This is a genomic window from Klebsiella sp. KTE92, from assembly GCF_000398905.1.
Taxonomy (GTDB): domain Bacteria; phylum Pseudomonadota; class Gammaproteobacteria; order Enterobacterales; family Enterobacteriaceae; genus Klebsiella; species Klebsiella variicola.
The window spans coordinates 3,086,275-3,197,700 of record NZ_KB976100.1; the positions used below are offsets into that span (position 1 = coordinate 3,086,275).

Here is a 111,426-nt window from a genome sequence, read left to right on the forward strand (position 1 = left end):
TGCATAGCCTGGGGTCCTTCCCCTTCCTGTCGAGTTCGCAGGCCCGGTAAGGCGCAGCCGCCACCGGGCAAAAATGTGGCGCCTGGCGCCGGATGCCCATAACCGGGCAGCGCTGCGCTTGCACCGGCCTGCAACTGCATAGCCTGGGGTCCTTCCCTTTCCTGTCGAGTTCGTAGGCCCGGTAAGGCGCAGCCGCCACCGGGCAAAAACGTGGCGCCTGGCGCCGGATGTTCATTGCCGGGCGGCGCTGCGCTTGCACCGGCCTACCTTTCCGTGACCTTTGTCGCAGCCGCCACCGGGCAATGCGTTCAGCTTACCAGTCCTCCTCCTGGCCGAGGATGCGCAATATATCCTGACGATGCTGCAGCAGTTGCGGGTTATCGCGATGACGGGGAAAATCCAGCGGCAGCGCGAACTCGGCGATAATCCGCCCTGGACGCGGCGACATCACCAGCACCCGCTCGCACAGCAGCAGCGCCTCTTCGATATCGTGGGTCACCAGCAGGCTGGTATACCCCTGCTGCTGCCAGAGGGCGATCAGCTCCCGCTGCATGCTGATGCGAGTCAGGGAATCCAGCTTACCCAACGGCTCGTCGAGCAGCAGCAGGCGCGGTTCGTTCAACAAGGCGCGCGCCAGCGCCGCACGCTGCGCCATCCCCCCGGACAGCTGCCGCGGCCACGCCTCGCTGAAGGCCTGCAGCCCGATGCGGTCAATCAGCGCGTCGGCCTTCGCCTCCAGCCCCTTTTTGCCCTGTGCCTGCGGGCCCAGCAGCACGTTCTGCCGTACCGTCAGCCATGGGTAGAGCGTCGGATCCTGAAACACAAGGATCCGCTCCGGCCCCGGGGCGCCGGGCGCCGCACCGTCGATCTGCATCTGTCCGCTCTGCGGCGCTTCCAGCCCCGCCAGCAGCCGCAGCAGGGTTGATTTACCGCAGCCGGAAGGGCCCAGCAGCGCCACGCTTTCCCCCGGGCGCAGCTGCAGACTGATATTCTCCAGCACCGGTACCGTCTGTTTGCCAAGTGTAAACGCATGATGAATATGGCTGATGGATACCGCCGCGCCGCGCGCTATCGCCGGCGAATCTGGCGTCGCTGTTACCATTGCATTCCTCCTCGCTGCCAGCTCAGCAGCCGGTCACGCAGCATAAATAATCCGCTTATCAGGCCGGAGCATAACAACGCCATTACCAGCAGCGCGGCGTACATATTCGGATAGGCCGCCCAGCCCTGGGCCCACTGGAGGTAAAAGCCGATCCCTGACTTCACCCCGACCATTTCGGCGACAATCAGCACCGAAAACGACGCGCCGAGCCCCATAAACAGGCCGACAAAGACGTTCGGCAGCGCGGCGGGGATCGCCACCCGCAGGATCAGGAAACGCTGGCTGGCGCCGAGGGTCCGCGCCACGTCGTACCACGCCTTATCAATGCCCATCACTCCGGACCAGGTCAGCACCGTGACCGGGAACCAGGTGCTCAGCGCGATCAAAAACACGCTGGCGCCGAAGCTCGAGGGAAAAATAAACAGGCACAGCGGCAGCAGCGCGGTGGACGGCACCGGCCCCAGCAGACGTAACACCGGATGTACCCAGTAGCCAATCCGTTGCGACCAGCCGATGGCCAGACCGGTGATGAACCCGCTGCTGGTGCCCAGCAGCACGCCGAGCCCCAGCAGCCCCAGCGAGTGCAGCAGGCTGTCGAGCAGGCGCGGCCAGTCATCGTGCAGCACTTCGATCAGCGCCTGCGGCGGCGCGAAAAACGGTACCGGCAGCACGGCACTCTTGGCGGTCAGCCCTTCCCAGACAGCAAACAGCACCGGCAACAGCGCCAGCCACTTGCCGGCATGCCGCACACGCGCGCCGCGCGCTCGCCAGTAGCGATAGCTCAGCGCCAGCAGCAGTAATCCACCGCCGAGGGTGAATTGCGCCAGCGCCCACCCTTCGCTAAACGGCCAGCGCCGCCCGGCATCGGGCCAGGCCAGGGTAAACAGACCGCCCAGCAGCCACAGCGCGGCGGCCAGCAGCCCTTCTCCCCACAGCGGCGCGCGGCCGGTGGGGCGCGCCAGAGCCTGCTCAGGCGAATACGTTGGCATAGATACTCTCCGCGAACTGATGGGGATCGGTACCCGGCTTGATCACCTGCACCCGCTGCAGGTCGACCGCGTACTGCGTCAGCTCTTTCACGAATGCTTCGCCCACCGCATGATGGCCGTGGCCCTGCCCGTGCAGGATGCCGCTCACCTCCGCTTCACTGGTGTTCAGGGCATGGGCGAGGAAGGATTGCGCCACGCTTTCCGGATGCGCAGCGGCATAGCTGTGCGCCTCAAGGATCGCCTGGGTGAGCGCGGCGGCGGCCGGTTTATGGTCCCGCGCCAGGCTCCCGCTCACCCCCAGCACGCAGCAGCTGAGGTTGGCATAATCCCCGGTCATATTGCTGGCGATCAGCTGATACTTGCCGGTCTCCAGCAGACGATAGCTGAATGGCTCGCTGCCGCTGATGGCGGCGATTTCGCGCTTGTCCAGCGCCACGCTGAGCAGATCCGCCGGGTAGACTTTCCACTGCACGTCGCTGATCGGGTCGATACCGTGGCGCTTAAGCAGAATGGCGAAGAAGTTTTTATCCGGCCCGGCCATATCAGTGACGCCGATGGTTTGTCCCTTCAGGCTCTCGAGGCCGCCGAACGGCGAGTCTTTGGCCGTCAGCAGGTTCAGACAGCCGCCGTGGGTTCCGGCGGTGAGCTTGACGTCAAAGCCCTGCTCCAGCGCCTTCAGCCAGCGCAGCGCCATCCCCACCCCGGCGTCGGCCTTACCGGTGGCGATCGCCTCCAGCAGCACATCGGTGGAGTTGCCGAAGTTAACAAACTCAACGTCGAGGTTATATTTACTGAAAATCTTCTGCTGCTCGGCGACGGCGACCGGCGCGAGGCATACCGCGCTTTTATTGATCGCCAACTTGATCTTGTAGGGCTCTGGCAGGCGCAGCGCCGGATGGGCATCGCCGCTGGCCATGTTCGCCATATCGTGAGCCCACAGCGGCAGAGAGACCCCGGCCAGCGCCAGGCCGCCGCTGAGCTGTAAAAAACGGCGGCGGGAAAAAGTGTTTCTGGTCATGGTGTCACCTCGGCGGCGGGCACGCTAAAGCTGGGGTCAAAGGTCGGCTTCACGTCCAGCCGGGTGCGGATCAGGCCGTTGGCGAGATAAAAGTCCGCCGTTGCCTGCTGCTGGGTCACCGTTTCCTCTGCCAGCGGCTGCCACTGCGACTGGCGGTTGGCAAATTGCGCGCGGGCGATCTCCGCCGGGAAGCGGATGATCTCCCCCAGCGTTTTGCCGTAGCTGTCGAGATTGGCGTAGGCCCAGCGCTCGGCGCCGGCCAGGCGCTGGAGATAATCCTGCAGCGCGGCGCGTTTTTGCGGATCGTTAAGCGCGGAATCCGTTGCCGCGAGGAAGGTATTCCCCGGCAGCAGCCCTTTGCCGCTCACCAGGATCTGCCCCTCGTTGGTCTTCACCATTTGGGTGGTGTAGGGCTCCCAGGTCGCCCAGGCGTCCACCGAACCGTTTAGCAACGCCACTTTGGCGTCCACCGGGCCGAGGAACACCCACTGCACCTCCTTCGGTGAAATCCCCGCCTGCTCCAGCGCTTTCAGCGCCACGAAATGACCAATCGACCCTTTACCGGTGGCGATGCGTTTGCCTTTTAAATCAGCGCCGCTTTTTAACGTGCTGCCGGGTGATACCAGCACCGCGGTCCCCGCCGGGTTGCTTTTATCCACGGCAATAGCTTTGACCGGCGCACCGTTGGCCAGGGCGAAGAGCAACGGCGCATCGCCGATGATCCCCGCGTCCACGGCGCCCGCGTTGAGGGCTTCCGCCAGCGGCGCGGCGGCCGGGAACTCGGCCCACTTAATGTCGTAAGGGAGATTTTGCAGGGCGTTGGCCGCCTCCAGCTGCGAACGCATGCCGCCTTTTTGATCGGCGATACGCAGGGTAAGCCGCTCCTGCGCTGTCGCGTAGCCGCCCAGCGCCAGCAGCATCAGCGCGGCCGCCACCCGGCCTGAAAATGATAGACGCATCGTGATTATCCTTGTGATTGAAAGACGAAGTTGCCAGCTGCCAGCCAGGCGCTGTCGCTCTGTGGGGTATGTACCCGTCCGCAGAGCACGTTGCGGTAGTGGCGTTCCAGCGGGTTCTGTCGGCTCAGGCCATGATTGCCGGTCAGCTCGAGCGCAATATTCACCGCCTGAATGGCGTTGTCGGTGATGGTGACTTTCGCCAGATTGGCCTCGATAGCGGAAAAGCGCAGCGCGGCGGCCTGCTCCAGCAGGCTGCGGTTGACCAGCAGCAGCCCGGCGATCTGCCCGACTTTCTCCTGCACCCGTGGCAGACGAGAGAGCGGATGACCGAGACCGGCGGGTACCCGTCCCGCCAGCCACCTCACCAGCCAGTCGTGAGCGGCGTGGGCAATGCTGTCATAGATCGCCGCCAGCAGCGCCGTCTGCCGGTTGGCGAACAGGCGAAACGGTTCGGCCTCCGCGGCGGGTGGCGCATCGGCCGGCCAGACATCCACCGCGTGCTCTGCCGCCACCCGCACGTGGTTAAAAATAACTTCATGGCTGCCGGTGGCCCGCATCCCGGCGTGATCCCAGCTTTTCACCACGCTGATACCCGGGCTGTCGCCAGCCACCAGCCAGGTGCCCACCAGCGGCGGGTTATCATCGCTTCTGGCCCACACCGCCAGCCAGCGCAGCCCTTCAATGCCGGTGGTATAAATTTTATGGCCGCTGATGTCCCAGCCCTCCGCGCGACGGGTCGCCACGGTGTCCGGCAGGCCGCCCCGCGCCGGGGATCCCAGCTCCGGCTCGACGCGCAGGCTGTTGATCAGGCCACCGTGTTCGACAGCATCGTGAAAAACCTGCTGGCGCAGCGGCGCGTGCCAGGCGTCATTTTCCGCCAGCCGCAAATGGTGCAGATACTGCATGCAGACAATCAGCGCTGTCGCCGGCTCTCCCCAGGCGATGGCGGCGATGACCTGCTGCAGCTGGGCCAGAGTGGCGCCCGCGCCGCCGCAGGATGACGGCACGGCGAGACTTAACCAGCCCCCCGCGCGCAGATGGTCGATATTACGCCGGGGAAACTCGCCGCTGGCATCAAGGCTGGCCGCCTGCTCTGCCATCTGCTGGCGGAGCGCCGTCAGCTGCCGGGCCCAGTCGTCGCGCTCAGGATGGATCACGATGCGCGCTCCGCCACCGCACGCCGGGCGGCTTTTTCCCGGGCGATCGGCAGCAGCGCCCGGCCATAGTCGGCCGCGTCGTTCAGCGGATCGAAGCCGCGGATCAGGAAGTTACGCACGCCGAGGTCGTAGTAATCGAGCAGCGCATCCGCCACCTGCTCCGGGGTGCCCACCAGCGCGGTGGAGTTATGTCCGCCGCCCACCAGTTGGGCGATGCCGGTCCACAGACGTTTGTCCACCACCCTGCCCTGCGCCGCGGTGGCCCGCAGCCGCTGGGCGCCGATGCTGTCCGGTTTGGCTTTGAAACCCCCTCCGCGCTGTGCCGCCTGCTCGGTGGCGACGTGCAGGATATGCTCGGCTTTCTCCCAGGCTTCGGCTTCGCTGTCGGCGATAATCGGCCGGAACGAGACGCTGAAGCCGATATCACGCTGGTGTTTCGCCGCTTCGGCGCGCACGCGCTGGATGGTCTCTCCGGTTTGCGCCAGCGACTCGCCCCACAGAGCGAAGACGTCGGCATGTTTGCCGGCGACGGCGATGGCCGCTTCCGACGAGCCGCCGAAGTAGATGGGAAGATGCGGTTTTTGCAGCGGGCGAATGGCGGACCAGGCCTGCTCGGCCTGATAAAAATCGTTGTGAATATCCACCGGCTGCTCGCTGGTCCACACCTGGCGCACGGTGTCGAGGAAGGCGTCGGTGCGGGCGTAGCGCTGGTCGTGGTCGAGATAATCGCCATCCCGGCGCTGCTCGGCATCGTTGCCGCCGCTGATGATATGGACCGCCAGCCGGCCCCCCAACAGGTGCTCAAGGGTGGCGAATTTGCGCGCGGCGAGGGTTGGCGAAACAAAACCGGGGCGATGAGCCAGCAGGTAATGGATTTTCTGCGTCGACAGCCCCGCCAGGGCCGTCACCAGAAAGCCGTCGGGTTGATCGGACCAGTGGCCGACCAGCAGACGATCAAACCCGGCGGCTTCATGGGTTTGCGCAAAGCGAACGATATAGTCGCGGTCAAAGATCGGCCCCACCGGGGCAATCGTTTCGGAAGAGAGGCGGTGGCCAATCATGCCGAGAAACTGAATGCTCATGAACAACTCCTTGCGTCAGGGTAATGGAGTGGCCGCGACAGCGGCGCTGGTCATTACCCTATACAGAGTGTGTTAATGAGCAAAATGCATTTTTATCATATCTTAATATGCTGAATTAGCATTAAACAAAAATGCATAGTGCTTTCAGTCGGATACTGTCAGCTGCTGCACCACTTTGCTGGCGAAAAAGGTCAGCGGCGCCTGCAGGTTTGCCAGATACTGGGCGTGGATCAGCCACAGTGAGACCGCAGGCTGAAAATCGCTGAGATTGAGGACCGCGATCTCGTCCCGCCACGGGCTGTTGGCCAGCGCCGCCCGCGGCACCAGACCCAGTCCCAGCCCCTGCGCCACCAGCGCTATCTGCAGCTGCGCGCCCGCGCTTTCGACATTGAGCTTCAACCGCAATCCCTGACTCTGCAGCTCGCGAATGAGCCCGGCGCGCAGGCCACAGCCGTCGGGGTTAAGGATCCAGCCCTGTTCGGCGCACTCCCGCAGGGATGACGCGCGCAAATTCAAACGCCGGCCGACGATCGGCACCACCTCCAGGGGACACAGCAGCCGTCCGCTATAGCCCTCGGCGAAGCTTTGCTGGGCCGGCCCCATCGCCAGCATGCCGTCCAGCTCGCCGTTTTCCAGCCGACGCTGCAGCTGTCCGCTCCAGCCGCAGGTGATCTGTGGCGACAGTCCGGGAAACTGCTGGCTCAGCGCTGACAGCGCCGCCGGCAGGGCAATCTCGCTGAGACTCTGCGGCACACCGAGACGCAGCGCGCCGCGCGGCTCGCCTTGCGGATCCAACAGGCTGTAGAGTTTTTTCGTCTCACGCTTAATGCTCAGACACTGCTCGTACACCCGGTGTCCGGCGGCGGTCAGGGTCAGCGGGCGGGTCTGGCGCTCCAACAGCGTCACGTTCAGCTCCTGCTCCAGGCGCTGAAGACGCCGGGTGATGGCCGACTGGGTGATCCCCAGATATTCCGCGGCCTGATTGAGGGACGAAAACTGCACCGTGGCCAGCAAAGCGTCGATATCGTCAATGCGCATAGGATCCTTATGTGAAATTTGCATATTAATATATGCGTAAATTGCATTTAAATAATATTAACGCCTCTGTTAGCGTTTTGACCAGTCCCTCTGACAGGAACCGCACATGACTGCACCACGACTGGAAAAATTACGCCATTTCATTCATGAGGTAGACCGCCTGCACCGTGAACACCACCAGACCGCCCCGCTGCTTGACGCCGTGGCGCAGCGGCTGGCGGCGCTGGTGCGTTACGACGACTGGCTGCCGGAAGAGTACACCCTGCCGCATCCGCACCATTACCAGCAGTATCTGCTGCATGCCGACTCCGGGGAGCGCTTCTCGATTGTCAGCTTCGTCTGGGGACCGGGGCAAGCGACGCCGATCCATGACCACCGGGTGTGGGGGGCCATTGGTATGCTGCGCGGCGCGGAGGAAAACCAGCGCTACCAGCTGGATGCCGATGGCATCCCGCGCGCGCTGGGCGCCGCCACGCTTCTGGAAGCAGGCCAGGTGGAGAAAGTCTCCGCTGACGATGGCGATATTCATCGCGTCAGCAATGCGCTGGCGGATCGCGTCTCCATCAGCATTCACATCTACGGCGGCAATATCGGCGCGGTGAAGCGCGCCGTGTATACCCCGGAAGGGCAGCAGAAACCGTTTATCTCCGGCTACTCTAACCGCCATTTACCCAATATCTGGGATTTGTCCCGCGAAAATCAAGGATAACCACTATGCCCACCTACGCTTATCGCCAGGCCGCCGGGATACGCCAGGCGCTGCTCGACCGTCGTGAACTGGCGCTGATCGACGTCCGTGAAGAGGCCGATTTCGCCACCGCTCATCCGCTGTTTGCCGTCAATCTGCCGCTCAGCAAACTGGAGCTGGAGGTCCGCCGGCGGATACCGCGCTTCACCACCCCGCTCACCGTCTACGACAACGGCGAAGGTCTGGCGGAGATCGCCGTCGAACGGCTACGGGCCTGGGGCTATCAGGATGTGGCCCTGCTGACAGAGGGGCTCGCCGGCTGGCGCCGCAGCGGCGGCGAGCTGTTTCAGGACGTCAACTCCGCCAGCAAAGCCTTTGGTGAACTGGTGGAAAGCGTGCGTCACACGCCGTCGCTCAGCGCCCAGGAGGTTCAGGCGCTCATCGACAGCCGGCAGGAGGTGGTGATCGTCGACGCCCGGCGCTTCGATGAGTACCAGACCATGAGCATCCCCGGCAGCATCAGCGTGCCCGGCGGCGAGCTGGCCCTGCGGGTGGAGAGCCTGACGCCCTCCCCGCAGACGCCGGTTATCGTCAACTGCGCCGGACGCACCCGCAGCATCATCGGCACCCAGTCGCTGATCAACGCCGGCGTGCCAAACCCGGTCCATGCCCTGCGCAATGGCACTATCGGCTGGACGCTGGCCGGCCAGACGCTGGCGCACCAGCAGCAGCGGCAATACGATCCCTCCGCCCGCGCCTCCGGCGCCCGGGCCGCTGAGGTGGCGCATCTTGCCGAACGGGCCGGGGTGGCGGTCATCGATGAGGCCACGCTGCAACGCTGGCTGCAGCAGAACGACCGCACTACCTTCCTGTTTGATGTCCGCAGCCCCGAGGAGTACGCGGCGGGTCACTATCCCGGCAGCCTGAGCGCGCCAGGCGGCCAGCTGGTGCAGGAGACCGATCACTTCGCCAGCGTACGAGGGGCGCGCATTGTGCTGCTGGATGACGATGGCATCCGGGCGGCGATAACCGGCTCGTGGCTGGCGCAGATGGGCTGGGAGACGGCGCGGCTGAGCGCGCTGTCGGCCAGCCAGTTGAGCGAACGCGGGGTGCCGGCCGCCGAGGTGCCGCCCGGCCCGCAGGCGGAGGAGATAAGCCCGGCGCAGCTGGCGCAACAGCTGGACGAACCCGGTACGGTGGTGCTCGATTTTACCACCAGCGCCAACTTTGTCGCTCGCCATATCCCCGGCGCGTGGTGGCTAACGCGCTCGCAGCTGCGCCAGGCCCTGGATGTGATCCCTCCCGCCCAATGTTACGTGGTGACCTGCGGCAGTAGTCTGCTGGCCCGCTACGCGGTGCCGGAGGTGGCGGCCTTGACCGGTAAACCGGTGCAGCTGCTTACCGGCGGGACGCTGGCGTGGATCGCCGCCGGTCTGCCGCGGGCGCATGGCGACAGCGGCCTCGCCGTCGAGCGCCGTGACCGCTATCGTCGTCCGTACGAAGGAACCGATAATTCCGCCGAGGCCATGCAGGCCTATCTGGAGTGGGAGTATGGCCTGGTGGATCAGCTGGCCCGCGACGGCACCCACGGTTTTCGGGTGCTCTAGCGCGAGCGCGCCTCAGGCCTCGCGCAGGATCCACGAATACTGAAAGCTCTTCGGCGCCGGAAAATGGGTCCGGCGTCGGTAGGAGCCCAGCGACTGCGGGGTGCAGTAGGTGCAACTCCCCAGCCATTCAACGCTCGCCGGCGACACTCCCGCCTCTGCGAAGATCGCTTCGGCAAAGGCGCGCAAATCAAACCACAGATTATCGCTGCCGCGTGCGGCGGCTTTGAGCGCATCGCTGACCGGGCCCGAACGGGAATGAAACAGCCGCTGGCGATGGCGGGCCACCCGATCACCGCCGGGCTGGTCCAGCAGTTGCTGATAAAATCCGGCGGAGACTTCGTAACAGCAAGGGTGAATATGCGGCCCCACGGCGATGACCAGATCGGCCAATGCCACCCCCTGCTGGCGAAAACAGGCCAGACTGTTGTCGACAATGCCGCTGACCAGCCCCTGCCAGCCGGCATGCACGCTGCAGACGAAGCGACCGTCGCGCGAGGCGATCAGCATCGGCAGACAGTCGGCGGTCACCACCCCCACCTTTTGCCCGGCTACCGCGGTAAACACCGCGTCGGCGTGCGGGCGCGTCGGCAGCGGCTGCTGATAATGATGAACCTCATTACCATGCACCAGCTTCACCGGAGCCAGCTCGGCATAGGGAAAGGCGGCGGTTTCGTGGACATCGAGAAAAGCGTGGCGGATGCCAGGGATAGCATTGAGCAAACGGGAGGTGTAAGCCATAGGGACGATAAGCGTCAGGGAATGATGTCTTACCATAGGCCAGGTGACGCGGACAGGCAAGGCGGCGGCCCGGCATTTTTTTGCCAGACCGCCGGATGCGTCTCAGACAATCGCGGCGCGCTGCTGACGATGCATCAGCCAGAACACCGCCACGCCGGCCAGCACAATGCCGGGCGCCGAGGCCGCCATCACCCCGACGGTGCCGGTGCCGAGGGCCAGCATCTTGCCGGCCAGCAGCGGGCCGCTCATCGCCCCGAGACGGCCCACCGCCACGGCGGTGCCGACCCCGGTGGCGCGGATCGCTGCGGGGTAAAAAAGCGGCGCCAGGGCATAGAGTACGCTCTGGCCGCCGGTGGCGAACAGCCCGGCGACAAACCCCGCCAGCAGCATTCCGTTTAGCGACGACGCGCTGCCCAGCGCCAGCAGGGAAGCCAGAATCCCGCTGTAGATCAGGAGCGACATCCGCAGCGGGGTGAGCTTATCCATTAGCGCTCCCAGCAGCAGCGTGCCGCAGGCGGCGCCGATCTGCAGAGAGAACATCACCCCCGCCGCCTGGCTGGCGCGGAATCCCTGGCCCACCAGCAGCATCGGCAGCCAGTTGATCAGCATATAGACCACCAGCAGGGTGAAAAAATAACCCAGCCACAACAGCAGGGTGGCGGCGGCATGCCCTGGGGCAAACAGGGTGCGCAGCGGCACGCTGGCCTCCGCGCGCTGAAACGCCTGCGACTCCGGTAGCCAGCGCATCAGCAGCGGGATCAGCAGTAACGGGACCACGCCGCCAATCCAGAAAATAGTCTGCCAGGCCACGGCGAGACCGGAAAAGCCCAGCGCTGCCGCCAGCGCGGCGCCAATGGGTACGCCGCAGTACATCAGGCTTACCGCCCGGCCGCGGAAGCGTGAGCCAGCGGCTTCCGAGGTTAAGGCAATCAGGTTAGGCAATGCCGCCCCGAGCCCGACGCCGGTGAGCAGGCGCGCCAGCAGCAGCGTCGGGAAGCTCCATGCCACCGCAGTGGCCAGCGAGAACAGGCCAAACAGCAGCACCGACCCCAGCAGAATGCGCTTGCGCCCGTGGCGGTCCGCCAGCATGCCGCCCACCAGCGCGCCGGGCAGCAGGCCGAGGATCCCGGCGCTGAAGATCCAGCCCATCTGCATTTTATCCAGCGCAAAGGCCTGCGCCATGCCGACGGCGGCGATCCCCGCCGCCTGCAGATCCAGCCCTTCCATCAGGGCCACCATAAAACAGAGCCCGATGGTAACCACCAGGCGCGAGGGGTTTGCAGTCGTTATCTTGGTCATAGGGTACCTTGGCGATAGCCGAACAAACGGAGCAGGTGACTGGCGGCTGATGCTTTGTCAGCCGCACGTTTTTCGTTATTTATTGCGGTTAAGCAGATCCAGTGCGACGTCGACGATCATATCTTCCTGGCCGCCGACCATCCGCCGCTTGCCCAGCTCGACGAGAATATCCACCGCGCTGAGGCCATAGCGCTCGGCCGCCGCTTCGCTGTGGCGCAGGAAGCTGGAGTAGACCCCGGCGTAGCCCAGCGCCAGCGTTTCGCGGTCGACACGCACCGGGCGGTCCTGCAACGGCCGCACCAGCTCATCGGCCGCGTTCATCAGGGCGTAGAGATCGGTGCCATGCTGCCAGCCGAGCTTGTCGGCGGCGGCAATAAACACCTCCAGCGGCGCATTGCCCGCCCCCGCGCCCATCCCGGCCAGGCTGGCGTCAATGCGATCGCACCCCTCTTCCACCGCGGCGATAGAGTTCGCCACCCCGAGGCTCAGGTTATGGTGGGCATGCATCCCGGTGGCGGTCTCCGGCTTCAGCACCGCCTTCAGGGCACGGAAACGGTCGCGAATGTCGTTCATGTTCATCGCCCCGCCGGAATCCACCACATAGATACAGGTCGCGCCATAAGATTCCATCTTCAGCGCCTGCTGCGCCAGTGCCTGCGGGGAGATCATATGGCTCATCATCAGAAAACCGACGGTGTCCATTCCCAGCTCGCGGGCAAAGGCAATATGTTGCGCCGCGACGTCCGCTTCGCTGCAGTGGGTGGCGACCCGCACCACCCGCGCTCCGGCCTGATACGCCGCTTTCAGATCGTGCAGCGTGCCGATGCCCGGCAGCAGTAAGGTGGCGATTTTCGCCTGGCTGACCGCCTCCGCCGCCGCTTCAATCCAGGCGATGTCGCTGTGAGCGCCAAAGCCGTAGTTGAAGCTGGATCCCTGCAGGCCATCGCCATGGGCCACTTCGATGGAGTCGACCCCAGCCTTATCCAGCGCGCCGGCGATCTGCTGCACCTGCGCCAGGGAATACTGGTGACGGATGGCGTGCATGCCATCGCGCAGCGTCACGTCCGAGATATAAAGTTTTTTACCGTTCATGCTGTCGCTCCCGCCGCGCTGTTCATTGCCCCAGCCATTTGCTCCGCCGTCGCCAGCGCCGCCGAGGTCATAATATCGAGGTTGCCCGCGTACGCTGGCAGATAGTGCGCCGCCCCTTCCACTTCGAGGTAAACCGCGGTTTTCAGGCCGGAAAAACAGCCGACGCCGGGCAGGTTGACCGGCTTATCCTCGGGGATAACCTCAAACTGCACCTGCTGCTTCAGCCGGTAGCCTGGGACGTAAGCCTGCACTGCCGCCGCCATTTCGGCGATCGAGGCGGCAATCGCCTCCTGCGACGCCAGCTCGCTCAGGACGTAGACGGTATCGCGCATCATCAGCGGCGGCTCCGCCGGGTTCAGTACAATAATCGCTTTGCCCTTGCCCGCGCCGCCGACTTTTTCAATCGCCTGCGAGGTGGTTTCGGTAAATTCGTCAATATTGGCCCGCGTGCCCGGTCCGGCGGATTGGCTGGCGATCGAGGCCACGATCTCCGCGTAATGCACCTTCGCCACTCGCGAGACCGCGGCGACCATTGGGATGGTCGCCTGCCCGCCGCAGGTCACCATATTGACGTTGCCCTGATGGAGATTGGCCGCGAGGTTGACCACCGGTACGCAGTACGGGCCAATCGCCGCCGGCGTCAGGTCGATGACGCGGATCCCCGGCTTCGCTTCGCGCAGCGCGGCATCGTTTTTGATGTGCGCCCCGGCGCTGGTGGCGTCAAAAACAAAATCGATGTCGGCAAATTCCGCCATCTGCATCAGGCCGCCCACCCCTTCGTGGGTGGTCGCGACGCCCATGCGCCGGGCGCGGGCCAGGCCATCCGACTGCGGGTCGATGCCGACCATCACCGCCATCTCCAGATGCTGGCCGTGGCGCAGGATTTTAATCATTAAATCGGTGCCGATATTCCCGGAGCCGATAATGGCGACTTTACGTTTACGCATCACGATGTCCTTCTCCGGCGGCGACGAAACGTGCCGCGACTGAGCCAATACCTTCGATATGGGCGACAAAGCTGTCCCCTTCGTTAATCGCCACCATCGGGCCTAACGCCCCGGTCAGCACGATATCCCCCGCCCGCAGCGGTTCGCCGAGACTGGCCAGCTTGCGCGCCAGCCAGACTGCGGCGTTCAGCGGATGTCCCAGACACTCGCTGCCGCGACCGCTGGAGACCAGCTCCTGGTTGCGGGTCATGTGCATGGCGCACTGCTTCAGATCCAGTCCTGCCGGGCGCTGCGCCGGGCCGCCAATGACGTACAGGCCGCAGGAGGCGTTATCGGCGACGGTGTCGACAAAGCCGATTGACCAGTCGCGAATGCGGCTGCCCACCACCTCCAGCGCCGGCAGCACCCATTCGATGGCGTTATACAGCTCATCAAAGGTGGTATCGGCATGCGGCAGATCCTGCTTCAACACCAGGGCGATCTCGGCTTCCACTTTGGGCTGCAGCACGCGGCCAAACGGCACCTCGGCGTTGTCGCCGTAGCACATGTCGGCAAACAGAGTGCCGAAATCCGGCTGGTTGACCCCCAGCTGCTGCTGCACTTTGGGATGGGTCAGGCCCACCTTGCGGCCCACTACCCGCCGGCCATGGGCCACGTGGTGCTGGACGTTCAGACGCTGGATGGCATAGGCGGCGTCGGCATTGTCGACGCCGAGGATATCGCGCAGCGGGGCGATCGCCTGGCCGGTCTGTTCCGCGTCGCGCAGCTGCCGGGCCAGCGCGTCAAGAGAAAAAGTCATCATTTACTCCTTAAGCCCGTGCGAGGAAATTGAGCACCAGCTGATTAAAACTGTCGGCATGTTCCCACTGCGCCCAGTGGCCGCAGTCGCGGTAAATATGCAGTTCCGAACCGGCGATCCCGGCGAGCAGGCGCAACCCGGCGTCCATCGGCACGAAGCGGTCGTTGCGTCCCCAGACGATCAGGGTTGGCGCGCTGATTTCGCCCAGCCGCGGGCCAAAGTCAGGAAACTGCTTCGGGTTGGCTTCGAGGCTTTTGACGAAGTTGTCCAGATGGTCGCGGCGCGACAGCATATTGTTGAGACGCGCCTCGAACAGCGCCTCGGTGAGGTCGCGGGTGTCGAAGACGAAGATGCTCATCATCTTCTTCAGGTTTTCTATGGTCGGCTCGCGGTACAGGGCGTTCAGCAGCTTGATGCCCTCCGTCGGCATCGGCGTGAACAGGCTCATGCCGCCGGTCCCCCCGCCCATCAGCACCAGCTTCGCCACCCGCTCCGGCCAGCTCAGGGTGAAGGCCACCGCGCTATGGCCGCCCATCGAGTTGCCCAGCAGATGGACTTTATCGATCCCCAGCTGATCGATCACGCTTTTCAGAATCCGGGCGTTGAGGTCCGAACGTGAGCCGCTGTTGACGATAGCATCGCTTTTGCCCCACCCCGGACAGTCGAGGAGCAGCACGCGATAGCCCGCCTCGACCAGCGGGTCAATATTGCGGCTGAAGTTGGCCCAGCCGGTGGCCCCCGGCCCGGAGCCGTGCAGCATGACCACGGTCTCTTTCCCGTCGCCGCAGTCATTGATATGGATGCGCAGCGTGCGGCCCCCCTCGTCGACATTGAGGAATCGGCTGGTGGCGGCTTCGGTTTGCGGTTGATAGCTCATGTTAGTCTCCCGGTTAATCAAATCTCGGTGGTGGCGCTCAGCGAGCCGAACCCGGCGATCCACTCGGGGATCGGCCGGTAATAGCGGCCCTCACTGCGCCAGCGGCCAAAAGCGGATAGCGCGGCAAAAGCGGCCACCCAGGTCTTAATTTCGTGCGTCGATTTCCCGGCCATCGCCGACAGCTCGTCGTTGCCGATCGCATCCAGCTCCGCCAGCCGCCCCTGCTCCAGCAGGCTCATAAAGCGGTTGTCCCAGACCGGGTTGAGGGGATGGAGCGAGCGCTGGTCTTCGGTAAACCGTCTGGCGGCGTTGATCACCCGCTGCTGGCGCAGCTCGCGCTCGTCCGGCGGCAGCTGTTTTCCGCTGCCGAGCAGACGGTCACGCAGATGGGCGTCGGCCTTCGCCAGCTCCGGCACCGGCGGCTGGTGCGAGAGTCCGCCCGAGCCGAGGATCAGCACCCGCTTATTGAGGGTATTGAGGAAGCGGCCCATCGCCTCGCCCAGCAGCCGGGTACGTTGAAAACCCGGCAGCGGCGCGGCGACGCCGTTAATAAACACCGGCAGCACCGGCACACGGTCCAGGCCACCCAGCAGAAACTCCAGCGGCTGGGCGAAGCCATGGTCCACCTGCATGTTGTACGACACCGCCAGGTCGATACCGCTGTTGATCACGGCGTGAGCGCAGGCTTCCGCCAGCTCGGTCGGCACCGGCAGGTCGCCGGCGGCGCTGGCGAAGTCGCCAATGGCGGTGGCGCCGACGCCGAGGCAGAACGGCGGCATCACGTCATAGAAAAAACCGTTGTAGTGATCGGGGGCGAAGAGCACCACCAGCTCGGGATCGAAGGCGGCGATCCGCCGCCGGGCGTCGGCAATCACCCCGTTCACTTCATCAAGGACCGCCTGCTCCGGGTCCACCAATCCCACCAGCGGAGTGTGAGAGAGACAGTGCAAATAGGCATCCATATCAGGCCACCTTCTCTTCAGTGCGGGCGGTATCCCCGGTTGCGAGGGTCATTTTTTCCGCCAGGGCGGTCAGCTGTGCGCCGAGGGTCTGCGGGATGGCGAGAGCGGCGACAAAGCGGTCCGGTCTGACCACGGCAATGGCGGTGTTATGCTGAGCAAACCAGCTCTTCAGGCGATTTTGCGTATCGCCTACCCGCAGCGTGCCGGGGGCGTTATCCTGCTCGCGATGGATCTGCACCGCCGGCACCACCTGGATAAAGCGCACGCCAATCGCGCGCCAGCGAGCGATCTGCCCGGCGTCGAGCCCCCACTGCGGGTTGCAGCCCCAGCCGATAATGGCGAAATTCGCGCCGATGACGTCGTCGAGCAGCACGCTCTCGCCGCTCTCCAGCGTCACCTGAGGTTGAATAAACATTTTGCCCACCGGCGAGGTCTTGCCGGCGGCGTCGATCAGCAGCGCCCCCTCGCGGTACTGCGGCATCGGCTTAAAGCGCATTTCGAGGAAGTAGCGCTTCACCGGCGGCAGGTAGTTCAGCAGCCAGGAGAGACCGTCGCGCACGGCCCCCTGCCAGCGCTTCGGCGGCGCCAGCACGTGGCCGGCGGTGACCGACAGATCAATCATCGCTTTCGCGTGGTCGCGGCGCTCCTGCTGATAGCTGTCGAGCAGCGCCTCTCCCGCTTTACCGTTGACCACCAGCGCCAGCTTCCACGCCAGGTTGAAGGCGTCGCGCATGCCGCTGTTGTATCCCTGCCCCTGCCAGACCGGCATGATGTGCGCCGCGTCGCCGGCCAGCAGCACCCGGTCAATGCGAAAGCGCTCGGCAAGGCGGGCATTATGGGTGTAGACCCGCTGGCGGATCAGCTCGACGCGGTCCGGGTCCGGCAGCACTTTGCTCAGCAGACGACGCATATTGTGCGGCTCGCTGAGCTGGGCTTCGGTTTCTCCGGGCATCACCATAAATTCAAAGCGGCGCACGCCATGGGGCAGCGCGGCGGAAACGTAGGGTCGCACCGGGTCGCAGCACAGGTAAACGTGCGGGGTGGCCAGCGGGTCGTTAGCGATATCGATGACGATCCACTGATTCGGCGCGGTCTTACCTTCGAAGGGGATGTTCAGCGTACGACGAATAAAGCTGGCGCCGCCGTCGCAGGCCACCAGCCAGTCCGCGTGCACCGTCTCCCGCTCGCCGTCCGGTCCTTTAAGATTTAACGTGACACCGTCACCGTTCTGGCTAAAGGCTTCTACTTCGCGGGAGAAGAGGCAGCGGACCTGCGGGAAACGCTGCAGGCCGTGATACATCACCGCATCGACCTGCGGCTGAATGAAGGCGTTGCGCCGCGACCAGCCAAACTCATCGGTCATCGGCTGGATATCGGCAAAGCAGCGCCCCTTCGGGGTCAGAAAGCGCATGGCGTGCCACGGCGTGGTGTGCGGCAGCACGTCATTCACCAGCCCTACCGCCTGCATCGCCCGCAGGGATTCATCGTCAATGCCGATGGCACGTGGGTAATCGATCAGTGTGTCGAGCTTTTCCACCAGCAGCACGCTGATGCCCATCTGGCCAAGGTAGTTGGCCATCATCAGGCCAACCGGACCGGCGCCGGCGATGGCGACCTGAGCGGTATGCTGCACGGCGGGTTGAATATCGGGTGTAGATGTTGTCATTTTCAGCGACCTCACGACTCGGAAACTGCCCGGCTGACAGGCAATTTGTTAATCATGTGTAAACGTATTTTTATAATGGGCTGAGTATAGGGCGGGGGTTTTCGGCTACAATCAAAACATCGCCGAATGTGCACCAGGTGCACCACGCTGTTTATAAAGCATTTTAAGGAAGGATTTATGCGTGACGATGGGTCCACTGAGTACAAAACGGTGCGTGGGTTAAGCCGGGGTTTATTGTTATTAAAATTGTTAAATAAATTCGACGGCGGCGCGACGCCGGGCCTGCTGGCGGAGTTTAGCGGCCTGCATCGCACCACCGTGCGCCGGCTGCTGGAGACGCTGCAGGAGGAGGGTTTTGTCCGCCGCAGCCGCTCCGACGACAGCTTCCGGTTGACCATTAACGTCCGCCAGCTGAGCGATGGATTTCGTGACGAACATTGGATTTCTGCCCTCGCCACACCGCTGCTCGGCGAGCTGCTGCGCGAGGTGCAATGGCCGACAGACATCACCACCCTCGACGTCGACGCCATGGTGGTGCGCGAGACTACCCACCGCTTCAGCCGACTGTCGTTTCACCGCGCGATGGTCGGACGGCAGCTGCCGCTGTTGCTCACCGCCTCCGGGCTGACGTGGCTGGCCTTTGCCCCCGACGCGGAGCGCGACGCCATCGTCAGCATGCTGGCCGCCCGTCCGGAAGCTGAGTATCAGCTGGCCCGCGAACCGGAACGGCTGGCGGCGATCCTCGCCCGCACCCGCCAGAACGGCTATGGCGAAAACTTCCGCGGTTGGCGGCAGGAGGAGAAAATCGCCTCCATCGCCGTGCCGGTCTGCAGCCAGCAGCGGGTTATCGGCTGCCTGAATCTGGTCTATATCGCCAGCGCGATGACCATTGAGCAGGCGGCGCAGAAGCATCTTTCCGCCCTGCAGAGGGTGGCGAGTCAGATAGAGGCCCGCATGGAAGAGGAAGAAGTGTGGTACGAAATGCCTTGATCGTGATGAGGGTAAATGCGATCACCCATTGCGCCCGGCTTCGTTATATAATTTAATACATAACGAATTTTTCACGCCATTCGGGCCACACCATGTCAAAACACCCCTTACTGCTGGGCCTGACGCTGCTCAGCGCCAGCCTGTTCACCGACCAGGCCTTCGCCGACCGCACCGTCACCGACCAGCTGGGTCGCCAGGTCACGCTCCCCGACCACATCACCCGCGTCGTGGTTCTGCAACATCAGACGCTCAACCTGCTGGTGCAACTGCATGCCGCCGAGGATATCGTCGGCGTCTTAAGCAGCTGGCAGAAACAGCTCGGGCCGCAGTTCGCCCGCTTTATGCCTGAGATCGGGCAGCTGGCGACCCCAGGCGATCTCACCCAGGTCAATATTGAAAGCCTGCTGGCGCTGCGTCCGCAGGTGGTTTTTGTCGCCAACTATGCGCCGCCGGCGATGATCGCGCAGATCCAACAGGCCGGGATCCCGGTGGTGGCCATCTCGCTGCGCCAGGACGCCGCGGGTGAAAAAAATAAAATGAACCCCACCATGGCAGACGAAGAGCAGGCCTATAACGCCGGGCTGGTGGAGGGGATCCGCCTTATCGGCGAGGTCGTCGAGCGCCAGCCCGAGGCCGAGGCGCTGATTCACTACACCTTTGCGGCGCGCAAACAAGCCAATGCGCCGGTGGCCGATATTCCACCGAACCAGCGGGTGCGGGTGTATATGGCCAACCCCGATCTGAATACCTACGGCGCCGGTAAATACACCGGGCTGATGATGGCGCACGCCGGGGCGCTGAACGTGGCGGCCGCCAGCGTAAAAGGCGCCCGTCAGGTGTCGCTGGAGCAGGTACTGGAGTGGAACCCGCAGGTGATCTTCGTCCAGGACCGTTATCCGCAGGTGGTCAAACAGATAGAGAACGACCCGCAGTGGCAGGCGATCGATGCGGTGAAACACCACCGCGTGTGGCTGATGCCGGAGTACGCCAAAGCCTGGGGTTACCCGATGCCGGAGGCCCTGGCGCTGGGCGAGCTGTGGATGGCGAAAAAACTCTATCCTTCGCGCTACCAGAGCATCGATGTGGACAGTAAAGCCAGGGATTACTATCAGCGTTTTTACCGCGTGGCGTGGACGCCAGATGCGCGCTAACCACCATCCCTGGCGGTTGCAGGGTAGCCTGGCGCTGGCGACGCTGGCGATCGCGGTCGCCTCGCTCTGTTTCGGCCAGTACCCGTTAAGCCTGCGCGCCGTTGGCCACACCCTGGTCCATTTGCCGCCAGGTGAAGGGGTGATCGGGCAGATCGTCTGGTCGGTTCGCCTGCCGCGCGTGGTCATGGCTCTGCTGGCCGGGGGCGCGCTGGGGCTGTGCGGCGCCACCTTGCAGGGCGTGTTCCAGAACCCGCTGGTGGACCCGCACATCATCGGGGTGACCGCCGGCTCCGCCTTCGGCGGCACGCTGGCGATCCTGTTGGGCGTCGGCGGTCTGCTGATGATGGCCTCGACCTTTTTCTTCGGCCTCATCGCGCTGGGGCTGATTTACGCCCTCGCCGCCCTGCAGGGGCGGGACAGCACGCTGGGGCTGATTCTGTCCGGGATCATTCTCAGCGGCTTCTTCGCCGCGCTGGTCAGCCTGATGCAGTACCTCGCCGATAGCGAAGAGACGTTACCGAACATTGTTTTCTGGCTGCTCGGCAGCTTCGCGACCGCCAGCTGGCATAAGGTTCTGCTTATGTCCCTGCCCATGGCGCTAGCCGCCGGGGTGCTGTGGAAGCTGCGCTGGCGTATCAACCTGCTGGCGCTGGAGGAACGCGATGCCCGCAGTCTTGGCGTTCCGGTGGCCGCGCTGCGTCGCGGCGTGCTGGTGTGCTGTGCAGTGCTGGTGGCAGCCCAGGTGGCGGTCAGCGGCAGCATCGCCTGGATGGGGCTGGTGGTCCCGCACCTCGCCCGTCTGCTGGTGGGCGCTGACCATCGTCGCCTGCTGCCCACCGCCTTCTGGCTTGGCGCCGCGCTGATGCTGGTGGTGGACGATCTGGCGCGCACGCTGACCCAGGCGGAAATCCCGATCGGGATCATCACTGCCCTGCTCGGGGCGCCGCTGTTTACCTTTTTACTGGTGCAATCCCGGCGCCGGAGTACCGCCCGATGAACAGCTCATTATCGCTGGAAGCGCTACGCTACGGCCACCGTCAGCCGCTCTTCGCCCCGCTCACGCTGACCTGCCGGCCCGGTGAGATCTGGGCGGTGCTGGGCGCCAATGGCCGGGGAAAAAGTACCCTGCTGGACACCCTGACCGGCGTGTTGCCGCCGCTGGGCGGCCAGGTGCAGTGCGAGGGGGGCATCGCCCTGGTCCCGCAGTCGTTTCGTCCCGCTTTTCGCTGGCGCGTGAGCGATGTGGTGCTGATGGGCCGCGCCCGTCATGTGGATCTCTTTGCCCAGCCTGGCGAGGAGGATGCCCGGCGGGTTGAGAACGCGCTGACGCAGCTGGGGATTGCCGCCCTGGCCGGGGATGACTTCGGCGCCCTCTCCGGCGGCCAGCAGCAGCTGGTGCTGATTGCCCGCGCGCTGGTCAGCGCCAGCCAGAATATCCTGCTGGATGAGCCCTGCTCGGCGCTGGACCTCGGTAACCAGCAGGTGGTATTGCAGCTGATCGGCGACCTCGCTCACCGCCAGGCACGCACCGTCCTGTTCACGACCCATGATCCAAACCATGCGCTGCAGGTGGCCAGCCATACGCTGCTGCTTCTGCCGGAGGGCCAGTGGCTGGCAGGCGAGACCGCCGACGTGCTGAGCGAAACGCACCTCCGGCAAGCGTACGGCCTGCCGGTACGTCTGATCCACTATGCCGCCTCCGCGTCCCCTCTGCTGGCGCCGGGGTTTACTCTGCGTCGCTGAACGGCATAAAACCCGCCTGCCGGAGATACCTCTGGCCAACGTCGCCGAGTATAAAGCGATACAGGGCCAGTGCGGCGGGATCCGCCCTGAGGCGCGCCAGCTGGTAATCGCAGCGAATATTCCACGGCGCCGGGATGGTCAGGGTACGCAGATCGTCGCAGGCGGCCAGCGCGGGGCCATAGTGCGCGTAGCCGATAAACAGATCCGCCAGATTCTGGCGAATAAGCCACGCGCCGGCTATCTCGCCCGGCGGCACGCTCAGTGAGTCTCTACCGCCGACCCGCGGCTGCGCCCGCCCGGCTATCGCGTTGCCCAACCCAGGATAGTGCGCCTCAATTCGGGCAAACAGTTGCCAGGTATAATCTCCCGACGGATCGCATCCCGGCGTGGAGGTCGCCAGCCGCAGGCGGGGCGTGCTGAGCAGCGCCAGCCAGTCCAGGCCATCGTTGTCCGGCGACCGCCGGGCGGTCAGCATCAGCTGGTTGCCGGCAAATCCCTGGCATTCCTGCGCCAGACCGACCTGCAGCAGCGCCTGCGGGTGCGCCGCGTTGGCGGACGCAAAAACCGTGCACGGCGCCCCGGCCTCGATCCGCTCGCGCAGCAGGCCGGCAGGGCCAAACTGCGCATCGACCGCCAGGCCAGTGTGCTGCTGAAAGTGCGCCACCAGCGGTAGGAAAGCGCTTCTCAGGCTTCCCGCCGCCAGCAGCGTGAGAGGAGTGGACATCATAGATAGTCGCTATAAACCGGATAATATAACGCTATATTACCCGGTTTGCCGTCGCGTCAGTAGCGAATTTCTGCCAGCGCGCGCAGCTGCTCAGGGGTGGCTACCGGCAGGTCGAAAAAGCGCAGATAGGCGGGGATCATTTCAAACAACATGTCGGTCCCGCGCTGGATATGGCACTGTCGCGCCTGAGCGGCCCTCAGCAGCGGGGTGTACTCCTGGGTCATCACCACCTCCCCCACCCAGGTGCCTGGCGCCAGACGGTCAACGTCCAGCGGCAGCGGATCGCTGGCCTTCATCCCCAGCGGGGTGGCATTGACCACCAGCTCGTGTCCGACAGGGTCGTGCTGCATCAGGGTGATATCGAGCTGCGGATAGTGCTGATGCAGCCGTCCGGCGAGGGCGTGCGCCACCTCGGGCCGGGTATCGTACAGGGTCAGGGCGCTGACTCCCGCCGCCGCGAGAGAGGCGGCGATAGCCGATCCTACCCCGCCGCTGCCGACCACCAGCGCCCGCGTCCCCTGCGGATTAAACCCTTTACGACGCAGGCCCAGCACAAAGCCGTCGCCATCGAACATATCCCCGGAGAGGCTGCCGTCGGCCTCGCGACGGATGGCATTGCAGGCGCCAGCGATGGCCGCCGTCGGGCTCAGGCGCTGGACCAGATCGCAGGTGGCGATTTTATGCGGCATCGTCACCAGCGCGCCGATGATGTTGGTCATCGTAAACAGCGGCGGAATAAACGCGGCGTAGTCCTCCGGCCTGACCCCCATCGGCACCACCTTTACGTCCACCTGCTGGTCGACGAACCACGGGTTATAGATCATCGGCGCCTTAAAACTGGCGGTCGGATAGCCAAGGTGCGCTATCAGCCGCGTATTTCCACTAATCACCATGCCTTGCTCCTTTGCTTACTGCGATAACTCGATACGTTTGACGTCGCCGAGGATAAACAGATAGGCCACCACGCCCAGCAGCGCGGCACCGCCGATGTAGATCAACGCGTAGAAGAAATTGCCGAACCCGGCAACGATAAAGCCGATCACCAGCGGGGTGAGGATCCCCGCGAGGTTGGCGCAGAAGTTAAACAGGCCGCCGGTCAGACCGCCCAGCCCCTTCGGGGCAATATCGGAGATCAGCGTCCAGCCGAGGCCCACCATCCCCTGGCCAAAAAAGGCAAACGACATCACCAGGATCACCGCCAGGTCGCTCTGCAGCCAGTTGGCGGTAATGATGCAGCTGGCCATCAGCAGACCGGCGACGATCGGCAGCTTACGGCCAAGGTTGGCCGACCCGGTGGCCTTGAGCAGTTTGTCGGAGATCCAGCCGCCAAACATCACCCCGCCCGCGGCGGCGACAAACGGCAGGATGGAGAAGAAGCCAACCTTCAGCCAGGGCATATGCCGCTCGGTGGCCAGCCAGGTCGGGAACCAGGTGAGAAAGAACACCAGCACGGTATTGCCGGCAAACTGGCCGATACTGGCGCCGATGATCTGCCGCTTGCTCAGCAGCTGGCGGACCAGCGGCCAGCTGAACGCCACCTGCTGGTCCGTCGGGGCGCTCAGGCCACCGCCGTTTTCGATATGCTCGCGCTCCTGCTGGCTGAGGCGCGGATCTTCATGCGGTTCGCGGTAGCAGCGCCACCACACCAGGGCAAACAGAATACCGACCGCGCCGACGCTGACGAACAGCACCCGCCAGCCAAAGCCGTCCATGATCCAGAACAGCAGCGGCGCAAAGCAGGCCAGCCCGAGGTATTCCCCTACCGTGTACACCGCTGTGGCTTTCGCCCGCTCATGCTGCGGGAACCAGGCGCTGACCACCCGGCTGTTGACCGGAAAGCACGGCGCTTCGCTAATGCCGAGCCCGAAGCGGCACAGCAGCAGTGTTTTCAGCCCCACCGCCATGCCGTGGAACAGGGTAAACAGCGACCACAGGGTCAGCGACAGAAAATAGGTCACTTTGTTGCCAAAGCGGTCAAGAAACAGCCCGCCGGGGATCTGCGCCAGGGCATAGGTCCAGGCGAAGGCGGAAAAAAGGATACCCATGATCGCCGGGTCGATCCCCAGCTCACCGGTGAGCTTTGGGGCGGCGATCCCCAGCACGGTGCGATCGAGGTAGTTGATCATGGTACCAATGGCCAACAGCGCAAGGATGCCGATGCGCCGCCGGGAGCGGCGCACGGTGACGGCAGGCTGGGCGGCAGCCGTCGGGTTAGGGCTATATGAGCTCATAGTCAGTTCCTGTCTCGGGTACAGAGGATGTTGTTATTGTGTTTAAAGCATAATGAACCATTTGATTCGGGCTAACAATACTGCATCGCCGCCAGACGGACGGCGGCATTCGCCGCGCCATAGAGCGCGTAACCGGCCCGTCGTTCGGTTAATTCAAAGAAAAAGCGCCCGGCGGTAAAGGGGCGGGTATAAAGATGCAGGAAGGCCCCGCCCTGCGGATCGCGGTCGTAGAGGAGCTGCCGCCGCTGCAGTTGCCCAACGTCCAGCTCGCCGCCGAAGCGCGCCAGCAGATCGTCATAATAATTGGCCGGGATCGGCAGCGCATGGCGGGCAACGTCGGCAAGCTGGTCGCAGGTGGCCGGCAGATCGCGGCAGGCAAAGGCCGCATGCTGCAGCCCTGCCCCCTGGTAGCAGGCGACCGAGCGGGCAATCTGCGTCGCCCGGCTCTGCGAAATATTCAGCGCCAGACGGATATCGCCCTGCGGGCTGCGCACCGCCAGACTGCGCACCAGTCCATACGGGTCCGGCAGCGTCTGCTCATGCTCAAGGGTAAAACCAAACACCGTGCGGAAGAACATCACCCAGTTGTCGCGGCTGTCGGCCTCCATCCCCAGCGCCAGATGGTCGATACCGAGATAATCCTCGCGCACCGTCAGTCCGTCGCGCAGATGAAAATCGCGCTCATAGATCCCTTCCCCGGCCTCGATGAGATAGATAAGGCTACCGTCCGGGGCGCAGATCGCCGGGATCGGCGTTTCGTTCGGCCCGGCATCGCCCTGCCAGGTGGCATACCCCAGCGCGCGGGCGCGGGCAACAATCGGCGCACTGCGATCGACCCGCAGCGCCATGGCGCAGAGCGAAACGCCGTGGCGTTGATAGAAATGATCGGCCCAGCTGTGGGGCTGATGGTTGATGACGATCCGCGCCCCGCCGTTGCGCCACAGCGTCACCTGTTTGGAGCGGTGGCTTCCCTCGTGCTGAAAACCCAGCGCCTGCAGATGCTGCCCCAGGCGCTGCGCCTCGGCGGCGCTGGCGGCAAACTCGATAAACTCCAGCCCGTGATAGACCGGCAGCGGCGGCGGTGAAAACAGATCGGCATCGCACGTCGGGAGCCGACGGCGGGTTTGCTCCTCCAGCCACAGCAGCGAACGATAACCATCTTTGGCCGTCGCGCCGTTCGGCGAGGCGCGAAAACCGTCATTAAAGATCTCCAGCGACCAGGGGCCGCGATAGCCGCAGCGGGTGACCTGCTCGGCAAACGGCTCCAGCGGCAGCTCGCCCTGCCCGGGGAAGCAGCGGAAATGGCGACTCCATTCCAGGAGATCCATTTTCATGTACGGCGCATCGGCGAGCTGAACAAAGGTGATTTTCTCCACCGGTACCGACGGTAGCGCGTCCAGCGTGTCGCCGCGGGCCAGAATATGGAAGCTGTCGAGCACCAGGCCCAACGCCGGGCTGTCCACCCGCCGTACCCGCTCCCAGGCCTGCTGCCAGCGGTTCACATGGGTTCCCCAGGCCAGGGCCTCATAGCCGATGGTGATCCCCTCTTCTTCCGCCAGCGTGGCCAGCGCCCGCAGATCCGCGACCTGCAATTCGCTATCCGCCGAGCAGTCCGGCTGCACATTGCTGCACAGCAGCAGCGTGTCGCAGCCCAGCTCGTGCATCAGGGCAAACTTGCGCCGAGCGCGGGCTATATTCGCCTCAAACTGCGCCCGGCTGGCGCCTTCAAAATCGCGAAAGGGTTGAAAAAGCGTGATTTTTAACCCTAAATCGGCGGCAAGCTGTCGGATTTCCGCCGGCGTCCCCGTATAATAGAGCAGATCGTTCTCGAAAATTTCCACACCCTGATAGCCCGCCGCCGCAATAGCGTGCAGCTTCTCAGGCAGGGTGCCGGAAATCGAAACGGTGGCGATAGAGCGCAGCATAAGGTCCTCGGGTCAACAACTGACGTGAGCCTTGAATATGTATCATTTGGTTCATTTGCGCCATACTAGGTTGCTAAATTGTGATCATTATGTGTATTTTTTGTCACCCAAGAAAAAGGAGTTGCCATGACCGTCGTTGCTCATGATGAAGCACAATCCCTGAAGGCGCGGATTTTCAGCGCCGCTATCGCTGTTTTTGCTGAACACGGGCTGTCAGGCGCCCGCATGGAGCAGATCGCCACCGAAGCGCAGACCACCAAGCGCATGGTGGTTTACTACTTCAAAAGCAAAGAGCAGCTCTATCAGGAGGTGCTGCAGTATGTGTATGCGCGGATCCGCGAAACCGAGCAGCAGCTGGGGCTGGAGAATGTGCCGCCGGTGGAGGCGCTGGTGCGGCTGGTGCGCTGGAGCGTGCGTTATCACGCCACCCACGCGGACTATATGCGGGTGATTTGCATGGAGAATATGCAGCGCGGCAAGTGGTTACAAACCTCGGGTGAACTGAAACCGCTGAATCGTACCGCCCTGTCGATTCTGGAAGACATTTTACAGCGCGGCCAGCAGCAAGGCGTCTTTCAGGCGGGGCTCGAAGCACGCGATGTGCACCGGTTAATCAGCAGCTTCAGCTTTTATCAGGTGTCGAACTTCTACACCTTCAGCAGCCTGTACCTTGACGATCCGTTGCCCGCCATCGACGACGAAGCGATGGTGGCCCACCACTGTGACATTGCCGTCCGGGCGGTGATCCGCTTCGTGATTTCCTGACCCGCCGGCGAAAGACGTTAATGCCCGGAAAGGGCGTGAATGACTTTCTCCATGGCCTCCACGGTGAGCGCCGAACGCTGAATTTTGGCGTTCGCCAGCGAGGTGCGCAGTACGCCGGCAATGACAATGTGTTTCGGCTCCTGGCCCAGGTCTCGCATTTCCAGCACCACTTTACCCACCACGCGGCACATTTCCTGGTACAGCTCGTCGTCTTTGGCTTTATTTCCCATCTGGTTTTGCTCGCACTTTATTATTATCAATCAATTCATTATTGATAGATTTTTTCCGCAACGCAAATTATCCCCGGCGGAATGGGCCAATGGCGCATTTTACTGGTTCATCACGCGAGAAAAAGCGCCTTCCGCTGCCCCTTTGCCTGCCCGGTGATGAAAAAATGTGTTGCGTACTTTTATGCATAACGTGCCGGTTTTGTTACGCGTTTTGTCCATAATTTGAAACGAGGTTTTTATTTTCCTTTTTGATTTCGGCAGCGTATAATGCGCTTCGATTCTTTCTTGAATGGTTTCAGCGCATTGGACTGCATGATAAAACGCATAACACCTTGCCACATTTCATGGGCTGAACCGCCAGCACACATTCTTCTGCACGCTCCGGGGTTGTCACCTATCCTTAGGGCGTGGCTTAGCAACTTTCGTAATACAGGTTTGGCTCCCCGGCAGTGCGCCCGCGGAGCGAGAATTCCATATCCTTCACAACTTAAAGACTAAAACTGTCATGAAAAAGACCAAAATTGTTTGCACCATCGGTCCGAAAACCGAATCTGAAGAGATGCTGACCAAAATGCTGGAAGCCGGCATGAACGTGATGCGTCTGAACTTCTCCCACGGTGACTATGCGGAACACGGTCAGCGCATCCAGAACCTGCGCAATGTGATGAGCAAAACCGGTAAGAAAGCCGCTATTCTGCTGGACACCAAAGGCCCGGAAATTCGTACCATCAAGCTGGAAGGCGGCAACGACGTCTCATTGAAAGCAGGCCAGACCTTCACCTTCACCACCGATAAATCCGTCGTCGGCAACAACGAAATCGTTGCAGTGACCTACGAAGGCTTCACGTCTGACCTCACCGTCGGCAACACCGTTCTGGTGGACGATGGCCTGATCGGCATGGAAGTGACGGCTATCGAAGGTAACAAAGTTATCTGTAAAGTGCTGAACAACGGCGACCTTGGCGAGAACAAAGGCGTAAACCTGCCGGGCGTCTCCATCGCCCTGCCGGCGCTGGCTGAGAAAGACAAACAGGATCTGATCTTCGGTTGCGAACAGGGCGTGGACTTTGTCGCGGCCTCCTTCATCCGTAAACGTTCCGACGTCGTCGAGATCCGTGAGCACCTGAAAGCCCACGGCGGCGAAAACATCCAGATCATCTCCAAAATCGAAAACCAGGAAGGCCTGAACAACTTCGACGAAATCCTCGAAGCTTCTGACGGCATCATGGTTGCTCGTGGCGACATGGGCGTTGAGATCCCGGTTGAAGAAGTTATCTTCGCCCAGAAAATGATCATCGAAAAATGTATCCGCGCGCGCAAAGTGGTTATCACCGCGACTCAGATGCTGGACTCCATGATCAAGAACCCGCGTCCGACCCGCGCTGAAGCCGGCGACGTGGCCAACGCCATCCTCGACGGTACCGATGCAGTGATGCTGTCCGGCGAATCCGCGAAAGGTAAATACCCGCTGGAAGCCGTCACCATCATGGCCACCATCTGCGAACGTACTGACCGCGTGATGACCAGCCGTCTGGACTTCAATAACGACAACCGTAAACTGCGCATCACCGAAGCGGTGTGCCGCGGCGCGGTAGAAACCGCTGAGAAACTGGAAGCGCCGCTGATCGTTGTCGCCACCCAGGGCGGTAAATCCGCACGCGCTGTGCGTAAATACTTCCCGGACGCCACCATCCTGGCCCTGACCACCAACGAAACCACCGCTCGCCAGCTGGTGCTGAGCAAAGGCGTTGTGCCGCAGCTGGTGGAAGAGATCGCCTCTACCGATGACTTCTATCATCTGGGCAAAGATCTGGCGCTGAAAAGCGGCCTCGCGCGTAAAGGCGACGTGGTGGTGATGGTTTCCGGCGCATTAGTGCCGAGCGGTACCACTAATACGGCTTCTGTACACGTGCTGTAATAATTTACAGGTTAATTGGTTTTTTTTAATAAAGCGCCTCTCGGGGCGCTTTTTTTTATTCATTGATTAGCTCTTCCTATTAAAAATGCAAATCGGAATTTACTATTTAATAAGAGATTATCTAAGATGAATCCGATGGAAGCGCGCTGTTTTCACTCGCCTTTTTCAGCGATTTTGTCCAATTCGATGCTTCTTTGAGCGAACGATCAAAAATAAGTGCGTTCAGGTAAAAAAAATATTCTCATCCCAAAAAACTTTGTGTAATACTTGTAACGCTACATGGAGATTAACTCAATCTAGAGGGTATTAATAATGAATCGTACTAAACTGGTACTGGGCGCGGTAATCCTGGGTTCTACTCTGCTGGCTGGTTGCTCCAGCAATGCTAAAATCGATCAGCTGTCTTCTGACGTTCAGACTCTGAACGCTAAAGTTGACCAGCTGAGCAACGACGTGAACGCAATCCGTTCCGACGTTCAGGCTGCTAAAGACGACGCAGCTCGCGCTAACCAGCGTCTGGACAACCAGGCTCACTCTTACCGTAAGTAAGAGTTCTGGTAATAAAAATGGCGCACTCTGTGCGCCATTTTTTTTGCCCTCAGCATGAGGGCTACTGGGTAAGCAGGCTGTTGTCTGACGGCGTGTTCTGCGCCGACAGCGTAGCTGGCGCACTCCCCGTCCCCGTGGACACCACCACCGGATATCCCGCCCTTCTCGACATCGCTTTTTTCAGCTGTGCATCATCGACCGCTTTATCCTCTGCGAAGGCGTGAAACGCCGCAGGCAGCGTGTAGGCGATGGTCCGGGTGTTTTCCCCTTCCGTCTGCGAAAGCGGCCTGTGGACCTCGACATAGCGTTTACCATCCGGTTCGACGGCAAACTTCACCGGCTGATTGATAATCCGTACCGGCGTCCCGGTTTTCACCTGGTTGAACAGCGCTTTGATGTCATCGGCGTTCATTCGCATACAGCCTGAGCTGACGCGTAAACCGACGCTGTCCGGCGCGTTGGTGCCATGAATCAGATATTCGCCGTTGCCATAGGCCAGACGCAGCGCGTAGCGCCCCAGCGGATTGTACGGCCCGGCCGGGACCACCGCTGGTAACGTCACCCCTTTCTCCAGCGAACGCGCCCGAATGCCCGCGGTGGGCGTCCAGGTCGGGTTGGGGATCTTCTGCCCGATGCGGGTGGTCATCTCAGGCGTTTCCAGCCCTAACTGGCCGATACCCAGCGGATAGACCTGCACCTGATTCTCTCCCGGCGGGAAGTAATACAGCCGCAGTTCCGCAAGATTGACGACAATCCCCTCTCGCGGTACGTCGGGGAGCAGCATCTGGGAGGGGATCAGGACCTGAGTACCTGGCTTCGGCTGCACCGGCGCGATGGTATCGTTGGCTTCGAGGATCAGCATCGCCGCGGTATCGAAATGGCGGGCGATCGCCTGTAGGTTGCGGTCTCCCTCCTGTACGGTCCAGTACTGGTTCTGGCCAATCAGCCGGCTGTTGGCGGGAGGAAGCGGGTAGTCGACGGCCCAGGCGGCCGAGGAGGCGCCAAGCGCGCTGAGAAGGGCTAAGGTGATCATCGTTTTGCGTTTCATACTGAGATTCCTTCTTTCGCTGATAAAACGCCAGGAGACTGAACGGCGGCAGGAGCAGAACCCCTACCGGACGTAACAGAATGAAATCTACCTGTTTATTCTAGCTAATATTTGCGGCTTTCGCGCGGATCGCACGGATCATGGCTTCAAGCCCTTGCGAGCGGGAAGGCGTCAGGTGTTGGGTGAGCGCCATTTTTTCAAACCACGGGCGCACATCGAACTCGATGATATCCTGGGCGGTCATCCGATCATAAAGGATAAACACCACCGCAATCAGCCCTTTGACGATCGCCGCATCGCTGTCACCGCGCAGGGTGATAACGCCGGAGGGGTCCTGCGCCATCACAATCCACACCTGGCTTTGGCAGCCCTGAATAATGTTCTGCACGCTATGTTCTTCCGGGCTTAGCGGCGCCAGCCGCTGGCCCAGCTCAATGATATAGAGATACTTCTCTTCCCAGTTGGCGCAACGGCTAAAATTGCGCAACAGTTTGTCTTTGTCTGGTAGTGCCGCCATCGTCACGTCCTTTACCCTAATAATTTGTGGATCCGCTGCAGGCCGGCCACCAGGCGGTCCACCTCTTCCGTGGTATTGTACATCGCCAGCGAGGCCCGACACATAGCCGGTACCTGATACCGGGCCATCAGCGGCATGGCGCAGTGGTGCCCGGTTCGCACGGCGATACCGTAGTTGTCGAGGAAGCTGCCGACGTCATAGGCGTGATGCTGGCCGAGGTTAAAGGCGATCACCCCTTTGCGCTGCGCCGGCCCGTAGAGGATCAGATCCGGCACGGCGCGCAGAGCCTCCAGCGCATAGCGCATCAGGGTCTGCTCGTACTCCGCGATCTGCGTCAGCCCCAGTTGGCTGACGTAGGTCAGCGCCGCGCCGAGGCCAATGATCCCCCCGGTATTCGGCGTACCGGCCTCAAAGCGCCACGGCGCCCGGTTCCAGGTGGTGCCTTCCGTCAGGCTGACGGTGGCGATCATCGACCCGCCGCCTTCCCATGGCGCCATCGCCTGCAGTAGCTCGGAACGGCCATAGAGCACGCCGATCCCGGTCGGGCCATACAGCTTGTGTCCGGAGAAGACGTAGAAATCGCACCCCAGCGCCTGCACATCTACCGGGTGGTGCATCACCGCCTGAGCGCCATCCACCAGCACTTTCGCGCCATGCTGATGCGCAAGGGCAATCAGCGCCGCCAGCGGGTTTTCCGTCCCCAGCACGTTGGAGACCTCGGTTATCGCCAGCAGGCGGGTGCGCGTGTCAAACAGTCCCGGGACAACATCCAGTTGCAGGGTGCCGTCCGGGTTCAGGGGGATCACCCGCAGCTCAGCCCCGACGCGGGCGCACAGCATCTGCCACGGCACAATGTTGGCGTGGTGCTCCATTTCGCTGATGATGATGTTATCCCCGGCGCCGACGTTGGCGTTTCCCCAGCTGTTGGCCACCAGGTTGATACCCTCGGTGGTGCCGCGGACGAACACCACTTCCTCCGCCGACCCGGCGTTAAGGAAGGTGGCCGCCTGCTGACGCACGGCTTCCATCCGCGCGGTGGCTTCCGCGCTGAGGGTATGGATGCCGCGGTGCACCGCCGCGTAGCCGTGGCGATAGAATTCCGCTTCGGCGCCGATCACCGCCTCCGGCTTCTGGGCACTGGCGGCGCTGTCGAGATAGGCCAGCGGCTGACCGTTGACCTCCCGGTTCAGTACCGGAAAATCGGCGCGAACCCGTTCTACTGAAAATGTCATACAGTGCCTCCCGGCAAACGCAGTCCAATCCGCGCCAGCACCTGCTCTCTGAGCGCATCGCTGCGGATAGCCTCGGTGAGCTCGGCGGCGAAGGCGTAGAGGATCATCTGCTGCGCCGCCTGCTGTTCGATACCGCGCGAGCGCAGATAGAACAGCTGTTCTTCATCAATGCGCCCGACGGTCGCCCCGTGGCTGCATTTCACGTCATCGGCGTAAATCTCCAGCTGCGGTTTGGTGTCGACCTCCGCCAGCCGCCCAAGCAGCAGATTGTTATTGGTCATCTGGCCGTCGGTTTTCAGCGCGTGCGGCGCGACGTTGATCAGCCCGTTAAACACCGCCCGCCCCTTATCGCTGACGATGGTTTTGTGCAGCTGGCGGCTGTTGCAGTAGCCAACCTGATGGTCGAGCCAGGTGCGGCTGTCGCAGACCTCATTTTTCACCGGCATCGCCAGCGAATTGAGGCGCAGATTGCTGTTTTCACCGCCCAGGCGGGTGCTGGTGTGATGACGCAGCACCTGCCCGCCGAGCAGGAAACTGCTGCTGAAAGCCGAGGCGTCGCGGCCCAGCAGCAGGTCGTTATGGGCGAAGTGGTAGCTGAGCGCGTTCTCAAACGCCAGCTTGATATGCTGGAGGTGCGCGTTATCGGCCACCGTCATGGTCAGTCGCCCGCCGGTGAAGTGCGGCTGCTCATTGAGGCTCAGGTAATGTTCGACCACGGTCGCCTCCGCCCCGCTTTCCAGCGCCAGGTGATGGCGATAGTGGGCGGTATTCAGCGCATCGCCGGCCAGACCGCGGGTGATATGCATCAGCAGCAGCGGCTTATCCAGGCGGCGGTTGCGCGGTACGCGAAGGCGGGTCACCGTCTGCGCCAGGCTTTCGGTCAGATGGAGAAACACCTCCGGATGCAAAGCATCCGGCAGATGCTGGCGTTGGTTATCGACGCTGACCTCCACGCCGCTGGCGGCGAGATCGTCGCTCAGCTCAGGATGATAGCGGCCATCGATAAACACCAGCCGCCAGGCGTCCAGCGGCAGCGCCAGCGCATCACGCTGTTCAGCGCTGAGCGATGCCCCCTCGTCGGCGACAAAGTGACCGTTGAGTAGCGCATCCAGCGGGGTGTATTTCCAGTCCTCGTGCTTACGTGTCGGCAGCCCCAGGCGCAGCAGCTGCTGCAGATGCTGGGTGGCCTCCGCCGTACGCTGGCCGCCCTGCGCTTCAAACAGGTGGTGCCACTGCTGCAGCGCGTTACTGCTGTTCGGTAAGCCAGCCATAGCCCTGCTCCTCCAGCTGTTTGACGAGGGTGAAATCCCCCGACTTCACAATCCGCCCCTGATACAGAACATGGACGTAGTCCGGCTTGATATAGTCAAGAATGCGCTGATAGTGGGTGACAATGATGAAGGCGCGTTTGCCGTCGCGTAGCGAGTTGACACCTTCCGAGACAATCTTCAGTGCATCAATATCCAGCCCGGAATCTGACTCATCAAGAATGCACAGCTCCGGCTCCAGCACCGCCATTTGCAGAATATCGTTACGCTTTTTCTCACCGCCGGAGAAGCCAACGTTCACCGAGCGGGTCAGCAGATCTGCCGGCATCTGCAGCAGCCTGATTTTCTCTTCCATCAGATCCTGGAAGTCGAAGCGATCCAGCGGCTCCTGGCCGCGATAGTTGCGCACGGCATTCAGCGCGGTCTGCAGGAAGAACTGGTTGCTGACGCCGGGAATTTCCACCGGATACTGGAAGGCCATAAAGATACCTTCTCCGGCGCGATCTTCCGGGGCAAGTTCCAGCAGGTCTTTACCCTTAAATTCGACGCGGCCGCCGGTCACCTCGTAATCCTCACGCCCGGCCAGGGTGGCCGAAAGCGTACTTTTCCCCGAGCCGTTTGGCCCCATAATGGCGTGGACCTCCCCCGGGCGCACCTCAAGGTTTAGCCCGCGCAGGATCGCTTTATCTTCGACGGCGACGTGTAAATCTTGAATACTTAACATCTTTTTTCCTTAATTATCAGCCGACGCTATGTTCAAGGCTAATGGCCAGCAATTTTTGCGCTTCGACGGCGAACTCCAGCGGCAGTTCGGAGAAGACGTCTTTACAGAAACCGTTGACGATCATCGAGATGGCATCGTCTTCGCTGATCCCGCGCTGCAGGCAGTAGAACAGCTGATCTTCGCCAATCCGCGAAGTGGTCGCTTCATGTTCCAGCTGGGCGCTGTTGTTGCGGCATTCCACATACGGGAAGGTATGCGCCCCGCAGTCCGGGCCGATCAGCATCGAATCGCACTGGGTGTAGTTGCGGGCATTGGTGGCGGTCGGCATGATTTTGACCAGCCCGCGATAGCTGTTCTGGCTGTGTCCGGCGGAGATCCCTTTCGAGATGATGGTCGAGCGGGTGTTCTTGCCGATATGGATCATTTTGGTGCCGGTGTCCGCCTGCTGGTGACCGCTGGTCAGCGCTACCGAGAAGAATTCGCCGATCGAGTTATCGCCGCGCAGGATGCAGCTGGGGTATTTCCAGGTGATGGCCGAGCCGGTTTCCGACTGGGTCCATGACATCTTGCTGTTCTCCCCTTCGCACAGCGCGCGCTTGGTGACGAAGTTGAGAATGCCGCCGGTGTTGTTGTCGCCGGGGAACCAGTTCTGCACCGTGGAGTATTTCACTTCCGCATCTTTATGAATGATGACTTCAACGACCGCCGCATGCAGCTGATAGCTGTCGCGCACGGGCGCCGAGCAGCCCTCAATATAGCTGACGTAGCTGCCTTCATCGGCCACCAGAATGGTGCGTTCAAACTGCCCGGTCTTTTCGGCGTTGATGCGGAAATAGGTCGACAGCTCCATCGGGCAGCGGACGCCCTTCGGCACATAGATAAAGGTGCCATCCGAAGCCACTGCGGCGTTCAGCGCGGCGAAGAAGTTGTCATTGCCTGGCACCACGGTACCCAGATACTTTTTCACCAGTTCCGGATGGTCGTGGATCGCCTCGCCGAAAGAACAGAAGATGATCCCCTGCTCCGCCAGCTTTTCGCGGTAGGTGGTCGCCACCGACACCGAGTCGAATATGGCGTCCACCGCCACCTCGCGCCCTTCACGTACCGGCACGCCCAGCTGGTTAAAGGCTTCTTCCACCTCGCTGGTCAGGAAGGTGTTGGCCCCGGTCTGCTGCACCGCGCCCGGCTCTGAAGCGCAGGTCTCATCGCAGTTGCCGCAGGAGGGGGCGGAATAGTAGCTGTAGTCCTGATAATTCAGCTTATCGTAATGCGCCTTCAGCCAGTGCGGCTCCTCCATCTCCAGCCATGCCCGGAAAGCATTGAGCCGAAACTCCAGCATCCACTGCGGCTCATTGCGACGGGCGGAAATGGCCCGGACCACCTCTTCATTAATCCCTTTGGCCAGCTCATCGGTCTGCAGCCGGGTGAAAAAGCCCTCTTTATAATTGAGCGGGCCGCCGGTCCAGGTTTTGACATCGTCAGTTGCTTCAGTATTACGCGACATAGTTACTCCGCCTGCACCCCAAAACTTTCGCCACAACCGCACTCGTGCTGCGCTTTCGGGTTATGAAATTTAAAGATTTCATTTAAACCTTCCCGGACGTAATCGAGCTCCGTACCGTCAATGAACGGCATCGCCTGCAGCGGCGCCCACAGTTTCGCCCCGTCATGTTCAAAGAGCAGATCGTCGGCTGCCGGCTCGGCAATCATTTCGAGCACATAGCCAAAACCGGCGCAGCCGCTGGTTTTTATCCCCAGCCGCAGCCCTTTTTTGTCCGGTTGCTTGCGCATCAGATCGCGAATATGCGCGGCAGCGGCCGGCGTCATGGTCAGTCCCTGCCAACTAAAATCGGCGGGATTAAAGGTTCCTGCTTGTACTTCCATCGATAGACCTCCAGGTTGGCGCCATCAAGGCATACCGCCATGTTAGTGATAATGATTATCACTTCAACCCATCTGCAGCAGGGGTATTGCCCCATTTAGCGCTTTTTATAAGCATAGACCCTCGCCCGGGGATTATCAGGGTGTGCAGGGTGAACTTAATCTTTTGATTTATAATATGTTATTCTGAAATCGTTCTATATTCGCACGCAATGGTAAAGATGTATCGAAAATACCGATTTATGCAATAGCAGATGACCCGGTTCCTGTTTATCGCACAGCCTGGAGAAAGAAAAGTGACAGTGTCACCTAAAGGCCAACAAGGCCGAGAAGGCGCAGGTCCGGTGGTCAGGATAAGAAAGCGCCAGTCCGTGACGCTTTCGGAAAGCAACAATCGCCGCTCGCCAGGCCGCGATCGAGGGAATGAAAACTGTGATGAAACGGGTAAATGGATTGCCAGGCAGGGTCGCGGTTGGCTAGGTGCCTTTTCTGACCAGGCGGGCGGCCTGAACAAAAACCTCATCTTCCACCCCGTCCCCCTTCTGTCTGCCCAGTCTCACCAGTTCATCCACGATACTCCCCTGATTAATCTGCTTCTGTGTAGCCACTAAGCTAATGACCGCCGCGCCGATGGCCATGCCAATCAATGCCGTTTGTTCATCTTTATCTTTCATGGTGTCGCTCCGTCTGTCCTCCAGAGAAAGGCTAGCAAAAGATACCACCAGCTCAATTTCAAATTCATCTTCTTTACACCTCCCGGAAAACGCAGGCGCCGCGCTGACCTCTCCTTCCCCCTGGTGGCGATGGCGCAAAGCGCTGCCGCCTCATACCGGGTCTTTATTTTGCCAGCTTCACGTTGCGCGGAAATAAATAAAAATAACGCGCGCGCCGAAGAGTAAAAAAAGGAAATAACAGCCTCAGAGATAAAACCAGATTATTCCAGCAGGGAATAGCTGGGATGCTAATATTTCATTTCCCCACCGGTTTTTAGAAGCCTATAGTTTTTTTGCCTGCAGAACATCCACTTAGGTTAAAAGACATAAGGACATAATAATGATTGTTTCAGCCCCCAGCGATTATCGCGAAGCCGCTCGTCGCCGTCTGCCCCGCTTCCTTTTCGATTATATTGACGGTGGCGCGGTGGCGGAAAATACCATGAACGCCAACGCCACCGAGCTTGCCTCGGTAGCCCTTCGCCAGCGCGTGCTGTGCGGGGCGGGCGAACCGACGCTGGCCACCACGATCCTTGATGCTTCATGGGCGATGCCCGTGGCGCTGGGGCCCGTCGGCGCCACCGGGATGTACGCCCGCCGCGGCGAAGTTCAGGCGGCCCGCGCCGCCTCCCGCGCCGGGATCCCGTACACCCTGTCCACGGTGTCGGTCTGCTCGATTGAAGAGGTGGCGAGCCAGGCCAGCGGCGCGCTCTGGTCCCAGCTGTACGTGCTGAAAGATCGCGGCTACATGCGTAATGCGCTGGAGCGCGCGTGGGCCGCCGGCATGAAAACCCTGGTATTCACCGTCGATATGCCGATCCCCGGCTCGCGGTATCGGGATAATCGCTCAGGCATGTCCGGGCCGCACGCCACCCTGCGACAGTATCTCCAGGCCTGTACTCATCCACGCTGGGCAATGAACGTCGGGCTGGCGGGCAGGCCCCTGTCGTTCGGTAATATCGAAGCCTACACCGGACACAAAATGACCATGGACGACTATATGGGGTTCATCAGCAACAATTTCGACCCGTCCATCGCCTGGCACGATCTGGAGTGGATCCGCGACAGCTGGCAAGGGAAATTAATCATCAAAGGGATCCTCGATACCGACGATGCGCGCAATGCCGTGCGCCTCGGCGCCGATGGCATTGTGGTGTCGAATCATGGCGGCAGACAGCTCGATGGCGCCATCCCCACTGCCCGGGCGCTACCAAGGGTGGTGGATGCGGTTGGCGACGATCTGACGGTGCTTGCTGATTCCGGGGTGCGCTCCGGCGTGGACGTCATTCGCCTGCTGGCCCTCGGCGCGAAGGGCGTGCTGCTCGGACGGGCCTATATTTATGCCCTGGCCGCGGCGGGCGAAGCGGGCGTGGCGCATCTGCTGCGCTTATTTGCCGAGGATATGAAGGTCACCATGACCCTCACCGGCGCGACCTCGCCATCGGCCATCAGCCTCGATTGCCTTGACCGTCTCGAACAGGATCAACATCGCACTCATGCGGTGCCGGTATCCTTACCCGCCTGACGCTGCCCAGGGCCGGGCCTGACCGCGTTTATCGGCCAGGTCCGGCAAGAGGGAATTACCCCTGCGGGTGCAGCGCCGGGTGTTGCACTGCGTCAGCCGGGGGCTGAGGTCGGATGCGGAACCAGATCGCGTACATGGCCGGCAGGAAAATAAGGGTCATGATGGTTCCCCCCAGCGTCCCGCCAATCAGCGTATAGGCGAGCGTTCCCCAGAAGACCGAATGGGTGAGCGGAATGAACGCCAGGATCGCCGCCAGCGCGGTCAGCAGAACCGGGCGGGCGCGCTGTACTGTCGCCTCCACCACCGCGTGGAACGGATCGAGCCCTGCCTGTTCGTTATGGTGGATTTGGCCAATCAGGATCAGCGTATTGCGCATCAGGATCCCCGACAGGGCGATCAGGCCCACAAGAGCATTGATGCCAAACGGCTGATTGAACAGCAGCAGTGTCGGCACCACGCCAATCAGCCCCAGCGGCGCGGTCAGGAAAACCATGACCATCGCCGACAGCGAACGCACCTGCAGGATAATGATCAGCAGCGTGAGGGCGATCATGATGGGAAATAACGGCACCATCGCCCGCGTGGCTTTGCCTGACTCCTCGATCGACCCCGCCGTCTCGATGCGATACCCCGGCGGCAGCGAGTCGATAATGGGCTGCAGCGATTTCATCAGCGCGGTGGAGACATCCGGCGGCTGCAGGTTATCCGCGACATCTCCGCGGACGGTGATGGTCGGCGTGCGATCGCGACGGCGAAGCAGCGGGTCCTCCATTCTGATCGACACGTCGCCAATCTGTGACAAGGGAACCCGCTGCCCGCCGCTGCCCACCAGGGTGAAGTCGGCGATTTTCGCCGGATCCAGACGGATATCGCCCGCCGCGCGGCCGATGACCTGCACGGCGCGAATATCTTCCCGAACAGTGGTGATGGGGATCCCTGACAGCAGGAACTGCAGCTGCTGGGCGACGGACTGGGAGCTGAGTCCGCTCGCCTGCAGCCGGTCCTGATTGAGGCTGAAATGCATCACCGGCACCCGCGAACCCCAGTCGCTATTGACGGTGCGCATCAGCGGACTGGCCTGCAGTACCGATTTAACCCGTTCGGCGATGTCGAGCAAGGTGTGCGGATCGGGCCCCATCACCCGCCAGGCAACCGGATAGGGCGAATAAGGGCCAAAGACCAGCTGAGTGACGCGCACCCGCGCTTCCGGCGCCAGGCCATTGGCCACCGCCTCCCGCAGCCGCCGCTTGAGCGCCTCGCGGGCGTCCTGACCGTCGGTCAACACCACCAGTTTGGCAAAGGAGGGATCGGGCAACTCCGGGGCCATCGCCAGGTAAAAGCGCGGCGCGCCCTGGCCGATATAGCTGGTGACAATCTTCGCCTCCGGCTGCTGCTGCAGCCAGTGCTCAATTTTCGCCGTCGCGGCGCTGGTCTGGATAATCGACGACCCGTAAGGCATCTGTACTTCAACCAGTACTTCCGGACGATCGGAGGTGGGGAAAAACTGCTTTTTCACCACGCTCATTCCCAGTATCGCCACCATAAACAGCACCACCACGCTGGCGGCCACGCGCCATTTGCGGGCGATAACCCGGGTCAGCAGCCGACGGAAACGCTGATAGCGCGGGGTGTCATACAGCGCGGCGTGACCTGCCGTCGCAGGCTTTCTGTCCGGCAACAGGTGCACCCCCAGCCAGGGGGTAAAAATCACCGCCACAATCCAGGAGGCAATCAGCGCGATACCGACGATCCAGAACACGTTGCTGGCGTACTCCCCGGCGGTGGACTGCGCAAATCCATTGGGCATAAAGCCTACGGCCGTTACCAGGGTACCGGCCAGCATGGGCGCCGCGGTATGGCTCCAGGCATAGGCGGAGGCTTTGAGGCGGTCGTACCCCTCCTCCATTTTGACCACCATCATTTCGATGGCAATGATGGCATCATCCACCAGCAGGCCCAGGGCGAGGATCAGCGAGCCGAGAGTGATACGGTCGAAGTTTTTGCCGGTCGCCTCCATCACCACAAACACCACGGCCAGAGTTAAAGGCACCGCCGCCGCGACCACCACGCCCACGCGCCACCCCATGCTGACAAAGCACACCGCCATCACCACCAGCAGGGCGACAAAGAATTTGATCATGAACTCATCGACCGCGGCGCTGATATTCACCGACTGATCGGTCACCTTGGTCAACGACATGCCGAGCGGCAGGCTCTGATTGATGCTGGCCGTTTCGGCGTCCAGCGCTTTCCCCAGCGCCAGACCATTCCAGCCCTCGCGCATCACCACCCCCAGCAGCAGCGCCGGTTCGCCCTGATTGCGGATCAGGAAGGTCGCGGGATCTTCATACCCTCGCTCAACCGTGGCGACATCGGCCAGTTTCAGCGTTCTGCCCCCAGCAATAATCGGCGTGTCGCGGATCTGCTGCAGGCGGTCGAACGCCCCGTCGAGGCGGATAAAGATCTGCCCGCCCCGGGTCTCAATGGCCCCGGCGGCGGTCAGCACATTCTGGCTGTTCAGCGCGGCAAAAATCGCCTCTGGCGAAAGGCCCAGGGTGGCGAGACGATCATGAGAAAACGAGAGATAAATGCGCTCCGCCTGTTCGCCGAGGATATTCACTTTTTTCACCCCGGGTACATGCAGCAGCTGCTGGCGCAGGGCTTCAGCGTCACGCACCAGCTGCCGCGGCGGCTCTCCCCGCGCTTTCAGAGCAAAGAGGGCAAAGGTGACATCGGCGAATTCGTCATTCATCATCGGGCCGGAGACGCCGGCAGGCAGGTTTTTCGCCTCATCCCCGAGCTTTTTGCGCGCCTGATAAAACTGCTCCGGCACCTCGGACGGCGGGGTCTGATCCTGCAGCGATAACGTGATCAACGCCATACCAGGGCGGGTATAGGTCTCCGTGCGATCGTACCACTTCAGCTCCTGGAGCCGTTTTTCCAGCGGCTCGGCGACCTGATCCTGCATCTCCTGCGCGGTGGCGCCGGGCCAGACGGTAATGACCGTCATTTGCTTGACCGTGAAGGGCGGATCTTCCGCCCGCCCGAGTCCGAAGAACGCCACCAGCCCGGCGACGGAGATGAGGATAATCAAAAACAGGGTCACCGACCGCTCGCGGACGGCCAGCGCGGAGAGATTAAAACGCCCGGCGCTCATGGCTGGCTCCCGGCGGCATTATGCTCGCGTCGTTCCGCCAGACGCACCGCCTCGCCCTGGTGCAGAAGATGGGCGCCCAGGGCGACGATGGGCTCGCCGGGCTTCAGCGGGCCGGTCACCCGCGCCGTTTCATCATTCAGGCCGAGCACGGTCACCGGTTGCCAGGAGACGGTGGCCGGACGCGAGGCAATGCGCCAGACGCCAGGGCCGTTGCCCGGATCGTAGAGCGACGCCAGGGGCACCTCCAGCACCTGGCCTGGCGCCTGGTCGCTGCCGATACGTAGGGTCACGGTAGACCCCAGCGGCGTATTCGCCAGCGCCCCGTTCAGCACATAGCGCGCTTCAAAGGTGCGGGTGGTGGCGTCAGCCGCGTCCGAAAGCAGTCGCAGGGTCGCCGTGACCGGCTGAGATTCGCTGCCATAGCGTGTCGCCAGCGCCTCGCTGCCGACCGCCGGGCGCAGCGTCTCCGGAAGCTGCACCCGCGCTTCGCGCTGCCCCGCCCGCGCCAGGCGGATCACCACCTGTCCGGCGCTGACCACCTGCCCCGGTTCGGCAAGCGTTTCCACCACCACGCCGTCAGCGTCCGCCAGCAGTCCGGCATAGCCGGTGGCGTTTTGCGCCACATTGGCCTGCGCCTGGGCCGCGCTCAGGTCGGCTCTCGCCGCCTCTGCCGCTGCGTTAATCTGGTCGAATTCCGCGGCCGAGACGGCGCCACTCGCCACCAGGCCGCGATAGCGGGCCAGATCGTTGGTCGCCTTTTTGGCTCGCGCCCGCGCGGCATCCACGGCCCGCTGTTGAGACTGCGCCTGCAAGGTTAAATCAGCCGGATCCAGACGCAGCAGCAGTTGACCGCGCTTGACGCTCTGCCCGGTCTCCACCAGCCGGGCAAGGATTTTTCCCGATACCCGGAAGCCGAGATCGCTTTGGGTACGAGCGACCACCACGCCGGTAAAGGCCCGCGAGCTGGCCTCTGCGCGCTCGACGGTCGCCACCCGGACCAGCGGCGGCCGGGTGCGGGGATCGTCATGATCGGCAGGTTCGCCGCAGCCCGCGAGGGCCAGCGGCAGGAGGCAGACGGCAAGATGGACGGCATTGAGCCTGAGCATGGGTCACCTTAATGAAAAGACCGGACAGTGACCGCATTCTCAGACGAGTGACCAATAAAGTCAATAGTCACTAATCAGGGGGAGAGACTTCTCAGGATCAGGGAGGCAAGCAGCACCGCCGCGGTGGGCGCGGTGTCGAGATTGTATTGCAACTGCACCGGGTTGATGAAAGGACACATCACCATATAGACCGCCAGGGTTGCCTCATCCAGCGGGGTTTTGCGCTCGAACTCACCCGCCTGGCGGCCTTCGACAAGGATTTGACCAATCAGCTGCTGCAGATGACCGGCATACTGTTCCGTTGAGGGCCATTTATCGCGCGCCGCGACGGCGGCGATGTCGTACAGTTTGCGATCCTCGAAAAACAGTTCACTGCCGGCCTCGGTCAGTGCCCGGAACAGGCGGCGCAGTTTCTCGCTGGCGGACGGCGCATCGGCGATAGCCGCGCTGACGGCCACCATGATCTTCTCCAGCCGGCTGGCGCAAATCGCCTCGCCAATCGCCTGCTTGGAGTCGAAAAACTTGTAGATATAGGCTTTAGAAAAGCCTATCGCTTTGGCGAGATCGGTGACCGTCGTTTTCTCATAGCCATAGCGACTAAAGTGCGCCATGGCCGCGTCAAGAATCTGGTCCCGAACGCTGTGGTCATGGGGACCACGGCTTGCAGGGGTGGGGGTATTTTTCGTCATCCGTTTAGCTTAATGCGATCTCTATCGTTTGACAACGAGTGACGTTATTATGATTTGGTCACAATAACACCCCGCTCTGTGATCCTCTTGCCGCGTTACGCCTCACCCGCCTCTTGGTTTATCGCGCCGGCGGGCAGACAACCCAGGCCTTGCAGCGTCTGAAGCACCGCGCTGTCGAGTGGGGTATGCGGCTCCGCGCCTAAAAAATCAACCAGTTTATCGTTGCGCAGGCGTACCGGCAGACGCCAGAGATAGTGCATCTCGACCATTTCGCGCAGGGTGGCGTTGAAGGGCGCCGCCAGCTTTACCAGCCACCAGGGAAAAGACTTCACTGCCGCTCGGCCGCCATAGCGGGCGACCACCCGCTGGATCGCCTGACTCATTTCGCGGCCGTCCGGGTCCCAGTGGCCCTGCATATGAAAACGAGCAAACGGCTCAAGCTCATGCCTGCGGGCCAACAGCGCGGCGGTGGTGTCGGCGACGTCGGGCAGATAAGCCCACTGATGCCCGACGCCGATCGCCCCCGGGCGGCTAATGACGCGGGGAAGCTGCCCGGGCTTGACCAGCCCTTGAGAAAACCAGTTATTTCCGGCGCGTGGACCAAAAAAATCGCCCGCCCGAACAATCAACGCCCGGCCACCACGCTGCACGTAATCCTCCAGCGCCTGCTCCATCTCCACCCGAATAGCGCCTTTACGGGTCACCGGTTGCTGAGGGGCCGCTTCAGCAATCAGCGGAAAGGCATCCGGTCCATAGTTGTAGACCGTGCCGGGCAGAACAACTAACGCCCGCTGTTGTTCGGCGGCCTGCAGGGTGTTGTGCAGCATGGGCAGTACCTGCTGCCGCCAGTGCCGGTAGCCCGGCGGATTGACCGCATGGACGATAACGTCGCAACCGGCAGCCGCCGCCGCAACCTGCCCGGCATTCAGCGCGTCGCCGGCTATCCACTGCATGCCATCTGCGGGACCGCGAATCTGAGCGCCGCGCTTCAGCGCCCGAACCTGCCAGTTGTCCGCCACCAGCCGGCGCGCCACTTCCCCGCCAATGCCCCCGCTTGCTCCCAGAATAAGTACCTTGCCGCTGCTGTTCATCCTCTTTCCCCGTTCGCTAATGGATGCTTGACAGCCTACCTGCCGCTCATATCAAATGAAATTGCATACCATCATCGAGCAGCTATACATTTTTGTATGAATACCTCTATTCCCTGGGAGTGGTACCGAACCTTTCTCGCCGTCCTGCAGGAAGGTTCCTTATCGGGCGCATCGCGCACCCTGAACATCACCCAGCCGACGGCGGGGCGCCATATTGCCGGGCTGGAGGCCGCGCTCGGCCAGGCCTTATTTACCCGCTCGCAGACCGGCCTGCTGGCGACCGACGCGGCGCTGGCGCTGCGGGTGCACGCCGAGGCGATGGACAATACCGCCCGGGCGCTGGAACGCACGGCGGCCAACTTCAGTCGCGACAAAACCGATCTGCGTGGCGTGGTGCGGGTGGCCGCCAGCGAGGTGGTCGGCGCCGAGGTGCTGCCGCCGCTGGTTGCCCGGCTCAGGCAGGCGTGCCCGAATATCGTCATCGAACTGATGCTCTCCAATCGGTTTCAGGATCTGCTTCACCGGGAGGCGGATATTGCGGTGCGGATGGTCGCCCCGCAGCAGGAGCAGCTTATCGCCCGCCGTCTCGGCAGGATCGAGCTTGGGTTACATGCCACCGCCGCCTACCTGACGCGCCAGGGCCTGCCCGCTACCCTCGACGATCTGGCCAGCCACGCGCTAATTGGTTTCGATAGCGCCACCCCACTTGTTCGCCGGGCCCTGCAGGCTTACCCCCGATTTCAGCGCGAAGCGTTCGCGATGCGGACCGATAGCGACCTCGCCCAGTTGAGCCTGATCCGCGCCGGGGCGGGGATCGGCATCTGCCAGGTGCCCCTTGCGGATGGCATTATTCCCCTGCAGCGAGTACTGGCGGCCGACTTTTCCCTGAATCTCGATACCTGGCTGGTAATGCATGAGGATCTGCGCCACAGCCCTGCCTGCAAGCGGGTATTTGATTTTCTCGCCCAGGGGTTGCAGGCGTATATTCGTGGCCCACTGGCGAGCTGATCCGCCCCATCGCGCGGGCATTTCATTGCCTGCTGAAATAGTCACTCATTGACACTGTAAATATGGCATTGTATAAAACCCCGCCCCAATAATGAGTTTCATTTGCATTACTCCCATTTGCTGGTCATCCACTCGCCTGTTTACAAGGATAGCGTTTAATGAAGAAGGTCCTCTGCGCGTTAGGCTTGATGTTCACCGCCGTCAGTTCCGCGCTGGCAACAACCTACCCCCTGACGATTGAAAACTGTGGCTATCAGGAGACCTTCACCCGGCCGCCGGAGCGCGTGGTCGCGCTGGGGCAAAATACGGTCGAAATTCTGCTGCTGCTCGGGCTGCAAAAGCAGGTGGTCGCCAGCGCCTTTTGGCCGACCAGCGTTTTACCGCAGCTGGCTGAGCAAAACGCGAAGATTAAAACCCTGACGGTGGAAATTCCGAGCCTGGAATCCGTGCTGGCGCAAAATCCCGATTTCGTTCCCGCCCAGTTACCTCTTCTACTGGGGCCGGAAAGCAAAGTCGCTAAGCGTGAAGATCTCGCTACCGTCGGCGTAAACAGCTACGTCTCACCGGGGATGTGCGCCACCAAAAAGGCCACCGGCGATATGTATGGCAGCCGGCAAAAGCTGTGGGATATGACCTGGCTGTATCAGGAAATTAGCGATTTTGCCCGCATTTTCAACGTCGAAGATCGTGGTCAGGCGCTGATTGCCGATTTCAAAAAACGTGAAGCCGACCTGCGCCAGGAGTTTGGTAAAAGCAAAAAGGATCTCTCCTTCGTCTTCTGGTTCTCCAGCGCCTCACCTTCGGCCGATGCCTATGTTGGCGGCAAAAACAGCGCCTCCGGATTTATCGCCAGTGTGCTGGGCGGACATAATGCGATTACCTCCGAAACCGAGTGGCCCACGGTGAGCTGGGAGAGCATTATTGCCGCCAACCCGGATGTGATCGTGGTCTCCAGCCTGGATCGTAACCGCTGGGCGCTGGATAAGGCCGAGGAGAAGATCAAATTCCTCAAAAGCGATCCCGCCGTCAGCCAGCTGGAGGCCGTGAAAAAAGGCCATATCGTGGTCATGGACGGTCAGGCGATGAACCCGACCATCCGCACGCTTTATGGCGCGGAACAGGTGGGCGAGCAGCTGAGAAAAATGGGGCTGAACTGATGAGCGTCGCCGTGCTTCAGACGCGCCGCAGCATGCTGCTCACCGGCTGGTGTTTACTGGCCGTGATCGTGCTGGCGCTGGTGATAGCGGTGGGCGTCAGCGTCGGCGAGCTGGCCATCCCGCTGCAGAATGTCTTTTACGCTATCAGCAACAGAACCGGCTTAACCGCTGAGCCTCTCAACCGTATCTATGAGAGCGTGATCTGGGATTTCCGCCTCAGCCGCGCGCTGGTCGCCGCCTGCTGCGGCGCAGGCCTCGCTATCTGCGGCGTCGTGCTGCAAAGCCTGCTGAAAAATGCCCTCGCGGAACCCTACGTCCTCGGCGTCTCCGCCGGGGCCTCCACCGGCGCGGTGTCGATCGTGGTGTTGGGCCTTGGCGCTGGCGCGATTTCCCTCTCGGCAGGCGCCTTTGCCGGGGCCTTCGCCGCCTTCGCCTTTGTCGCCTTGCTGACTAATGGCGCGCGCGGCGGCAATGAGCGTACGATTCTGGCGGGCGTTGCCGCGTCACAGTTATTTAACGCCATCACGGCTTACACCATCAGCACCTCCGCCAGCGCGCAGCAGGCGCGCGATGTGATGTTCTGGCTGCTGGGCAGCTTCAGCGGCGTCCGCTGGCCCGAATTCCAGCTGGTCATCGTGGTGGTGCTCGCGGGCCTGGCGGTCTGCCTGTGGTATGCCCGGGCGCTGGATGCATTCACCTTCGGCGATGATGCCGCCGCCTCGCTGGGGATTGCCGTGCCACAGGTACGCCTGATCCTCTTCACCACTGCGGCGCTGATCACCGCCACCATCGTCAGTATGGCCGGCTCGATCGGCTTTGTCGGCCTGGTGGTGCCGCACGTGATGCGCTTCTTCTTTGGCCCGCTACACCGGACGTTGCTGATCGCCAGCGCGCTGGCAGGGGCGATCCTGATGGTGCTGGCGGACATTGCGTCGCGCCTGCTGATTGCCCCGCAGAGTCTGCCCGTTGGGGTGGTAACCGCCCTGGTTGGGGTGCCTTTCTTTGCCGTGATTATCTACCGCTCAAGGAATAAGTGATGAGTATTTGCGCTGAAAATATCACCTGGAAGGCAGGCAAAAAGGTCATCGTCAATAATGTCTCGCTGCGGGTGTCGCGCGGCGAAACGGTCGGACTGCTGGGGCCCAACGGCTGCGGCAAATCCTCGCTGCTGCGCGTTCTGGCGGGCCTGCGCCGCCCGGATGCGGGTCGCGTCACCCTCGACGGCCAGGACATCACCCGGATGGCGAAAAAGCAGCTCGCCCGCCGCGTGGCTTTCGTCGAGCAACACGGCATGACCGAGGCCAATATGCGGGTGCGCGACGTCGTGCGCCTGGGGCGCATTCCCCACCACTCCCCGTTTTCAAACTGGAGCGCTCAGGATGACGAGGCGATCACCGCCGCGCTGCAGCGGGTAGCGATGCTGGAGAAAAGCGAGCAGGGATGGTTAAGCCTCTCCGGCGGCGAGCGGCAGCGGGTGCATATCGCCCGCGCGCTGGCGCAGAGCCCGAGCGAAATCCTGCTGGATGAGCCTACCAACCATCTGGATATACACCATCAGATGCAGTTAATGCAGTTGATCAGCGAGCTGCCGGTGACCAGCATTGTGGCCATTCACGATCTTAACCATGCCGCGATGTTCTGCGATTCGCTGATCGTGATGCAGCAGGGGCAGATCCTCGCCAGCGGGACGCCGGAGGAGATTTTGTCCGAAGCGCTGCTGTGGGACGTTTTCCGGGTGAAAACCAAAATCGAGATCTCCCCTTACCACGGTAAAAAACACATTTATTTCATCGTTTAGGTTGGGCGGATATGCCTCTCTTCTCCCTGCGCCCTGCGGCAACCCTCTGGCCTCCCGTGTTACTGGGAAGTCAGTTCGTTTTTAATATTGGCTTTTACGCGGTCGTTCCTTTCCTCGCCCTCTTCCTGCGCGACGACATGCTGCTCTCGGGGGGACTTATCGGCCTGATCCTCGGGCTGCGCACCTTCTCTCAGCAGGGCATGTTTATCATCGGCGGGACGCTGGCCGACCGCTATGGCGCTAAGGCCATCATCCTCGCCGGCTGCGTCGTTCGCGTCGCCGGTTATCTGCTGCTGGCGTGCGCTACGTCGCTGTGGCCCATTATCCTCGGCGCCTGCCTGACCGGCGTCGGCGGCGCGCTGTTTTCCCCGTCGATCGAGGCCCTGCTGGCGCGGACCGGTACCCACAGCCAGGCCAACGGGAAACGCAGCCGCGCCGAGTGGTTTGCGCTGTTTGCGGTGTGCGGTGAGCTGGGGGCGGTTATCGGCCCGGTGGCCGGAGGGCTGCTGAGCGGGATCGGCTTTCGGCATATCGCCCTCGCCGGCGCGGGAATCTTTCTCCTGGCGCTGCTGGTGCTCTTTTTCTGTCTGCCCGCCGACGGGCACACGACAACAACGCGCAGACGAGTCCCATGGTGGATGCCTTTGCGCCAGCCGCGCTTTGTCGCGTTTATTCTCGCCTACAGCTCCTGGCTGTTGAGCTACAACCAGCTGTACCTCGCCCTGCCGGTGGAGATCCAACGTTCCGGCGGTCGTGAGCAGGATCTGGCGCCGCTCTTTATGCTGGCCTCGCTGTTGATTATCACCCTGCAGCTCCCTCTCGCCCGCTTCGCCCGACGAATTGGCGCCGTGCGCATCCTGCCGGTGGGCTTTCTGCTGCTGTCGGCTTCTTTTGTCAGCGTGGCGTTATTTGCCGCCACCCCGCCCGCCGAAGGCTGGCTGCGATTATTGCCGTCGGCCTGCTTTGTCACGCTGCTCACCCTCGGCCAGATGCTGCTGGTGCCCTCAGCCAAGGATCTGATCCCGCTGTTCGCTGAGGAGTCGACGCTGGGCGCCCACTACGGGGCGCTCGCCACCGCGGGGGGTTGCGCGGTGTTAGCCGGAAATTTACTGCTCGGTCATTTGCTTGACCAGGCGCTCACCCCCTCGCCGCAGGCGGTTTATCCCTGGCTCCTGCTGGCGCTGTTTCCGCTGTGCAGTGCCGTCGCCCTGCGGGCGATCTGCCGCCCGCTGGCGGCAACATGACGCTGAGCGGGCAACAGCCCGCTCAGGAGGTGAACCGGCGATGAGTGACACCGCCAGAGGAAGATAACGGGAATGCGCCCCGCCTTACTTTGCCGCCAGCTCGCGGCGAACGATCTCGGCGCCGGCGCTCAGGGCATGCAGTTTGCCGGTCGCGACATGGCGCGGCAGCGGCGCCATACCGCAGTTGGTGGACGGGTAGAGTTTGTCGGCATCGACGAACGCCAGCGCCTTGCGCAGGGTTTCAGCCACTTCTTCCGGGGTTTCGATAGCATGACTGGCGACATCGATCGCCCCGACCATCACCTTTTTACCGCGGATCAGTTCCAGCAGATCCATCGGCACCCGCGAGTTGTGGCACTCGAGAGAGATAATATCGAGGGAGGATTTCTGCAGCTGCGGGAAGGCCTCCTCATACTGTCGCCACTCAGAACCCAGCGTTTTTTTCCAGTCGGTATTCGCCTTGATGCCGTAGCCGTAGCAGATATGCACCGCCGTCTCGCACTTCAGCCCTTCGGTCGCTCTTTCTAAGGCGGCGATCCCCCAGTCGTTGACTTCATCAAAGAAGACGTTGAAGGCCGGCTCATCGAACTGAATAATATCGACCCCGGCGGCCTCTAACTCTTTCGCTTCCTGATTAAGGATTTTGGCGAACTCCCAGGCCAGCTTTTCCCGGCTTTTATAGTGGTTGTCATACAGCGTGTCGATCATGGTCATTGGGCCTGGCAGCGCCCATTTGATCGGCTGACTGGTGAGCTGACGCAGATAGCGCGCGTCCTCCACGAAGACCGGTTTCTGGCGCTCCACGGCGCCCACCACGGTTGGAACACTGGCCTCATAGCGGTTACGAATTTTCACGATCTCGCGTTTGGCAAAATCAACGCCGCTGAGGTGCTCAATAAAGGTGGTGACAAAGTGCTGCCGCGTTTGCTCGCCGTCGCTGACAATATCGATCCCGGCACGCAGCTGGTCGTCGAGGGACAAACGCAGGGCATCGCGCTTGCCGGCCAGTAATTCCTCGCTGGACAGTTTCCAGGGCGACCACAGGGTCTCTGGCTGCGCCAGCCAGGACGGTTTCGGTAAACTGCCGGCGGTCGATGTCGGAAGCCATGTTTTCATAATAAGTAGCCTTTTATTTTGGTTTAGCAAAGCGCGAAGTTAGCAGACCATTGCTCAAGCAACGTCTTGTGCGGGTTGATAAAATGTTGTTGTGTAAATTTACCCTGCTCTATCGCCAACAGGCTGCGCTCTTCCCGGTCATAAACAATTTTTGTTAATGAATGATCCAGGTGGTTGAGATTGGGTTGATAGTATTGCCCCGCCGCGGAATTGGCATTGTAGATCTCCGGGCGGTATATTTTCTGGAACGTCTCCATCGTGCTGATGGTCGCGATCAGCTCCAGGCTGGTGTAATCGCTGAGCAGATCGCCGGTAAAATAAAAGGCTAACGGCGCGACACTGTGCTTCGGCATAAAATAGCGCACCTGCAGGCCCATTTTGCTGAAATAGCGCTCCGTCAGCGACACGCCATCCTGAGCATATTCAATGCCGAGGACCGGATGTTCATTACCGGTACGCCGGTAAACATCTTTGCTGGAGACGCTCAGGCAAATCACCGGCGCCTTGCTGAAGCTGGCCTTATAGGCGCTGGATTGCACGAAATCCTTAAAGATATTGCCATGCAGCTCGCCAAAGTTATCGGGCACGCTAAAGCTACCCCGGTTTTTATTATGTTCCAGCAGCAGCACGCTAAAATCATAATCCCGCACATAGGAGGAGAAGTTATTACCGGCGATACCGGCATGGCGCTCTCCGCTCTTTTTATCGACAATATGCGTTTGCAGGATCTCTATCACCGGGAAGCTGGCGCCATTCTGAGCAATATTCATCTCGACAGAAATAATATCCAGTTCCACCGCATAGCGATCGTTATGAGGATTATCCCAGTGCGCCAGGGTATTAAACCGGTTATTCATCATGATTAACGTATTGCGCAGATTTTCCTGACGGTTCTCCCCTCTGGCTAAATTGGCAAAGTTGGTGGTAATACGCGTATTTTCCGCGGGGTTATAGTTTTCATCAAAACGACTGCGCTTAATCGTATAGGTAAATTCGTTAGTCATGGCGATTGTCCATTCTGGTGTTGGGTATGAAGCTGAATGAGCAGATTGCCATTCCACAAGCAACGCGGGGTCAGGCCTGGCGCGCTTCAACCGATAAATGTTGTTGATTCGTTAATGAGTCTATTTTTGCCAGAGTCGGCGGTGGAGGGAAAGCGACTTAAATTCATTGCAACATGAGCCATCCTCATGTTGCTCCGCTGAGCGCTGGTTGCAAGGTGTGGAACCGGTCGTGGTCATGGCGCTATGGTCAGGCGCGGGCAACTCAGGCAACATCTGGCGAATAATCATTTGTCCAGTGAATATATGCCAGGGTACAATCTTTAACCACTATAATAGGTGCTTTGACGTCGCCGCCGTGCCGTACCCGTTTGCTGGAGCTTTTGTCGTAAAGAATGATTGTTGATATCAGTATTATGTCGATGTGCATGGCCGTGCTGCTGATTATGAGCGTACTGCTGAACTAAAATGCTTCCCCAATGACACAAGCTCTCATCTGACCTTCACATTCGCGAAGAAAAAAGGAGATTCAGAGGATTCGCGTCGCATGGGATTGTCCCGCCTGCCGCCGCCCTCTACTCTTTTGATACTTGCTAATCGAGGAATACCAGATGAAAAAAGCTTTGACTGCCCTGTTCGCCATCGCCGCGGTTGCCGCCGCCAGCGCCTTTGCGGCCGATAAAACCGACGTCCCGGCGCCCGCCGTTGATAACGGGGCCCGCCCCCCGCTGGAGATGGGCCGTGGCCCCCTGCCGCCGTTCCCGCCGCAGCTTCCGCCGCACAGACCGGTGCTGTTTTCGGCCACGGTAGCGACCGATACGCCGGCAGAAACCATTAACAAACTGACCGCGCTGATCCCGGCCAGCCCGGCGAAGCACTACGAAGTTCACGTTGAGGTGGTGCCCGTTACCGGGGATGCCGACGGGCAATAGCCCTTGCGCGGGTCGCCTGACCTGGGCACTGCAATAAAAAAAGCTGCCGCTTATCGCGGCAGCTTTGTTAACGAGAATGAAACAGAATGGCTGAGAATTAACTGCGCACTTTCCGGTAGATAAACAGCACGACCAGCGCGCCGATTACCGCAACCACAAAGCTGCCGAAATTAAACCCGTCGACCTTGCCAAAACCAAACAGGGTACTGATCCAGCCGCCGACCACGGCGCCGATGATCCCCAGAATAACGGTGACAATAAACCCGCCGCCGTCTTTCCCCGGCATAATCCACTTGGCTAAAATACCGGCAATAAGTCCAAAAATGATCCAGGAAAGAATACCCATGGTTAACCGTCCTCTTGTTACCTTTAAGCATTTAGTATTGAAAAGAGTAGCATATATAACGCGAGTGGATCGGCAATAATATATTTATTAGATAATTCCTTGCCGCTGCAGGGTGGTCCGTGCGACAAAATCTCTGGTCCTGACAAACCCGTTACCGTTTATTACCCTGAAAAAAGGGAGGCTATTCGCCTCCCGGTCACTGCTTATATTACTGCGGTGGTTAGCCGCGATGAACAGCATAATCGCGACTGTTCGTCGAAGATTTCGATTTGCCAGACCTGATGACGAGTGCCGACGTGCAGCGCTTTACAGACCCCCCGCACCCGGCCCCCGCGCGCCGAACGAATGTGGTTGGCGTTAACCTCCAGCCCCACCACCTTCTGTTCGCCTTCGCTGCACAGATAACCCGCTACCGACCCCAGGGTCTCCGCCAGCACCACCGAGGCCCCGCCGTGCAGCAGGCCAAACGGCTGCTGCGTACGGCTATCCACCGGCATCGTGGCCTCCAGCGTATCGTCGGTAAAGGTCTCAAAGCGAATATCGAGCAGCCCTACCATGTTTCCCTCACCGAGCCGGTTGAGCTGCTCCAGCGTGGCCTGACGTTTCCAAATCATCCTATTATCTCCAGTAACGCCTGCAGCGGATGGCGAACGCCGCTGCCTTCAATGCGCTTCACCTGACTGCGGCAGGAGTAGCCCGTCACCAGACAGCGGTTACGCGGCAGCCGCTGCATCGCCTGCTGCCAGGAGAGCGCGTAAATGGCCAGCGAGTTGGCATGGTTTTTCACTTCATGGCCATAGGTCCCTGCCATCCCGCAACACCCAACGCTGACGTTTTCCAGTTTCGCGCCAAAGTGGGCAAAAATCTCTGCCCACTGTTTTGTCGCCGCCGGTAGCGCGGTCACTTCCGTACAGTGACCGAACAGGTACCAGGGCTCGCCTCCCTGTTCGGGACGGGCGGCGGTCGTCAACGCCTTCGGCAACCACTCATGGACTAACAGCACCTGGAAATCGCCGCGCTTATCGCCAAGGTTTTGCTTATACTCATCGCGGTAGCAGAGCACCAGCGCCGGATCGACACCGACCAGCGGCATGCCAAGCTGCGCCACGCGATTGAGGAAGTCAGCCGTCTTCTGCGCGGTGCGAGCAAAGCGGGTGAGGAACCCTTTGATATGCTGCGCCTTACCGTTCGGAGAGAACGGCAGCAGCACCGGCTGATAGCCTAGCGCTTCGACGAGGCGAATAAAGTCAGCCACCACCTGGGCGTCGTAATAGCTGGTGAAGGGATCCTGCACCACCAGCACCATCTTCGCTTTTTGTTCGTCGCTCAGCGTTTCGAGTTGCTCAAGGGTCATGTTGGCGGAGCGGTGGCCGGCCATCTGCTGCTTCAGCGACGGCGCCGAAAGCAGCGGCAGATCAACCATCCCGATGTGCTTCTCCGACAGCTTTTTCAGCCACGGCTGGTTAATAAAAAAGTTAAAGGTCTTCGGCGCCTGCGCCATCAGCGGCGCATAGGATTCGACCGAGGCCACCAGATGGTCGCGTACTGGGCGCAGGTAGCGGCTGTGATACAGCTGCAGGAAGCGCGAACGGAACTCGGGCACATCGATTTTGATCGGGCACTGGGTCGAACAGGCTTTGCAGGCCAGACAGCCGGACATCGCCTCTTTGACCTCGTGCGAGAAGTCATATTCCCCTTTACGCGCATGCCAGCTGTTCCGCGTGCGCGCCACCAGCGAACGCAGGCTGACGCCCTGCTCCGGCAGCGCCTTCTCCAGCTGGTTGGGATCGACGCCGCGGTCGGCCAGCAGGCGCAGCCATTCACGCACCAGCGTCGCGCGCCCTTTCGGCGAGTGGATGCGCTGGTTGCTGACTTTCATCGACGGACACATCGGACTCTTGACGTCAAAGTTGAAGCACAACCCGTTGCCATTACACTCCATCGCCCCGCGCCAGCTGCTGCGCACCGCGATAGGGATCTGCCGATCCCAGGTGCCGCGCTTCACCGCATCGACTTTCATCATCGGCGCGTCGACGCCTTCCGGAGGACAGATTTTCCCTGGGTTCAGGCGGTTATCGGGATCGAAGACCGCTTTGATCTTCCTAAGTTCGCCGTACAGCACCTCGCCAAAGAAGGCCGGGCTGTACTCCGCGCGGAAGCCTTTGCCGTGTTCGCCCCACAGCAGGCCGCCATACTTCGCCGTCAGCGCCACCACGTCATCGGAGATCTGCTTCATCAGCACCTCCTGCTGCGGATCGCACATATCCAGCGCCGGGCGCACGTGCAGCACCCCGGCATCAACATGGCCAAACATGCCGTAGCTCAGGCCGTGGCTGTCGAGCAGCGCGCGGAACTCGACGATGTAATCCGCCAGATGCTCAGGCGGTACGCAAGTGTCTTCAGCGAAAGGAATAGGCTTGGCGGCGCCTTTGGCATTGCCCAACAGGCCGACGGCCTTCTTGCGCATGGCGTAGATCCGCTCTACGCCATCGAGATCGTGACAGACCTGCCAGCCGATGACGCCCGCCTCGCTGCCGGCCATCAGCTCATCCAGCCGCTGGCACAGGGTAGTGACCTGCTGGTCAATCAGCGTAGCGTCATCCCCGGCGAATTCGACGATATTGAGCCCGAGCATCTCTTTATCCGGCACGTCGGTGATCAGTTCGCTTACCGAGTGCCAGACGATATCCTCGCGCGCCAGATTCAGTACCTTGGAGTCGACAGTCTCCACCGACAGCGCTTTCGCCTGCACCATAAAGGGCGCATTACGCAACGCGGAGTCAAAGGAGTCATATTTAACGTTGACCAGACGGCGCACCTTCGGCAGGCGGGTGATATCCAGCCGCGCTTCGGTAATAAACGCCAGCGTGCCTTCCGAACCGGTTAAAATACGGGTCAGATCGAACTCGCTCATCTCATCGTTAAAGACATGGCGCAGATCGTACCCGGTGAGGAAGCGGTTAAGTTTAGGAAACTTATCAATGATCAGTTTACGCTGCGTCTTGCAGCGCTGGTAGACCGTGTTATAGATCCGGCCAATCGTCGATGGGGTGTTGCCCAGCGTCTCCGCCAGCGCTACCGGCACCGCCTGGGTATCGAGGATATCGCCGCCCATCAGCACCGCTCGCAGACCGAGCACGTGATCCGACGTTTTACCGTACACCAGCGATCCCTGTCCGGACGCGTCGGTGTTTATCATCCCGCCCAGCGTGGCGCGGTTGCTGGTGGAAAGCTCAGGTGCAAAGAAGTAACCATAGGGTTTAAGAAACTGGTTCAGCTGATCTTTGATGACCCCGGCTTCAACGCGCACCCAGCCCTCTTCGGGGTTAATCTCAATGATGCGATTCATATAGCGGGACAGATCGACAATAATCCCGCCGTTCAGCGCCTGGCCGTTGGTGCCGGTGCCGCCGCCGCGCGGCGTGAAGACCAGCGACGTAAAGCGCGGTTCGGCGGCGACGCGCGCCAGCAAGGCCACGTCCGCCGTAGAACGCGGGAAAAGGACCGCATCCGGCAGCAGCTGATAGACGCTGTTGTCGGTGGCCATCGTCAGCCTGTCGGCATAGCTGGTGGCGGTATCGCCGGTAAAACCCTGTTGCTCCAGTACCTGCAAAAAATTCAGCACCAGCTGAACTACCCCTGGTGCCTGAGAAATTTGTGGGATCATCACACTTGACCCTGCCTGACTATGTTGTGTTTGAAAATATTGTGTTGGTGCTAACTAAACGTTTGCGTAGCGCATTCAACTTTTTATCACATTTTTTTCATATGCGCCCACGTGTTTTCTGTGCAAAATCAGCCCGGCAATATTATTGATATTATTATCAGTACATGGATTTACGCGGCGCCAGCTTTTTGGCGCGACTGGAAAGGTAAAATTTCTCTATGATAAACCCCCATCAGCCTCGGGACATTCCGCAAATACTGCTGTCGGTGCTGTTCCTGGCCCTGATTATCATATCCTGCCTGTGGGTTGTGCAGCCGTTTATTCTGTCCTTCGCCTGGGCCGGTACGGTGGTGATCGCCACCTGGCCGGTGCTACTGCGTCTGCAGCGCGTGCTGTTTGGCAAACGGATGCTGGCGGTGCTGGCGATGACCCTGCTGCTGTTTTTGCTATTCGTTATTCCTATCGCTCTGCTGGTCAACAGCCTGGTGGATAACAGCGTCCCGCTGATCAAACTTATCAGCAGTGGAAATGTGACGCTGCCGGATTTCGCCTGGCTGAACAGCGTGCCGCTGGTCGGCGATAAGCTGTATTCCGCCTGGCATGGTCTGCTGGATATGGGCGGCTCGGCGATTATGGCCAAGGTTCGCCCCTATATTGGCACTACCACCAGCTGGTTTGTCGGGCAAGCGGCGCACATCGGCAAGCTGCTGGTCTACTGCGGTCTGATGCTGTTGTTCAGCGCGCTGCTCTACTGGCGCGGCGAGCAGGTGGCCTATGGTTTCCGCTACTTCGCTACACGCCTCGCAGCCAAACGCGGCGATGCGGCGGTGCTGCTGGCCGGCCAGGCCGTGCGCGCCGTGGCGCTGGGCGTGGTGGTGACGGCCCTTACTCAGGCGGTGCTGGGCGGGATCGGCCTTGCCATCTCTGGCGTGCCCTACGCCGCTCTGCTGACCGTGGTGATGATCTTTACCTGTCTGGTCCAGCTCGGCCCTTTGCTGGTTCTGGTGCCGTCGATTATCTGGCTTTACTGGAGCGGGGAGACCACCTGGGGCACCGTGCTGCTGGTGTGGAGCTGCGTGGTTGGCACCATGGACAACGTCATTCGTCCGGTGCTTATCCGTATGGGCGCCGACCTGCCGATGATCCTCATCCTTACCGGCGTCATTGGCGGACTGATCGCCTTCGGCATGATCGGTCTGTTTATCGGTCCAGTGCTGCTGGCCGTCTCCTGGCGTCTGTATGACGCCTGGGTACACGAAGTGCCGCCGCCGCCGAAAGACCCCGATGTCGTCCTCGAAGAGCTTAGCGAGCTGGAGGCTGGGCGCAAGTAATGCCCTGGCAGGCGGGGAGACCCGCCTGTTTCCTTGCCCGCCTATTGTTAAGCAAAATTTATTGATCGCCGGCAACGCGCTGGCCCTGAGCGCCATTCCCCTCGCTTTCCTCCCCAGGTCCTTCACAACAATTTAACTATTGAGAGGAATCTGATCGACGGCAAAGGCCCCGCTGCCTACTATTAGCTCACGGTTATAAATCAACACCTTGATTTATAAGCATGGAAATCCCCTGAGTGAAACAACGAATTGCTGTGTGTAGTCTTTGCCCATCTCCCACGATGGGCTTTTTTTTGTCCTGCGCATCGCCAAAGCGGACAGCCTGCAACAGGCAAAAAAAATCCCCGGCATCGCTGCCGGGGATGTGCTGTCAGGGCGAACTTATTTTTTCAGTTCCGCCAGACCTAACCAGGTTTGCACCACGGTATCCGGGTTGAGGGACAGACTGTCGATCCCTTCTTCCATCAGCCAGGCGGCAAAATCTTCATGGTCAGACGGCCCCTGGCCGCAGATGCCGACGTATTTGCCCTGTTTTTTCGCTGCGCGGATCGCCATCGACAGCAGGGCTTTCACCGCGTCGTTGCGCTCATCAAACAGCTCAGAGACCACGCCGGAGTCGCGATCCAGACCGAGCGCCAGCTGGGTCATGTCGTTCGAACCGATGGAGAAGCCGTCGAAGTACTCGAGGAACTGCTCGGCCAGCAAGGCATTCGATGGGATCTCACACATCATAATGATCTTCAGCCCGTTCTCGCCGCGCTTCAGCCCCTGACGCTCCAGCTCTTCGACCACCGCTTTCGCCTGGGCGACGGTACGCACAAACGGCACCATCACTTCAACGTTGGTCAGCCCCATGTCGTTACGCACGCGCTTCATCGCTTCACACTCCAGCGCGAAGCAGTCGCGGAAGCTTTCGGAAACGTAGCGTCCGGCGCCGCGGAAGCCGAGCATCGGGTTCTCTTCTTCCGGCTCATAACGCTCGCCGCCCACCAGGTTGGCGTACTCATTCGATTTGAAGTCCGACAAACGCACGATGACGCGTTTCGGGTAGAAGGCGGCGCCAAGGGTAGCGATCCCTTCGGTCAGACGGCCGACGTAGAACTCTCTCGGCGAATCGTAGCCTTTCATCAGCTCGCGGATTTCGTTCTGCAGGCCCGGCTCCTGGTCGTCAAACTCGAGCAGCGCGCGCGGGTGAACGCCAATCATGCGGTTGATGATAAATTCCAGCCGCGCCAGCCCCACGCCTTCGTTCGGCAGGCAGGCGAAGTCAAACGCACGATCCGGGTTGCCGACGTTCATCATCACCTTCAGCGGCAGATCCGGCATCTCGCCAACGCTGGAGCTCTTGACGCTGAAGTCCAGCAGCTCGGCGTAAACGTAGCCGGTGTCGCCTTCGGCGCAGGAGACGGTCACGTTCTGGTTTTCCTGAATGCGATCGGTGGCATCGCCGCAACCGACCACCGCCGGGATCCCCAGCTCACGGGCGATAATCGCCGCGTGGCAGGTACGTCCGCCGCGGTTGGTGACGATCGCCGAGGCTTTCTTCATGATCGGTTCCCAGTCCGGGTCGGTCATGTCGGTGACCAGCACGTCGCCAGGTTCGATGCGGTTCATCTCGCTGATATCGTGGATCACCTTCACCGGGCCGGCGCCAATGCGGTGGCCGATGGCGCGCCCTTCGGCGATGATCTGCCCCTGAGCGTGGAGGGTATAACGCTCCATCACCTGGCCGCGGGAACGCACGGTTTCCGGACGCGCCTGGACGATAAACAGCTTACCGGTGTGGCCATCTTTCGCCCACTCGATATCCATCGGACGGCCGTAGTGCTTCTCGATCTGCACCGCCTGCTTCGCCAGCTCCTGCACCTCCTCGTTGGTTAACGAGAAAACATCGCGCTGCGCCTGCGGCACATCTTCGATACGCACCTGCTTGCCGTGCTCCTGAGTCGGCGCGTATACCATGCGGATCTTTTTCGACCCCATGGTGCGGCGCACGATGGCCGGGCGGCCAGCGGCCAGCGTCGGCTTGTGGACGTAGAATTCATCCGGGTTCACCGCGCCCTGCACCACCATCTCGCCGAGGCCCCACGCCGAGGTGATAAACACCACCTGGTCAAAACCGGACTCGGTATCGATAGAGAACATGACGCCGGAGGAGGCCAGATCGGAGCGGACCATCCTCTGCACCCCGGCGGAAAGCGCCACGCCGCGGTGATCGTAACCCTGATGCACGCGATAGGAGATCGCGCGATCGTTAAACAGTGAGGCAAACACGTGCTTCACGGCAACGAGCACGGCGTCAAAGCCCTGCACGTTGAGGAATGTCTCTTGCTGCCCGGCGAAGGAGGCGTCCGGCATATCTTCCGCAGTAGCGGAAGAGCGCACGGCAAATGAGGCCTCGGCGTCATCGGCGGACAGCAGGTCATAAGCATCGCGAATCGCGTTTTCCAGTTCGCTCTGGAAAGGGGTGTCGATGATCCACTGACGGATCTGCGCGCCCGCTTTCGCTAATGCGGAAACGTCGTCAATGTCGGTTTCATCCAGCAGTGCATAAATGCGCTGGTTAACACCGCTTTGGTCCAGGAACTGATCAAAAGCATCAGCGGTGGTGGCAAACCCGTTAGGCACAGAAACACCCATACCGGACAGGTTTGTAATCATTTCACCAAGGGAGGCATTTTTGCCCCCAACTCTGTCTACATCATTCATGCCGAGTTGGTTATACCAAAGCACCAGCGGTGACGAGCCATTGTTGGACATCGAGACAATCCTTTTGTGATTTAATACCAGTGAAAAAAATTTCACGATCGACTGCAGGATTATCCTGACATATTTATGGGGCTGAAAAAAACGGTGAATCGTTCAAGCAAATTATTTTTTCATTTTTCGGACTGTTCCCGCGATATAGCTAACTTGATGATTTTTAGGAATTATGACGAAAAACGCTGGAAATAACGGCAAAAAGAAGAAAATGAACCACCCTTTTCATAAAAAACAAAAATAGCGTTTCAATTTTAACAAGAGACAAATCAAACAGGGATATGCTTAAATTTAATATCCGTATTCAGGCAATTAAACTCATTATACCGGATGGTCAAAATGGAAAGTGCTGTAGATCGCCACGTATTTTATATTTCTGACGGTACCGCCATTACGGCAGAAGTGCTGGGGCATGCCGTGATGTCGCAATTCCCGGTTGCCATCAGCAGCGTGACTCTGCCGTTTGTCGAAAACATCAGCCGCGCGCGGGCGGTAAAGGAGCAGATCGACGCCATCTACCAGCAAACGGGTATTCGCCCGCTGGTGTTCTATTCCATCGTCATCCCGGAAATCCGCGACATTATTCTGCAAAGTGAAGGTTTTTGTCAGGACATCGTGCAGGCGCTGGTGGCCCCGCTGCAGCAGGAGCTCAACCTCGACCCGACGCCAGTGGCCCACCGTACTCACGGCCTGAACCCCGGGAACCTGATCAAATACGATGCGCGTATCGCCGCCATCGATTACACCCTCGCTCACGACGATGGCATCTCCCTGCGTAACCTCGATCAGGCCCAGGTGATCCTCCTCGGTGTGTCGCGCTGCGGCAAGACGCCCACCAGTCTGTACCTCGCCATGCAGTACGGCATTCGCGCCGCCAACTATCCGTTTATCGCCGACGATATGGACAATCTGGTGCTGCCGGCGTCGCTGAAGCCCCTGCAACATAAGATGTTCGGCCTGACCATCAACCCCGAACGGCTGGCGGCCATCCGCGAAGAGCGTCGGGAAAACAGCCGCTACGCCTCTCTGCGTCAGTGTCGGATGGAGGTGACCGAAGTGGAGGCCCTGTATCGCAAAAATAAAATCCCGTGCCTGAACAGTACCAATTATTCTGTTGAGGAAATTGCCACCAAAATCATGGACATCATGGGGCTGAATCGCAGAATGTACTAACACACTAGTACATTATTAAAAATTTGTTTATGCTATCACCCGTGGCCTATACAGGATCATGCCCTGCTCTTGCAATAAGCAGGGATTGGTTTATCGTGATGCGCATCACTTCCCGGCATTTTCGCCGCGGAAGAAACAGATTTTTGAGACCCCAATGAATAAAACAGACGAATTGCGTACCGCGCGCATTGAAAGCCTGGTAACGCCCGCGGAACTGGCCCAGCGCCATCCCGTCACGGCCGACGTGGCCGCCCACGTTTCGGCCTCCCGCCGCCGAATTGAAAAAATCCTCAACGGCGAAGACCGCCGCCTGCTGGTGATTATCGGCCCCTGCTCCATTCACGATACCGACGCGGCGCTGGAGTATGCCCGCCGCCTGCAGGGCATGCGCGAGCGCTACCAGCCGCAGCTGGAGATCGTGATGCGCACCTACTTTGAAAAACCGCGTACCGTGGTGGGCTGGAAAGGCTTAATCTCCGATCCGGACCTCAACGGCAGCTACCGGGTCAACCACGGAATTGAGCTGGCGCGGCGCCTGCTGCTGCAGGTTAATGAGCTGGGGGTACCGACGGCCACCGAGTTTCTCGATATGGTGACCGGTCAGTTTATCGCCGATCTCATCAGCTGGGGTGCCATCGGGGCGCGCACCACAGAAAGCCAGATCCACCGTGAGATGGCCTCAGCGCTCTCCTGCCCGGTCGGGTTTAAAAACGGCACCGATGGCAATACGCGCATCGCGGTGGACGCCATCCGCGCCTCCCGCGCCAGCCATATGTTCCTCTCCCCGGACAAGCAGGGGCAGATGACGATTTACCAGACCAGCGGCAACCCGTACGGGCATATCATTATGCGCGGCGGCAAACAGCCAAACTATCATGCCGAGGATATCGCTGCCGCCGGCGAGGCGCTGCGTGAATTCGATCTGCCGGAACAGCTGGTCGTTGATTTCAGCCATGGCAACTGCCAGAAGCAGCACCGCCGTCAGCTGGAGGTGTGCGCCGATATCTGTCAGCAAATTCGCGCGGGCTCCACCGCCATCGCCGGGATTATGGCAGAGAGCTTCCTGCAGGAAGGCACCCAGAAAGTGGTCCCCGGCCAGCCGCTGACCTGGGGCCAGTCGATCACCGACCCCTGCCTGAGCTGGGATGACAGCGAAAGGTTATTGAGCGAGCTGGCCGCCGCCACCGCTACCCGTCTGTAACCGCTCCGCCCGTCGCGCCTGCGGCGGGCAATTTCCTTCGGTGACTCCCCTACCAAATCCGGTAACACGATAAATAACGCTTGCCGTCAAAAACAACATTATTGATAATGATTATCATTGTTGCTTTGATTTTTATTTTGAGAGCTATGACGCGTATGGATAACACTGCCACAGCTGAAAAACCAAAAGACAATGCCCCCTATCCCGTGGCGACGGACAGGCAGATTAGCAGTCGGGTGCTGTTAGGTAGCGAAGGACGGGTAGTCATCGAACATGGCGGCCAGCGCTATCTGCTGCGCCAGACCAACGCCGGGAAGTTAATTCTGACCAAGTAAGCGCCCCGCTGAGCGCGGGGCGAGGCGAGTTAGCTCGAGCAGCTGACTTCCAGACGTTTCCCCCAGTCCGGTGGGCGGCGGACGTAGTCGTCCTCGCGATCGGTAAAGGGGTCTGCCAGCGCGGCATGCAGGCGCTCCAGCTCGCCCATATCGCCCGCCTCGGCCTGCTCTATCGCCCGCTGCGCCAGCCAGTTGCGTAACACCAGCGCCGGATTTACGCCCTGCATCCGCTGCTGGCGCTGCGCGTCATCCACCTGTTCATCACGCAGGCGCGCACGATACCCGGCAAACCAGCTGTCGAAAGCCGCCCGATCGATAAACTCGTCGCGCAGCGGCGAGGCGGCGCTGAGCTGTTCGCTGTGGCTCAGCAGGCGAAACGATCGGGTATAGTCGCTCTTCTCACGGATCATCAGGGCAAACAGCCCGTCCAGCAGGTCGTTATCCCCTTTCTGCTGGCTGAACAGGCCGAGTTTATCGCGCATCCGCTGGCCATAAGCGGTCAGCAAGGCGTGCTGATACTCATCCAGCGCCGCGTTCAGCGCCTCGGCGCTGATAAACGGCGACAGCGACTGGGCCAGACGCTGCAGATTCCACAGCCCTACCGCCGGCTGGTTTTCAAAACTGTAGCGCCCCTGGTAATCCGAGTGGTTGCAGATGAAGTCCGGTTGAAAATCGTCAAGGAAGCCATACGGGCCGTAGTCGATGGTCAGACCGAGAATCGACATGTTGTCGGTATTCATCACCCCATGGGCAAAGCCCACGGTTTGCCAGCTGGCGATGGTCTGCGCGGTGCGCGTGACAACGTCACGGAACCATAACAGATACTTGTCTGCCTCATCCTGCAGCTGCGGCCAGTGGTGGCGAATAACATAGTCGGCCAATTGCTGGACCTTCTGCGGCTCACGGCGATAGTAAAAATGTTCGAAATGGCCGAAGCGGACATGACTCTCGGCCACCCGCATCAGCATCGCGCCAGGCTCCACGCGCTCGCGGTAGATCGGGGTATCGCTGGTCACCATCGCCAGGGCGCGCGTCGTCGGGATCCCCAGGGCGTGCATCGCCTCCGACGCCAGACTTTCCCGGATCGTCGAGCGCAGTACAGCGCGCCCGTCCCCCATCCGCGAATAGGGGGTCAGGCCGGCGCCTTTCAGATGCCAGTCGTAACGGCGACCATCCGCCAGCTGCTGCTCACCGAGCAGGATCCCGCGTCCGTCGCCCAGCTGGCCGGCCCAGGCGCCAAACTGATGGCCGCTGTATACTTGCGCCAGCGGCGACATGCCCGGAAGCAGCGCTTCTCCGCCCCAGACACCGGCTCCATTTTCAGGCGCGAACAGGGCGTCGGGCACCCCCAGCTGTTGCGCCAGCGGGGCGTTACGCCAGATGAGTCGGGCGTTATCCAGCGGCGTCGGTGACAGGGAAGTGTAAAAATCCGGCAGTTCATCCCGCCAGTGGGTGGTAAAAGAAAGGGTCATGGTTCCTCCTTCCTTCAGTGTAGTGCCTCAAACAGCGGATTAACACGGGCGGAGTGCAGGGTTATCGGCATAAAAAAGGGAAGCGCTCGCTTCCCTCTTGCTTCTGAATGACGTCAGATACGCCGCGCCTGCCAGAACTTTTTGTTCCAGTAGACGTTATCCAGCGAGGAACGGGTGACGCCCTGGCTGGTGGAGGCATGGATAAACTGGTTGTCGGTATCGTAGATGCCAACGTGCAAACCGCTCTCCCCTGAGCCGGTTTTGAAGAACACCAGATCGCCGGGCAGCAGATCGCGCTTATCGATACGGGTGCCGATTTCCGCCTGCTCGCGGGTTTCACGCGGCAGCTGGAGGGCAAATTTATCGCGAAACGTGCGCACCACGAAGCCGGAGCAGTCGACGCCGCGCGGCGTCATGCCGCCGTAGCGATACGGTGCGCCACGCCAGCTACGCAACTGCTCGTTCAGATTCGCCACCACCGTGATGGAGTCAGCCAGCCGTGGATTCGGCGGCGGTGCCCGATGGCTGCTGCAGCCGGCTAAAATTAACGCCGCCGCCAACATGAACCAGAAGCGCATTTCAGATGATCCCTCTGTCCCTAGTCTCTTTATCGCAATAATTTAGCTTGTTTATCAATACAGTGACAAGATAACTGCGTGCTACTGTGACGCGATGAGCATAATATGACCGGCCACCTCCACGCGCTGGAACGGGATCGCATAGGCAGCGGTTAAATTTTCCTCATTCAGCACCTCTGCGGTCTCTCCGCAGGCGATGGCTTCCCCCTGGCAGAGCAGCCAGCTTTGTCCGGCATGGCGCAGGGTATGGTTGAGATCGTGGCTGCTCATCACCACCGCAATCCCCGCCGCGCTCAGCTCACGTAACAGCCGATCCAGCGCCGCCTGCTGGGCCACATCCAGACTGTTCATCGGCTCATCCAGCAGCAGCAGTTGACCCGTGGGATGACTCAAGGGATCGATCTGCAGGATCACTGCCGCCAGCCGCACGCGCTGCCACTCACCGCCCGAAAGCTGATTAACCTGACGGTCCAGCTTATTGTCAAGACCAAGCCTGGCCGCGATATCGCTCAGACGGGCGCTATCGCCCTGCTGCTGCATATGCAGCGTCAGGTAGTGCCACACCGGCATGGCGAACGGCGGGGTCTGGTGTTGACACAGATATCCGCGACGGCGCGCCAGCTCCGTCGCCGGCCACTCGTCAAGCCGCCGTCCGTTAAAATGAACCGTGCCGGGGCCGTCGGACAGCCCCGCCATGCGGGCCAGCAGCGTGCTCTTCCCTGCGCCGTTCGGCCCCACCAGGTGGACAATCTCCCCGGCGCGAAAGGCCGCAGAAAACGGGGCCAGACGCCCCGCCGCTTCTACATCCTGTAGCTGCATCAGAAACGCCATTATTTCGCCAGCGCTCCTTTAATCGCCGCCACCAGCTGCGGATCGTCCGGCGTCATATCCGGAGAGAAGCGCTCAATGACGTTGCCCTGGCGATCGACGAGGAATTTTTCGAAATTCCACAGAATGTCGTCCACATACAGCGGCGCCCGGCCTTTGCTGGCCATCCGCTCATAAAAACCGCTGCCTTCCGGGGCCACCGCTTTCGGCGCGGCGGCAATCAGTTTTTGATACAGCGGCGCGCGATGTTCACCGTTGACGTCAATTTTGCTGAACAGCGGGAAGGTGACGCCGTAGGTGGTGCTGCAGAAGGTCTTAATCTCTTCTTCACTGCCCGGCTCCTGGCCGAGGAACTGGTTGCAGGGGAACCCCAGCACGCTAAAGCCCTCGCCGGCAAATTGCTTTTGCAGATCCTCGAGTTGCTCATACTGCGGCGTCAGGCCGCATTTCGAGGCCACATTGACGATCAACAGCACCTTGCCGGCAAAGGATGCCAGGGTGGTTTTCTCGCCATCAATGGTCGTCACTTCGGTATTCAGAATGTCATGTTGCATAGCCTGTCCTCAATGGATAAACCGGTTTCCGGTGAAGGTGATCCCTATCTACTGTAGCGGATTCAGCGGCCGCCATTCTACTGCCAATCCCCCCGAGTTGTCGCATGATGTAACAGCGCTTCGCTGGCCGTCGGCAACATGAAATCCTCTCAATTGGGCAGTCGACCATTTCCGTGTACAGTGTCCCGGTAATGTAATATGGTTTCGTTACTTGTTAATTTAAGAGAGTTTTATTGATGAAGAAGTTGTTTAGCCTGGCGTTAATCGCCACCTCTGTCGCCCTGCTGAGCGCCTGCTCTCCGGATGAAGATAATAAAGTGAAAGTCGCTATCAATACCGGGCCGGACGAAGCCATCTGGAAAGTGGTGGAGCAGGTGGCGAAGGATAAATATCATCTCGACGTCGAAGTGGTCTCCTTCAATGATTATGTGCTGCCCAACGAAGCACTGAACAACAAAGATGTGGATGCCAACGCCTTCCAGACCCTGCCGTACCTTGAGGCGCAGTCGAAAGAGCGCGGCTATAAATTTGCGGTGGTCGGTAAAACCTTTGTCTTCCCTATTGCCGCCTATTCTCACCGGATCAAAAACATCAGCGAACTGCCCGAAGGGGCGACGGTGACCATTTCTAATGAAACCACCACCCTGGGCCGCAGCCTGCTGCTGCTCCAGGCGCAGGGGTTACTCAAGCTGAAACCGGGCGTCGGCTATTTACCCACTACGCTGGATATCATCGACAACCCGAAAAAGCTGAAAATTGTTGAAGTGGATACTCCACAGCTGACCCGTACCCTTGATGATCCGAACGTTAGCTTGTCAATCATTAACACCAACTTCTCCGCCCAGGCGGGCCTGTCGGCCGCCCGCGACGGTCTGTTTATGGAGGGGCCGGATTCCCCTTACGTGAATGCGATTGTCGCCCGCGAGGATAATAAGGACAGCAAGAAAATTCAGGAGCTGAAAGCCGCTTTCCAGACCAGCGAAGTCGCGGAAAAAGCGAAGGAAGTCTACAAAGGCGACGCGATCAAAGGCTGGTAAGCCTGAACCGGCGCCGTCCCTGCCGACGGCGCCGCGCTATCCCCGCCCCCGCGAACGCAGCAGCAACCAGATAAAGACCGGCGCGCCCAGCGTCGCCGTCACCACGCCAATCGGCAGCTCTGCGGCGGAAAGCGCCAGTCGGGCAATGATATCCGCCCCCAGCAAGGCGCTCGCCCCGGCCAGCATGCAGGCAGGGAGCAACACCCGGTGATCGCTTAAACCGCATAGCCGCAGAATGTGCGGGATCACCAGGCCGATAAAGCCAATGGCTCCCGCCAGCGCGACGCTAACGCCGACCAACCAGCCGGTCGCCACCACCAGCAGCTTGCGCCATAGCCACAGCGGCAGCCCAAGCTGACGAGCGGAGACTTCGCCCAGCGCCAGTAAATTCAGGGGTTGCGACTGCAGACAAACCCAGCAAAGCACCGGCAGGAGGGCTAACATCAGCCACAGCTGCTGCCAATCGACGCCGCCAAACCCGCCCATCATCCAGTACATCAGCTGACGCAGGTCAAAAGAGGTGGAGAAGTAGACCGCCCAGGTCATCAGGGCGCTGCAGATGATCCCCAGCGCCACCCCCGCCAGCAGCAGACGGCTGGTAGAGAGATGGCGGCGGGCAAAACGCAGCAAAATAAAGGTGATCAGCAGCGCGCCGAGGATCGCGCACAGCCCGAGCGCCCAGCCGGGCAAGACTCCTTTGCCCAGCAGGACGGCGGCAATCAGCCCGACGCCCGCCCCGTTGGAGACGCCCAGCAGACCCGGCTCCGCCAGCGGATTTTCAAACAGCGCCTGCATAATCGCCCCGGAGAGCGCCAGCGCCGCCCCCACCAGCACCACCGCCAGGGTTCGCGGCAGGCGGATCTGCCAGATGAACAACTGGCCTTTCGCGCTCAGCCATTCCCCAGGCGGGATCCATTGATCGCCCGCGCACAGGCTGACCAGCAGGGTGACCAGGAGCAACAGCGTTAATCCGAAGAGCCAACGCCGGCTGCGGCGCTGTTGAAGATGGGCGAGAGTCAGCATAGATTCCATTACGCAGTGGGAACAAGAGGCTGATTTTACGGTGGGTGTCGCGGTGAGAAAAGGAAAACCTCGCGGCCGTTCGTCGACGCGGAGGAAGACCTCCCCCGCGTCTGCGTTCGTTCGTTACACCAGGATCTGAAACAGTAGCGCAAAGAGAATGATATTCGCCACCACGATTGCCCAGCCGTTATAGAGCATATATTTCAGATGCGTGGACTGCGCCAGCCCCATCTGGCCGAACATGTCCGATGAGGGAAACGGACCGAACCAGTCCACCTGAGAAGAGGCGAGCAGCACCGCGGTGGTCCCCTGCGGCGGCACGCCGGCGGCCATCAGCATCGGGCCAAAGATTTTATGGGTAAACGTCATTTGCGCCACCGCCGCACCGGGCACATGGCCGATAATATTGAACGCGAAGATGCTAAAGCACAGCCAGGCCGGGGAGATCCCCTCGAGCAGCGGTTGGGTATACTCCAGCAGCCCCTGATAGGCATGCAGACCATCCATCAGTTCAAGGATTGGGTTATACAGCCAGTAGAGGATAAACATCCACACCAGACGGCCGCAGCCGTGATACAGCGCCTGCAGGATCTGCGTCGGTCGCAGGCCGCCTACCAGCCCGGTCATCAGCGCCACCAGCAGCATCACGATAATCGCAAAGCTGAAGCCAGCTTTGATCACCACGCCAACGACCGCCATCACAATGATCGTCGCGGCGAAGGCCAGCGCGCTTAATTTACGCCGACGCTGCTGCGCGGCGCTGAGATCGTCTTTTGGCTTCTCCGAAAGATCGACGTCATAGCGCAGTTTGCCTTCAGTCATCTTCTGGATCCGCCCCGCCATTATCCAGCCGGCCAGCAGCGTCACCGCACTCATCGGCAGACCGACGTACAGCAGATAATCCGGATAGCTCAACCCGCCGAGGCTGAGGATTGTCACGGTGCTGGGGGTGAAGGGCCCGGTAAAGAGCCCAACGGAGCCGGCGGTCATCATCAGCGCGGCGACCGTCGGCGGCGTTAAGCGTACCGCTGCCGCCACCGGAATGATCACGGCCACGATAATGGCGTTACCACCGGCCATGGTGCCCAGCGAACCACAAATTAAAATCGATGACACCACAATGCCGAACTTAACCCGCGTCTGGCTCGACAGCCCAATACGATGAACCACGAATTTCACCAGCTCAACCGCTGCGCCGGTGCGGGTGGCCACTTCCCCCACGCCGGCGCCGAGCATAATGATAAGCCCTACGGTGGCGATAAATGACCCGGTGGATTTCGCCAGCATCGTGCCCATTTCCGGCAGGCCGGTCGAGGTCATTATCATGGCGATAATAATCGAGGAGATCACCGCCAGCACAATATCAACGCCGATCAGCGATAATATCGCTAGTGCCACCAGCGGCGTAAATCCCAGCAGGCCAAGCTCACTGCCCGGTCGACCGTGGCACCACAGCGCGATCAACACGAACAGCAGCAATAACAGACCAGTAATAACGTTTTTCCGCGTGATATTTCGTCTGACAGGCGCATTGCCTGTGAGCGTTGAGTCACTCATAACACTCCTTAATGCCAATCAATCCGACCGTAAGGGTCAGGAGGTGTATTGGTACCTGCTCAGAAAACATCCTCCCTCTTTTTCATTATTGGCCGCGAGCCTGAGGGTGCGTTTGGGTACAAAGGAATAGATTCTGAGAGCGTAATATTCCGCCATTAGGCGGGGTCTACAGCACAATATGTAACCGGAGCGCTGATTGGAGATTAAATTTATGTTAACTTTGTGTTAGTGGATAATGACTTTTTATCGGTAGGCTATAACCCTGAGTTAACTGTTCATGAAACTGCGTCATCTGGAAATCTTTCACGCCGTAATGACCTACGGCTCGCTGTCACGGGCGGCGGAAGCGCTCAATATCTCTCAGCCAGCGGCCAGCAAAGCGCTAAAAAGCGCCGAGATGAAACTGGGTTTTACCCTCTTTCAGCGGGTGCGCGGCAAGCTGCTGCCGACCAGCGAGGCGATCACACTTTTCGAAAAAGCGCAGAGCATTTATCAGGACCTCGATAACCTGCGCCTGTTGGCCGACAATCTGGCCCGCGATCCGCGCGCCAAAATCACCTTAGGCTGCCTGCCGAGCCTGGGGTTAAGCCTGGTGCCAGAGCTGGTGACCGACTTTTATCAGCAAAACAGCAACCTGGTGATGACGCTCACCACCGAGCACACCGAGACGCTGGTCAGAAAACTGGATTTGCGCGAGATAGATTTGGCGCTGACGCTACAGCCGGTGCAGCAGGGAGAGATCCTGACCACCCTGATTGCCGAAGTACCGCTGGTGTACATCGACCGTCATTATCGTCAGGGGGCGGTGGACATCGGCCAGATCGACCAGCAGCGCTGGATCTCGCCAGGGCCGCACTCGCTCTCGGCGGCCATCGCCACCCGTCGCGACTTTTCCACCACCCGGCTTAACGTTCAGACCTACTATATGGCCACCGAGTTCGTGAAGCGCGGCATGGGCTGCAGCATCACAGATATCTTTTCCGCCCAGCACAACCTGGCTCCAGAGATGATCCACCCCATTACGCCGCCGATTGCCATCAACCTCTGCCTGCTGCGCCGGGCCGATGTTTCGCTGAGTCCAATGGCGCAAAAGTTCGTCGATTTTCTCTGCCAGCGTCTGCGCCAGCAACTCAAGGAGATTAACCTGCGGTTATACCCTGACCATAAAAAGTCAATTGCGCCGCTGGGGTAAATGCTTTGACATAACCCGATAAATTGATTAGCGGTGGATATATCGGGTTATGAACAAACGCATTGTCATTATCGGCGGCGGCGTGGTCGGTCTGGCCACGGCCTGGGAACTGATTAAGCGCGGCCATCAGGTGCAATTACTGGAGCGCAATGCTGAACCGGGCAGTGCCACCAGTTTTGCTAACGGCGGACAATTAAGTTATCGCTACGTTGCCCCCCTTGCCGATAGCGGCGTTCCCCTGCAGGGAATTAAATGGATGGGCAAAGCCGATTCACCGCTGAATATGCGTCTTAAGATGTCTTTCCAGCAGTGGCGCTGGCTGCTGCAGTTCCTGCGTGCCTGTAATAGCCAGACCAATAAAATGAACGGCGATCATATTTTGCGCCTGTCGTTGCTCAGCCGTCACGTCATGCAGTCGTGGCTGGATGAGGATAATCTTGCCGATTTTCACTGGCGGCGCAGCGGTAAATTAATTATCCATCGCCGCGAATATGATTTTAATAAAGCGGCAAAAGGGATAGATCCTCAGTATCAACAAGCGCTGAATGCTGACGCCTGTCTGCAGCTGGAGCCGGCACTCAGACATATCAGCCCTTCGCTGCAGGGCGGGATTTATTCGCCGGGCGATGAAACGGCAGATTGCCATCAGTTCTGCCTTGCCCTGCTCGATAAGCTCAATGCCAGCAACGACTTTAGCCTGCTGACCCACTGTGAGGTGCAGCGGCTCAATAAGCGCGGCGGACGCATCAGCGCCCTGGAGACCAACCGGGGAACCATCACCGGCGATGATTATGTCGTTGCCGCCGGTAACGGCAGTGGTCCTCTGCTTGGGCATCTGGGAGTTCGCGTGCCGCTGTGCGCCCTGAAGGGGTACAGCCTGACCCTGCCCTATCCTGAAAAAGCAGGTATTGCCCCTGACATCAGCGTCACCGACTACGGGCACAAAATCGTTTATGCCCGCCTTGGCCAAAAACTGCGCATCGCGGCGATGGTGGACATCGGCTACGACGGCGACCAACTGCGCGAGAGACGCATTCAGGCGCTGAAAAACATCGTCGCCCGTAGCTTTCCCGAACTCGAAGGGCTGGACAAGGCCGAAGCCTGGACCGGCATGCGCCCGTCAACACCAGCAGGCCCGCCGATGCTGGGTCGCGCCGGATACCCCAATCTATGGATGAACCTCGGCCAGGGTAGTCTCGGCTTTACCCTCGCCGCCGGCAGCGCGGTGGTGCTGGGCGCGTTAATCGACAATCAGGCACCCACTATTTCTTTAGAAGGTCTCACATGGAAACAAACCGCATGACCATTATTCGCAATAATCCACAACCTCGCCTTTCCGCCAGCGTTGCGTATGGCAATCTGTTGTTCCTCTCCGGGCAGACGCCAAAAAGCAGCGAAGACGATATCGTTTTACAAACCCGTGAAGTGCTGGAGAAGATCGATGCCCTGTTGGCGGCTGCCGGGAGCGATAAGCGGCAAATTCTCTCCGCGCAGATCTGGCTGAAAGATATCGAACGTGATTTTGTCGCATTCAATGACGTGTGGGTACAGTGGATGCCGGAAGGCCAGAGCCCGGCGCGAGCAGCAGTACAGGCGGAGATGGCGCGACCGGATATCCTGGTGGAGATCATGCTCACCGCCGTCAAAGCGTAAGGACGTATAGAAAAGAAAAAGGCCGCAATGCGGCCTTTTTAATTAGTTCAGATTATTTGTCTTTCGGCGACGCGTTTTCGACACGGCTTTTCAGTTTCTGACCGGGTCTGAAGGTCACCACGCGCCGGGCTGTAATGGGAATATCCTCCCCCGTCTTCGGGTTACGTCCCGGGCGTTGGTTTTTATCCCGCAAATCGAAGTTGCCGAACCCGGAGAGTTTGACCTGTTCTCCGTTTTCCAGAGCACGACGGATCTCTTCGAAAAACAACTCGACCAGTTCTTTGGCATCCCGCTTGCTAAGCCCAAGCTTATCAAACAGATATTCTGACATTTCAGCTTTTGTAAGCGCCATAGGTTCAATCCCTCAATGATGCCTGGAATCGCTCTTTTAATGCCTCTACACATCTGGCAACGGTAGCGGCAATCTCCTCTTCTTCGAGTGTACGGCTGGTATCCTGCAGGATCAGGCTAATCGCAAGGCTCTTATACCCTTCCGCCACACCTTTACCACGGTACACGTCAAATAAGTTTACGCCAACTACCTGATTTACGCCAACTTTCTTACATTCGGCTAAAACATCGGCAGCAGCCACGTTTTCCGCGACCAGCACCGCGATGTCACGACGGTTCGCCGGGAAGCGGGAAATATCGCGCGCCTGAGGCACCACGCGGTCTGCGAGCTTGTCCCACTCCAGTTCGAACACCAGAGTGCGACCATTCAGATCCAGTTTACGTTCCAGTTCCGGATGAACAACCCCAATGAAACCAATGCGTTCACCTTTAAGATAAATCGCTGCGGATTGGCCTGGATGCAGCGCGGCGATCGCTTCGCCACGGAACTCGATGTCGGCCAATTTACCGGTTAAATCCAGTACGGATTCCAGATCGCCCTTCAGATCATAGAAATCGACCGTCTCTTTCGCCAGCGTCCAGTGCTCTTCGTAGCGGTTACCGCAGATCGCCCCGGCCAGCATCACATCCTGACGAATGCCCAGCGGCGCCTGAGTATCCGGCACGAAGCGCAGGCCACTCTCAAAGATGCGCACGCGGCTCTGCTGACGGTTCTGGTTGTAGACCACGGTACCCAGCAGGCCGGTCCACAGCGACAGACGCATCGCCGACATTTCGCTGGAGATCGGGCTTGGCAGGATCAGCGCCTCTTCCCCGGCGTGGATCAGCTGCTGGATTTTCGGGTCAACAAAGCTGTAGGTGATCACTTCCTGATAGCCTTTGTCGTTCAGCAGCGTTTTTACGCGCTTCAGCGACAGGTCGGCTTCACGATGGGTACCCATGATCAGACCCGCCTGTACTGGCGCATCAGGAATGTTGTTGTAGCCATAAACGCGAGCCACTTCTTCGACCAGATCTTCTTCGATCTCCATGTCGAAACGCCAGCTCGGGGCGACTGCCTGCCATTCGTCCTGACCCACCGTCACTTCGCAGCCGAGGCGCTGCAGAATGTCGGTGACCTGCGCGTCATCGATATGGTGGCCAATCAGGCGATCCAGTTTGCTACGACGCAGGGTAATGGTGGCGCGTTTTGGCAAGGTCTCTTCGTTTGTCACGTCGATCACCGGGCCAGCTTCACCGCCGCAGAGGTCGATCAGCAGACGCGTGGCACGCTCCAGCGCTTTATACTGCAGCGCCGGATCGACGCCGCGCTCATAGCGATGAGAGGCATCGGTGTGCAGGCCATGACGGCGCGCGCGGCCGGTAATGGACAGCGGGCTGAAGAACGCGCATTCCAGCAGCACGTTCTGGGTTTCGTCGTTAACGCCGGAGTGTTCCCCGCCGAAGATCCCGCCCATCGCCAGCGCTTTGTTATGGTCAGCAATAACCAGGGTGTCACTGTCGAGCTTCGCTTCAGAGCCATCGAGCAGCACCAGGGTTTCACCCTCTTTCGCCATGCGCACCACGATCCCGCCTTCGATACGGTCGCGGTCAAAGGCGTGCATCGGCTGGCCCAGCTCAAGCAGGACATAGTTTGTCACGTCAACCACCGCGTCGATGGAGCGGATCCCGCAGCGGCGCAGCTTCTCTTTCATCCACAGCGGGGTCGGCGCTTTGACGTTGATGCCTTTCACCACGCGGCCCAGATAGCGCGGGCACGCCTGCGGCGCGTCAACCTGAATCGGCAGCACGTCGTCAATGGTCGCGGCAACCGGCGTAATTTCCGGCGCGTTCAGCGGCGCTTTGTTCAGCACAGCGACATCGCGCGCCACACCGATGATACCCAGGCAGTCGGCACGGTTTGGCGTGACGCTGATTTCGATAGTGTTATCGTCAAGCTTGAGGTATTCACGAATATCAGTGCCGATCGGCGCATCCGCCGGCAGTTCGATGATACCGCTATGGTCGTCGGAAATACCCAGCTCGGAGAAAGAGCACAGCATCCCTTCTGACGGTTCGCCGCGCAGCTTCGCCGCTTTAATTTTAAAATCGCCCGGCAGCACGGCGCCGATGGTCGCCACGGCGACTTTCAGCCCCTGACGGCAGTTTGGCGCGCCGCAGACGATGTCCAGCAGGCGTTCACCGCCCACGTTGACTTTGGTGACGCGCAGTTTGTCAGCATTTGGATGCTGGCCGCACTCCACCACTTCACCGACCACTACGCCGTTGAAGCTGCCGGCAACCGGCTCAACGCCGTCGACCTCGAGGCCCGCCATGGTGATCTGATCGGAAAGCGCTTCGCTGTCGATCGCCGGGTTAACCCACTCGCGTAACCACAGTTCACTGAATTTCATTGTTCTGTCCTGCCCTTATTTAAACTGTTTGAGGAAACGCAGATCGTTTTCGAAGAACGCGCGCAGATCGGTCACGCCATAACGCAGCATGGTCAGACGCTCCATCCCCATACCGAAGGCGAAGCCGGAGTAAACTTCCGGATCGATACCGACGTTACGCAGCACGTTCGGGTGTACCATCCCGCAGCCCAGCACTTCCAGCCATTTGCCGTTTTTACCCATCACGTCAACTTCTGCGGACGGCTCGGTGAACGGGAAGTAGGACGGACGGAAGCGCACCTGCAGGTCTTCTTCAAAGAAGTTGTTCAGGAAGTCGTGCAGCGTCCCTTTCAGGTTGGTGAAGCTGATGTTTTTATCAACAATCAGACCTTCCATCTGGTGGAACATCGGGGTATGGGTCTGGTCGTAGTCGTTACGATAGACGCGGCCCGGCGCGATAATGCGGATGGGCGGCTGCTGGTTTTCCATGGTGCGGATCTGCACGCCGGAGGTCTGAGTACGCAGCAGGCGAGTGGCATCGAACCAGAAAGTGTCGTGGTCAGCGCGCGCCGGATGATGACCCGGAATATTCAGCGCATCGAAGTTGTGGTAATCATCTTCGATTTCCGGGCCAGTCGCCACGGTAAAGCCGAGCTCACCGAAGAAACTTTCAATACGGTCGATGGTGCGAGTGACCGGATGCAGGCCGCCATTTTCAATGCGGCGTCCCGGCAGCGAGACGTCAATGGTCTCTGCGGCCAGACGCGCATTCAGCGCTGCGCCTTCCAGATCAGCTTTGCGCGCGTTCAGCGCCTGCTGCACCTGCTCTTTCGCTTCGTTGATGACCGCGCCGGCTGCCGGACGCTCTTCCGGCGGTAACTCACGCAGGGTGGTCATTTGCAGGGTCAGATGCCCTTTTTTACCCAGGTATTCCACGCGGACGTTGTCCAGCGCAGCAACATCTGATGCCTCGTTAATGGCTGCCTTGGCACTGGCAACCAGCTCTGCGAGATGTGACATGGTTTTCCTCATTATGTCGGTGCAGACACCGGTTATAGTGAAATTAATATCCCGAATCCATATACGAAAAAAGCCTCCACAGGGGAGGCTTTCTGGCGCTGTTTTCCGTTTCTTCTTTCACGCGCTAGCCTCCTGAGTTCAGGTGCTAAAGTAAAAAAAGAAGCGGAAAATAGCAGCATTCATGCTTGCATTACCTTGTCTGGTAAGAAACGTCAGACCTGTATTGAAAAGCCTGCGCCGATAAAAGTCAATGTATTGATGGTGTTGAAACGAAAAGAGGGAGACAAGCTCCCTCTTTCAACTGGCTTATGCCAGAGCTGCTTTCGCTTTTTCGACCAGAGCGGTGAACGCTACTTTGTCGAATACGGCGATGTCAGCCAGGATCTTACGGTCGATTTCAACAGAGGCTTTTTTCAGGCCATTGATGAATTTGCTGTAAGAAATACCGTTCTGACGTGCTGCTGCGTTGATACGTGCAATCCACAGTTGACGGAACTGACGTTTACGTTGACGACGGTCACGGTAAGCGTACTGACCAGCTTTGATAACAGCCTGGAAGGCAACGCGGTATACGCGAGAACGCGCACCGTAGTAGCCTTTAGCTTGTTTCAAAATTTTCTTGTGACGTGCACGTGCAATTACACCACGTTTTACGCGAGCCATGTGTGCTCTCCTGTATCTATTCTAAGTTAAAAAAGTTAAACGTTAACGACTTATGCGTACGGCAGGCACGCGATAACCAGGCCCAGATCGCCTTTGGAAACCATGGCTTTCGGACGCAGGTGACGTTTACGCTTGGTAGCTTTTTTAGTCAGAATGTGACGCAGGTTAGCGTGCTTGTGCTTAAAACCACCTTTACCGGTTTTTTTGAAGCGCTTAGCAGCACCGCGTACGGTCTTAATTTTTGGCATCTTAATAACTTCCACTTCGCATTGTTAATAAACGAAACATAGGCGAACAACATCAGTGAAGCCCTAAGGCTCCACTGACATCGCTACTTGAAGGCCTTACTGTTTCTTCTTAGGAGCGAGCACCATGATCATCTGGCGGCCTTCGATCTTCGTAGGGAAGGATTCGACTACTGCCAGTTCACTCAGATCGTCACGGACGCGCGTAAGCACTTCCATACCGATCTGCTGGTGGGCCATCTCACGACCGCGGAAACGCAGTGTGATCTTAGCCTTATCGCCATCTTCGAGAAAGCGAACCAGGCTGCGGAGTTTTACCTGGTAATCACCATCATCGGTCCCAGGACGGAATTTAATTTCCTTAACCTGGATAACTTTTTGCTTTTTCTTCTGTTCCTTAGAAGACTTACTCTTTTCATAAAGGAACTTGCCGTAGTCCATGATACGACAAACTGGCGGTTCGGCGTTAGGGCTGATTTCAACTAAATCTACTCCGGCCTCTTCAGCCTTTTCGAGAGCTTCTCTCAGACTCACAATACCCAAAGCTTCGCCTTCCAGACCTGTCAAGCGAACTTCCAGGGCGCGAATCTCGCCATTGATACGATTCGGACGTGCCGTTTGAACTCGTTTTCCGCCTTTAATACCTTATTCCTCCAGTTGTTGAAGACTGCGGCTGCGAATCTCTTGTTGCAGCTTCTCAATCACTTCACTTACGTCCATGCTGCCGAGGTCTTTCCCGCGACGGGTGCGCACGGCCACTTTGCCGGCTTCGACTTCTTTGTCGCCACAGACCAACATATACGGGACACGACGTAAAGTGTGCTCGCGGATTTTAAAGCCAATCTTCTCATTTCTCAAGTCTGCTTTTACACGAATGCCCGCATTTTGTAGTTTACGCGTCAATTCGTTAACGTATTCAGCCTGAGAATCGGTAATATTCATGACCACTACCTGCACTGGTGCAATCCAGGTTGGGAAGAAGCCGGCGAACTCTTCGGTCAGGATGCCAATGAAGCGCTCCAGAGAACCGAGAATCGCACGGTGAATCATGACCGGTACCTGACGCTCGTTGTTTTCGCCCACATAGGAGGCGCTTAAACGCTGCGGCAGAGAGAAGTCCAGCTGTACCGTTCCGCACTGCCATGCGCGATCGAGGCAGTCATACAGGGTAAATTCAATTTTCGGGCCGTAGAACGCCCCTTCGCCCAGTTGATACTCAAATGGGATGTTATTTTCTTCCAGCGCCACCGCCAGATCCGCTTCCGCGCGATCCCAGGTCTCATCGCTACCGATACGTTTTTCCGGGCGAGTTGACAGTTTGACGACGATCTTCTCGAAGCCAAAGGTGCTGTACATATCGTAGACCATACGAATACAGGCGTTCACTTCATCGCGAACCTGATCTTCAGTACAGAAGATATGCGCATCATCCTGGGTAAAGCCGCGAACGCGCATCAGACCGTGCAGCGCGCCAGACGGTTCGTTACGGTGGCAGCTACCGAATTCCGCCATACGCAGCGGCAGATCGCGGTAGGATTTCAAACCCTGGTTGAAGATCTGCACGTGGCCCGGGCAGTTCATCGGCTTGATGCAGTATTCACGGTTCTCAGAAGAGGTGGTGAACATCGCATCTTTGTAGTTGTCCCAGTGGCCGGTTTTTTCCCACAGCACACGGTCCATCATGAACGGACCTTTGACTTCCTGATACTGGTACTCTTTCAGTTTAGAACGAACAAAGGTTTCCAGTTCACGGAAGATAGTCCAGCCGTCGTTGTGCCAGAACACCATACCCGGCGCCTCTTCCTGCATATGATACAGGTCAAGCTGCTTGCCAATTTTACGGTGGTCACGCTTGGCGGCTTCTTCAAGACGCTGCAGATAGGCATTCAGCGCTTTTTTATCTGCCCACGCGGTACCGTAGATACGCTGCAACATTTTATTGTTGCTGTCGCCGCGCCAGTAGGCACCGGCGGTTTTCATCAGCTTGAAGTGATGACAGAAGCGCATATTCGGTACGTGCGGGCCGCGGCACATATCGATATATTCTTCATGATGATACAGACCCGGCTTATCATCATGAGCAATGTTTTCGTCAAGAATAGAAACTTTATAGGTTTCGCCGCGCTTCACGAAGGTTTCACGCGCTTCGTGCCAGCTGACTTTCTTCTTGATAACATCGTAGTTTTTCTCGGCGAGCTCATGCATACGTTTTTCGAGCGCGTCGATATCTTCCTGAGTCAGGGTGTGGTCGAGGTCTACGTCATAGTAGAAGCCATTATCAACAACCGGACCGATAGCCATTTTGGTGTTGGGCCACAGCTGTTTAATGGCATGGCCTAACAGGTGCGCACAGGAGTGACGAATGATCTCCAGCCCTTCTTCATCTTTCGCAGTGATAATAGAGAGAGTGGAATCGGTTTCGATCGGGTCGCAGGCGTCTACCAGTTCACCGTTTACCCGCCCGGCAATGGTGGCTTTCGCCAGGCCTGGACCGATATCCAGCGCAACATCCATGGGGCTAACAGCGTGGTCAAAATGGCGTTGACTGCCATCAGGAAGCGTAATTACAGGCATTTTATGTCCTTATTTGCAGTGGTGCCCCACACGAAAGAGCACATACAAAACTATATAATCATAATTATCATCAGGTTAAGGCGCAGTTCCCGCTTCACTCTGCGAAAATAGGAGGACGACCGGATAGACCGTTCCCGCCTGCCACCGCCTGCTGATAACACCGGGGAGTAGTTTACACATCATTGGTACGTGATTAAAGCCGCAAGCGTATAAATGATGGCGGAATGTGGAGAAAACAAGAGAGATTGAGATAAAAAGACGAATATCCTGCTACTGCAGGCAAGAATAATCCCCGGCAAAGCCGGATAATATTATTCGGACGTGATAGAAGAGACGCAATGATATTGCATACTTAATCTTTAACGCAGCGCGTTAAACCGGTACCGCTTCACCCGGCTTAATTGACGTACGGCGAAATAAAGGTCTGGTATATTATGACCACTCGCCGGCCACCAGCGTATGCACATTAAAGGCATCGCTCATGGATTGTCCGGTGGTCCGGGAACCGGGGGCGATATTCGAGCCAGCCTCAATGTCAGTCGCTTTGGCGATGCCAACCTGAGTATGGTCCTGGTTGCCTGATGGCGGAACGGGCGTGGCAGCGGATGCGCCAAAGGAAAGCACGCACAGCGCCAGGGCTGCGATGGTAAATGAAGTGTTTTTCATGATATTCATTCTCTTATTACGGAAGACAGACCGCGCGATTTCTCCGCTCGGTCAGTGCATATCATTATAGATCCAGATCACATATTTGTCCGTCGAATATTTAGCTTTTCGTGTCAAATAGAATGAATATTTGTCAACAAACCGGGAATAATGGAGAAAAGATGGAGGGCTATTTCTTTTTATAAAAACTAAAACAAAAGGCCAGAAAAAATAATGGCACTCATTGCTAAATTTAAAACGAACAGGCCGGGGAAACCCGGCCTGAAAATATTACATTTTATACCCAAGGGACAGCGACGTCCGGCGATCGGTATGCTCTGGCGCAGAGGAAGGCGGTGCCGAGTTCCAGGTCACGTTGTAGGCGACCTTCAGCGCGAAATGGGCGTTAATCGCCACGTTTAACGCGCTCTCAGAGTTGACGGTGGTGTCCTCAGCGCCAAACACCGAGACCCCTTGCGTAAATTTGGCGTTATCGGTCATCTGCCAGGCCCAGGTGCCGGAGGCGTAACCCAGCGGCTGAGTATCGGTTTCTCCATCGGTAAACTCGTCATAGCGAACGCCAGGACCGAATTCAAACCGCAGGCTGTGCACCGGACCGTTGAGGATCTGACGACCATAACCCGCCGTCAGGACATCACGCTGCTGATAGCCATTATAGCGGTCGGTCAGCCAGCTCCCCTGACCAAAGATATAGTTCATATCGGTCAGGTTGTAGCGGCTACGCCCACCGACTGCATATTTTTCTGAGGATCGCTCATCGTTGGAAGAGGTGTTGCTGGCATTCCCCCACAGCGACCAGGCGGTGGTATTACCATACCAGGTCAAGGTGGAATCTGCCGTCATCGAGGAGTTTTTGGTGTTGCCGGACTGCGCCAGGTAGCCTGCGTTAACCACACCTTCGAAAGGTTTTTTAGCAGCGGAAGGGTCATCCATGACGGTAAATACAGAATCATCGGCCATTGCGCCAACAGACGCAAAAAGCCCCCCCGCCAGCATAACCGCTGCGGGTACTGTCTTTAAAAGCTTCATTATAACTCTCTAAAATACATTTTTTAGGACAGTACAAATGATGAACAGACACAACCTGCCCGCTCATTGAATTTAGCGTCCGTACAACATAAAAGAGACCTGAGGGTCCCGGAAACTTTCGCGAGGATCGCGGTGTGCAGGTCCTAAGAAAGGTAGCAAATTATAAAAAAGCACGAATAACATAGCAATCACTTACTCTTTCGTTTTTTGAATAAGACAGCTCCGGAAACAATCTTTATTTCATAATGAAAATACAGGCTTCTTTGCAAATCTCTCAGGAACATCACTTTCCCTCCCGGAGCCATCGTGCCATGCTTAAATAAAGCACAGTCGCCGTATTAAGGAGGAGAAGGAATGACCAAAATTTATACGTTAACGCTGGCCCCCTCGCTGGATAGCGCCACGCAGACCCCACAGATTTATCCCGAAGGTAAACTCCGCTGCAGCGCGCCAGTATTTGAGCCCGGCGGCGGCGGGATCAACGTTGCCCGTGCCGTGACCTTTCTTGGCGGCAAAGCCACCGCCATTTTCCCGGTTGGCGGCGCCACCGGCGAGCACTTAGCAGCCCTGCTGGCCGATGAGCAGGTGCCGGTCGAGACCGTCGAAACCCGCGACTGGACGCGGCAAAACCTGCACGTTCACGTGGCCGCCAGCGGCGAACAATATCGTTTTGTTATGCCCGGCGCAGCGTTGACGGATGATGAGTTCCGTCGGCTGGAAGAGAAAGTCCTGACTATCGAACCCGGCTCACTGCTGGTGGTAAGCGGCAGCCTGCCGCCAGGTATCAGCGTCGAAAACCTGATGCAACTGGTGAAAAATGCGCAACAGCAGGGACTGCGCTGCATTATCGACAGCTCCGGCGACGCGCTGGCTGCGGCGCTGGACGTCGGCAATATTGAGCTGGTGAAGCCGAACCAGAAAGAGCTCAGCGCCCTCGTACAGCGCGATCTGAGCCAACCCGATGACGTACGCCTTGCCGCCCAGTCGTTGATCCAGTCCGGTAAAGTACGCCGGGTGGTGGTTTCGCTCGGGCCGCAGGGGGCGTTAGGCGTTGACGCCAGCGGCAGCGTTCAGGTGGTGCCGCCGCCGATGAAAAGCCAGAGCACCGTCGGCGCCGGCGACAGCATGGTGGGCGCCATGACCCTGCGTCTGGCGGAAAACGCCGGGCTGGAAGATATGGTTCGCTTTGGCGTCGCTGCCGGTAGCGCCGCGACAATCAATCAGGGCACCCGTCTCTGCTCGCAGGCCAATACGCAAAAAATCTACGATTATCTCTGCGGTCGCTGATCTTCCCTGCCCCTCCGCGCTGGCGGAGGGAGCCACGATATTGGCTGGATGGTCTATGCTGGAAAGGCTATGGATAACAATGGGGTGTAGAGATGAGCAATGAGATAACCGCCTGGGTCGTCAGCGTCACCTTTCACGAACAGGCGCTGACGGAGATCAACGAGGTCAGCAACCACTTTACCCGCGCCGGGTTCGTACTGACGCTCAATGATGAAGACGGCAATCCCCATGAGCTGGGGACGAACACCTTTGGCCTGCTCAGCGCCCAGGATGCTGATGAAGTTAAGGCCCTCAGCGCAGGGCTGGCGGAATCAGCTCTGGGCCGCCCGGCAGAGATTACGGTCAGCACATTCGCCGAGTGGTTAAAAGCTCAATAAGTGCGTTTAACGCAACGGAAAGCGTCAGTTGTGCGTCAGTTCCAGGTTTACCCGGTAGCAGTGCGCTAACCTTATGATATGGTGGAAAACATGGGGAGAGACAGCATGTGGCAAGCAATCAGTACACTTTTACGCGATTGGCATTCCGAAAACGCTGAAATCGAACTGAAAACCGAGCTGCCCGGTGGGGAAATCCATTCGGCCTGGCATTTACGCTTCGGCGGGAAAGATTACTTCGTGAAATGCGACGAACGTGAGCTTCTGCCCATCTTCACCGCCGAGGCCGATCAGCTGGAACTGCTGTCGCGAAGCAAAACCGTTCGCGTGCCGCAGGTCTATGCGGTCGGCAGCGACCGTGACTACAGTTTTGTGGTCATGGAATACCTCCCTCCCCGTCCGCTGGATGCGCATAATGCCTTCCTGCTCGGCCAGCAGTTAGCGCATCTGCATCAGTGGAGCGATCAGCCGCAGTTTGGTCTGGATTTCGACAACGATCTTTCCACCACGCCGCAGCCCAACGCCTGGCAGCGTCGCTGGTCGGTGTTCTTTGCCGAGCAGCGTATCGGCTGGCAACTGGAGCTGGCGGCGGAGAAAGGGCTGCACTTTGGCGATATCGATACCTTAGTCGATGTGGTTCAGCAGCGGCTGGCCAACCATCAGCCGCAACCTTCACTGCTCCATGGTGACCTGTGGTCCGGTAACTGCGCCTTAGGACCAGATGGCCCCTATATCTTCGATCCGGCCTGCTACTGGGGCGATCGCGAGTGCGATTTAGCCATGCTGCCGATGCACCCGGAACAACCGCCGCAGATCTATGACGGCTACCAGTCCGTTTCACCGCTGCCAGCAGGTTTTCTCGATCGCCAGCCCATCTATCAGCTGTACACCCTGCTGAACCGGGCGATTTTGTTTGGTGGCCAGCACCTGGTGACGGTCCAGCAGGCGCTGGACGATGTATTGACGGAAAAAACGCGTTAGACAAGACTCACGGCGGACCAGGGGGTCCGCCGCAACGCATTATCAGTTGATCTCGACCCCACTCAGACGGAATTTGATAGTCATCGTCACGCCGGTTCCCGGTCTTGCCTGCTCGTAACGCCATCTGCGCATCGCGCTTTTCACTTCGCGCTCAAACATATTGGCCGGCTGGGCAGAGAGGATCTGTAGGTTGTCGATTCGGCCATCTGGCGTCACGTCAAACTTCACCCGTACCGTCCCTTCGATGCGCAGCGCCTGGGCGCGGGCCGGATAGGTCGGCTGGACACGGCTGATCGCCCGCGGGCCGCTCGGGGCAGTAACGGTGGGTTTGGCGGCCGCGGTCGAGGTGCTTGGCGCGGTGCGCGCTGGCGTCGTGTTGTTGTTTTCAAACGGCGAGGCCGGACGCGGCTCTGCTGCCGGCTTCACGTCCCGCTTCGGCTGCTCAACCTTTTTCTCCGGCTTGGGTTTCGGTTTGGGTTTAGGCTTCGGCTTCGGTTCCGGTTTATGGATCACCACCGGCGCCTCTTTCGGCGGTTCAGGCACCACCTCGGGTTCCGGCTCAGGATCAGGTTCGACAACGGGCTCCACGACTGGCTGTGCCGCCGGGGGCGGTTCAAGATCGGCCGGCGCGACCATCGTAATCTCAATCGGCTGCGTCGGAGAAGGCTGTTCAATAACCTGATGTACCGAGGTATAAAGCAGCCCCGCCACAACGGCACCGTGGATAGCCACGGACAGCAGCGTTGGCCACGGGAAGCGGCGAGGTAAATCAAGGGTCATTGCGCTCATAGTCGTTTCTGTTGAAAAATGATGCTCCGATTTTAAATGCAAATAGCAATCATATTCAATAAGGCGTATTAACCTGAGTCAATTTTTGCCACCATTTGCAGAAAAAAGCCGCGTCGGCAGCGCATTCGACACCGGTATGCATCTTTGCATTGCAGTCCAAGGCGGTTTAACTTAACGTAATTCGCCTGATTATTGATAAGGAGCTTTGCCGTGCTTTACGTTATCTACGCTGAAGATATCGCCGATTCTCTGGAAAAGCGGCTCTCGGTTCGCCCTGCGCATCTCGCGCGTCTGCAACTCTTACACGATGAAGGCCGGCTGCTTACCGCCGGGCCAATGCCGGCCGTTGACAGCAACGAACCGGGCGCAGCAGGGTTCAGCGGCTCAACGGTGATTGCCGAGTTTGAGTCGCTGGAAGCGGCGCAGTCCTGGGCCAATGATGATCCGTATATTGCGGCTGGCGTCTACCGCCAGGTCTCTGTTAAGCCTTATAAGAAAGTGTTTTGATAAATATTCCCTGCTATTTTTCTGGTTAGCCATAAAAAGACACCAGGCCATCAGATTAAAGGGCGCATTTTGGTACACAACATTAAAATGTCGCCCTTTTCCATCACGCGAAAAGTTTGGCTGTTCTCTCACTGACATGTCCTGTACAGGGTCAGATCCCCTCTCCTGCCTCAACATCGTCGCCTAACGCCTCACCATCCCTGCATTAATATCAAAAGCCCCCGCTGTCCGGCGGGGGCCTCTGATCGTTATCGCTGATCCAATTATCTGTTACTTATCGAGCGCATAGGCAATCACGTAGTCACCGCGATCCGGCGACTGGCGGGCTCCACCGGCGGAAATCAAAATGTATTGTTTGCCGGTCTTCGGCGAAACATAGCTGATGGGTCCCCCCTGGCTTCCTACCGGAAGACGGGCTTTCCAGACTTCTTCACCCGTAGATGAATCGAAGGCGCGCAGGTAGTAGTCCTGGGTTCCGGCAATGAACACCAGGCCGCCCTGAGTTGCCAGGGTTCCACCCAGCGTCGGCATACCGATCGGCATCTGAGCACGCATTTTTATGCCAAACGGACCGGTATCCTGGACGGTACCGACCGGCACCTGCCAGACGATTTTCTGTGTTTTCAGGTCAATCGCGGACAGCGTACCAAACGGCGGTTTCTGACATGGGATCCCCAGCGGCGACATGAAACGGTTTTTGTTGACCGAGTACGGTGTTCCTTTCATCGGGACCGCCCCCATCCCGGCGTTCACCGCTTCACCACCGGTGTTAGCCACCGCGCTTTGTGGGTCCTGCTTAATCAGCTGCACCCACAGACCCAGACGCATATCATTGACGAAGATATAGTGGTTGTTCGGATCGGTAGACAGGCTGCCCCAGTTCATTCCTCCCAGAGAGCCCGGGAAGCTGAGGGAAACATCGGTCCCCGGCATGGTGTACAGCCCGTCATAACGCATCGATTTGAAGCTGATACGACAGACCAGCTGATCAAACGGCGTTGCCCCCCACATATCAGATTCTTTCAGGGTTTCCGCCCCAATCTGCGGCATCCCAACAGAGCGCGGCTGCGTCGCCGGATATTGTTCATTTGGGATATCAGCCGGTTTCACCGGGACCTCTTTCACTTCGGTAAGCGGTTGACCCGTCAGGCGATCAAGTACATAGATTTGACCCGCTTTGGTCCCCACCACCACGGCGGGTTTGTTGCCCTCTTTGGTCGGGAAATCGACCAGGCTTGGCTGCATCGGGACATCGAAGTCCCACAGATCGTTACGCACGGTCTTGTATACCCACTTCTCTTTCCCGGTGGTCGCATCCAGCGCCAGGATTGAAGTGGCGTATTTGTGATCGCCCTGAATACGGTCTGCGCCCCACAGGTCAACAGAGGAGCTCCCCATCGGAATAAAGAGGGTATTCATCGACGCATCCCAGGACATGGGCGCCCAGGAGTTAGCGGAACTGCGTTTGTAATGTTCCCCCGGTTGCAGAACATGATTGGGATCCGGATTACGCGGATCAAATGCCCAGCGCTGCTGGCCGGTAATCACGTCATAACCGCGCACCACGCCGCCAGGCATGTCAGTACTGACGTTATCCGCCACGCGGCCTCCAACCACCACCGTGGTGCCAGCCAGCGTCGGGGCTGAAGTCAACACATAGCTTGGATCTGCCGCAGCGCCCATCCCTTCCCGCAGATTCACGCTGCCGTTCGTCCCGAAGTCCGGGCAGAATTGGCCGTTATCTGCGTCTAAGGCGATCAATCTGTCATCAATCGTATTCATCAGGATGCGACGCTGGCATGCTGCACCTGGCGCGACCTGTGCCGGCAGAACCGGGGAGGAGCCTGCCACAGTGGGCTGCGTCAGTGGCTTCGTCGCATCAAAATACGCCAGGCCTCGGCAGCGCATCCAGATGGCGGATTTCGCATTAATTTCCGCTCTCCAGATCTCTTTTCCACTATCGGCATCGACGGCGATCACATTGTTATGCGGGGTACAGAGGAAAACACGATCGCCTACCTGCAGCGGTGTTTGCTGATCTTCTGCGCCATTGCCATCCGGGCTTAACGGGGTGTCGCCAGTATGGAAGGTCCAGACGGGTTTCAGGTTTTTTACATTGTCACGCGTGATCTGGTCCAACGCCACAAAGCGGCTACCGCCGGCAGTATTGCCGTAGTGGTCCCAGTTTTGCTGTTTAGCGTCTTCTTTTACCGGCACCAGCGGTAATTTCTCGCCGCTGAACGCCACTGTGGGATGGGGCTGAAACATCTGAACAAAGGTGACGCCCATGGCGATAACCAGAACAACGCAGACCCCCCATGCCCCTTTGGTGCTGTAAGGCTTTCCTTCATGCTTACGTAGCGCAGGCCAGGTGGCCGCCGCCAGCAGCATCAACCCGGCGGGTACCATCAAACGGGAAACGAGCGGCCAGAAGTCGAAGCCGGCATCAAACAGTGCCCAAATCAGGGTACCCACGAATACCAGAGCAAACAGCCACACCGCGGACGACCTGCGGCGGAAAAACTGAATCGCGGCGAGCAGGGTAATAACCCCGGCAATAAGGAAATACCAGCTTCCCCCCAGGGAAACCAGTTTATAACCGCCGATGACAAAGAACAGGCCTGTCGCAAGCAGTATCACGCCGACCAGCAGGCACCACAGGCCTAACCAGCCGGATGAGCGGGGATTCGTATCTGACATAATAACTCTCCTGATAACACCATGAAATAAAACTATTTCTTATTTAACTATCGATGTTTTCCCCGCAGTAAGCCAAACGGCATAAATGAAGCATAATGCCGGGATAGAAAATGGCGATAAAACATCGATGTCGGGAATTATATTTAATTGTTAATAAATTGTGTAAGTACGTTATGTAAGATCTTGTATTTTATTTATTGATTGATTGTTTTTTGCGCGACACTATTGTGATAAAGCTAAAAAAACGCCAGGAAGAATTAAAAAGAAATGACTACAAAAAAATAAATAACACAGAATAATATATCGACATTTATTCGTTTAACATCGACATTAGATTGGATAAATGCCTAATTTATGGTTATTGCTCTTTTTTACATTAACTGGATAAGCATGTTGATGCGGGTAATTTCTCCCTGCCGATATTAAGCCATGGAATAAACGGGGATTAATGTCCGGTTTTCGCAAGGTACTGAACCGGTCTTAAACAACCTTCCTGCATTCAGGCTCGCGGTGATTTCTCTCCCCAGGGAAAATAGCCCCGCAATGATATAACCACACACAATATCCTGACATGGCCCAATAAAAATCTCACCGTCAGGTTAAAATTGCCGATGATCATTTTTTAACTTCTATTAATTGCCTTGCGTAAAGTTCACGCTGCGTTACTGTAGGGTTATTCGTGCTTGATTAAAAATTTTGAAAGGGAATAACAAATGTTTTCAATAAGACTTCCCTCTTTTTAAGCTACCCTTTGTGTACTTGCTCATTTTGAGGACTTTTTTGTGAACGTTCTGAAAAAAACAGTATTTCTTTCTCTGCTTGCCTTATATATCCCTGTATCACAAGCTGCGGCGACGGAATATAACCTGGATCCGCAGCACACGTCGGTGGTGATTGCCTGGAATCATTTCGGTTTCTCTAACCCTACCGCCTATATCTCTGATGTTTCAGGGAAATTATCTTTTGACAAAGAGAACCCTGAAAAATCTTCTGTTAGCGTTACTCTGCCGGTAAAAACCATTGACACGCATGTCAAAGCGTTAACCGATGAATTTTTAGGCAAAGAATACTTTGATGTCAAAACGTTTCCCGAGGCTACTTTCCGGAGTACCAAAGTGGAAAGCAAGGGCGACAATAAATATGATGTCGAAGGTAACCTTACCATTAAAGGCATCACCAAACCGGTAGTTCTGCATGCAACCCTCAATAAGCAGGACATGCATCCAATGGTGAAAAAAGAGGCGATTGGATTTGATGCAACAGGGGTAATCAAACGTTCAGACTTCAAGCTTGATAAGTATGTGCCCGCGGTAAGTGATAACGTGACCATCACTTTATCCACTGAAGCCTATGCAAAATAAAGTAATGCACGCGTAATAGCGTGCATTTTATTCAGGCGCGTTATCCAGACAACCGTTCTGAAAGGCAAACAAACAGGCGCAGATTATTTAAGACCAGGAGCGGCACGCTTAGCCTCATGCGCCATGATCTGACTGCGCCTGTTTCATCATTCTTCTCAACTTACTTCAGGCTGCATCTGCTGGCCAGTGTAGGCATGCATTCGACAGCGCCGCACCTGTCTGGGTAACAATAAATACTGCATGGCAATTAATTCCTGTGGCGGCAGGAATAGGTTCTGCCTGAAACAAACCGCCCGGAATAACGTGACATGCCTATTTTAATGAGACGTGAAAGCAAGCCAGGCGCAAACTGTCGTTGCACCGCAGTCGAGCAAAATAATGATGTCAAGATGGCAATGATAACGATAATTCAGCGCAGGGCTGAGAAAACGACAACGGCACCGCGTACGGTGCCGTTAGCCTGCTCGCTTAACAGTCGGGAAAAATAAACAGCAGAGCATGACGCTGCCGTTTCACCAGTCCCTTCCTGATAGCAAGGATCCGCATATTGCGGCGCGATTGGGCTTCCAGCCAGCGCGCTTTACGGCGATTCACCTGTCTCAGCATGCGCCAGCGCCCTACTTCCGTTCTACTACGCTTCATTGCAACGACTCTACGAGTGAAAACAGCCTCCATTATAAACCTCTGCCAGCAACTGACTACCGCTTTCGCTGCGTTTTTATTTGCCAGAAAAATACTGATGCGTAAACTCATCACATAACGTCATTCAAAAGGATTTTACATCTATGACAACCTTTTACACGGTGGTGAACTGGCTGGTCATTCTGGGGTACTGGCTGTTGATCGCCGGTGTAACATTACGAATTCTAATGAAACGCCGCGCTGTCCCGTCCGCCATGGCATGGTTGCTGATCATTTATATCCTGCCGCTGGTGGGGATTATCGCCTATCTCTCCTTTGGCGAACTGCATCTCGGCAAACGCCGGGCGGAACGCGCCAGGGCGATGTGGCCCTCGACGGCCAAGTGGTTAAACGACCTCAAAGCCTGCAAACATATCTTCGCGGAAGATAACAGCCCGGTGGCAGAATCCCTGTTCAAGCTGTGTGAACGGCGTCAGGGCATTGGTGGCGTAAAAGGCAACCAGCTGCAGCTGCTGACGGAATCTGACGACGTGATGCAGGCTCTGATCCGCGATATTCAACTGGCCCGCCACAATATCGAGATGGTCTTTTATATCTGGCAGCCAGGCGGTATGGCCGACAGCGTCGCCGAATCGCTGATGGCCGCCGCGCGTCGTGGGGTTCACTGTCGGCTAATGCTCGATTCTGCGGGCAGCGTGGCCTTTTTCCGCAGCCCATGGGCGGCGATGATGCGTAACGCCGGTATTGAAGTCGTCGAGGCCCTCAAAGTTAACCTGATGCGTGTGTTCCTGCGCCGGATGGATTTGCGTCAACATCGCAAGATGGTGATGATCGATAACTATATTGCCTATACCGGCAGCATGAATATGGTCGATCCGCGCTACTTTAAGCAGGACTCGGGGGTCGGCCAGTGGATTGACCTGATGGCGCGGATGGAAGGCCCGGTGGCGACCTCGATGGGCATCGTCTACTCCTGCGACTGGGAAATCGAAACCGGAAAGCGCATTCTGCCGCCACCACCGGACGTCAATATCATGCCGTTCGAAGAGGCCAGCGGGCATACCATCCACACGATCGCCTCCGGCCCGGGCTTTCCGGAAGATCTGATCCATCAGGCGCTCCTCACCGCCGCCTACGCGGCGAAAGAGCATCTGATCATGACGACACCTTACTTCGTGCCCAGCGACGACCTGCTGCACGCAATCTGTACCGCCGCCCAGCGCGGTGTCGACGTGAGTATTATTTTACCGCGCAAGAACGATTCACTGCTGGTGGGCTGGGCCAGCCGGGCCTTTTTCACCGAGCTGCTGGCGGCCGGGGTCAAAATTTATCAGTTTGAAGGCGGATTGTTGCATACCAAGAGCGTGCTGGTGGATGGCGAACTGAGCCTGGTGGGGACGGTGAATCTGGATATGCGCAGCCTGTGGCTCAATTTTGAGATTACGCTGGTCATTGATGACGCCGGTTTTGGCAGCGATCTGGCGGCGGTCCAGGATGACTATATCTCGCGTTCGCGCCTGCTTGACGCCCGTCGTTGGCTAAAACGACCGCTCTGGCAGCGGATCGTCGAGCGACTGTTTTACTTCTTCAGCCCGTTGCTGTAAAACGTGCCCATCAGATACCGAATGAGTAGCAATCATGGATATGGATTTAAACAACCGCCTGACCGAAGACGAAACGCTTGAGCAGGCTTACGATATCTTCCTCGAGCTGGCGGCCGACAACCTCGACCCGGCGGACATCATTCTGTTTAACCTGCAGTTTGAAGAGCGCGGGGGCGCCGAACTGTTCGACCCGTCCGCAGACTGGGAAGAGCATGTGGATTACGATCTGAATCCGGATTTCTTCGCCGAAGTGGTGATTGGCCTGGCGGATACCGATGGCGGGGAAATTAATGACATTTTCGCCCGTGTTCTGCTGTGCCGCGAAAAAGATCATAAGCTGTGTCATATTTTGTGGCGTGAATAACGCTCACTATCCAGTGAAAAGCCTGCCGCGGTTCACCCGGCAGGCTTTTTTTATGCTGGCAGCTTATTTCGGCAACGCATGGCCGCAGGCGTGACAAAAACGGGCGTTATTGTCATGGTCGCCCTGCTGGCACTGCGGACACAGGCGACGCTGACGCCGACGGTTCAGGGCGCTGGTCATATGGGTAGTGATAAGCCCGGTCGGTATCGCAATAATGGAGTAGCCGATCAGGATGAGGATCGACGCCAGAATGCGGCCCAGTGGGGTATGCGGGGTGATATCGCCATAGCCAACGGTGGTGATGGTCACGATGGCCCAATAGACCGAGGCGTTGAGCGTCGTAAAGCCGTACTCCGGCCCCTCGATCAAATACATTAGCGAACCGAAAATCACCATCACAATGGCGATAAACGAATAGAACAGAATCAGCTGGTGACGCGCACTGACGATTGCTCGCCAGAACACGTTGAGCGAAGGCATAAAGCGCAACAGTTTGAGAATACGCAGCGCGCGGATCGCTCGCATTGCTCGCCAGGCAAAGACATAATTCAGGCTAATCTCCGGCCACAGCCACATCACATACAGCGGCAAAATCGTCGCCAGGTCAATCAGTCCCCAAAAGCTAAAAATATAGTGGAGCGGATTGGGCCAGGTGGCGATACGCAGCAGGTACTCCACGGTAAAAACCGCGGTCACCAGCAGCTCCAGCCAGACGAAAACATGCCATTCATCTAATGTCAGATGATATTGCGTGCCCAGCCCCGACTCGATAAAAATCACCAGCACGCTGAGCAAGGCGAAAAGTCCGCACAGCCCTTCGAAGCGGCGGCCGGAACGTCGGTTCTGATCGAAAAGTAAATGATAAAGCCGCAGACGAGCGGCAGAAAGCATACCCACTTCGTTAACCTCGCAAAAAAAAAGGGCTGACCTGCGTCAGCCCCTGAGATTATAACGGGTCTACCTTAAGGCAGGAAACCGCATGGCGGAAACTGCCCTCCAGTACGGGGCGGGTTTTCGCACACTCTGGCCCGGCGAGCGGGCAGCGGGTGCGGAACACGCAGCCCGACGGAGGGTTAATTGGCGAGGGTAATTCGCCCTCCAGCAACTGAATAGTTTTCGCTTTCTCGAGATCAGGATCGGGGATCGGTACCGCCGACATCAGCGCTTTGGTATAGGGATGCAGCGGATTATGATACACCTCGTCGTAGGTGCCCAGCTCCACCGCATGGCCCAGATACATCACCAGGACGCGGTCGGAGATATGTTTAACCACCGCCAGATCGTGGGCGATAAATATCAGCGACAGCCCCATCTCACGCTGCAGCTGCTGCAGCAGATTGACCACCTGAGCCTGAATCGACACGTCAAGCGCAGATACTGGCTCATCGCAGATAATCAGCTTCGGCTCAAGGATCAACGCCCGCGCGATGCCGATACGCTGGCACTGACCGCCGGAGAACTCATGCGGATAGCGGTTGATCAGGTTAGGCAGCAACCCGACCTTCATCATCATCGCTTTGACGCGATCGCGAACTTCCTGACGCGACATCTTCGGATGATAGGTGCGCAGCGGTTCAGCGATAATCTCCCCGATGGTCATGCGCGGATTCAGCGAGGCCAGCGGATCCTGGAAGATCATCTGGATATCGCTGCGCACATCGCGCCACTCTTCCTGCTTCATACCCAGCAGATCTTTCCCAAGCCAGGCCACTTTGCCATCGGTCGCTTTCACCAGGCCAATAATGGCGCGGGCGAAGGTCGATTTGCCGCAGCCTGACTCCCCTACCACACCGAGGGTTTCCCCCTCATAGAGGCGCAACGTCACGCCATCCACTGCTTTCAGCGTTTTCGACGGCTGCCAGAACCACTGCTTGCCATCTTTGATATCGAAGTGCACCTTCAGGTCGGCAATTTCAAGCAGGACTTTTCGTTGTTCAGTTACGGCGTTCATAGCAGATCCCCCACCGGTTTAAAGCAGGCGCGCAGGCGGCCTGGCGCGAACGACTCCAGCGGCGGTGCGCTGCTACACTGCTCCATGGCGTGCGGGCAGCGCGGCTGGAATGGACAGCCTTTCGGCAATCGCAGCAGGTTTGGCGGGTTGCCAGGGATGGTTAACAACGCATCGCCCTCGGCATCCAGACGAGGAACTGCATTCAACAGGCCAATAGAGTATGGATGTGACGGTTGATAGAAGACATCGCGCGCCTGACCGTACTCCATGGTGCGCCCGGCGTACATCACCAGCACTTTATCGCAGATCCCGGCCACCACCCCGAGGTCGTGGGTGATCATGATGATTGCCGTATTGAATTCGCGTTTAAGCTCATTCAACAGCGTCATGATCTGCGCCTGCACGGTGACGTCCAGCGCGGTGGTGGGTTCATCCGCAATCAGCAGCCGCGGCCGACACAGCAGCGCCATGGCAATCATCACGCGCTGGCGCATCCCGCCTGAAAACTCGTGCGGAAACATCTTCATGCGCTTGCGCGCTTCCGGCATTTTTACCGCATCGAGCATCTTCACCGACTCTTCAAACGCTTCGGCTTTGCTCAGTCCTTTATGCAACATCAGGACTTCCATTAACTGCTCGCCCACCCGCATATACGGGTTAAGAGAGGTCATCGGATCCTGGAAAATCATCGAGATTTGCTCGGCGCGCAGTTTGTTCAGTTCACGCTCGGGCAAATTGAGGATCTGCCGACCGTTAAAGGTGGCGGATCCTCCGATGCGGCCGTTGGCCGCCAGCAGCCCCATCAGAGCGAAGGCGGTTTGCGATTTACCGGAGCCAGATTCGCCCACAATGCCGAGCGTCTCGCCCGCCTGCAGGGTGAAGTTCAGGTCATTGACGGCAGTGACATCGCCATCCGGCGTTTTAAAGGTGACGCGGAGATCTTTCACGTCCAGCAGCAGGCCGCTGTGACTCTGCGCTTGCGGCGCCTTTGCCGTTTCAATCATGGTCATGGCAGCGCTCCTTAGCGGTCTTTCGGGTCGAGGGCATCACGCAGACCATCGCCGATAAAGTTGAAACAGAACAGGGTCACCACCAGGAAACCCGCCGGGAACAGCAGCAGCCAGGGCGAGACTTCCATTGAGTTGGCGCCATCGCTGAGCAATGCTCCCCAACTGCTGAGCGGCTCCTGGGTTCCCAGCCCGAGGAAGCTGAGGAAGGATTCGAAGAGGATCATGCTGGGGACCAGCAGCGAGGCGTACACTACCACCACCCCCAGTACGTTGGGGACGATATGGCGCAGCACGATGCTGGCCGTGGAGACCCCACCGACCTGCGCGGCTTCGATAAACTCTTTACGCTTCAGGCTCAAGGTCTGTCCGCGCACGATACGCGCCATATCCAGCCAGGAAACCATGCCGATGGCAACAAAGATCAGCAGGATATTCTGACCAAAAAAGGTCACCAGCAGGATGACGAAGAACATAAACGGGAAGGAGTTGAGGATCTCCAGCAGACGCATCATCACCGAATCCACTTTGCCACCAAGATAACCGGAAAGCGAACCGTACAGCGTGCCGAGGATCACCGCCACCAGCGCCGCCGCCACCCCGACCATCAGCGAAATGCGCCCGCCGATCGCCACGCGCACCAGCAGGTCGCGCCCGGAGGAGTCGGTTCCGAAGTAGTGGCCTGAAGCCATATCCGGGGCATTGGACATCATGCCCCAGTCGGTATCGAAGTAGGAGAACGACGACACCATCGGCGCAAAGGTGACAAACAGCGCAATAAGCACCAGCATGATCAGGCTGGTCACCGCGGCGCGGTTGTGCATAAAGCGGCGACGCGCATCCTGCCAGAGGCTACGCCCCTCCACTTCCAGCTTCTCACTGAAGTTTTCCAGCGCCTCGCTATTTTTCTTACTTAACATCATGGCGAACTCCGGCTTCAGTAGCGAATCTTCGGATCGATAACGGCGTACAGCACGTCAACGATGGCGTTGAACAGGATAGTCAGGGCGCCAACGAGGATCGTCAGGCTCAGCACCAGCGAGTAGTCGCGGTTAAGCGCCCCGTTAACGAACAGCTGGCCGATCCCCGGCAGGCCGTAAATGGTTTCAATGACCATTGAGCCGGTGATGATGCCCACGAAAGCTGGCCCCATATAGGAGAGCACCGGCAGCAGCGCCGGCTTCAGCGCATGGCGCAAAATAATGCGGCGCATCGGCAGCCCTTTTGCCCGCGCGGTGCGGATAAAGTTAGAGTGCAACACTTCTATCATCGAGCCGCGGGTGATACGGGCGATACTGGCGATATAGGCCAGGGAAAGCGCCACCATCGGCAGGATCATAAATTTCAGCGCTCCGCCGTTCCAGCCGCCGCCCGGCAGCCAGTGCAGGGTAATGGCAAAAATCATCACCAGCAGCGGCGCCACCACAAAGCTCGGAATAACCACGCCGGTCATGGCTACCCCCATCACCGCGTAGTCCCATCGGGTGTTTTGCTTCAGAGCGGCTATCACCCCGGCGGCTACGCCGATCACCACCGCGAGTAAAAAGGCGGCGAAGCCCAGTTTCGCAGAAACCGGGAAGCTGGCGGCCACCAGATCGTTGACCGAATAATCTTTGTATTTAAAGGAGGGACCAAAATCGCCATGCGCCAGTTGCTTCAGATAATTGAAGTACTGCGTCATGATAGGGTCGTTTAAATGGTATTTTGCTTCAATATTCGCCATGACTTCCGGCGGCAGGGTGCGCTCCCCGGTAAAAGGACTTCCCGGTGCCAGACGCATCATGAAGAATGAGATGGTAATAAGAATAAATAGCGTCGGAATCGCTTCCAGACAGCGACGTAAGATAAATTTTAACATTGCCCGTACCTTCTGGCGTGTGCCTTTGCACTGCTCTCAAATAAGACACGATGGAGCGAGCACAGGCCCGCCCCACGTATTGCCATTAATGTTTGATAACGTAGAGATCTTTGGTATAGACGTTATCCATCGGGTCTTTACCGGTATAGCCCCCAACCCACGGTTTCACCAGGCGGGCGTTGACGTAGTAATAGACCGGTACGATCGCGCTGTCTTTGTCCAGCTGCTGTTCCGCTTTCGCATAGGCTGCCGTACGCTGCGCTTCATCAGACGCTTTTACGGATTCAGCCATAATCTTGTCGAACGCCGGGCTCTTATAGTGCGCAGTGTTCATTGAGCTGTCAGAGAGCATGGTATTCAGGAAGGAAGTTGGCTCGTTATAGTCGGCGCACCAGCCTGCGCGTGCCACGTCATAGGTGCCCTGGTGACGGGTATCGAGGAACGTTTTCCACTCCTGGTTAACCAGCTTCACGTCAATGCCCAGGTTTTTACGCCACAGCGAGGCGGCGGCAATCGCCAGCTTCTTGTGCAAATCGGAGGTGTTATACAGCAGGTTAAAGGTCAACGGTTTATCCGCGGTATAGCCGGCTTCGGCCAGCAGTTTTTTCGCTTCTTCGTTGCGTTTTTCCTGCGACCACGTAAACCATTCCGGCTCGCTCAGCTTCGCGCCATCGGTGTACGGCGGCGTGTAGCCGTAGGCCGGCAGATCGCCCTGTCCTTTCACTTTATTAGCAATAATGTCGCGATCCAGACCCAGCTTCAGCGCGGTACGGACGCGTACGTCGGTAAACGGCGCTTTCTGGTTGTTGATTTCGTAATAATAGGTACACAGATACGGGTCAACGTGCAGCTCGTTGGGGATCTCTTTTTTCAGCTTCTGGAAGAGTTCGATCGGCAGCTGGTTATAGGTCATGTCCAGTTCACCGCTGCGATAGCGGTTAACATAGGTCACTTCGGAAGAGGTCGGCAGCCAGGTAACGGTGTTAATGACGGTTTTTGCATTATCCCAGTAGTGCGGGTTGCGCTCCATCACGATACGTTCGTTGACCACCCAGTCTTTCAGAGTATACGCCCCGTTGGTGACGATATTGCCAGGCTGTGTCCATTTCTCGCCAAATTTTTCAATAGCCGGTTTGTAGACAGGAGACATCGCCGGGTTAACCAGCAGCTTATAAAAATAAGGGACTGGCTCGCTGAGGGTTACTTCCAGCGTGTGGTCGTCAATGGCTTTTACGCCTAGTTCGCTCGGCGCTTTCTTGCCATCAATGATGTCGTCGACGTTAACGATATGACCATATTGCGGATAGCTGGCATAAGGAGAAGCGGTTTTCGGATCCACCAGACGCTGCCAGCTGTAGACGAAGTCCTGAGCAGTAACCGGCTCGCCGTTAGACCATTTCGCATCTTTACGCAGATGGAAGGTCCAGACTTTAAAATCTTTATTATCCCAGCTCTCTGCTACGCCAGGGATCGGGTGGCCATCTTTCGGCGAAGTATTCAGCAAGCCTTCGAAGAGGTCGCGGCTAATATTGGCCTCGGGTACCCCTTCAATTTTATTCGGGTCCAGTGATTGCGGCTCAGCGCCGCTATTTCGCACCAGCGTTTGCTTATCCGACAACTGCACACCGGCTGGGACATCCGCTGCCATAGCCATATTGCCGGCAAGCAGTGCGGATAGCACTCCCGCGGCGATCAAACGTTTTTTAGTGATGATGGTCATTGTGTTGTAACTCCAGTCATTATAATTACTGGTTTTTTAACCAGCCTGTTTTTTTCCCGTTTGCGGGGATCTGTCCAACGCAGGAGCGTTTGCGATTGGCAGATTGCTATCACCGACTTATTTATTACGACCGCTCGAACGGCAGCCTTAACGTCGATTCTTTGCCCCCTCGCTGGAGGGCAGTTCCGGCGCAGTGAGATTATTAATAATGATTCTCATTTACGCATATAATTCAGCAGACGATAACGGCGGAAATTACCAAAAGGTAAACACCTCCGCCAATGCAATTTGCAAATATGTTACCGGATTCTCTTTTATCGCCGATATTGCCCGCGATGCTCAAGATCTTCGCGGACTACCGACAAAAAAATATCATTGTTAATCATAGTGATATGATTTTTTAATCGCGTTGAGAATCGAGTATCGGCTAAAAGATGCTTTTTTGTACAAAAATTTAACAACAGGTTACTTTTTAGCACATTCATCTACTGCCTTGTTAAAATTACTAATATCATTTCGATGATCCGACAGCAAGTGCCAGAGAATGATGTGAAGAAAATAACATCGCAGGCAGGAAGAGCGTGAGGGGAAAACAATGAACAAAAACAGATATCTTAATGAAAAATATGGATTTAAAGATATTATCGCAAAACGTTATCTCAACAGCCGATCTCGCGCTGGTTAATAGGTTTTGCTAATAATCGCGCAAGCGCGAAGTGAAGCCTCCACGCTTGCATGGTGTTCCTCTAATTAAGCAGTCCGGGGAACAGCGCTTTAATACCGGTTACGATAAACTCGATCCCCAGGGCCATCAGCAGCAACCCCATGATACGGGTGATGACGTTGATTCCCGTCTGTCCCAGCAGACGAACCAGCCACGGCGCCATTCGGAAAATGCCCCAGCAGCAAAGAGCGAATACCGCTATCGCCAGTGAGAACCCGACCAGGTGCACCCAGGAATGATATCGGGTGCCCCAGACAATAGTTGAACTGATTGCCCCCGGTCCGGCCATTAAGGGGAGCGCGAGAGGCACGACGCCGATGCTCTCCCGGACCGCCGTCTCCGATTTCTCCTGCTTGTTCTGCTTATCTTCGCCGAGCTTGCCGCTGATCATCGACATCGCAATGGTCACCACCAGGATGCCGCCGGCAATGCGGAAGGAATCAATCGAGATGCCAAAAATCTGCAGAATGCCATCGCCGAGAAACAACGACGTCAGGAGGATGATCGCCACCGACAGGTTTGCGGTCAGGTTGGTCTTGTTGCGCACCGCTGCCGGTTGGTAGCTGGTCATACTGATAAACACCGGAATGATGCCGACCGGGTTGACCAGGGCAAATAAGCCAATGAAAAACTTGAAATAGGTAGCAAAATCGAACAGTGGTTGAGTCACAATGGGCTCCGCAGCATCATCAAAATTGGCGGTTGACTATTAACAGCATAAAATAACTGCGCGAAACATACGCTTTTTGCATGCAATATTCATTATAAATATGCATAACCCGGTGATATGTATCGAATGTTAGTTATTTGTAGCTTTAATGCTAATCGTTTTTTTAATTTCAAAACCCTTCCATTACACTTGATCGAATCGGTTAAAAAGCAGCCAGCTGAAAGGTATCAGCCACGCCAATACTTGATCTAAATCACGTATTTTGTACTCAGAAGTGAGTAATCTTGATGACACCAACAGAGTGGAAGGCAGCATGACCTGAAAGTTAAAGTAATAGAGCTTTTTTAGTAAATCGGTAAAACAGTGTCCTGATTTTTCTACATAAACATTTACATGCAAGCTGTTAACAGCCTGTCTATAATGTCGAATCGAGCGACTGATTTACTAAAAAAGTTTAACATTATCAGGAGAGCATTATGGCTGTTACTAATATCGCTGAACTGAACGCGCTTGTTGAGCGTGTCAAGAAAGCCCAGCGTGAATATGCCAGTTTCACTCAAGAACAAGTCGATAAAATCTTCCGCGCTGCCGCTCTGGCCGCTGCAGATGCTCGAATCCCTCTCGCTAAAATGGCCGTTGCCGAATCCGGCATGGGCATCGTTGAAGACAAAGTGATCAAAAACCACTTCGCTTCCGAATACATTTACAACGCATATAAAGATGAAAAAACCTGTGGCGTCCTGTCAGAAGACGACACCTTTGGTACCATCACTATCGCTGAACCGATCGGCATCATCTGCGGTATCGTACCGACCACTAACCCGACTTCAACAGCCATCTTCAAATCGCTCATCAGCCTGAAGACACGTAACGCCATCATTTTCTCTCCGCACCCGCGTGCAAAAGAAGCCACCAACAAAGCGGCTGATATCGTACTGCAGGCTGCCATCGCGGCTGGCGCGCCGAAAGACCTGATCGGCTGGATCGATCAGCCGTCCGTAGAACTGTCTAACGCGCTGATGCATCACCCGGACATCAACCTGATCCTTGCGACCGGTGGTCCAGGTATGGTGAAAGCGGCGTACAGCTCCGGTAAACCAGCTATCGGCGTTGGTGCCGGTAACACCCCGGTGGTCATTGATGAAACGGCTGATATCAAACGTGCTGTTGCTTCCGTTCTGATGTCTAAAACCTTCGATAACGGCGTTATCTGTGCTTCTGAGCAGTCTGTTGTCGTCGTTGATTCAGTGTATGACGCGGTTCGCGAACGTTTCGCCAGCCACGGCGGCTATCTGCTGCAGGGTAAAGAGCTGAAAGCGGTTCAGGACATCATCCTGAAAAATGGCGCGCTGAACGCTGCTATCGTTGGTCAGCCAGCGGCAAAAATCGCGGAACTCGCAGGCTTCACCGTTCCGGCTACGACTAAGATCCTGATTGGCGAAGTGACCAACGTTGACGAAAGTGAACCGTTTGCTCACGAAAAACTGTCTCCGACGCTGGCGATGTATCGTGCGAAAGATTTCGAAGACGCGGTCACCAAAGCAGAAAAACTGGTTGCCATGGGCGGTATCGGTCACACCTCTTGCCTGTACACCGACCAGGACAACCAGCCGGCTCGCGTGGCTTACTTCGGCCAGATGATGAAAACCGCACGTATCCTGATCAACACCCCGGCTTCTCAGGGTGGTATCGGTGACCTGTACAACTTCAAACTCGCGCCTTCCCTGACTCTGGGTTGTGGTTCCTGGGGTGGTAACTCCATCTCTGAAAACGTTGGTCCGAAACACCTGATCAACAAGAAAACCGTTGCTAAGCGAGCTGAAAACATGTTGTGGCACAAACTTCCGAAATCTATCTACTTCCGTCGTGGCTCCCTGCCAATCGCACTGGATGAAGTGATTACTGATGGTCACAAACGCGCGCTGATCGTGACTGACCGCTTCCTGTTCAACAACGGCTATGCCGATCAGATCACTTCCGTACTGAAAGCAGCGGGCGTTGAAACCGAAGTCTTCTTCGAAGTTGAAGCTGACCCGACCCTGACCATCGTACGTAAAGGTGCCGATCTGGCGAACTCCTTCAAACCAGACGTCATCATCGCGCTGGGCGGCGGTTCCCCGATGGATGCGGCGAAAATCATGTGGGTCATGTACGAACATCCGGAAACCCACTTCGAAGAACTGGCGCTGCGCTTTATGGATATCCGTAAACGTATCTACAAGTTCCCGAAAATGGGCGTCAAAGCCAAGATGGTCGCCATCACCACCACCTCCGGTACCGGTTCTGAAGTGACGCCGTTCGCCGTAGTGACCGATGACGCAACCGGTCAGAAATATCCGCTGGCAGACTACGCGCTGACCCCAGATATGGCCATCGTCGATGCCAACCTGGTGATGGATATGCCGAAGTCGCTGTGTGCGTTCGGTGGTCTGGATGCGGTGACTCACGCCCTGGAAGCTTACGTTTCCGTGCTGGCTTCTGAGTTCTCTGACGGCCAGGCTCTGCAGGCGTTGAAACTGCTGAAAGAGTACCTGCCGGCTTCCTACCACGAAGGTTCCAAGAACCCGGTTGCCCGTGAGCGCGTACACAGTGCTGCGACTATCGCCGGTATCGCGTTTGCGAACGCCTTCCTCGGCGTGTGTCACTCCATGGCGCACAAACTGGGCTCTCAGTTCCATATTCCGCACGGTCTGGCCAACGCCCTGCTGATCTGCAACGTTATTCGCTACAACGCGAATGACAACCCGACCAAGCAGACTGCGTTCAGCCAGTACGACCGTCCGCAGGCTCGTCGTCGCTACGCTGAAATCGCCGATCACCTGGGTCTCTCTGCACCGGGCGACCGCACCGCAGCGAAGATCGAGAAACTGCTGGCATGGCTGGAAAGCATCAAAGCTGAGCTGGGAATTCCGAAATCTATCCGCGAAGCTGGCGTTCAGGAAGCTGACTTCCTGGCTAACGTTGATAAGCTGTCTGAAGATGCATTCGATGACCAGTGCACCGGCGCTAACCCGCGCTACCCGCTGATCTCCGAACTGAAACAGATTCTGCTGGATACCTACTACGGCCGCGAGTTCGTCGAAGGCGAAACTGCTGCGAAAACCGACGCTGCTCCGGTGAAAGCTGAGAAAAAAGCGAAGAAATCCGCTTAATCAACAACGGTAAACACACTGCAAGCCCCGTCACCTGACGGGGCTTTTTTATACCTGCTTGTCAGCCAATCCCGAGCTCCAGCCTTCCAGAGTATAAAAAAGGCGCCTACAGGCGCCTGTATGAGCTTCTGAGCGACTCAGCAGGAATAACGCTGGTTTTGTACCTGGGTTAAAGAACCCACGCTCAGCGCCTCTTTATAATGCTTACGACAGACGGACACATACCGCTCATTGCCGCCGATGACAACCTGCTCGCCTTCATTATAAGGTCGCCCCTCTTGATCGAGACGTAGCACCATGCTCGCCTTACGGCCGCAGAAGCAAATGGTTTTCAGCTCCACCAGCTTGTCGGACCATGCCAGCAAATACTGGCTACCGGTAAAGAGCTCGCCGCGAAAATCCGTCCGCAGTCCATAGCACAGCACCGGAATATCCAGTGTATCGACAACTTCGGACAGCTCATGAACCTGTTCGCGCGTCAGAAACTGGCTTTCATCCACCAGCACGCAGTGAATCGGCTTAAGCTTGTGCTCTGCCGCAATATCGTTAAATAGCGACGTCTGCGGATTATACAACCGGGCCGGCGAGGAGAGGCCGATACGCGAGCTGACTTTTCCAGCACCGAAGCGGTCATCTATCTCAGCGGTATAAACGATGGTACGCATCCCCCGCTCCTGGTAATTGTACGAAGATTGCAACAGAGCGGTCGACTTACCTGCATTCATTGCAGAGTAGTAGAAATAAAGTTGTGCCATCGGCTGCGTGACCCCAATCAAAGTGTTTTATCGCGGCGGCGATTGTACCATATTTTAGGCGTACAGCCGCCCTTTCCGCAGGGGTATTGTCGCAGCGCTGAAGGGCATGGAAACGGAAAGGGTGACGTGGATGAATTGAATTTACAGGGCCATTATTTGTACGCCCCGTTACGCTATCGGTGAGGTAACCATTGTCTTTTCGTGCTTATAGGACCAGTATCCATGCACTATAAGCGGGCTTGCGGGTTGTTTTATATTAAGGCGCGTAACCAAAAATGCGCTAATACTGACGAGGGTTATTTACCCATGCAAAGGATAATTTTTCTCACTGAACCTCAGAAAAAGCATATGGTCTCAGTGTTTTAGCTGGCCCCCTACTCATGGCTATAAGGAGCAAAGATGTGAAGCGGCACGAGAATTTTAACTTAAATTAATTAATTCCCGCGACAAATAACCAGTAATTTTGAATTCCTTACATTCTCCCCTATTGCACAACGCATTTTATCGCTCTATTATTAGTTCAACAAACCACCCCACAATATAAGTTTGAGATTACTACAATGAGCGAAGCACTTAAAATTTTGAACAACATCCGTACTCTTCGTGCGCAGGCAAGAGAATGCACCCTTGAAACGCTCGAAGAAATGCTGGAAAAATTAGAAGTCGTTGTTAACGAGCGCCGTGAAGAAGAAAACGCCGCCGCAGCAGAAATTGAAGAGCGTACGCGTAAGCTGCAGCAATACCGTGAAATGCTGATTGCTGACGGTATTGACCCGAATGAACTGCTGAGCACTATGGCTGCCGTTAAAGCCGGTACCAAAACTAAGCGTGCTGCACGTCCGGCTAAATATAGCTATGTAGACGAAAACGGCGAAACCAAAACCTGGACTGGCCAGGGCCGTACTCCTGCGGTGATCAAAAAAGCAATGGACGAACAAGGTAAATCACTGGACGATTTCCTGATCTAATCTCCGTTGTCGCAATATTAAAAATCCCGCTCCGGCGGGATTTTTTTTGCCCTCAGGCTCGATAAACAAAACCGGGAGTCGCTGACGCGCTCCCGGTTTCTGGCTTTTAATCGCGCTGCGGATTACTTCGTCACCGCGGTTTCCAGCCAGGCTTTAAAATCGTCACCAAGCGTCTTGTGGCGAATACCATATTCGACAAACGCCTGCATGTAGCCAAGCTTATTGCCGCAGTCATGGCTCTTGCCCTTCATATGATAAGCTTCAACCGTTTCTTTCTCGATCAGCATATCAATCGCGTCAGTCAGCTGAATTTCATCACCGGCGCCCGGAGGGGTCTTCGCAAGCAGCGGCCAAATATCTGCGCTGAGGACATAGCGCCCCACTACCGCCAGGTTGGACGGCGCAACGTCAGCTTTTGGCTTCTCGACCACGCCCACCATCGGCACACTTTCGCCCGGCTTCAGGGATTCGCCTTTGCAATCGACCACGCCATACGCGGTCACATCCTCGACAGGCTCAACCATAATCTGGCTGGCGCCAGTCTCATCAAAACGAGAGATCATCTCCGCAAGGTTATCACGGCTCAGATCGGACTCAAATTCATCCAGAATAACGTCTGGCAGAATAACCGCTACCGGCTCATCACCCACTACCGGATGTGCGCACAGCACGGCGTGACCAAGGCCTTTCGCCAGGCCCTGACGAACTTGCATAATGGTCACGTGCGGCGGGCAAATAGACTGCACTTCTTCCAGAAGCTGGCGTTTTACACGTTTTTCCAGCATCGCTTCCAGCTCAAAACTGGTATCGAAATGGTTTTCGATAGAGTTTTTCGATGAGTGCGTTACCAGAACAATTTCAGTAATTCCTGCAGCGATACATTCATTAACAACGTACTGAATTAACGGCTTATCTACCAGCGGCAGCATTTCTTTTGGAATTGCTTTGGTGGCAGGCAGCATCCTGGTGCCTAATCCCGCTACCGGGATAACCGCTTTTCTGACTTTAGAATTAAGGGCAGCCATTGAAATCTCCTGGACTGTTTGTTTTTTAAACTTCTCGTTACAAATAACGTGTCGAGTATATCAGTCAACCGCGTATTCACTGGTCTGAAAAGGTTCCGATAGCCTCGAATTAGGACTTTTACGCATAAAACTGCTCGATGGTACCACCAGTATAGGGCTGCAGGTAATGCCGTCTGCTTAGATATAAACGCAATTGCTCATTCCGCAGACAACATTAAGCGTAAACGCCCCCCGGCCCCCCAAATTTGGCACTGCCATGAGGCGCAGCGCTGGCTAATTTGGTTAAGATAGGCATCGCCCAGCGTCCCTAAAGGAACGCCATTACTTATCTGAATTTGATGCTCACCGGTATTCAACGTGCCATTGAGCCCTGCGGACACCAGAATTAAATTTTTCAGTCCACTGTGGTAATAACCCACCAGCAAAGGGAACTGACCGGGAAGATTCGCCTGGCGGAGTAACTGATTGACCTGTTTTAACAGACTCCCCATTTCAGGTAGCCGTTGCCCCTGATGCGCCAGTTGCTCTTGCAACAGGCTATTGAATAGCGCGCGCAGTAATAAAGCCGCCAGCACGCCATTATCCCCTGCTCGTGTGACATCCAGACAATAGAAAGCCAAATCATTTTCCGAGAGCGGCGCAATATCGAGCACCAGCCCCGGCTTATCCGCCGATACCAGCTGTCGATAATGAATGCGGCAATGTGACATTTCCTGTTGCACCGGAGGCTGTAGCTCCTGCAGCAGTCTCGATGCGGCGGTCGGATTACTGACCAGCGCGTCCCAGTCCTCAAATAAACGCTCTTCCTCTTCCACACGTGAACTAAACATCGCGGGATACAGGCAGGCATAAACGGTCTCACGCAGGCGATCGAAATCTTTCACCGGTTTTAACAGCACATCCTGGACGCCCAGCCGTAACGCTTTGGCAATATCCGCCATGTTTTCGGTGGCGGAAATCATCAGAATCGGTAGCTGCTCGCCGCGGTTACGCAGCGTCTCGACCAGTTCCAGACCGTTCATTCTCGGCATTGAAATGTCGCAAATCATCAGGTCCGGACGTACCTCGGTCATTTTATGCAGGGCATCCATGCCATCTTCCGCCAGCCAGGTCGTTGCTCCCAGCGAGGCCAGCCATCCATGCAAGAGTGAGCGGAAAACGGGTTCGTCTTCAACTATCAGAATCTGTTTTCCCGCCAATGGCTGCGTCATGATATCTCCCCTGGCTGACGATAATTCAATAGTGGCACGCTATTCTCACTATCGCCTGTCAGATTTTACTTAAGTCAGGTACTTGTACGTCAAACCGCTGTACGCACTAAGGGTAATAGTTCATCCATTTTCTTTTCCACGGCCAATTGGCCCGCGGCAATCGCCTCTGCTGCGCGATGGAAGTCGAGCGTCGACACTTGCGGACAGTATGGCTGCAGCAGGATATCCGGCGGGTCACCCGCCATACGGTTGCGTTTAAGACGGTTCTCCAGAACCTGGATAGACGTGGTCATGATCTCCATCGCCGTCGGCGTCACGGCCGTACGACGGGAGCTCATTTGCGTCAATCGCGCGCGCAGACGAGTGTGCCATGGGCCCTCCTTCTCTTCAGCTTCCGGCCGCGGCGTTTCGAGGGAAAATAAATCTTGCTGCATGAGATGGGCATCATGTTGCAGGTCAACGGCAATCACGATATCGGCCCCCATTGCCCGCGTCAGCGACACGGGAACCGGGTTGACCACTGCGCCATCGACCAGCCAGTAACCATTATGCCTCACCGGCGCCATCAGTCCAGGCATGCTGCAGGAGGCTCGAACGGCTAAATGCAGATCGCCTTCAGTAAACCACAGTTCCCGGCCGGTACTTAAATTGGTCGCGACGGCAGCAAACCGACGCTCGCAGCGTTCGATATCGGTCACCGGCATAATACGACGGTAATGATTGAATACCTTTTCACCGCGCAGCAGGCCCCCACGTCGCCAGGAGAGGTCCATCAGCTTCAGGACATCCCAGTTGCTGAATGAGCAGATCCATGACTCGAGCGCCGGGAGCCGGTTGCAGGCATACGCCGCCCCTACCAGCGAACCGATAGAACACCCCGCGACGATATCAATCTCGATACCAGCCCGACGGAGGGCGTTGATGACGCCAATGTGCGACCATCCTCGGGCAGCTCCCGCCCCTAACGCCAGACCAATTTTAAGCTTTCTCATTATTACTGATAACTATCCTTCCACTCTGAGCGTGGCAACATTGTCACGGCTCAGTTAACATAAACACCTTTGGCGTTGAAGCGCCGTAATTCTTTCTTCCATGGAGGCAGTTTTGTCGCAATTATGCCCCTGTGGCAGCGCACTGGAGTATAGCTCATGTTGCCAGCGATATCTGTCCGGCGCAGAGCTTGCGCCAGGCCCGTCACAGCTTATGCGCTCCCGCTATAGCGCGTTCGTCATGAAAGATGCCGACTATCTGATCAAAACATGGCATCCGTCCTGTCAGGCGCAGACGTTTCGCGCCGAGCTGGAGAAGGGGTTCAGCCAGACCGAGTGGCTGGGTTTAACCCTGTTCGCCAGTGATGAAGGGCGAGTCCCAAATGAAGGCTTTGTCAGCTTTGTCGCCCGCTTTAATGACAATAACCGTCCGGGCGCCATTATTGAACGTTCCAGATTCTTAAAAGAAAATGGACAGTGGTACTATATCGACGGGACACGACCGCTGATTGGTCGTAATGACCCCTGCCCTTGCGGCTCAGGTAAAAAATTTAAAAAATGCTGCGGCCAGTAACGCTGCCGTAGCGCTTGCAAACACTACAGGATTTTCCTCGCGATGCATTCATTACAACGTAAAGTACTACGCACTATTTGCCCTGATCAGAAAGGCCTCATCGCGCGTATCACCAATATCTGCTACAAACACGAACTTAACATTGTGCAGAACAATGAATTTGTTGACCACCGTACCGGTCGTTTCTTTATGCGCACCGAACTGGAGGGCATTTTTAACGACGCTATTCTGCTGGCCGATCTGGATAGCGCCCTACCGGAAGGTTCCATCCGCGAACTGAATCCGGCAGGCCGTCGCCGGGTGGTCATTCTGGTGACCAAAGAGGCGCACTGCCTCGGCGATCTGCTGATGAAAGCCAACTACGGCGGACTGGATGTCGATATCGCCGCGGTTATCGGCAACCATGACACGCTGCGCCCGCTGGTGGAGCGTTTTGGTATTCCGTTTGAGCTGGTCAGTCACGAAGGGTTAAGCCGCGAAGAACACGACAAGCAGATGGGGGATGCCATTGCGGCACATGAGCCGGATTACGTGGTACTGGCCAAGTATATGCGCGTCCTCACCCCGGAGTTTGTCGCCCGCTTCCCGAACAAAATCATCAATATTCACCATTCATTTTTGCCGGCGTTTATCGGCGCCCGTCCTTATCATCAGGCCTATGAGCGCGGCGTAAAGATCATTGGCGCCACCGCCCACTATGTGAATGACAATTTGGATGAAGGCCCAATCATCATGCAGGACGTGATTCATGTCGATCATACCTATACTGCAGAAGATATGATGCGCGCTGGCCGCGATGTCGAAAAAAACGTCTTGAGCCGGGCGCTGTATCAGGTACTGGCGCAGCGCGTCTTCGTTTACGGTAACCGGACGATTATTCTTTAATCGACTGAGAAATGAATTGGTTAGCTTTACGGCGTTACGCGTAAAAATCAGGCAACCAGTTTATTTTTGTCAAACGAATGCTTTACAGGGGCGCATCATTTGGTATGATGCGCCCCGCTTCCCGAGAAGGAAGCAGGCCAGTACCAAGCATTACCCTGTGGTGGGGTTCCCGAGCGGCCAAAGGGAGCAGACTGTAAATCTGCCGTCATCGACTTCGAAGGTTCGAATCCTTCCCCCACCACCAT

At 58.2% G+C, this 111,426-nt stretch carries 105 protein-coding genes, 1 tRNA gene, 1 other RNA gene, 1 pseudogene and 1 other annotated feature; of the genes and pseudogenes, 38 read left to right on the top strand and 70 right to left on the bottom strand.

What is annotated here, in order from left to right; all coding sequences use genetic code 11:
- Nucleotides 1-313: 313 nt before the first annotated feature.
- The 7 genes and pseudogenes from A1WC_RS10805 to A1WC_RS10775 all read right to left on the bottom strand — a co-directional run bounded on the left by A1WC_RS10805 (nt 314) and on the right by A1WC_RS10775 (nt 7,345).
- The gene (locus A1WC_RS10805) at nt 314-1,102 is read right to left on the bottom strand and encodes an ABC transporter ATP-binding protein (protein WP_016161275.1); all 789 of its coding nucleotides are present in this window, start codon (nt 1,100-1,102) and stop codon (nt 314-316) included.
- Entirely contained in the window at nt 1,096-2,091 is a 996-nt protein-coding gene (locus A1WC_RS10800) for an ABC transporter permease (protein WP_012967948.1), read from the bottom strand. Before A1WC_RS10800 ends, A1WC_RS10805 begins: the two co-directional genes overlap by 7 nt.
- Nucleotides 2,072-3,109 carry an ABC transporter substrate-binding protein gene (locus tag A1WC_RS10795; protein ID WP_012541420.1) on the bottom strand — a complete coding sequence of 346 codons (1,038 nt, stop codon included), beginning with the start codon at nt 3,107-3,109 and terminating at the stop codon, nt 2,072-2,074. Before A1WC_RS10795 ends, A1WC_RS10800 begins: the two co-directional genes overlap by 20 nt.
- Complete coding sequence (locus tag A1WC_RS10790; RefSeq protein WP_016161276.1) at nt 3,106-4,068, bottom strand: ABC transporter substrate-binding protein; 963 nt, start codon at nt 4,066-4,068, stop codon at nt 3,106-3,108. The genes A1WC_RS10795 and A1WC_RS10790 overlap by 4 nt, the downstream gene beginning before the upstream one ends.
- A gap of 5 nt (nt 4,069-4,073) precedes the next feature.
- Entirely contained in the window at nt 4,074-5,225 is a 1,152-nt protein-coding gene (locus A1WC_RS10785; protein WP_016161277.1) for an acyl-CoA dehydrogenase family protein, read from the bottom strand.
- Nucleotides 5,212-6,307: pseudogene (locus A1WC_RS10780) on the bottom strand (LLM class flavin-dependent oxidoreductase). Before A1WC_RS10780 ends, A1WC_RS10785 begins: the two are co-directional and overlap by 14 nt.
- Nucleotides 6,308-6,451: 144 nt before the next feature.
- Nucleotides 6,452-7,345: a LysR family transcriptional regulator gene (locus A1WC_RS10775; RefSeq protein ID WP_016161278.1), complete on the bottom strand. Its 894-nt coding sequence runs from the start codon at nt 7,343-7,345 to the stop codon at nt 6,452-6,454.
- Nucleotides 7,346-7,451: 106 nt separating this feature from the next.
- On the opposite strand from A1WC_RS10775, the gene A1WC_RS10770 reads away from it, so the two are divergent.
- Together A1WC_RS10770 and A1WC_RS10765 are read left to right on the top strand one after the other, a co-directional pair.
- Nucleotides 7,452-8,054, top strand: a complete 603-nt coding sequence (locus A1WC_RS10770; RefSeq protein WP_016161279.1) for a hypothetical protein — start codon at nt 7,452-7,454, stop codon at nt 8,052-8,054.
- A 5-nt stretch (nt 8,055-8,059) separates the two neighbouring features.
- Nucleotides 8,060-9,640: a rhodanese homology domain-containing protein gene (locus A1WC_RS10765; RefSeq protein ID WP_016161280.1), complete on the top strand. Its 1,581-nt coding sequence runs from the start codon at nt 8,060-8,062 to the stop codon at nt 9,638-9,640.
- 12 nt (nt 9,641-9,652) lie between these two features.
- Here the strand turns inward: A1WC_RS10765 and A1WC_RS10760 are convergent, their stop codons facing one another.
- The 8 genes from A1WC_RS10760 to A1WC_RS10725 form a co-directional block, all read right to left on the bottom strand.
- Nucleotides 9,653-10,378 (bottom strand): polyphenol oxidase family protein, encoded by a 726-nt coding sequence (locus tag A1WC_RS10760; RefSeq protein ID WP_016161281.1) that lies wholly within the window; start codon nt 10,376-10,378, stop codon nt 9,653-9,655.
- 102 nt (nt 10,379-10,480) lie between these two features.
- Nucleotides 10,481-11,677, bottom strand: a complete 1,197-nt coding sequence (gene mhpT, locus A1WC_RS10755; protein ID WP_016161282.1) for a 3-(3-hydroxy-phenyl)propionate transporter MhpT — start codon at nt 11,675-11,677, stop codon at nt 10,481-10,483.
- 75 nt (nt 11,678-11,752) lie between these two features.
- Nucleotides 11,753-12,769, bottom strand: a complete 1,017-nt coding sequence (gene mhpE / locus A1WC_RS10750) for a 4-hydroxy-2-oxovalerate aldolase (RefSeq protein ID WP_016161283.1) — start codon at nt 12,767-12,769, stop codon at nt 11,753-11,755.
- Nucleotides 12,766-13,716, bottom strand: coding sequence for an acetaldehyde dehydrogenase (gene mhpF / locus A1WC_RS10745; protein ID WP_016161284.1), 951 nt, complete (start codon nt 13,714-13,716; stop codon nt 12,766-12,768). The genes mhpE and mhpF overlap by 4 nt, the downstream gene beginning before the upstream one ends.
- Complete coding sequence (mhpD, locus tag A1WC_RS10740) at nt 13,709-14,515, bottom strand: 2-keto-4-pentenoate hydratase (RefSeq protein WP_012967940.1); 807 nt, start codon at nt 14,513-14,515, stop codon at nt 13,709-13,711. The genes mhpF and mhpD overlap by 8 nt, the downstream gene beginning before the upstream one ends.
- A gap of 10 nt (nt 14,516-14,525) precedes the next feature.
- Complete coding sequence (gene mhpC / locus A1WC_RS10735) at nt 14,526-15,392, bottom strand: 2-hydroxy-6-oxonona-2,4-dienedioate hydrolase (RefSeq protein ID WP_016161285.1); 867 nt, start codon at nt 15,390-15,392, stop codon at nt 14,526-14,528.
- Between the two features lie 17 nt (nt 15,393-15,409).
- Entirely contained in the window at nt 15,410-16,354 is a 945-nt protein-coding gene (gene mhpB / locus A1WC_RS10730) for a 2,3-dihydroxyphenylpropionate/2,3-dihydroxicinnamic acid 1,2-dioxygenase (protein ID WP_016161286.1), read from the bottom strand.
- A 1-nt stretch (nt 16,355) separates the two neighbouring features.
- The gene (locus tag A1WC_RS10725; RefSeq protein WP_016161287.1) at nt 16,356-18,020 is read right to left on the bottom strand and encodes a bifunctional 3-(3-hydroxy-phenyl)propionate/3-hydroxycinnamic acid hydroxylase; all 1,665 of its coding nucleotides are present in this window, start codon (nt 18,018-18,020) and stop codon (nt 16,356-16,358) included.
- A gap of 177 nt (nt 18,021-18,197) precedes the next feature.
- Here A1WC_RS10725 and A1WC_RS10720 point away from each other — a divergent pair, with 177 nt between their 5' ends.
- The 4 genes from A1WC_RS10720 to A1WC_RS10705 all read left to right on the top strand — a co-directional run bounded on the left by A1WC_RS10720 (nt 18,198) and on the right by A1WC_RS10705 (nt 21,904).
- Entirely contained in the window at nt 18,198-19,010 is an 813-nt protein-coding gene (locus A1WC_RS10720) for a DNA-binding transcriptional regulator (protein ID WP_016161288.1), read from the top strand.
- A gap of 92 nt (nt 19,011-19,102) precedes the next feature.
- Nucleotides 19,103-20,161: an ABC transporter substrate-binding protein gene (locus A1WC_RS10715; RefSeq protein ID WP_016161289.1), complete on the top strand. Its 1,059-nt coding sequence runs from the start codon at nt 19,103-19,105 to the stop codon at nt 20,159-20,161.
- The gene (locus A1WC_RS10710; protein WP_016161290.1) at nt 20,151-21,158 is read left to right on the top strand and encodes a FecCD family ABC transporter permease; all 1,008 of its coding nucleotides are present in this window, start codon (nt 20,151-20,153) and stop codon (nt 21,156-21,158) included. The genes A1WC_RS10715 and A1WC_RS10710 overlap by 11 nt, the downstream gene beginning before the upstream one ends.
- Nucleotides 21,155-21,904, top strand: a complete 750-nt coding sequence (locus A1WC_RS10705; protein WP_016161291.1) for an ABC transporter ATP-binding protein — start codon at nt 21,155-21,157, stop codon at nt 21,902-21,904. The genes A1WC_RS10710 and A1WC_RS10705 overlap by 4 nt, the downstream gene beginning before the upstream one ends.
- On the opposite strand, the gene A1WC_RS10700 is transcribed toward A1WC_RS10705, so the two are convergent.
- The 4 genes from A1WC_RS10700 to A1WC_RS10685 form a co-directional block, all read right to left on the bottom strand.
- Complete coding sequence (locus tag A1WC_RS10700; protein WP_016161292.1) at nt 21,888-22,631, bottom strand: substrate-binding domain-containing protein; 744 nt, start codon at nt 22,629-22,631, stop codon at nt 21,888-21,890. The genes A1WC_RS10705 and A1WC_RS10700 overlap by 17 nt on opposite strands.
- 56 nt (nt 22,632-22,687) lie before the next feature.
- Nucleotides 22,688-23,524 carry a shikimate dehydrogenase family protein gene (locus A1WC_RS10695; protein ID WP_008804475.1) on the bottom strand — a complete coding sequence of 279 codons (837 nt, stop codon included), beginning with the start codon at nt 23,522-23,524 and terminating at the stop codon, nt 22,688-22,690.
- 15 nt (nt 23,525-23,539) lie between these two features.
- On the bottom strand, nt 23,540-24,862 hold the full coding sequence (locus tag A1WC_RS10690; RefSeq protein WP_012541401.1) for an MFS transporter: 1,323 nt from the start codon (nt 24,860-24,862) through the stop codon (nt 23,540-23,542).
- Nucleotides 24,863-24,933: 71 nt separating this feature from the next.
- Nucleotides 24,934-26,787 carry a bifunctional sugar phosphate isomerase/epimerase/4-hydroxyphenylpyruvate dioxygenase family protein gene (locus A1WC_RS10685; protein ID WP_016161293.1) on the bottom strand — a complete coding sequence of 618 codons (1,854 nt, stop codon included), beginning with the start codon at nt 26,785-26,787 and terminating at the stop codon, nt 24,934-24,936.
- Between the two features lie 126 nt (nt 26,788-26,913).
- Between A1WC_RS10685 and A1WC_RS10680 the strand changes: the two genes are divergently transcribed.
- Nucleotides 26,914-27,552 carry a TetR/AcrR family transcriptional regulator gene (locus tag A1WC_RS10680; RefSeq protein WP_008804472.1) on the top strand — a complete coding sequence of 213 codons (639 nt, stop codon included), beginning with the start codon at nt 26,914-26,916 and terminating at the stop codon, nt 27,550-27,552.
- A gap of 17 nt (nt 27,553-27,569) precedes the next feature.
- Here A1WC_RS10680 and fumD read toward each other — a convergent pair whose 3' ends face one another.
- Both fumD and A1WC_RS27960 read right to left on the bottom strand, forming a co-directional pair.
- Nucleotides 27,570-27,782: a fumarate hydratase FumD gene (gene fumD / locus A1WC_RS10675; protein WP_012541399.1), complete on the bottom strand. Its 213-nt coding sequence runs from the start codon at nt 27,780-27,782 to the stop codon at nt 27,570-27,572.
- 236 nt (nt 27,783-28,018) lie between these two features.
- The gene (locus A1WC_RS27960) at nt 28,019-28,150 is read right to left on the bottom strand and encodes a hypothetical protein (protein WP_004217210.1); all 132 of its coding nucleotides are present in this window, start codon (nt 28,148-28,150) and stop codon (nt 28,019-28,021) included.
- Between the two features lie 137 nt (nt 28,151-28,287).
- Here A1WC_RS27960 and pykF point away from each other — a divergent pair, with 137 nt between their 5' ends.
- The gene (gene pykF, locus A1WC_RS10670) at nt 28,288-29,700 is read left to right on the top strand and encodes a pyruvate kinase PykF (protein WP_012541397.1); all 1,413 of its coding nucleotides are present in this window, start codon (nt 28,288-28,290) and stop codon (nt 29,698-29,700) included.
- Nucleotides 29,701-30,012: 312 nt separating this feature from the next.
- Complete coding sequence (locus A1WC_RS10665) at nt 30,013-30,249, top strand: major outer membrane lipoprotein (RefSeq protein ID WP_007374746.1); 237 nt, start codon at nt 30,013-30,015, stop codon at nt 30,247-30,249.
- Between the two features lie 61 nt (nt 30,250-30,310).
- Here the strand turns inward: A1WC_RS10665 and ldtE are convergent, their stop codons facing one another.
- The 8 genes from ldtE to A1WC_RS10625 form a co-directional block, all read right to left on the bottom strand.
- Complete coding sequence (gene ldtE, locus A1WC_RS10660) at nt 30,311-31,297, bottom strand: L,D-transpeptidase LdtE (RefSeq protein ID WP_012541396.1); 987 nt, start codon at nt 31,295-31,297, stop codon at nt 30,311-30,313.
- Between the two features lie 100 nt (nt 31,298-31,397).
- Nucleotides 31,398-31,814: a cysteine desulfuration protein SufE gene (gene sufE / locus A1WC_RS10655; protein WP_008804468.1), complete on the bottom strand. Its 417-nt coding sequence runs from the start codon at nt 31,812-31,814 to the stop codon at nt 31,398-31,400.
- Between the two features lie 11 nt (nt 31,815-31,825).
- A complete protein-coding gene (gene sufS / locus A1WC_RS10650; protein WP_016161294.1) occupies nt 31,826-33,046 on the bottom strand; it encodes a cysteine desulfurase SufS in 1,221 nt (406 codons plus the stop codon).
- Nucleotides 33,043-34,317, bottom strand: coding sequence for a Fe-S cluster assembly protein SufD (gene sufD, locus A1WC_RS10645; RefSeq protein WP_016161295.1), 1,275 nt, complete (start codon nt 34,315-34,317; stop codon nt 33,043-33,045). The genes sufS and sufD overlap by 4 nt, the downstream gene beginning before the upstream one ends.
- Nucleotides 34,292-35,038: a Fe-S cluster assembly ATPase SufC gene (gene sufC, locus A1WC_RS10640; protein ID WP_004184415.1), complete on the bottom strand. Its 747-nt coding sequence runs from the start codon at nt 35,036-35,038 to the stop codon at nt 34,292-34,294. The genes sufD and sufC overlap by 26 nt, the downstream gene beginning before the upstream one ends.
- 16 nt (nt 35,039-35,054) lie before the next feature.
- Nucleotides 35,055-36,542, bottom strand: a complete 1,488-nt coding sequence (gene sufB, locus A1WC_RS10635) for a Fe-S cluster assembly protein SufB (protein WP_016161296.1) — start codon at nt 36,540-36,542, stop codon at nt 35,055-35,057.
- Between the two features lie 2 nt (nt 36,543-36,544).
- Nucleotides 36,545-36,922, bottom strand: a complete 378-nt coding sequence (sufA, locus tag A1WC_RS10630; protein ID WP_008804464.1) for a Fe-S cluster assembly scaffold SufA — start codon at nt 36,920-36,922, stop codon at nt 36,545-36,547.
- A 473-nt stretch (nt 36,923-37,395) separates the two neighbouring features.
- The gene (locus tag A1WC_RS10625) at nt 37,396-37,593 is read right to left on the bottom strand and encodes a hypothetical protein (protein ID WP_004203090.1); all 198 of its coding nucleotides are present in this window, start codon (nt 37,591-37,593) and stop codon (nt 37,396-37,398) included.
- Nucleotides 37,594-37,972: 379 nt separating this feature from the next.
- Here A1WC_RS10625 and lldD point away from each other — a divergent pair, with 379 nt between their 5' ends.
- Nucleotides 37,973-39,157, top strand: a complete 1,185-nt coding sequence (lldD, locus tag A1WC_RS10620) for an FMN-dependent L-lactate dehydrogenase LldD (RefSeq protein WP_016161297.1) — start codon at nt 37,973-37,975, stop codon at nt 39,155-39,157.
- A gap of 55 nt (nt 39,158-39,212) precedes the next feature.
- Here lldD and A1WC_RS10615 read toward each other — a convergent pair whose 3' ends face one another.
- From A1WC_RS10615 to A1WC_RS10600, 4 genes are all read right to left on the bottom strand, one after another.
- Nucleotides 39,213-42,314, bottom strand: a complete 3,102-nt coding sequence (locus tag A1WC_RS10615) for an efflux RND transporter permease subunit (protein ID WP_016161298.1) — start codon at nt 42,312-42,314, stop codon at nt 39,213-39,215.
- Entirely contained in the window at nt 42,311-43,420 is a 1,110-nt protein-coding gene (locus A1WC_RS10610; RefSeq protein ID WP_016161299.1) for an efflux RND transporter periplasmic adaptor subunit, read from the bottom strand. The genes A1WC_RS10615 and A1WC_RS10610 overlap by 4 nt, the downstream gene beginning before the upstream one ends.
- A 74-nt stretch (nt 43,421-43,494) precedes the next feature.
- Complete coding sequence (locus tag A1WC_RS10605) at nt 43,495-44,109, bottom strand: TetR/AcrR family transcriptional regulator (protein ID WP_004143215.1); 615 nt, start codon at nt 44,107-44,109, stop codon at nt 43,495-43,497.
- A gap of 95 nt (nt 44,110-44,204) precedes the next feature.
- Nucleotides 44,205-45,200, bottom strand: coding sequence for an NAD-dependent epimerase/dehydratase family protein (locus A1WC_RS10600; protein ID WP_016161300.1), 996 nt, complete (start codon nt 45,198-45,200; stop codon nt 44,205-44,207).
- A 96-nt stretch (nt 45,201-45,296) separates the two neighbouring features.
- Between A1WC_RS10600 and A1WC_RS10595 the strand changes: the two genes are divergently transcribed.
- From A1WC_RS10595 to A1WC_RS10575, 5 genes are all read left to right on the top strand, one after another.
- The gene (locus A1WC_RS10595) at nt 45,297-46,208 is read left to right on the top strand and encodes a LysR family transcriptional regulator (RefSeq protein WP_016161301.1); all 912 of its coding nucleotides are present in this window, start codon (nt 45,297-45,299) and stop codon (nt 46,206-46,208) included.
- Nucleotides 46,209-46,366: 158 nt separating this feature from the next.
- Entirely contained in the window at nt 46,367-47,365 is a 999-nt protein-coding gene (locus tag A1WC_RS10590; protein WP_012967850.1) for an ABC transporter substrate-binding protein, read from the top strand.
- Nucleotides 47,365-48,402, top strand: a complete 1,038-nt coding sequence (locus tag A1WC_RS10585) for a FecCD family ABC transporter permease (protein WP_012541383.1) — start codon at nt 47,365-47,367, stop codon at nt 48,400-48,402. The genes A1WC_RS10590 and A1WC_RS10585 overlap by 1 nt, the downstream gene beginning before the upstream one ends.
- A complete protein-coding gene (locus A1WC_RS10580) occupies nt 48,402-49,163 on the top strand; it encodes an ABC transporter ATP-binding protein (protein ID WP_016161302.1) in 762 nt (253 codons plus the stop codon). The genes A1WC_RS10585 and A1WC_RS10580 overlap by 1 nt, the downstream gene beginning before the upstream one ends.
- Before the next feature lie 56 nt (nt 49,164-49,219).
- Entirely contained in the window at nt 49,220-50,407 is a 1,188-nt protein-coding gene (locus A1WC_RS10575) for an MFS transporter (protein WP_101827383.1), read from the top strand.
- 84 nt (nt 50,408-50,491) lie between these two features.
- On the opposite strand, the gene A1WC_RS10570 is transcribed toward A1WC_RS10575, so the two are convergent.
- Nucleotides 50,492-51,523 carry a methionine synthase gene (locus A1WC_RS10570; protein WP_008804453.1) on the bottom strand — a complete coding sequence of 344 codons (1,032 nt, stop codon included), beginning with the start codon at nt 51,521-51,523 and terminating at the stop codon, nt 50,492-50,494.
- 23 nt (nt 51,524-51,546) lie between these two features.
- Nucleotides 51,547-52,527, bottom strand: a complete 981-nt coding sequence (locus tag A1WC_RS10565; RefSeq protein ID WP_016161304.1) for a DUF1852 domain-containing protein — start codon at nt 52,525-52,527, stop codon at nt 51,547-51,549.
- Nucleotides 52,528-53,135: 608 nt separating this feature from the next.
- Here A1WC_RS10565 and A1WC_RS10560 point away from each other — a divergent pair.
- On the top strand, nt 53,136-53,456 hold the full coding sequence (locus A1WC_RS10560; RefSeq protein ID WP_012967847.1) for a hypothetical protein: 321 nt from the start codon (nt 53,136-53,138) through the stop codon (nt 53,454-53,456).
- Between the two features lie 97 nt (nt 53,457-53,553).
- On the opposite strand, the gene A1WC_RS10555 is transcribed toward A1WC_RS10560, so the two are convergent.
- The 3 genes from A1WC_RS10555 to A1WC_RS10545 all read right to left on the bottom strand — a co-directional run bounded on the left by A1WC_RS10555 (nt 53,554) and on the right by A1WC_RS10545 (nt 57,469).
- Nucleotides 53,554-53,802, bottom strand: coding sequence for a GlsB/YeaQ/YmgE family stress response membrane protein (locus A1WC_RS10555; RefSeq protein ID WP_002909014.1), 249 nt, complete (start codon nt 53,800-53,802; stop codon nt 53,554-53,556).
- A 203-nt stretch (nt 53,803-54,005) separates the two neighbouring features.
- Entirely contained in the window at nt 54,006-54,416 is a 411-nt protein-coding gene (menI, locus tag A1WC_RS10550; protein ID WP_008804450.1) for a 1,4-dihydroxy-2-naphthoyl-CoA hydrolase, read from the bottom strand.
- Nucleotides 54,413-57,469, bottom strand: coding sequence for an FAD-binding and (Fe-S)-binding domain-containing protein (locus A1WC_RS10545; RefSeq protein WP_016161305.1), 3,057 nt, complete (start codon nt 57,467-57,469; stop codon nt 54,413-54,415). The genes menI and A1WC_RS10545 overlap by 4 nt, the downstream gene beginning before the upstream one ends.
- 218 nt (nt 57,470-57,687) lie before the next feature.
- Between A1WC_RS10545 and ydiK the strand changes: the two genes are divergently transcribed.
- Nucleotides 57,688-58,800 carry an AI-2E family transporter YdiK gene (gene ydiK, locus A1WC_RS10540; protein ID WP_016161306.1) on the top strand — a complete coding sequence of 371 codons (1,113 nt, stop codon included), beginning with the start codon at nt 57,688-57,690 and terminating at the stop codon, nt 58,798-58,800.
- 189 nt (nt 58,801-58,989) lie between these two features.
- Nucleotides 58,990-59,097, top strand: an RNA gene (gene rprA, locus A1WC_RS26365) — antisense sRNA RprA.
- A gap of 84 nt (nt 59,098-59,181) precedes the next feature.
- Here rprA and ppsA read toward each other — a convergent pair.
- Nucleotides 59,182-61,560 (bottom strand): phosphoenolpyruvate synthase, encoded by a 2,379-nt coding sequence (gene ppsA, locus A1WC_RS10535; protein WP_012541376.1) that lies wholly within the window; start codon nt 61,558-61,560, stop codon nt 59,182-59,184.
- A 75-nt stretch (nt 61,561-61,635) separates the two neighbouring features.
- Here ppsA and A1WC_RS27965 point away from each other — a divergent pair, with 75 nt between their 5' ends.
- From A1WC_RS27965 to hemP, 4 genes are all read left to right on the top strand, one after another.
- Entirely contained in the window at nt 61,636-61,755 is a 120-nt protein-coding gene (locus tag A1WC_RS27965) for a hypothetical protein (RefSeq protein ID WP_012541375.1), read from the top strand.
- Between the two features lie 144 nt (nt 61,756-61,899).
- Nucleotides 61,900-62,733 (top strand): pyruvate, water dikinase regulatory protein, encoded by an 834-nt coding sequence (locus A1WC_RS10530; protein WP_002909061.1) that lies wholly within the window; start codon nt 61,900-61,902, stop codon nt 62,731-62,733.
- A 154-nt stretch (nt 62,734-62,887) separates the two neighbouring features.
- Complete coding sequence (gene aroH, locus A1WC_RS10525) at nt 62,888-63,934, top strand: 3-deoxy-7-phosphoheptulonate synthase AroH (protein ID WP_008804446.1); 1,047 nt, start codon at nt 62,888-62,890, stop codon at nt 63,932-63,934.
- A gap of 155 nt (nt 63,935-64,089) precedes the next feature.
- Complete coding sequence (hemP, locus tag A1WC_RS0125195) at nt 64,090-64,269, top strand: hemin uptake protein HemP (protein ID WP_012967843.1); 180 nt, start codon at nt 64,090-64,092, stop codon at nt 64,267-64,269.
- 29 nt (nt 64,270-64,298) lie between these two features.
- Here hemP and selO read toward each other — a convergent pair whose 3' ends face one another.
- From selO to A1WC_RS10505, 4 genes are all read right to left on the bottom strand, one after another.
- Complete coding sequence (gene selO, locus A1WC_RS10520; RefSeq protein ID WP_016161307.1) at nt 64,299-65,741, bottom strand: protein adenylyltransferase SelO; 1,443 nt, start codon at nt 65,739-65,741, stop codon at nt 64,299-64,301.
- Between the two features lie 113 nt (nt 65,742-65,854).
- Entirely contained in the window at nt 65,855-66,319 is a 465-nt protein-coding gene (locus tag A1WC_RS10515; RefSeq protein WP_002909082.1) for an NlpC/P60 family protein, read from the bottom strand.
- Between the two features lie 81 nt (nt 66,320-66,400).
- Entirely contained in the window at nt 66,401-67,150 is a 750-nt protein-coding gene (btuD, locus tag A1WC_RS10510; protein WP_016161308.1) for a vitamin B12 ABC transporter ATP-binding protein BtuD, read from the bottom strand.
- Complete coding sequence (locus A1WC_RS10505) at nt 67,150-67,701, bottom strand: glutathione peroxidase (RefSeq protein ID WP_008804442.1); 552 nt, start codon at nt 67,699-67,701, stop codon at nt 67,150-67,152. The genes btuD and A1WC_RS10505 overlap by 1 nt, the downstream gene beginning before the upstream one ends.
- A 236-nt stretch (nt 67,702-67,937) precedes the next feature.
- Between A1WC_RS10505 and A1WC_RS10500 the strand changes: the two genes are divergently transcribed.
- Entirely contained in the window at nt 67,938-68,738 is an 801-nt protein-coding gene (locus A1WC_RS10500) for a MetQ/NlpA family ABC transporter substrate-binding protein (protein WP_012967840.1), read from the top strand.
- 36 nt (nt 68,739-68,774) lie between these two features.
- On the opposite strand, the gene btuC is transcribed toward A1WC_RS10500, so the two are convergent.
- Nucleotides 68,775-69,761 carry a vitamin B12 ABC transporter permease BtuC gene (gene btuC, locus A1WC_RS10495; protein ID WP_016161309.1) on the bottom strand — a complete coding sequence of 329 codons (987 nt, stop codon included), beginning with the start codon at nt 69,759-69,761 and terminating at the stop codon, nt 68,775-68,777.
- Between the two features lie 123 nt (nt 69,762-69,884).
- On the bottom strand, nt 69,885-71,318 hold the full coding sequence (locus A1WC_RS10490; protein WP_008804440.1) for a gluconate:proton symporter: 1,434 nt from the start codon (nt 71,316-71,318) through the stop codon (nt 69,885-69,887).
- A gap of 277 nt (nt 71,319-71,595) precedes the next feature.
- Between A1WC_RS10490 and A1WC_RS10485 the strand changes: the two genes are divergently transcribed.
- From A1WC_RS10485 to A1WC_RS10475, 3 genes are read left to right on the top strand one after another with little or no spacing between them, the layout of a single operon-like run.
- Nucleotides 71,596-72,510, top strand: coding sequence for a LysR family transcriptional regulator (locus tag A1WC_RS10485; RefSeq protein WP_016161310.1), 915 nt, complete (start codon nt 71,596-71,598; stop codon nt 72,508-72,510).
- A gap of 49 nt (nt 72,511-72,559) precedes the next feature.
- A complete protein-coding gene (locus tag A1WC_RS10480; RefSeq protein ID WP_016161311.1) occupies nt 72,560-73,813 on the top strand; it encodes a D-amino acid dehydrogenase in 1,254 nt (417 codons plus the stop codon).
- The gene (locus A1WC_RS10475; protein ID WP_008804437.1) at nt 73,810-74,163 is read left to right on the top strand and encodes a RidA family protein; all 354 of its coding nucleotides are present in this window, start codon (nt 73,810-73,812) and stop codon (nt 74,161-74,163) included. Before A1WC_RS10480 ends, A1WC_RS10475 begins: the two co-directional genes overlap by 4 nt.
- Before the next feature lie 52 nt (nt 74,164-74,215).
- Here the strand turns inward: A1WC_RS10475 and ihfA are convergent, their stop codons facing one another.
- From ihfA to A1WC_RS10430, 10 genes are all read right to left on the bottom strand, one after another.
- Nucleotides 74,216-74,515, bottom strand: a complete 300-nt coding sequence (gene ihfA, locus A1WC_RS10470; protein WP_002909098.1) for an integration host factor subunit alpha — start codon at nt 74,513-74,515, stop codon at nt 74,216-74,218.
- 4 nt (nt 74,516-74,519) lie between these two features.
- Nucleotides 74,520-76,907, bottom strand: a complete 2,388-nt coding sequence (gene pheT / locus A1WC_RS10465) for a phenylalanine--tRNA ligase subunit beta (RefSeq protein WP_016161312.1) — start codon at nt 76,905-76,907, stop codon at nt 74,520-74,522.
- A gap of 15 nt (nt 76,908-76,922) precedes the next feature.
- On the bottom strand, nt 76,923-77,906 hold the full coding sequence (pheS, locus tag A1WC_RS10460) for a phenylalanine--tRNA ligase subunit alpha (RefSeq protein WP_008804435.1): 984 nt from the start codon (nt 77,904-77,906) through the stop codon (nt 76,923-76,925).
- Nucleotides 77,907-77,969: 63 nt separating this feature from the next.
- Nucleotides 77,970-78,094: a sequence feature (Phe leader region), on the bottom strand.
- Nucleotides 78,045-78,089 carry a pheST operon leader peptide PheM gene (pheM, locus tag A1WC_RS27970; RefSeq protein WP_001386830.1) on the bottom strand — a complete coding sequence of 15 codons (45 nt, stop codon included), beginning with the start codon at nt 78,087-78,089 and terminating at the stop codon, nt 78,045-78,047. Its footprint overlaps the feature before it by 45 nt.
- Before the next feature lie 118 nt (nt 78,095-78,212).
- Nucleotides 78,213-78,569, bottom strand: a complete 357-nt coding sequence (rplT, locus tag A1WC_RS10455; RefSeq protein ID WP_000124850.1) for a 50S ribosomal protein L20 — start codon at nt 78,567-78,569, stop codon at nt 78,213-78,215.
- A 50-nt stretch (nt 78,570-78,619) separates the two neighbouring features.
- Nucleotides 78,620-78,817, bottom strand: coding sequence for a 50S ribosomal protein L35 (gene rpmI, locus A1WC_RS10450; RefSeq protein WP_001124225.1), 198 nt, complete (start codon nt 78,815-78,817; stop codon nt 78,620-78,622).
- 96 nt (nt 78,818-78,913) lie between these two features.
- Nucleotides 78,914-79,456, bottom strand: coding sequence for a translation initiation factor IF-3 (gene infC / locus A1WC_RS10445; protein ID WP_012967832.1), 543 nt, complete (start codon nt 79,454-79,456; stop codon nt 78,914-78,916).
- A 3-nt stretch (nt 79,457-79,459) separates the two neighbouring features.
- The gene (gene thrS / locus A1WC_RS10440; RefSeq protein ID WP_008804433.1) at nt 79,460-81,388 is read right to left on the bottom strand and encodes a threonine--tRNA ligase; all 1,929 of its coding nucleotides are present in this window, start codon (nt 81,386-81,388) and stop codon (nt 79,460-79,462) included.
- A gap of 432 nt (nt 81,389-81,820) precedes the next feature.
- Nucleotides 81,821-82,054, bottom strand: coding sequence for a hypothetical protein (locus A1WC_RS10435; RefSeq protein ID WP_016161313.1), 234 nt, complete (start codon nt 82,052-82,054; stop codon nt 81,821-81,823).
- 270 nt (nt 82,055-82,324) lie between these two features.
- Nucleotides 82,325-83,083, bottom strand: coding sequence for a DUF481 domain-containing protein (locus tag A1WC_RS10430; protein WP_008804431.1), 759 nt, complete (start codon nt 83,081-83,083; stop codon nt 82,325-82,327).
- Between the two features lie 354 nt (nt 83,084-83,437).
- Here A1WC_RS10430 and pfkB point away from each other — a divergent pair, with 354 nt between their 5' ends.
- From pfkB to A1WC_RS10415, 3 genes are all read left to right on the top strand, one after another.
- Nucleotides 83,438-84,370: a 6-phosphofructokinase II gene (pfkB, locus tag A1WC_RS10425; protein WP_008804430.1), complete on the top strand. Its 933-nt coding sequence runs from the start codon at nt 83,438-83,440 to the stop codon at nt 84,368-84,370.
- Between the two features lie 92 nt (nt 84,371-84,462).
- Complete coding sequence (gene ghoS / locus A1WC_RS10420; RefSeq protein ID WP_008804429.1) at nt 84,463-84,747, top strand: type V toxin-antitoxin system endoribonuclease antitoxin GhoS; 285 nt, start codon at nt 84,463-84,465, stop codon at nt 84,745-84,747.
- Nucleotides 84,748-84,852: 105 nt separating this feature from the next.
- Nucleotides 84,853-85,725, top strand: coding sequence for a fructosamine kinase family protein (locus A1WC_RS10415; protein WP_012541366.1), 873 nt, complete (start codon nt 84,853-84,855; stop codon nt 85,723-85,725).
- A gap of 42 nt (nt 85,726-85,767) precedes the next feature.
- Here A1WC_RS10415 and tonB read toward each other — a convergent pair whose 3' ends face one another.
- Nucleotides 85,768-86,514, bottom strand: coding sequence for a TonB system transport protein TonB (gene tonB / locus A1WC_RS10410; RefSeq protein WP_022065331.1), 747 nt, complete (start codon nt 86,512-86,514; stop codon nt 85,768-85,770).
- Between the two features lie 210 nt (nt 86,515-86,724).
- Here tonB and A1WC_RS10405 point away from each other — a divergent pair, with 210 nt between their 5' ends.
- On the top strand, nt 86,725-87,021 hold the full coding sequence (locus tag A1WC_RS10405) for a YciI family protein (RefSeq protein WP_008804420.1): 297 nt from the start codon (nt 86,725-86,727) through the stop codon (nt 87,019-87,021).
- A gap of 270 nt (nt 87,022-87,291) precedes the next feature.
- On the opposite strand, the gene A1WC_RS10400 is transcribed toward A1WC_RS10405, so the two are convergent.
- Entirely contained in the window at nt 87,292-89,721 is a 2,430-nt protein-coding gene (locus A1WC_RS10400) for a glucose/quinate/shikimate family membrane-bound PQQ-dependent dehydrogenase (protein ID WP_016161314.1), read from the bottom strand.
- A gap of 782 nt (nt 89,722-90,503) precedes the next feature.
- Between A1WC_RS10400 and A1WC_RS10395 the strand changes: the two genes are divergently transcribed.
- Nucleotides 90,504-91,082 (top strand): YceI family protein, encoded by a 579-nt coding sequence (locus tag A1WC_RS10395; RefSeq protein ID WP_016161315.1) that lies wholly within the window; start codon nt 90,504-90,506, stop codon nt 91,080-91,082.
- A gap of 468 nt (nt 91,083-91,550) precedes the next feature.
- Here the strand turns inward: A1WC_RS10395 and A1WC_RS27535 are convergent, their stop codons facing one another.
- On the bottom strand, nt 91,551-91,724 hold the full coding sequence (locus A1WC_RS27535; protein WP_023290120.1) for a YciY family protein: 174 nt from the start codon (nt 91,722-91,724) through the stop codon (nt 91,551-91,553).
- 143 nt (nt 91,725-91,867) lie between these two features.
- On the opposite strand from A1WC_RS27535, the gene cls reads away from it, so the two are divergent.
- A complete protein-coding gene (gene cls, locus A1WC_RS10390) occupies nt 91,868-93,328 on the top strand; it encodes a cardiolipin synthase (protein ID WP_008804416.1) in 1,461 nt (486 codons plus the stop codon).
- A gap of 34 nt (nt 93,329-93,362) precedes the next feature.
- Nucleotides 93,363-93,692, top strand: coding sequence for an HI1450 family dsDNA-mimic protein (locus A1WC_RS10385; RefSeq protein ID WP_002910079.1), 330 nt, complete (start codon nt 93,363-93,365; stop codon nt 93,690-93,692).
- Between the two features lie 63 nt (nt 93,693-93,755).
- On the opposite strand, the gene A1WC_RS10380 is transcribed toward A1WC_RS10385, so the two are convergent.
- From A1WC_RS10380 to A1WC_RS26375, 8 genes are all read right to left on the bottom strand, one after another.
- Complete coding sequence (locus tag A1WC_RS10380; RefSeq protein WP_032691205.1) at nt 93,756-94,583, bottom strand: ion transporter; 828 nt, start codon at nt 94,581-94,583, stop codon at nt 93,756-93,758.
- 55 nt (nt 94,584-94,638) lie between these two features.
- On the bottom strand, nt 94,639-95,643 hold the full coding sequence (gene oppF / locus A1WC_RS10375) for a murein tripeptide/oligopeptide ABC transporter ATP-binding protein OppF (RefSeq protein ID WP_008804414.1): 1,005 nt from the start codon (nt 95,641-95,643) through the stop codon (nt 94,639-94,641).
- Entirely contained in the window at nt 95,640-96,653 is a 1,014-nt protein-coding gene (locus A1WC_RS10370) for an ABC transporter ATP-binding protein (protein ID WP_004151853.1), read from the bottom strand. Before A1WC_RS10370 ends, oppF begins: the two co-directional genes overlap by 4 nt.
- A gap of 11 nt (nt 96,654-96,664) precedes the next feature.
- Nucleotides 96,665-97,573, bottom strand: a complete 909-nt coding sequence (oppC, locus tag A1WC_RS10365) for an oligopeptide ABC transporter permease OppC (RefSeq protein WP_004145396.1) — start codon at nt 97,571-97,573, stop codon at nt 96,665-96,667.
- A gap of 14 nt (nt 97,574-97,587) precedes the next feature.
- Nucleotides 97,588-98,508 (bottom strand): oligopeptide ABC transporter permease OppB, encoded by a 921-nt coding sequence (oppB, locus tag A1WC_RS10360; protein WP_002910089.1) that lies wholly within the window; start codon nt 98,506-98,508, stop codon nt 97,588-97,590.
- Between the two features lie 85 nt (nt 98,509-98,593).
- The gene (gene oppA, locus A1WC_RS10355) at nt 98,594-100,228 is read right to left on the bottom strand and encodes an oligopeptide ABC transporter substrate-binding protein OppA (protein WP_008804413.1); all 1,635 of its coding nucleotides are present in this window, start codon (nt 100,226-100,228) and stop codon (nt 98,594-98,596) included.
- Nucleotides 100,229-100,974: 746 nt separating this feature from the next.
- Complete coding sequence (locus tag A1WC_RS10350; protein WP_008804412.1) at nt 100,975-101,622, bottom strand: YchE family NAAT transporter; 648 nt, start codon at nt 101,620-101,622, stop codon at nt 100,975-100,977.
- A gap of 183 nt (nt 101,623-101,805) precedes the next feature.
- Nucleotides 101,806-102,021, bottom strand: a complete 216-nt coding sequence (locus A1WC_RS26375) for a hypothetical protein (RefSeq protein ID WP_012541357.1) — start codon at nt 102,019-102,021, stop codon at nt 101,806-101,808.
- 77 nt (nt 102,022-102,098) lie between these two features.
- Between A1WC_RS26375 and adhE the strand changes: the two genes are divergently transcribed.
- Nucleotides 102,099-104,774, top strand: coding sequence for a bifunctional acetaldehyde-CoA/alcohol dehydrogenase (gene adhE / locus A1WC_RS10345; protein WP_008804411.1), 2,676 nt, complete (start codon nt 102,099-102,101; stop codon nt 104,772-104,774).
- Nucleotides 104,775-104,911: 137 nt separating this feature from the next.
- On the opposite strand, the gene tdk is transcribed toward adhE, so the two are convergent.
- On the bottom strand, nt 104,912-105,529 hold the full coding sequence (gene tdk / locus A1WC_RS10340; protein ID WP_008804410.1) for a thymidine kinase: 618 nt from the start codon (nt 105,527-105,529) through the stop codon (nt 104,912-104,914).
- Nucleotides 105,530-106,089: 560 nt separating this feature from the next.
- Between tdk and hns the strand changes: the two genes are divergently transcribed.
- The gene (hns, locus tag A1WC_RS10335) at nt 106,090-106,497 is read left to right on the top strand and encodes a histone-like nucleoid-structuring protein H-NS (protein WP_002910103.1); all 408 of its coding nucleotides are present in this window, start codon (nt 106,090-106,092) and stop codon (nt 106,495-106,497) included.
- A gap of 122 nt (nt 106,498-106,619) precedes the next feature.
- Here hns and galU read toward each other — a convergent pair whose 3' ends face one another.
- The 3 genes from galU to rssA all read right to left on the bottom strand — a co-directional run bounded on the left by galU (nt 106,620) and on the right by rssA (nt 109,725).
- Nucleotides 106,620-107,522 carry a UTP--glucose-1-phosphate uridylyltransferase GalU gene (gene galU / locus A1WC_RS10330; RefSeq protein ID WP_008804409.1) on the bottom strand — a complete coding sequence of 301 codons (903 nt, stop codon included), beginning with the start codon at nt 107,520-107,522 and terminating at the stop codon, nt 106,620-106,622.
- Nucleotides 107,523-107,719: 197 nt separating this feature from the next.
- Nucleotides 107,720-108,733, bottom strand: coding sequence for a two-component system response regulator RssB (rssB, locus tag A1WC_RS10325; protein ID WP_008804408.1), 1,014 nt, complete (start codon nt 108,731-108,733; stop codon nt 107,720-107,722).
- A gap of 89 nt (nt 108,734-108,822) precedes the next feature.
- The gene (rssA, locus tag A1WC_RS10320; RefSeq protein ID WP_012541356.1) at nt 108,823-109,725 is read right to left on the bottom strand and encodes a patatin-like phospholipase RssA; all 903 of its coding nucleotides are present in this window, start codon (nt 109,723-109,725) and stop codon (nt 108,823-108,825) included.
- Between the two features lie 112 nt (nt 109,726-109,837).
- Between rssA and A1WC_RS0125205 the strand changes: the two genes are divergently transcribed.
- The 3 genes from A1WC_RS0125205 (at nt 109,838) to A1WC_RS10310 (ending at nt 111,425) form a co-directional block, all read left to right on the top strand.
- A complete protein-coding gene (locus A1WC_RS0125205; RefSeq protein ID WP_008804406.1) occupies nt 109,838-110,296 on the top strand; it encodes a YchJ family protein in 459 nt (152 codons plus the stop codon).
- Between the two features lie 42 nt (nt 110,297-110,338).
- Entirely contained in the window at nt 110,339-111,181 is an 843-nt protein-coding gene (purU, locus tag A1WC_RS10315; protein WP_004203178.1) for a formyltetrahydrofolate deformylase, read from the top strand.
- A gap of 159 nt (nt 111,182-111,340) precedes the next feature.
- A tRNA-Tyr gene (locus A1WC_RS10310) sits at nt 111,341-111,425 on the top strand.
- Nucleotide 111,426 lies beyond the last annotated feature (1 nt).

Excerpts from the sequence above, each read along its gene's own strand:
- A1WC_RS10805 (WP_016161275.1), bottom strand. The coding sequence starts at position 1,102 with ATGGTAACAGCGACGCCAGATTCGCCGGCGATAGCGCGCGGCGCGGCG.
- A1WC_RS10800 (WP_012967948.1), bottom strand. The coding sequence starts at position 2,091 with ATGCCAACGTATTCGCCTGAGCAGGCTCTGGCGCGCCCCACCGGCCGC.
- A1WC_RS10795 (WP_012541420.1), bottom strand. The coding sequence starts at position 3,109 with ATGACCAGAAACACTTTTTCCCGCCGCCGTTTTTTACAGCTCAGCGGC.
- A1WC_RS10790 (WP_016161276.1), bottom strand. The coding sequence starts at position 4,068 with ATGCGTCTATCATTTTCAGGCCGGGTGGCGGCCGCGCTGATGCTGCTG.
- A1WC_RS10775 (WP_016161278.1), bottom strand. The coding sequence starts at position 7,345 with ATGCGCATTGACGATATCGACGCTTTGCTGGCCACGGTGCAGTTTTCG.
- A1WC_RS10770 (WP_016161279.1), top strand. The coding sequence starts at position 7,452 with ATGACTGCACCACGACTGGAAAAATTACGCCATTTCATTCATGAGGTA.
- A1WC_RS10765 (WP_016161280.1), top strand. The coding sequence starts at position 8,060 with ATGCCCACCTACGCTTATCGCCAGGCCGCCGGGATACGCCAGGCGCTG.
- A1WC_RS10760 (WP_016161281.1), bottom strand. The coding sequence starts at position 10,378 with ATGGCTTACACCTCCCGTTTGCTCAATGCTATCCCTGGCATCCGCCAC.
- mhpT (WP_016161282.1), bottom strand. The coding sequence starts at position 11,677 with ATGACCAAGATAACGACTGCAAACCCCTCGCGCCTGGTGGTTACCATC.
- mhpE (WP_016161283.1), bottom strand. The coding sequence starts at position 12,769 with ATGAACGGTAAAAAACTTTATATCTCGGACGTGACGCTGCGCGATGGC.
- mhpF (WP_016161284.1), bottom strand. The coding sequence starts at position 13,716 with ATGCGTAAACGTAAAGTCGCCATTATCGGCTCCGGGAATATCGGCACC.
- mhpD (WP_012967940.1), bottom strand. The coding sequence starts at position 14,515 with ATGACTTTTTCTCTTGACGCGCTGGCCCGGCAGCTGCGCGACGCGGAA.
- mhpC (WP_016161285.1), bottom strand. The coding sequence starts at position 15,392 with ATGAGCTATCAACCGCAAACCGAAGCCGCCACCAGCCGATTCCTCAAT.
- mhpB (WP_016161286.1), bottom strand. The coding sequence starts at position 16,354 with ATGGATGCCTATTTGCACTGTCTCTCTCACACTCCGCTGGTGGGATTG.
- A1WC_RS10725 (WP_016161287.1), bottom strand. The coding sequence starts at position 18,020 with ATGACAACATCTACACCCGATATTCAACCCGCCGTGCAGCATACCGCT.
- A1WC_RS10720 (WP_016161288.1), top strand. The coding sequence starts at position 18,198 with ATGCGTGACGATGGGTCCACTGAGTACAAAACGGTGCGTGGGTTAAGC.
- A1WC_RS10715 (WP_016161289.1), top strand. The coding sequence starts at position 19,103 with ATGTCAAAACACCCCTTACTGCTGGGCCTGACGCTGCTCAGCGCCAGC.
- A1WC_RS10710 (WP_016161290.1), top strand. The coding sequence starts at position 20,151 with ATGCGCGCTAACCACCATCCCTGGCGGTTGCAGGGTAGCCTGGCGCTG.
- A1WC_RS10705 (WP_016161291.1), top strand. The coding sequence starts at position 21,155 with ATGAACAGCTCATTATCGCTGGAAGCGCTACGCTACGGCCACCGTCAG.
- A1WC_RS10700 (WP_016161292.1), bottom strand. The coding sequence starts at position 22,631 with ATGATGTCCACTCCTCTCACGCTGCTGGCGGCGGGAAGCCTGAGAAGC.
- A1WC_RS10695 (WP_008804475.1), bottom strand. The coding sequence starts at position 23,524 with ATGGTGATTAGTGGAAATACGCGGCTGATAGCGCACCTTGGCTATCCG.
- A1WC_RS10690 (WP_012541401.1), bottom strand. The coding sequence starts at position 24,862 with ATGAGCTCATATAGCCCTAACCCGACGGCTGCCGCCCAGCCTGCCGTC.
- A1WC_RS10685 (WP_016161293.1), bottom strand. The coding sequence starts at position 26,787 with ATGCTGCGCTCTATCGCCACCGTTTCGATTTCCGGCACCCTGCCTGAG.
- A1WC_RS10680 (WP_008804472.1), top strand. The coding sequence starts at position 26,914 with ATGACCGTCGTTGCTCATGATGAAGCACAATCCCTGAAGGCGCGGATT.
- fumD (WP_012541399.1), bottom strand. The coding sequence starts at position 27,782 with ATGGGAAATAAAGCCAAAGACGACGAGCTGTACCAGGAAATGTGCCGC.
- A1WC_RS27960 (WP_004217210.1), bottom strand. The coding sequence starts at position 28,150 with ATGTGTGCTGGCGGTTCAGCCCATGAAATGTGGCAAGGTGTTATGCGT.
- pykF (WP_012541397.1), top strand. The coding sequence starts at position 28,288 with ATGAAAAAGACCAAAATTGTTTGCACCATCGGTCCGAAAACCGAATCT.
- A1WC_RS10665 (WP_007374746.1), top strand. The coding sequence starts at position 30,013 with ATGAATCGTACTAAACTGGTACTGGGCGCGGTAATCCTGGGTTCTACT.
- ldtE (WP_012541396.1), bottom strand. The coding sequence starts at position 31,297 with ATGAAACGCAAAACGATGATCACCTTAGCCCTTCTCAGCGCGCTTGGC.
- sufE (WP_008804468.1), bottom strand. The coding sequence starts at position 31,814 with ATGGCGGCACTACCAGACAAAGACAAACTGTTGCGCAATTTTAGCCGT.
- sufS (WP_016161294.1), bottom strand. The coding sequence starts at position 33,046 with ATGACATTTTCAGTAGAACGGGTTCGCGCCGATTTTCCGGTACTGAAC.
- sufD (WP_016161295.1), bottom strand. The coding sequence starts at position 34,317 with ATGGCTGGCTTACCGAACAGCAGTAACGCGCTGCAGCAGTGGCACCAC.
- sufC (WP_004184415.1), bottom strand. The coding sequence starts at position 35,038 with ATGTTAAGTATTCAAGATTTACACGTCGCCGTCGAAGATAAAGCGATC.
- sufB (WP_016161296.1), bottom strand. The coding sequence starts at position 36,542 with ATGTCGCGTAATACTGAAGCAACTGACGATGTCAAAACCTGGACCGGC.
- sufA (WP_008804464.1), bottom strand. The coding sequence starts at position 36,922 with ATGGAAGTACAAGCAGGAACCTTTAATCCCGCCGATTTTAGTTGGCAG.
- A1WC_RS10625 (WP_004203090.1), bottom strand. The coding sequence starts at position 37,593 with ATGAAAGATAAAGATGAACAAACGGCATTGATTGGCATGGCCATCGGC.
- lldD (WP_016161297.1), top strand. The coding sequence starts at position 37,973 with ATGATTGTTTCAGCCCCCAGCGATTATCGCGAAGCCGCTCGTCGCCGT.
- A1WC_RS10615 (WP_016161298.1), bottom strand. The coding sequence starts at position 42,314 with ATGAGCGCCGGGCGTTTTAATCTCTCCGCGCTGGCCGTCCGCGAGCGG.
- A1WC_RS10610 (WP_016161299.1), bottom strand. The coding sequence starts at position 43,420 with ATGCTCAGGCTCAATGCCGTCCATCTTGCCGTCTGCCTCCTGCCGCTG.
- A1WC_RS10605 (WP_004143215.1), bottom strand. The coding sequence starts at position 44,109 with ATGACGAAAAATACCCCCACCCCTGCAAGCCGTGGTCCCCATGACCAC.
- A1WC_RS10600 (WP_016161300.1), bottom strand. The coding sequence starts at position 45,200 with ATGAACAGCAGCGGCAAGGTACTTATTCTGGGAGCAAGCGGGGGCATT.
- A1WC_RS10595 (WP_016161301.1), top strand. The coding sequence starts at position 45,297 with ATGAATACCTCTATTCCCTGGGAGTGGTACCGAACCTTTCTCGCCGTC.
- A1WC_RS10590 (WP_012967850.1), top strand. The coding sequence starts at position 46,367 with ATGAAGAAGGTCCTCTGCGCGTTAGGCTTGATGTTCACCGCCGTCAGT.
- A1WC_RS10585 (WP_012541383.1), top strand. The coding sequence starts at position 47,365 with ATGAGCGTCGCCGTGCTTCAGACGCGCCGCAGCATGCTGCTCACCGGC.
- A1WC_RS10580 (WP_016161302.1), top strand. The coding sequence starts at position 48,402 with ATGAGTATTTGCGCTGAAAATATCACCTGGAAGGCAGGCAAAAAGGTC.
- A1WC_RS10570 (WP_008804453.1), bottom strand. The coding sequence starts at position 51,523 with ATGAAAACATGGCTTCCGACATCGACCGCCGGCAGTTTACCGAAACCG.
- A1WC_RS10565 (WP_016161304.1), bottom strand. The coding sequence starts at position 52,527 with ATGACTAACGAATTTACCTATACGATTAAGCGCAGTCGTTTTGATGAA.
- A1WC_RS10560 (WP_012967847.1), top strand. The coding sequence starts at position 53,136 with ATGAAAAAAGCTTTGACTGCCCTGTTCGCCATCGCCGCGGTTGCCGCC.
- A1WC_RS10555 (WP_002909014.1), bottom strand. The coding sequence starts at position 53,802 with ATGGGTATTCTTTCCTGGATCATTTTTGGACTTATTGCCGGTATTTTA.
- menI (WP_008804450.1), bottom strand. The coding sequence starts at position 54,416 with ATGATTTGGAAACGTCAGGCCACGCTGGAGCAGCTCAACCGGCTCGGT.
- A1WC_RS10545 (WP_016161305.1), bottom strand. The coding sequence starts at position 57,469 with ATGATCCCACAAATTTCTCAGGCACCAGGGGTAGTTCAGCTGGTGCTG.
- ydiK (WP_016161306.1), top strand. The coding sequence starts at position 57,688 with ATGATAAACCCCCATCAGCCTCGGGACATTCCGCAAATACTGCTGTCG.
- ppsA (WP_012541376.1), bottom strand. The coding sequence starts at position 61,560 with ATGTCCAACAATGGCTCGTCACCGCTGGTGCTTTGGTATAACCAACTC.
- A1WC_RS27965 (WP_012541375.1), top strand. The coding sequence starts at position 61,636 with ATGGGGCTGAAAAAAACGGTGAATCGTTCAAGCAAATTATTTTTTCAT.
- A1WC_RS10530 (WP_002909061.1), top strand. The coding sequence starts at position 61,900 with ATGGAAAGTGCTGTAGATCGCCACGTATTTTATATTTCTGACGGTACC.
- aroH (WP_008804446.1), top strand. The coding sequence starts at position 62,888 with ATGAATAAAACAGACGAATTGCGTACCGCGCGCATTGAAAGCCTGGTA.
- hemP (WP_012967843.1), top strand. The coding sequence starts at position 64,090 with ATGGATAACACTGCCACAGCTGAAAAACCAAAAGACAATGCCCCCTAT.
- selO (WP_016161307.1), bottom strand. The coding sequence starts at position 65,741 with ATGACCCTTTCTTTTACCACCCACTGGCGGGATGAACTGCCGGATTTT.
- A1WC_RS10515 (WP_002909082.1), bottom strand. The coding sequence starts at position 66,319 with ATGCGCTTCTGGTTCATGTTGGCGGCGGCGTTAATTTTAGCCGGCTGC.
- btuD (WP_016161308.1), bottom strand. The coding sequence starts at position 67,150 with ATGGCGTTTCTGATGCAGCTACAGGATGTAGAAGCGGCGGGGCGTCTG.
- A1WC_RS10505 (WP_008804442.1), bottom strand. The coding sequence starts at position 67,701 with ATGCAACATGACATTCTGAATACCGAAGTGACGACCATTGATGGCGAG.
- A1WC_RS10500 (WP_012967840.1), top strand. The coding sequence starts at position 67,938 with ATGAAGAAGTTGTTTAGCCTGGCGTTAATCGCCACCTCTGTCGCCCTG.
- btuC (WP_016161309.1), bottom strand. The coding sequence starts at position 69,761 with ATGCTGACTCTCGCCCATCTTCAACAGCGCCGCAGCCGGCGTTGGCTC.
- A1WC_RS10490 (WP_008804440.1), bottom strand. The coding sequence starts at position 71,318 with ATGAGTGACTCAACGCTCACAGGCAATGCGCCTGTCAGACGAAATATC.
- A1WC_RS10485 (WP_016161310.1), top strand. The coding sequence starts at position 71,596 with ATGAAACTGCGTCATCTGGAAATCTTTCACGCCGTAATGACCTACGGC.
- A1WC_RS10480 (WP_016161311.1), top strand. The coding sequence starts at position 72,560 with ATGAACAAACGCATTGTCATTATCGGCGGCGGCGTGGTCGGTCTGGCC.
- A1WC_RS10475 (WP_008804437.1), top strand. The coding sequence starts at position 73,810 with ATGACCATTATTCGCAATAATCCACAACCTCGCCTTTCCGCCAGCGTT.
- ihfA (WP_002909098.1), bottom strand. The coding sequence starts at position 74,515 with ATGGCGCTTACAAAAGCTGAAATGTCAGAATATCTGTTTGATAAGCTT.
- pheT (WP_016161312.1), bottom strand. The coding sequence starts at position 76,907 with ATGAAATTCAGTGAACTGTGGTTACGCGAGTGGGTTAACCCGGCGATC.
- pheS (WP_008804435.1), bottom strand. The coding sequence starts at position 77,906 with ATGTCACATCTCGCAGAGCTGGTTGCCAGTGCCAAGGCAGCCATTAAC.
- rplT (WP_000124850.1), bottom strand. The coding sequence starts at position 78,569 with ATGGCTCGCGTAAAACGTGGTGTAATTGCACGTGCACGTCACAAGAAA.
- rpmI (WP_001124225.1), bottom strand. The coding sequence starts at position 78,817 with ATGCCAAAAATTAAGACCGTACGCGGTGCTGCTAAGCGCTTCAAAAAA.
- thrS (WP_008804433.1), bottom strand. The coding sequence starts at position 81,388 with ATGCCTGTAATTACGCTTCCTGATGGCAGTCAACGCCATTTTGACCAC.
- A1WC_RS10435 (WP_016161313.1), bottom strand. The coding sequence starts at position 82,054 with ATGAAAAACACTTCATTTACCATCGCAGCCCTGGCGCTGTGCGTGCTT.
- A1WC_RS10430 (WP_008804431.1), bottom strand. The coding sequence starts at position 83,083 with ATGAAGCTTTTAAAGACAGTACCCGCAGCGGTTATGCTGGCGGGGGGG.
- pfkB (WP_008804430.1), top strand. The coding sequence starts at position 83,438 with ATGACCAAAATTTATACGTTAACGCTGGCCCCCTCGCTGGATAGCGCC.
- ghoS (WP_008804429.1), top strand. The coding sequence starts at position 84,463 with ATGAGCAATGAGATAACCGCCTGGGTCGTCAGCGTCACCTTTCACGAA.
- A1WC_RS10415 (WP_012541366.1), top strand. The coding sequence starts at position 84,853 with ATGTGGCAAGCAATCAGTACACTTTTACGCGATTGGCATTCCGAAAAC.
- tonB (WP_022065331.1), bottom strand. The coding sequence starts at position 86,514 with ATGAGCGCAATGACCCTTGATTTACCTCGCCGCTTCCCGTGGCCAACG.
- A1WC_RS10400 (WP_016161314.1), bottom strand. The coding sequence starts at position 89,721 with ATGTCAGATACGAATCCCCGCTCATCCGGCTGGTTAGGCCTGTGGTGC.
- A1WC_RS27535 (WP_023290120.1), bottom strand. The coding sequence starts at position 91,724 with ATGAAGCGTAGTAGAACGGAAGTAGGGCGCTGGCGCATGCTGAGACAG.
- cls (WP_008804416.1), top strand. The coding sequence starts at position 91,868 with ATGACAACCTTTTACACGGTGGTGAACTGGCTGGTCATTCTGGGGTAC.
- A1WC_RS10385 (WP_002910079.1), top strand. The coding sequence starts at position 93,363 with ATGGATATGGATTTAAACAACCGCCTGACCGAAGACGAAACGCTTGAG.
- A1WC_RS10380 (WP_032691205.1), bottom strand. The coding sequence starts at position 94,583 with ATGCTTTCTGCCGCTCGTCTGCGGCTTTATCATTTACTTTTCGATCAG.
- oppF (WP_008804414.1), bottom strand. The coding sequence starts at position 95,643 with ATGAACGCCGTAACTGAACAACGAAAAGTCCTGCTTGAAATTGCCGAC.
- A1WC_RS10370 (WP_004151853.1), bottom strand. The coding sequence starts at position 96,653 with ATGACCATGATTGAAACGGCAAAGGCGCCGCAAGCGCAGAGTCACAGC.
- oppC (WP_004145396.1), bottom strand. The coding sequence starts at position 97,573 with ATGATGTTAAGTAAGAAAAATAGCGAGGCGCTGGAAAACTTCAGTGAG.
- oppB (WP_002910089.1), bottom strand. The coding sequence starts at position 98,508 with ATGTTAAAATTTATCTTACGTCGCTGTCTGGAAGCGATTCCGACGCTA.
- oppA (WP_008804413.1), bottom strand. The coding sequence starts at position 100,228 with ATGACCATCATCACTAAAAAACGTTTGATCGCCGCGGGAGTGCTATCC.
- adhE (WP_008804411.1), top strand. The coding sequence starts at position 102,099 with ATGGCTGTTACTAATATCGCTGAACTGAACGCGCTTGTTGAGCGTGTC.
- tdk (WP_008804410.1), bottom strand. The coding sequence starts at position 105,529 with ATGGCACAACTTTATTTCTACTACTCTGCAATGAATGCAGGTAAGTCG.
- hns (WP_002910103.1), top strand. The coding sequence starts at position 106,090 with ATGAGCGAAGCACTTAAAATTTTGAACAACATCCGTACTCTTCGTGCG.
- galU (WP_008804409.1), bottom strand. The coding sequence starts at position 107,522 with ATGGCTGCCCTTAATTCTAAAGTCAGAAAAGCGGTTATCCCGGTAGCG.
- rssB (WP_008804408.1), bottom strand. The coding sequence starts at position 108,733 with ATGACGCAGCCATTGGCGGGAAAACAGATTCTGATAGTTGAAGACGAA.
- rssA (WP_012541356.1), bottom strand. The coding sequence starts at position 109,725 with ATGAGAAAGCTTAAAATTGGTCTGGCGTTAGGGGCGGGAGCTGCCCGA.
- purU (WP_004203178.1), top strand. The coding sequence starts at position 110,339 with ATGCATTCATTACAACGTAAAGTACTACGCACTATTTGCCCTGATCAG.